The organism is Streptomyces sp. NPDC008137 (assembly GCF_042957035.1).
In the GTDB taxonomy this organism is placed as follows: Bacteria; Actinomycetota; Actinomycetes; order Streptomycetales; family Streptomycetaceae; genus Streptomyces.
The window spans coordinates 1-86544 of sequence record NZ_JBIBHN010000034.1 but is presented as its reverse complement, the minus strand read 5'-3'; the positions used below and the strand labels follow the sequence as shown (position 1 = coordinate 86544).

Sequence of the window (86544 nt, the reverse complement as noted above, 5' to 3'; positions counted from 1 at the left end):
GTGAACGTCTCCACCCACACCGGCTCAGCCCTCAACACCCCACCCATACAGGCAAGATGCCCGCCACCAAGCCTTCTGCAACACCCTTTAGGGTCTGTTGTTCGGATCAGGGCGTCTGCGGCGTGATCCGAACAACAGGCCCTAAGCCTTTCCGGCCGACGGCTTCCCGCCCGCCCGGCCGCGCCGGGGCCTGCGTGCGTGGACCGCGCGGCTCATGCGGCGGCCCAGGAGCAGGTAGCCGATCAGCGCGCCCGACGTGTTCAGGATGACGTCGTCGATGTCGAACGCGCGGCCGGTGACCAGGGCGCCCTGGGCGAACTCCACCATCAGCATCACGATCGCGGTCATCAGCAGGACGCGCAGGATGCCGCGCGTGCGGGGCGCGACGACGGGCACGAGGATGCCGAAGGGGACGCCGAGCAGGATGTTGCCGCCGATCTGGCGCACGGCGTCCCGCAGTTCCGGCTGGTCGAGATAGGCCTTCAGGGAGTCGCCGGGCTGGAGGTTGGTGTGGGTCAGTGCCTCCGAGGCGGGCGAGGGCTGCAGGGTCAGCCGCGCCAGCACCACCGCGAAGGCGACCATGAACATGAAGGCGCACAGCGTCGCCAGCAGCCGGACGGGCAGTGGGAGTGGACGTCGCTCGCTCTCGGACCCGACGGTACGGGGACGTGAGGCTGCACTGGCCATACGCTCCTCCAGTCTTCAACTTCCCTGTGTGACAGGGCGGTTACCCACGGGCGCGATGGCGAAGCCGCCGGGGGGCGTTCCCAGCCACTGTTGCCCGCGTTCCGCCGGGGCACTCCGCCCTGTCCACGGCTGCTCAGTTCCCGTACGACACGTTCACCTCCTTGAAGCCCAGGGAGCGCAGCAGGCCTTCGAGCATGCCGGTGGCGTTCTTCTCGGCTCGTGCGGTCAGTTCGCTCTCCTTCGCCGCGTCGCCGATGTGCCGTACCGCGAGCTTCTGCACGGCTTGTTCACCGTTGGGGTTGTCCGAGAAGAGGTCGCCGAGGCGGTCGAAGAGACCGCGCTGCTTGGAGACGGCGTAGGAGCGGTCGGGGTCCAGGGCCGGCTTGCCCAGCTGTGCGTGGGGCAGCCGGAGTGTGGCGGACGTGCGGTCGCCGTTGACCTTCACGTCGTTCTCGCCGACCTTGCCCAGGTCGACGTAGGCGTCGACGGTGCCCGCACCGACGTACAGGGTGCGGGTGCCGCGGATCGCGTCGGGCAGGAACCGGGCGTCCTTCTCCAGGTCCACGACGACCTGGAAGTTGCCGGAGGCGGCGTCGTACCGGCTGATGTCCTGGATGGACTTCAGCAGCGCGGGGCCGGACCGGTCGTGGGTGTCGGTGCCGAACAGGTCCTTCAGGCCCGGGATCACACTGAGCCGGATCCCGGCGAAGAACACGACGAGCACCAGGACGAGCGCGCCCACCACCTTGGCCCAGCCGGGCATGCGCCTGGGGAGGCGCTTGACGGGAGTCGTCATGCGACGGCCCTCCTTCCTGCTGTCCGGATGCCCGCCACTTCCCCTGCCAGACCGGCCGGTTGAAGATGTGAGGACTTCGGCGGAAGCATGAAGGGCGCATTCGGGGCATCACACCGAGCCGGACGTCGCCTCCGGCTGTTCCAGGGCGGCCTCCAGGGTCGGCTGCGGCGGCAGCAGCCGGGACAGGCCGGTGATGCGCAGTACCCGCAGGGTCAGGGGGTGGGCGCAGACGAGGAGCAGGTGACCGTCCCGGTCGAGGACCCGGCTCCTGGCCCGGTAGAGCAACCGCAGGCCCGAGCAGTCGAAGAACTCGATCCCGCTGAGGTCGATCACGACGCGGGCGGCGCGGCGGTTCGTCTCCCGGTCCAGGTGCGGGGCGATCTCCGTGGCCGCGGCGAGGTCGATCTCGCCGCGGAACTCCAGCACGGTGTGTCCCCGTTCCTGGCGGACGCGCAGATGCCGGGTGAGCGGTGCAGGTTCCTGCCGCACGACGAGATCGCCTCCAGCCTGCTCCGTGCGTGGGGAGGGGTCACGGCCTCAAAACCGTTGCCCGCCCCGCAAGTTACCCTCCAACGAGTGAATTTGAGCATGTTCGATTGACATATGTCTCTGAATTGCAGGCGAGTTGGCCGAGGTTCGCGCGGGGGAGTGCGCGGGCGCGAGCGCGGGCGCGATTCCAGGCGTGCGCTCCGGGCTACGACAGGGCGTGCCAGGCCTTGGTGAGGGCCTGACGGAACTGCTCGGTCTGGTGCGCCGTGAGGTCGCGCACCATGCGTTCCTCCAGCTCCCGGACCGGCCCGGCGTGCCGGGCGAGCAGCTCCCGGGCCTCGTCCGTGAGCAGGATCAGCAGCTCCCGGCGGTTGCGGGGGTTGCGCTCCCGGCGCACCAGCCCGCGGCCCTCCAGTGAGCGGACGAGATCGGCGATGGACTGCGCCGTGACGAAGGAGTCGCGCGCCAGCTGGGCCGCCGACAGTCCGTCGTGTCGCTCCAGGACGGTCAGAGCGGTGTACTGGAGTGCGGTGATCCCGGAAGGTCTGACCAGCTCGTCCAGGTGGGAGCGCACGACGAGCTCCACCTGCTTGACCATGTAGAGCAGGGAAGGGGGCGCCTTGGTCACCTGTGTGTCGAGCATGGAAGCAGGCTAGAGCATTGACAGGAAACCTGTCTGTAAAGAGACTGCGAACCAACAGGAATCCTGTTTGTTGAAATCTTGGCGACGACGCTGGGGAGCGGCGATGACCACCTTCGAGAGGGAACCCGGACAGCTGTTCATCGGGGGACAGTGGCGCGAGGCCGCCGACGGGGCGCGCACCGAGGTGGTCGACCCGTCCCGGGGCACGGTCGTCACCACCGTCGCCGAGGCGGGCCCCGCCGATGTCGACGCGGCCGTACGCGCCGCCCGCGAGGCCCACGACGACGGCGCCTGGTCCGGGCTGAGCGGCCGCGAGCGCGGCCGGGTGCTGCACCGCGTCGCCCGGCTGATCCGCGAGAACGCCGACGAGCTCGCCGCCCTGGAGAGCCTCGACGTCGGCAAGCCGATCACCCTGTGCGGCGCCGTCGACGTGACCAACGCGGCCAACGACTACGAGTACTACGCGAACCTCGCCCAGAGCCAGGACGGCGCCCTGCGCGACACCCCCATGAACGCCCTCGCCTACACCAGGCGCGAGCCCCTCGGGGTGGTCGCGGCGATCACCCCGTTCAACTTCCCGCTGATCCTCGCCGGCTCCAAGCTCGGCCCCGCGCTCGCGGCCGGCAACACCGTCGTCCACAAGCCCGCCGACGAGACCCCGCTCAGCGCCCTGTACATGGCCCGGCTCCTCCAGGAGGCGGGCGTACCGGACGGTGTGGTCAACGTCGTGACCGGCAGCGGTCCGGTCGCCGGCGAGGCGCTGCTGCGCCACCGAGGTGTCGACAAGGTCGCCTTCACCGGCTCCACCGCGATCGGCCGGCACGTGGCGAGCGTCGCCGGTGAGGCGCTCAAGCCCGTCACCATGGAGCTGGGCGGGAACGCGGCGCACATCGTCTTCGAGGACGCCGACCTGGAGAAGGCGGTCGGCGCGGTCATCAAGGGCTTCGTCTTCAACACCGGCCAGTTCTGCATGGGCGGCCCGCGCCTGCTGGTGGCCCGCTCGGTGTACCCGACGCTGCTCGGCATCCTCGCCGAGGCCGTGCCCGGAGTGCCCATCGGCGACCCGCGCGACCCGGCCACCGTCATCGGCCCCATGGCGGCCGAGAAGCACCTCAAGAAGGTCGAGGAGTACGTCGCCCTGGCCCGCAAGGAGGGCGCCCGCGTCGTCTGCGGCGGCGAGCGGCTCGACCTGGACGGCGGCTACTACTACAAGCCCACCGTCATCGCCGACCTGTCGAACGACTCCCGTGTGATCCAGGAGGAGATCTTCGGCCCGGTCCTCACCATGCAGCCCTTCGACGACGAGGACGAGGCCGTCGCCCTCGCCAACTCCACGCCCTACGGCCTCGCCTCGGGCGTCCAGACCAGCCATCTCGCCCGCGCCCACCGGGTCGCCGACCGGCTCCAGGCCGGCATCGTCTGGATCAACGACTGGGCGATGCTCGACCCCGCCGTGCCCTTCGGCGGTGTGAAGGACTCCGGCTACGGCCGTGAGTACGGGCCCGAGGCCCTCGCCGGTTACACCAAGGTCAAGTCCGTCGTCGTCTCGCTCGACTGAGACACCGTCAAGGAGCCATTGCGATGCCCACCACCACCCGTGCCGCGGTCGTCGAGTCCGGCGGCGCGCCCTTCACCCTCTCCGACGTCGTTCTCGACGAACCCGGCCCCCACGAGGCGCTGGTCCGCATGGTCGCCACCGGCCTGTGCCACACCGACCTCGGGGTGGCGAGCGGCGGACTGCCCTTCCCGCTGCCCGGCGTCCTCGGCCACGAGGGGGCGGGTGTCGTCGAGGCCGTCGGCCCCGCCGTCACCGGCGTCGCGCCCGGCGACCACGTCCTGCTCTCCTTCACCTCCTGCGGCGACTGCCGCAACTGCCGCGGCGGGCACCCCGCGTACTGCGCGACGTGGCTGCCGCTGAACCTGCTCGGCGGCAGCCGTGCCGACGGCTCGAACACCATCAGCCGGGACGGCGAGGCCCTGGGCGGCCACTTCTTCGGCCAGTCCTCCTTCGCCGAACGGGCCCTGGCCGACGAGCGCAGCCTGGTCAAGGTCGACCCGGACGTGGCGCTGGAGTCGATCGCCCCGCTGGGCTGCGGCGTACAGACCGGTGTGGGCGCCGTGTGGAACGTCCTGAAGCCCGACACGGGCAGCACGGTCGTCGTCCTGGGCGCCGGGGCGGTGGGCCTGTCGGCCGTGATGGCGGCGGCCCTCACCCCGGCCACCAGGATCGTCGCCGTCGACAGGGTCGCCGAACGCCTGTCACTGGCCACGGAGCTGGGCGCCACGCACAACGTCGACACCAGCCGGGAGGACCTGGCCGAGGCCCTCGCCGCCATCACGGGCGGCCAGGGCGCGGACGGTGTCGTCGAGACCACGGGCAACGTCGGCGTCCTGCGCCAGGGCGTCGACGCGCTCGCCGCCCGCGGCACCCTGGTCGTCGTCGGCGCCCCGCCCTTCGGCACCGAGGTCGCCCTGGACGTCAACGGCCTGCTCGGCGGCAAGCGGATCGTCGGCCTCACCCTCGGCGACAGCGAGACCCAGACGATGATCCCCGCCCTGGTCCGCCTGGTGAAGGAAGGGCGCCTGCCGCTGCACCGCCTGATCAGCACGTATCCCTTCGGCGACATCGACCGGGCGGTCCAGGACATGAGGTCGGGCAAGACGATCAAGCCGGTGCTGATGTTCTGACACCAGGCTCCCGGCGTGGGTGCTGGGGTCGGGGCGTCGCGCAGCCCGGCGGAGCGGGGTGCCTCCCCCACTCTCGGCTTCGCTCGAGCGGGGGCCCCCACCGCCCACCCGTGCCGCCCTTAGCGGCACGCATGCCCGCAGCGGGGGCGGCCGCATGCCCGCAGCTGAGCGGACCCGCACCCGCCGGACGACGCAAGGGGCCGTGTCGGGGGGTGTCCGCCCCCAGCGGTTGTCGCGTCAACGAACAGTCAGTCGGCGCGAGACCCCATCGCGACGTTCCGAGGACGGACACCCCCCCGGCACGGCCCCGACCCACCACCCGGCGCTATGCGCTACACGCACCCCACCCCGCACACTGGTCAGTCGTTCACCAGCACCAGCTTCCCCGTCGTCCGGCCCGTGTCGCCCGAGGCATGGGCCTCGGCCGCCGCGGATAGCGGGAAGGTGCCGGCGATCGTGGCGCGCAGCTTGCCCGTCCCGGCGAGTTCCGCGATCGCCTCCATGCCACCGCGGTCGGCGTCGACGAGCATGCGCAGCCCCCGTACCCCGAGCCGCTCGGCCTCCTCGTAGAACTCGTCCGAGCCGCCCGGGAGGATCGAGACCACGACACCGCCGGGGCGCAGGACGCGCAGGGAACGCAGGGCGTTGTCGCCGCCGATCGTGTCCAGGACGACATCGACGTCCTTCACGGCCTCGGTGAAGTCCGTCGCCCGGTAGTCCACCGTCTCGTCCACGCCGAGCCCCCGCAGGAACTCGTGCTTGCCCGCGCTCGCGGTGCCGATCACATACGCGCCCCGCGCCTTGGCGATCTGCACCGCCACATGCCCGACCCCGCCCGCGGCCGCGTGGATCAGCACCCGCTGCCCGGACCGCAGGTCCGCGTGCTCGACCAGCGCCTGCCACGCGGTGAGCGAGACCAGCGGCAGCGCGCCCGCCTGGACGTGGTCGATGCCGGCCGGCTTGCGGGTGAGGGCGCGGACGGGAGCGATCACGTACTCCGCGTGCGAGCCGTGCCCGTACGGATACGGCAGCATGCCGAAGACCTCGTCACCGGGCGCGAAGGCCACGACGCCGATGCCGGCCGCCTCCACCACGCCGGAGACGTCCCAGCCGAGGACGAAGGGCGGCTCGCCCAGGAACCCGCCGGTCGCGCGGTGCTTCCAGTCCGTCGGATTGACCCCGGCGGCCCGCACCCGGACCAGCACCTGGTTCGGCCCGGGCACCGGGCGCTCGACTTCGACTTCCTTGAGGACCTCGGGACCGCCGAGGACGTCCTGGCTGATGGCTCGCATCGTGTTCTGTGTGCTCATGGTGGTCAAGCGTGCCGGTCCGCGCACCGCCCGCCAATGGCAAGATTGCCAACCTTCGATACGATCGTGCCATGCGACGCGAACGAGTGGTGGTCCTGGCCCTGGACGGGGTGTACCCCTTCGAGCTGGGCATCCCCAGCCGGATCCTGGGCGCCGCCGACGGCCGGTACGAGGTGCTGACCTGCTCGGTGGACGGTGGCCCGGTGCGTACCAACGCGGACTTCGGCGTCACCGTGGAGCACGGCCCCGAGATCCTGGCCACGGCCGGCACGGTGGTGATCGCGCCCGTCGCGCCGGACCGCCTGACCGACGAGGTGCCGGGCGAGGTCCTCGCCGCCCTCGCGCTCATCCGGCCCGGCACGCGCATCGTCTCCATCTGCACCGGCGCCTTCGTCCTCGCCGCCGCCGGGCTCCTCGACGGGCGCAGGGCGACCACCCACTGGCAGGTCGCCGACCGGTTCCGGCGCATGTTCCCGCTCGTGGACCTCGACCCGGACGTGCTGTTCGTCGACGACCACCCCTTCCTCACCTCCGCCGGAGCCGCCTCCGGCGTGGACATCTGCCTGCACCTGGTCCGCAAGGACCACGGCAGCCGGCTGGCCAACAGCGTCGCGCGCCGCTGCGTGGTCCCGCCGTTCCGGGACGGCGGCCAGGCCCAGTACATCGAACAGCCCGTCCCCGAACAGGGCGCCGCGAGCACCGCCGCCACCCGCGCCTGGATCCTGGAACGCCTCGGCGAACCCCTCACCCTGGCCGACCTCGCCGGCCACGCCCGGATGAGCCGGCGCACCTTCGCCCGCCGCTTCCAGGACGAGGTGGGTCTCAGCCCCGGCCGCTGGCTGATCCAGCAGCGCGTGGCCCGGGCCCGGCACCTGCTGGAGTCCAGCGACCTCACGGTGGACCAGATCGCCGGCCGGGTCGGCTTCGCGACGGGCGCGTCCCTGCGCCAGCATCTCCACGCGGCGATCGGGGTGTCCCCGCAGGCGTACCGCCGCACCTTCCAGACCGCCCGCTGACCGGCCCGTCGGCCGCGCGCGGCCGACCCTGGTCAACTCCGCAGCCTGGCATGGGTATTTGTCGACCTTTCGCTTTCTGTCGGAGCGTGACGGAACCCTCACGTCCGCAGGGTGACGAGGTTGATCCTTTCGGGTCTAAACCCGATAAGGTTCCGATCGGCGCTGCGAGTTGACGCGATCGCGTCCGGTCGGCTCGCGGTGCGTACTCATGAGTGCGATCCACACCCCCCTGTTCGATCGTGTTTGTTCGAAGGATGCAGATGGAACTCGCCACTCCGCCACCGGCGGCGCGGGCCCCTGTCGCCTGGTACAGCTGGTGGTTGATGCCGCTGGGCTTGGGAGGCGGGACCGTTGCCGCCACGTTCATGAGCTCGGAGCGAATAACCGCGGCCGTCGCCGGTCTCGCGGCGACGGCGGCCGGTGCCGTGTGCGTACGCCTGCTGCTGCGCACCCGGGCACAACTGCACAGGGCGGAGAACTCCTTCCGCACCACGCAGGCCGAGCACAACCAGCAGTGGCAGCAGCACGTCGCGGGCCTGGAACGGAAGTTCTCCGCCGAACGCGCCGCCCTGGAGTCCCAGCTCACGGAGCAGAACGCGACCTACGAGCGGCGCCTGGCCGACCAGAGCGCCACGTACGAGACGCAGCTCTCCGACACCTCCCGGGCCTACGAGGAACGGCTGACCGAGCAGGCCACGTCCTACGAGGCCCAGCTCGCCGACCAGGCCGAGGTCTGGCAGGAGCAGCTCTCCCACCAGCTCGCCGCGGTCGCCCGGCTCGCCGACGAGCAACTGCCCTCCGCCATGGAGGCACTGCGCTCCGGCGACGCCATCGACGACGTCCTGCCCACCCTCAACCAGTGCGCCAAGGTCAGCTCCGACCTCCAGGCCGAGCTGCGCAAGGTGCTGCGCACCGCCCTGATCGGCCTCGAGTCGGAGTTCGACCGCTCCACCTCCGCCGAGCAGGCCGTCATCAGCATCGGCAACCGCATCCACGTGCTGACCAGCAAGCTCCGCGGCCGTCTGCACGAGATGCAGGGCGAGCACGGCAGGCTGCCGGCCGTCGCCCGGGGCCTGATGGAGCTCGACCAGGAGATCGGCCCCGCCGACTGTCTCGCCGCCAGCATCGGTGTGCTCGGCGGCTCGGACCGGCCCGGCCGGCAGTGGCAGGAGCCGCAGCGGCTGCTCAGCGTGGCGCGCGGCGGCATCGGCCGGATCAAGGACTTCCACCGGATCCAGGTCCGCCACCTGCCCGAACTCGGCGTCGACGGCGGTCTCGTGGACCACCTCACACTGATCTTCGCTCACCTCCTCGACAACGCGGCCCGTTACTCGCCGCCCACCGAGCCGGTGCTCATCTCCGGCAAGGAGGTGCCCAACGGCGTCGGCATCGAGATCCAGGACTCCGGCAAGGGCCTGAGCGAGGAGAAGAAGCGCGAAGCCGAGCACGCCCTCGCGGGCACCGCTCCCGGAGCGGGCCTCGGCGGCATCACCGAGGACGCGAACATCGGTCTGCGCGTCGTCGGTGCCCTCGCCCGTCGCTACGGCATCCGCGTCACCTTCGCGGACTCCCCGTGGCTCGGCACCTCCGTGGTGGTCGTGGTTCCGCACAAGTACTTCAGCCCGCTGCCCGCTGCCGCCGCACCGGCCGCGCCCGCCGCCCCCGAGGTCCGTGCCGCCAAGGCGGCACCGGCCCGCGAGACGGTCACCGCACCCGCATCGGACGCCCCGGCCGCGGCCGCGGAGACCACGCCCGGCGGACTGCCCCGGCGCCGCAGCAGGCGGAACGAAGCGGCCGAACCCCGGGACGCCGGGCGGACGGAACGGAGCACCGTCTCCGCCATTCCGCCGGACGCCTCCTTCTCCGGTCTCGCCGCCTTCGCCACCGCCGGACGCGACGCCGAAGAGGCGTCCCGAACGCCCGGCGACCGCGACACCGACGCCGGACGCGAGTCCACAGAGCACCGCACCGAAGAGAGCGACTAGTCCTCATGACGCAACAAGGAACAGATGTGAGCTGGGCGCTCCGCGATCTCGTCGAGAGCATCCAGGAGATCCGCTTCGCCCTCGTGGCCTCCAGCGACGGCAAGGCCATCACCTCCTACGGCGCCGAAGACCCCGACGACGTCGACCGCTTCGCCGCCGTGGTGGCCGGTCTGCAGGCCCTCGCCCAGCCGGTCGCCGAGCAGTTCCCCAAGTACGCCGGGCAGCTGCGCCTCGCGATGATCGAAGTCGACGGCGGGCACCTCTTCGTGGTCCGCGCCGGTGTGGAGACCTACCTCGGTGTCCTTGCCAGGGAAGGCCTCGACCAGGGCCTGCTCGGGCACCAGATGAGAGACCTGGCCCGCAGGATGGGTGAGCTTCTCGGCACCACTCCGCGCCTGGAGGAGCACTCTGGATGAGTGCTCCCCGCAGGCCGTCGGACCCGTCCGGTCTCGAGCGCTACTACGTCCTCACGGGCGGACGCAGCGGACCGGGCGGTTCGGCGTCGAGCCTCGACGTGGCGACGCTCGTCGTCGCCCGCGCAGCCCCGTTACCGGGCATGCAGCACGAGCACGAGGAGATTCTCCGCCGGTGCCGCGATCCGCTGTCGGTCGCCGAGCTCGGCGCTCACCTCGGGCTGCCCTTCAACATTCTCGCAGTGCTGCTGTCGGACCTGCTCGTCGCAGGTCGCGTCGAAGCGCGTAACCCCATTCCGGCGCACGACGCCGGCCGCGGGCCCGACCTCGCGCTCCTTGAGGAGGTACTCAGTGGACTTGAAAGGCTTTGACCAACCCGGAGGGCGGGCGGGCGGGGACGCCCGCTCGGTGAAGGTGATGATCGCCGGTGGGTTCGGCACCGGGAAGACCACCATGGTCCGGTCGGTCAGCGACATCAAGCCGCTCACCACCGAGGAGACCCTCACCCAGGCCAGTGCCGACGTCGACCGTCTCATCGGCGTCGCCGACAAGACGCAGACCACCGTCAGCCTGGACTTCGGCAAGATCGGCATCAACGAGAGCCTGGTGCTGTACCTGTTCGGCACGCCGGGCCAGGAACGCTTCTGGTTCCTGTGGAACGGGCTGTTCAAGGGGGCGCTCGGCGCGATCGTCCTGGTGGACACCCGCCGCCTGGAGTCCAGCTTCCGGGCGATCGAGGAGATGGAGCGGCAGGAGGTCCCCTTCGTCGTCGCCCTGAACGTCTTCCCCGACTCCGACAACTACCCCGTCGAGGAGATCCGGGACGCCCTCGACATCCCCGAGCACACCCCGGTCATCGCCTTCGACGCCCGCGACCGGGCCTCCAGCCGGGACGTCCTCGTCGCCCTGATCCACCACCTGAAGGAACGCTCGGCCGTGGCCCTGGAGCCCCGATGAACGACTCGACCGAAAACGCCCTTCAGGTTCCGGGCGGCTGCCCCGTCGCCCATCACGGGTCCGATCTCGCCCGGCTGTACGGGCCGGAGGCGGCGACCGACCCGGTGGGCATCTACGAGCGGCTGCGCAAGGAGCACGGCTCGGTCGCGCCCGTCCTGCTCGAGGGCGACGTGCCCGCCTGGCTGGTCCTCGGCTACCGCGACAACCGGCGGGTGCTCGACAACCCCCGCCAGTTCAGCCGGGACGCCCGCATCTGGCGGGACTGGACGGAGGGGCGCGTGGCGGAGACCTCGCCCCTCATCCCGATGCTCGGCTGGCGGCCCGACTGCGTGTCCCAGGACGGCGATCCGCACCGCAGGCTGCGGGCCGCCGTCACCGACGGACTCCAGGCCGCCGCGGTCCGGGGCATCAAGCGTCACGCGACCCGCATCGCCAACAAGCAGATCGACGCGTTCGCGGACACCGGGCACGCCGACCTGGTCAAGGACTACGCCGAGTACCTGCCGATGCTCGTCCTCTCCCGCATCCTCGGGCTCCCCGAGGCGGAGGGCCGGGACCTGGTCGAGTCCTGCGCGCAGGTCCTCAAGGGCGGTGAGGACGCCCTCGCGCACAACGAACGCATCATGGTGATCCTCGGCGAGCTGGCCGAGCGCAAGAAGTCCGAACCCGGCGGTGACCTCACCACCGCCCTGCTGGAGCACGCGGCCGGGCTCGACGACGAGGAGGTGGTCAGCCATCTGCGTCTCGTGCTGATCGCCGCGCACACCACGACCAGCAATCTGCTGGCCCGGGTCCTCGAGCTGATCCTCACCGACACCGCCCGGCTCTCCGGACTGATCAGCGGGCAGCTGAACATCTCCTCCGTGGTGGAGGAGGTCATGTGGAACAGCCCGCCGCTCGCAGTGCTGCCGGGCCGGTTCGCGGCCGGTGACCTGGAGCTCGGCGGCCACCAGATCCAGGAGGGCGACCTGCTGGTGCTGGGCCTCGCGGCGGGCAATGTCGACCCCGACATCCGGCCGGACGCCGGCGTCTCGGTCCAGGGCAACCAGGCCCACCTGGCGTTCAGTTCCGGTCCGCACGAGTGCCCCGGGCAGAGCATCGGCCAGTCCATCATCGCGATCGCCGTGGACGTCCTGCTGCACCGCCTGCCGGGCCTGAGCCTGGCCGCACCGCCGGAGGAGCTGACCTCGACCGCGTCCACGTGGGAGTCCCGGCTGGACAGCCTGCCGGTCGAGTTCGCCGTGTAGCCGTGGTGCCCGGCCGTCCGGCCGGGCACCAGCACGGGGTCACACGGTCAGCAGGTCGTCCACCGAGCCCCGCCCGGCCTGCTCGGCCGTGGCCACCGGGCCCTTCTTCGCCGCGGCGTAGCGGCCGGTGGTGAGCGCCCACTCGTAGTTGCCGTTGATCCAGTGCTGGATGGCCTCCACACCCATCCGGACCCGGTCCCGCTGCGCGTCGTCGAGCCGGAGCTCGTCGCACATCTGCGGGACACGCGCCTGGAGTTCCAGGTACTCGTCCAGGCAGTCGGTCGTCATCCGGTACACCGCGTCGGTGGCCTCCTGCCAGGAGCAGCTCCGCTCCCGGCGCAGCACGGCGACGAGGTTGTGGCCGTCGCCGCGGCGCTTCTCCCGCTCCAGGGAGTGGATGTCGTTCATGAACCCGATGGTGTCCGCGGCCAGGTCACGCATCCGCTCCATCACGGGATGCGCCATCGCCTGGGCCGGCACCTCGAAGCCCCGGCTGCGCTCGCCCGCGTCGATGCTGTGGTGGATGCCGACCGTACGACGCCGGAACTCGGCGTACTCGTCGAGCCCCAGCGTGCCTTCCAGACCCCGGGCGGCCAGGTCGACCTCCTCGCAGTGGGCGACCAGGAAACGCCCCCACGAGGCGGCGAAACGGGTCTGCCATGTCAAGGACATGCCATGAGAGAGATGGTTCCACACCTCGGCCCAGGCGAGAGTGATCGGGCAGACGACACGTGGGGGACTGCCGGCCGGCCGCAGGGGAGTGACGATCAGCTCCCGCGCGACCTCCGCTATGCGGTCGGCGCGGTCGGGCTGACTCGAGTCGAACTGGTCGTCGAAGAGGAAGGCCAGTGAGAACCAGTTCATCAGGACGACCAGGTCCTCCGCCGACGCGTGCGGATACGTGCGGGCGGCGGCCTGGGGCAGATCCCAGGACTTGTACTCCTCGAACCCCTCCCGGCTGCGGACCAGGCGCATCTCCCACACCCAGCGCAGATGGCGCGCCCGGGCGTACTCCAGATGCTTGCTGACCGGGGTGTCGAACGGGAGGTCGAACCGGACGTCCTGAGGCATGTGCTTCCTTTCGGGAGACGGACCGCAGAGCCCCCCGGCCCCTGCGAGCGGACGGTGCCTTGACCGGCCGCACACTCGAACTCGGCTTCGCGGTCCGAATGTTGAACCGAGAAGCGGTACGAGACTGCCCATGGCGTGAATAAGCCATTCCGTGACCCTGCCGTGATCTCGGTTACGGCGGAAACCGCTTGAGCTGCGTACACTCCCTCCTCCCTCACCCGGCGTGTCCCGTCCGCCGGGCCTCCGCGGCCTCCTGGCGTCACACTGGACCCCGTCCGTTCTGACGACTCTTCAGGAGGCGCACCGACGATGACGTCCGCATCCGTACGCGGCGCTGAGCAGCGCAAGAAGGACACCCTGCAGCGTCTGGACCACGACGTGGACGCCTGGGTCGCCACGGCCGACAGCGCCTCGGGGACGCCTTACCTCGTCCCGCTGTCCTTCCTCTGGAACGGCTCGTATCTGCTGTTCGCCACGCCCGCGTCCAGCCCCACCGGACGCAACCTGGCCGCGACCGGCCGGGCCCGGGTGGGCATCGGGCCGACCCGCGACGTGGTCCTCGTCGAGGGCACCGTCGAGACCGTCCAGCCCGGCGAGCTGACGGAGCAGGACGCCGAACTCTTCGCCGCCAAGACCGGCTTCGATCCCCGTCGGCTGGCCACGCCGTACCTCTACTTCCGCGTCGTGCCGCGGCGGGTGCAGGCCTGGCGGGAGGCCCGTGAGCTGGACGGCCGCGAACTCATGCGCGACGGACGGTGGTTGACGGCCGACTGAATCGGCCGTACCGGGATATCCGCAAGGTACGAGGCCGCGGGACAGCACGCCCCGCGGCCGGAATCCTGCGGAGGAGACATGGCCCTGGTGAAAGCGGGTGTCCTGGTGCTCGACTGCGCCGAGCCCGAGAAGCTCGCCGTGTTCTACAAGGAGTTGCTGGAAGGGGAGGAGTCGGACGCGACGGCCAACCGGGTGGAGATCATGAGCGCCGACGGCTTCCGGATCGCCCTGCGCCGGGACGTCAACGCCACCCCGCCCAGCTGGCCGCGCCCCGAGAACTCCCTCCAGGCCCATCTGGAGTTCGTGGTGGACGACCTCGACGCGGTGGAACGCCGGGTCATCAGCCTGGGCGGACGTCCCCTGGAGGCCAAGGAGCCCTCGGGCCCCCTGGAGGAACGCGGCTACGCCGACCCGGCGGGCCACTCCTTCACCCTGCGCCGCACCCCGCCGACGGCACCCAAGCAGGGCTGAGCCCGGCGTTCAGCCGGATGCCGGCACCGGCCTGACGGTGAGGATCTGCTGGGCATGGCCCACGGGTCCGGCGAGGTCGTGCAGGACGGTGCTGGTGACGCCCTGGCCGGTGGCGCCGAAGGTGACGGTGGTGTCGAGCCCGGTCCAGGGGCCCTCCGGCCGGCGGTGGAGGTGGACGGTGAGGTCGACGTTCGGGAACATCCACCGGTCGGGCGACTGTCGTACGGCGATGCCGTTGGCGGTGTCGACGAGCGCGATGTAGGAGGCGAGCGGGCTCGCGGTCTGCCCGGCCACCAGGTCGAGCGAGGTGGAGATCCAGGCCTTGGTGCGGCCCGGCCGCGGTGGCGCGAGCGGGCGGACGTCGAGGGAGGCGATGTATCCGCCGGGCCACACGGAGGTCAGCGGCCACGGGGCGAGCGACTCGGGAGGGGTGAGCCGGCCGGTGTCGCCACCGGCGACCTCCGCCGTGTCGCTGTCGGCGAGGAACCAGGCCCGGGCCCGTACGACGGGCCGGCCGCCGATCAGGGCGACGGCTTCGACGAGTTCGATGGTGCGGCCGGGCCGGACGGTCTCCACCCGTATCTCGCACTCGTCCAGGGCGAGGCGGCCGAGGATGTCGAAGCTGATCCGGGAGAGGTTCAGGCGGCTGTACGAGCGGGCGTCGCGCTGCCGGTCGATGGCGTGGACGAGGAGGCCGGCGAGTGGGCTGAAGTGCTGCTCGGCCGGATCCCACGCGCCGCTCGCGTGTCCGGTGGGCTTGTAGCGGTGTTCGTCGATGGGTTCGAAGTAGCTGCCGGTGTTCAAAGGACGCATGCCTTTCGGGGACGGGTTCAGGGGGCGAGGACCGCGCTGGCCAGGGCCACATGGACGGCCGTGCCGGCGAGGATGCTCAGCAGGGCGTTGCGGAGCCGCAGGTGCAGGCCGACGGCCACGGCCAGGGCGGCCAGCGGGGCCACGGCGCGCGACTCGGTGACCGGCAGATCGCGCAGGCAGTAGACCACCAGGATCACCATCACCCCGGCGGGCATACGGGCGCCGAGATACCGCACGGTGGCGCTGGCCCGCAGCGGCGCCAGCGCGGCGAACGGCAGGGCGCGCAGGGCCCAGGTGACGGCCGCGGTGACGAGGACCGCGACGACGGCGTAGGTGTCAGACATGAGCGGGCCTCCTCCGGCCGGCGAGCCGGCGTGCCAGGAGGCCGGCGGTGAACAGGGCGAAGGCCGCCGGCAGCAACTGACCCGGGAAGAACAGACGGGCGCCCAGCGCGCAGAGCAGGGCGAGCACCGGGGCCGGCAGATCGCCCCGCAGGTCACGGACCGCGTCGAGAGCGAGTACGACGAACAGGGCGGTCAGGGCGAAGTCCAGGCCGGTGACACCGTCCGGGATGAGGGAACCCAGCAGGGCCCCGGCGGTCGCGCTGCCGGCCCAGTACAGGTGCATGAAGAGCTGCAGCCACAGGATGCGCGGGCTCGACCAATCGCGGGCCTGCTCGGTCGCGGTCAGCGCGTAAGCCTCGTCGGTGAGGGCGAACGTGCTGTACGTCCTGGCGAACCGGCCCCGCACGCGGTGCAGGGGAAAGGACAGCGCGTAGAAGACGTGCCGCGCCTGCACCAGGAACGCGGCCAGGGCGATGGACACCAGCGGTGCGGCGGCCACGACCATGCCGATCAGCAGGAACTCGAACGATCCGCCGTAGACCAGCGCCGCGGACAGCCCGGCCCACCACCAGTCGAGCCCCGACTGGACCACCAGCGCCCCGAAGGCGAGACCGAGCGGCACCATCCCGAGGCCCACGGGGGCACAGTCCTGGAAGGCGGCGCGCGCCGCGGGGCTAATTCGCATGTAGACATTTTAGGAAAGTTGGCGCCTTATATGGTTGCCGATTATGGCTCTATGATCTTTATATGAGCAATGAAAGTGACCTCGATGCCGTCGACCGAGAAATTCTGTTTCAACTACGCCAGGACGGTCGGCTGCCGAACGTCGAGCTGGCCAGGCGGGTGGGGCTGACTCCGCCTCCCTGCCTGCGCCGGGTCAAGCGTCTGGAGGAGAGCGGCGTCATCGCCGGCTACCGGGCCGTCATCGACCCCGGAGCCTTGGGCCGCGAGCTCGAAGTGCTCGTCGACGTCGAGATCTACGCCCAGGACCGCGGGACCGTCGAGGAGTTCGAGACCACCGTGGCCTCCTACGAGGAGGTCGTCGAGTTCCGGCGGATGTACGGACGCCCCGACTACTTCCTCCGTGTCGCCGTCGCCGACCACGCCGCCTACGAGGCCTTCATGATGAGCAAGCTCAGCGGACTGCCCGCCGTTCTTCGCCTCGAGTCCCACCTCACCATGAAGACGATCAAGGTGGACGGCTGAGCGGACGCCCGGCACGGCCCGGCCCCGCCCGCGGCACAGGGCGGGCGGGGCCGGGTGAGGCACGGGCATTCGGTCAGTCCCTGCCGCCGCCCTTCTCGTCAGCCGGCCACGCGCCGGTCGAACGCTCGATGGCCTTGGCGCCCGCGCGGTCCACGGCGCTGCGCACCACCGCGAAGATGGCGCCCTGGACCGCTGCGGCCAGCAGGATCTCGCCCCAGCCGCGGTCCCGGTCCAGCGCGTCGGGCGCGTCCTCCTCGTGCCGGATCGCCATCCACGTCTTGCGGAAGGCCAGCCCGGACAGCCAGCCGCTCGACCAGCCCAGCACGAACCCGAGGGGCTGGTAGGCGAGGGGCAGCTTCTTCTTCTTGGCCACGGGGATCTCCTTCGTCGCTCAGGGGGGTGGGTAGGGGTGGTCAGGGGGTGTGCGCGGCCGGGATCCGCTCCTCGGCGCGGACCGGCCCCGGGGGTGTGCCGTCGCCGAAGGGCCGGCCGCCCAGCTCCTCACGGTGGTTCGGGGTCAGCCAGCCGGACAGGTCCGGGCCCAGCGGCACGACGCGGGTCGGGTTGATGCCCGTGTGCACCTGGTAGTAGTGGCGCTTGATGTGGTCGAAGTCGACGGTGTCGCCGAACCCGGGCGTCTGGTACAGGTCACGGACGTACCCCCACAGCACCTGGTTCTCCGTCAGCTTCCAGCGGTTGCACTTGAAGTGGCCGTGGTAGACGGCGTCGAAGCGGACCAGCGTGGTGAACAGCCGGATGTCCGCCTCGGTGATCGTGTCGCCGACGAGATACCGCTGCCTCTCCAGCCGCTCCGCGAGCAGCTCAAGACGCCGGAACACGCCCGCGCAGGCGGTCTCGTACTCCTCCTGCCCGGTGGCGAACCCGGCCCGGTACACGCCGTTGTTGACGTCCTGGTAGACATCCGCCATCACCTCGTCGATCTCGTCGCGCAGCGCGTCCGGGTACAGGTCGGGCGCGCCTTCCCGGTGCAGGGCCGTCCATTCGGTCGCGAGGTCGAGCGTGAGCTGCTGGTAGTCGTTGGTGACCAGCTTCCCGCTGGGCACGTCCACGATCGCCGGCACACTGACACCGCCGGGGTAGCCGGTCTCCCGCCGGTCGTAGGCCTCGCCGAGGTAGCGGATGCCGAGGACCGGGTCGCGGCCGTCCTCGTCGAGCGTGAAGCGCCAGCTGCGGTCGTCCTGTATCGGGTCGGCGACAGCCAGGGACAGCGCGTCCTCCAGGCCGAGGAGCCGCCGGGAGACCAGCGACCGGCTCGCCCACGGGCAGGCCCGGCTGACGACCAGGCGGTAGCGACCGGCCTCCACCGGCCAGCCGTCCCGGCCGTCCGCCGTGATCCGGTCCGCGAAATGGGCCTTGGACCGTTTGAACGACCTCCTGCCGTAGGCGCTGTTGCCGTCGCCGTCGTCGCGGCTCATGGGGGTGACCTCCTTGCCCTGTGCGTGGCCTGCTCGTCGTACGAGTGCCCTGCCGGTCGTGTGTGTGCCCTGGTGAACGCGTTCCCCTTTTTCCGCCGACGGCACGGTGTGGGCACCGCCGACCGGGGCAATCGGCGTGGGTGACTGAACAAGCATCTGATCGCAGGACACGCGTCACCGTGCTGGTGGCGCTCGCGGCCAACCTGGTCATCGCGGCGGCCAAGGCCGTCGGCGGCCTGGCCGCGGGATCACCCGCCCTGCTGTCGGAGGCGGCCCACTCGGTGGCCGACAGCCTGAACGAGGTCTTCCTGCTGGCGGCCCTGCGCCGCAGCCGCCGCCCCGCAGACCGGCGTCATCCCTTCGGCTACGGCAAGGAGCGGTTCTTCTGGTCGCTCCTCGCGGCGGTCGGGATCTTCGTCATGGGCGGCTGTTTCTCCTTCTTCCAGGGCTTCGAGGCACTCACGAGCGGATCGGAGGAGAAGCTCAGCGGCTATGTCGCCGGCCTGATCGTGCTCGGTATCGCCCTCCTCGCGGAGGGCGGCTCCTTGTTGCGCGCCCTGTACCAGGTGCGCCGGCAGGGCGGTACCGGCGCCGGGCTGCGCGACCCGGCCCTGCGGACGGTCGTCGCCGAGGACGGCACCGCGGTGCTCGGCGTCACGCTGGCCATGGCGGGCATGGCACTGCACATGGTCACCGGCCAGGTGGTGTGGGAGGCATCGGCGTCGCTCGCGATCGGCGCGCTGCTCGTCTACGTGGCCTTCCGGCTGGGCCGGGAGGCACGTGACCAGCTGATCGGCGAGGCGGCCGACCCGGAGGCGAGCGGGCGGATCCAGGCACTGCTGCGGGCGCAGCCCGAGATCGACAGTGTGGAGGCGCTGTTCACGATGAAGACGGGCCTCGACTCGGCCCTCGTGGCCGCCCGCGTCGACCTGGTGCCCGGGCTGGACAGCGAGGACGTCGAGGACGTCGCCGTCCGCATCAAGCGCTCCATCGCCCGGACGGTGCCCGAGGCGGACCAGATCTTCCTCGACGTCACCGACCGGCGCGCCCGGGAGGCAGCGGAAAGCCCCGCCGCGACGGGGGAGCGCGGCGGGGCCTGAACCACGCGTGCCCCGCCGCCAACGGTTCATGCACTCCGAGCGGAATCTCTTCGCCGCCCGCGCCGGCCTCAGTCGCCGGCGACGGGCTCCAGCACGAACACCGGAATCTCCCGGTCGGTCTTCTTCTGGTAGTCCGCGTACGCCGGATAGGCCGCGACGGCCCGCTCCCACCACGCGGACTTCTCCTCGCCCGTGACCTCACGAGCGGTCATGTCCTGCTTGCGAGGCCCGTCCTGGAGTTCCACATGCGGGTCGGACTTGAGGTTGAAGTACCAGACCGGGTGCTTGGGCGCACCGCCCAGGGAGGCGACGGCGGCGTAGCGCCCCTCGTGTTCCACCCGCATCACCGGGGTCTTGCGCAGCTTGCCGCTCTTGGCGCCCCGTGAGGTCAGGATGACGACCGGCATCTTGGAGCCCTGCAGCGTCGTCCCTTCCGTACCACCGGAGCTCTCGTACAGTTCCACCTGCTTGCGCACCCACTGCGTGGTGCTGGGTTCGTACTCGCCTTCGAGAGGCATCGCAATCCGTCCCATCGTCGTGTCAGAGGCCGACCGGTAACTGATACCTGCCCTCAACACCGGTACCCGCGCGAATCATCCTGGAGAAACCGCCATTCGCACGGCCAGAGCCGTCATCACCCCGCTCGCCACCAGCGCCGTCGCCAGCCGGCCCCGGGGACCGGTCAGCGCCCGGCCCAGCAGGGCACCGCTCCCGGCGAGCAGCACCTGCCAGCTCGCGGAGGCGGCGAAGGCGGCCAGGACGAACACGCCCTGCTCCACCGGCCCGGCCGGACCCGCGGCCCGGGAGCCGAGCACGAGCGCCGCGAAGTAGATCACGGTGGTGGGGTTGAGCAGGGTGATGCCGAGCAGTCCCAGGTAGGCCCGGGCGGGACTCGGGGGAGACGGGGCCGTCCGGGTGTCGAGCCGGTGGCCGCGGTACTCGCGCAGGGCGGTGACCGCACCCCGCACCGCCAGCCCGAGCAGCACCAGGACACAGACCCAGCGCAGCGGGCCGAGCGCCGGCCGCAGCGCGCCGGCCAGGGCCGTACCCCCAAGGGTGGCGGCGAGGGCGTACAGCCCGTCGGCGGTGGCGACGCCGAGCGCGGCGCAGACACCGGTACGCGGGGACGTGCGGGCGGTGAGGGAGACGAGGTAGGTCCCGACCGCGCCCACCGGCACGGCGATGCCGTACCCGGCGAGCAGCCCCGCGAGGAGCGCGGCCGTCATGACCGCGGGGGCGTCGGCCCTCCACGGCGGCCGGACCGCTGCTGTCGGCGCGCGGCGGAAGCGGCGGCGGACAGCGGCGGTGACGGCGGAAGGACGGCGAGCGTAGGCATGGCTGGATCCTGGGGCCTGCCCCGCCGCATCGACAACCGGTTTTCGAATCGCCGCGACGGCTTCCAGAGAGCCCCCTGCTCCCGGCAAGGGCCCTGTCCGCACACCCCAGGCCCCGACCCCGGCCTTCGAACGTGAGGACGGCATTCCCCGGCCATGTTGCAGCCGACACCGATCTGGCCGAACTTCGCGTCGCCCTATAGGTGCCCGGGGCATCTAATGATGATCGGCACGACGCACTACTCGTCTGCGAGGTCTTCATGACGGACACGACCGCACCCGTCGCCTTCCCCCAGAGCCGGACCTGCCCCTACCACCCGCCCGCCGCCTACGACACGCTGCGCACCGAGCGCCCCCTCACCCGCGTCACCCTCTTCGACGGCCGTGAGGCCTGGCTGGTCGGAGGGCACGCGATCGCCCGCGCGCTGCTGGCCGACCCGCGTCTGTCGTCCAACCGCGACCGGCCCGGCTTCCCCGCCCCGACCAAGCGGTTCGCCGGGATCCGCAACCGCAGAACGGCCCTGCTGGGAGTCGACGACCCCGAGCACCGCACCCAGCGCCGCATGGTCGTCGGGGACTTCACCCTCAAGCGGGCCGTCGAACTCCGGCCACGCATCCAGCGGATCGTCGACGAACGGCTCGACGCGATGATCGCCCAGGGCCCGCCCGCCGACCTGGTCACCGCCTTCGCGCTGCCCGTGCCGTCCATGGTGATCTGCGCCCTGCTCGGCGTCCCGTACTCCGACCACGACTTCTTCGAGACCCAGTCACGACGGCTGCTGCGCGGCCCCGAGACGGCCGATGTGCTGGACGCCCGCGACCGGCTGGAGAGGTACTTCGGTGAGCTGATCGACCGCAAGCGGAAGGACCGGGGGACCGGTCTGCTGGACGACCTGGTCCACCGGCAACCGGACGAGGGCGACCTCGACCGCGAGGGCCTGATCGCCATGGCCCTCATCCTGCTGGTCGCGGGCCACGAGACGACCGCCAACATGATCTCGCTCGGCACCTTCACCCTGCTCCAGCACCCCGAGCGGCTCGCCGAACTGCGCGCGGACCCGGGCCTGCTGCCGTCCGCGGTCGAGGAGCTGATGCGGATGCTGTCGATCGCGGACGGCATGCTGCGCCTGGCCGTCGAGGACATCGACGTGGCCGGGACGACGATCAAGAAGGGGGAGGGTGTGGTCTTCGCGACCTCCGTCATCAACCGCGACGAGACGGTCTACCCCGAGCCGGACACACTCGACTGGAACCGCTCGTCCCGGCACCACGTCGCGTTCGGCTTCGGCATCCACCAGTGCCTCGGGCAGAACCTCGCCCGCGCCGAACTGGAGATCGCCCTGCACACCCTCTTCGACCGGCTGCCCGGCCTGCGCCTGGCCGCTCCGGCCGACGAGATCCCCTTCAAGCCGGGCGACACGATCCAGGGGATGCTGGAACTCCCCGTGACCTGGTAAGAGGCTTCCGCACATGCACATCGACATCGAGATCGACACGGACGTCTGCATCGGCGCCGGCCAGTGCGCCCTGACCGCCCCGGAGGTGTTCACCCAGGACGACGACGGCTACAGCACCCTGCTGCCCGGGCAGGAGGACGGCGGCGGCAGCACGCTGGTGCGGGAGGCGGCCCGGGCCTGCCCGGTGAGCGCCATCACCGTCTCGGAGAGGGTGAGCTGACGCCCGGCCTCACATGGTCCCCAGGAGCAGCCGGGCCGCCTCGCGCGCCTCGGCCGCGGGCTCGGCGCTCCTGGTGACCCCCGCCGCGACCATGGCCCCCTCGGCCAGCAGGAACAGCTGCCCGGCCAGCGCGCCGGGCAGCCCCGCCGCGGCCACGAGCGAGGCGAGGTACTCCCGGAACGCCCGCTTGTGCGCGCGCACTTGGCCGGCCACGCGCGCCGACGTGGCGCCGAGCTCGCCGTAGGCGTTGATCCACGCGCAGCCGCGGAAGTCCGGCTCGCCGAACCACCCGCCGAGCCAGTCGAACACGGCAAGAATCCGCTCCCGGGGTTCCCCGTGCCGCTCGACGTACTCGGCCAGCTCCCCGCGCCAGCGCGCGTCGCGCCGCTCCAGATAGGCCTCCACCAGTTGTTCCTTCGCCGGGAAGAGCTGGTAGAGCCGCTTCAGCGAGACCCCGGAGGCGCCGCGGACGTCGTCCATCCCGACGGACCGCACACCCCGCCCGTAGAACAGCTCCTCGGCCGCGTCCAGAGCCCGCTCCCGGGCCGCCGCGCTGTCCATGTGCCACCACTCCTTGACGAGAGAACGAGCGTTCTCCTACGGTAGCAGCCATCGAGAGAACGCTCGTTCTCCGCTGTGACCGGGGAGCCATCCATGACAGACCGCCCGCCCCTGCCGCCCTTCACCCGCGAGAGCGCGGCACAGAAGGTCCAGGCCGCCGAGGACGCCTGGAACACCCGCGACCCGCACAAGGTCGCCCTCGCCTACTCGGAGGACTCCGTCTGGCGCAACCGCGACACCTTCGTCACCGGCCGTGCCGGCATCGCCGAGTTCCTGACCCGCAAGTGGGAGCGCGAGCGGGACTACGCGCTGCGCAAGGACCTGTGGGCCTTCGACGGCAACCGCATCGCCGTCCGCTTCCAGTACGAGTGCCGGGACGCCGAGGGGCAGTGGTGGCGCTCCTACGGCAACGAGCTGTGGGAGTTCGACGAGCACGGTCTGATGGCCCGCCGCGAGGCGAGCATCAACGACGTACCGATCGAGGAGGAGGAACGCCGCATCCTCGGCCCGCGGCCGGAGGCGGAGCGCGGTCGGGCCTTCCCCCTCCGGTGAGCCAGGGGGAGTCGCTAGGGTTTCCGGGATGACCGACCAGGCCGCCCGCAAGCCCTTCCTCTACATCGTCGTCTGCGCCGCCGGAATCGCCGCCGACGTCAGCGAACTGATCACCGCGGCGCAGGAGCGGGACTGGGAGGTGGGCGTCATCGCGACGCCCGTCGCGATGAACGGCTTCTTCGACACCGCCGCCGTCGAGGCCCAGACGGGCCGCCCGATCCGCTCCGCGTGGCGCACGCCGGGCGAGCCCCGCCCGTTCCCGGCGCCCGACGCCCTGGTCCTCGCGCCCGCCACCTTCAACACCGTCAACAAGTGGGCGGCCGGCATCGCCGACACCCTCGCGCTGGGCACCCTGTGCGAGGTCGCGGGGCTCGGCGTGCCGATCGCCGTCCTTCCGTGCGTGGCCGACGCCCTGGCCGCCCACCCCGCCTACCGGGACAGCCTCGAACGGCTGCGGGGGATGGGCGTGCGGTTCGGGAAGCCGTACACCGGGGAGCCGGGCGAGGACGGCGGGCGGCCGGAGTTCGGCTGGGAACGGGCACTGGACCTGGTCGAACGGGGCTGACCGTCAGCCGCAGCCGACCGTGGGCCCCTCCACCATGCCGCCGGTGTAGAGCGCCTGCCCGCGCGGCATCCAGTAGCCCAGCTTCGAGACCACCGTCGAGCAGGCGGACCCCTGAGTGACCTGGACCCGGACGGTGGCCGGACGGCCCGGCTGGAGATCGGTCAGCGCACAGTCCACGGAGTGCGTCAGCCTGGCCTCGGACGGGGCCCGCCCGATCAGCGGGTTGACGCACCGGGCGTCCGCCGTGCTGATCCGCACCCCTTTGCTCTCCTCGCCGATCAGCCCGAAGCGGGCACTGCCGTCGCCCTGTTCGCTGTCGCGGTACACCCGGTACGTCAGCGTGGTGGTGGCCCCGCGACGCAGGGTAGTCCGGTCGACCTCGACGCGGTGCGTGGGCGGCTGCTTCGGCGCGCTCAGGGTGAGGGTGGTCCGGACCGTACCCCGCAGATCCACACCGCTCGGGGTGGAGCGGACGTGCACGGTGGCCGTGACGTCGTAGGTACCCGGGCCCGGGTACGGCTGCGAGCCGGGGAGCGTCCCGGAGGCGGCCGTCCTGCCCTGGCGCTTCGCCGTCCAGGTGCCGGAGGTCAGACAGGCGTACCGGACGGACGTGCCGCGACGGCCGCAGCTCGCGGGGGCCGAGACCGCCATCATCGGGGTGCCGCTGCCCGCGCAAAGACCGACGTCGGCCCGCTCGCCGTCCGCTCCGCGCAGGGTGCCCGCGGGCGCGCACAGCGTCGCCGGTCCCTCGGCCGCCGGAGCCTGGGACCGGACCTCGTACCCGGGCGGGGCCGGCCGGCTCCAGGCGGTCGAGACCAGGGCGAGGGACGCCGCGGCCGCCCCGGTCAGGATCCTGAGTGTCCTCCGTCGTGCCGCCACGCCTGCTCCCGTACGCCGTCGACCGGCCGGGCGCCGGTCACCTGCGCCGAGGATGCGGCAGCGGTCCGGCCACCCCGCCGCTCCCACGCCGTGCGGTCACCTGGGGGCAGCAACGATGACGGCCCGTCAGCCGGTCGGGCGCACCCTGCCTTCGAGCGCACACGAGCACGTACGCTCCCCCTGGAACCCCCTCCCGAAGGCAGGAGCAGCAACGATGCAGTACGTGAAGCTCGGTTCGACGGGCCTGGACGTCTCCCGGATCTGTCTGGGGTGCATGACCTACGGCCTGCCCGACCGCGGCCGTCACGAGTGGACCCTCGACGAAGAGGCCTCGCGCCCGCTGATCCGGCAGGCGGTCGAGGCGGGGATCAACTTCTTCGACACGGCCAACGTCTACTCCGACGGCACCAGCGAGGAGATCACCGGCCGTGCCCTGCGCGACTTCGCCCGCCGCGACGAGATCGTGCTCGCGACGAAGGTGCACGGCCGGATGCGGCCCGGGCCGAACGGCGGCGGACTGTCCCGCAAGGCGATCCTCACCGAGCTCGACCAGAGCCTGACCCGCCTCGGCACCGACTACGTCGACCTCTACCAGATCCACCGCTTCGACCCGCACACCCCGGTCGAGGAGACGATGGAGGCCCTGCACGACGTCGTCAAGGCCGGCAAGGTCCGCTACATCGGGGCCAGCTCGATGTACGCCTGGCAGTTCTCCAAGGCCCAGTACACGGCCCGCCTGAACGGCTGGACGCGCTTCGTCTCCATGCAGAACCACTACAACCTCGTCTACCGCGAGGAGGAGCGCGAGATGCTGCCCCTCTGCGCGGACCAGGGCGTGGGCGTCCTGCCCTGGAGCCCGCTCGCCCGCGGCCGCCTCACCCGAGACTGGGACACCACGACCGAGCGCAGCGCCACCGACACCTTCGGCAGCAACCTGTACCAGGAGGGCGACCGCACCATCGTCGAGGCCGTCACCCGCATCGCCGCCGACCGAGGCGTGCCCCGAGCCCAGGTGGCCCTGGCCTGGCTGCTCCACCAGTCCACGGTGACGGCACCCGTCGTCGGAGCGTCGAAGCCCGGGCATCTGGAGGACGCGGTGGCAGCCGTGGAACTCCGGCTGACAGACAAGGAGCTGGAGGAGCTGGAGCGTCCCTACACGCCCCATCCCGTCGCCGGGCACTGAAACGCCCTGCCTTCAGGGGCGCGGGGCTGTATTGATGCGCGGCTCCGCGGCGTGGGCGCGACCAGCCACGACGAGCCCGCGGACAACCGATCAGTGAGGCCCCTGCGGCGGCGCGAACTCCGTCCCGCAGGGCCCCGCCCCCTCGCTCTCCTCCAGAGCGACCGGCGCCCCGCTCATCGTCAACGTCCGGTAGAACCGCCCGATCCGCTCCGCCGACCGCCCCACATAGTGCCCGATGAACGACCGCCGGAACCGGTCACCCGAACGGTTCGGCTGCGACCCGTGCACCAGACTGCCGTTGAAGAACAGGACATCCCCCGGAGACATGTCCACCGGCACGGCCGCCAGCCCGGGCGGCGGCGGAACGTACTCCCGGGCGAAGGAAACCCCCTCGTCCGCCTCCTCCGGGCAGAACACGTCCATCCGGTGCGTGCCCGGCACGACCTCCAGGCCGCCGTTCTCGCGGTCGATCACATCGCACGCCACCCATGCGGCCACACAGGTGCCCGGCTCCACCCGCAGATAGAAGTTGTCCTGGTGCAGCGCCTGTCCCCGGGCACCCGGCGGCTTGAAGTAGAACATGCTCTGCGCGGCGAGTACCTCCTCCCCGAGGAGCACCTCCAGGACCGTCCGCAGCCGGGCGTCCAGCAGGACATCCCGGGCGAGGCCGTTGATCTCGTGCGGGTGCATCACCCGAGGCCACACGTGCAGCGGATCCGCGTCCGCCCCGGACACACGCGGCTGGAAGTGCCCGGGAACCGGCCCGGCCGCGTGCAGTGCCGCGAACTCACCGCACAGCCGCTCGATCTCGTCGGCCCCGAAGAGCCCGCGCACCACCGTGAAACCGTCCTCCTCGAACCCCTCCCGGTATCGCCGGAGCCCGGCGGGGTCCAGGATGGAAGCGCCGGCGGCGCCGTTGCCCGTGACTGTCATGAGCGCACTCCTCGGTCAGGTGGCCTCGGTACAAGACGCTAGGCCGCCGAGCGGTCGAGGAGGATGCCCGTGCGTGCTGACGGATTGCCCGGCACTGCTGAGAACGGGAACGACGGGGACCCCGCTCCGCCGCCCGGCCTGGTCGTGCTCGGCCATTTCGACCAGCCGCCCGGCTACGCCGTCAGCCGCCCGCGTGGCTCCGCGAGCTGGCTGTTCACCTGGACCACGGGAGGCCGGGGCCGGCTGCGGCAGGGCGCGGTGGAGACCTCGGTCGGCGCGGGTGACCTCGTGGTGCTGGCCCCGGGGGTCCCGCACGGCTACGCGGTGGAGCCCGGCGCCCGGCACTGGCGGTTCTGGTGGGCGCACTGCCAGGCCCGCCCGTCGTGGGCCGGGTGGCTGCGGCCGTACGACGCCGGCGACGGGCTGTACGTGGTCGCGTCCGCCCCGGCCGGTGTGCACGGCCGCGTCGAGTCGGCTTTCCGGCGGATGCACACCGACGCCCGCTGGACGGGGACCGAGGCACCGCCCGCACCGGCGTCCCCGGACGGACAGGTCGCCGTCGCACACGGCAGCGCGGCCCGCGAACTCGCCCTGTGCGCACTGGAGGAGATCGTCCTCCTCACTGCCGCGGGCGCCCGGCCGGCCGCATCCCGCCCGGGCGTCGACCCGCGGATCCGCCGGGCCGAGGAACTGATCGCCGCCGACCCGGGCGCCCCGCACACCGTCCGCTCACTCGCCGAGAGTGTCGCCCTGTCGCCGTCCCGGTTCGCCCACCTGTTCAGCCGGCAGCTCGGCCAGTCGCCCATGCGCGCCCTGCGCGAGGCCCGGCTGCGGCACGCCGCGCGGCTGCTGGAGGGCACCGACCTGCCCGTGGAGCGGGCGGCCGCGGCCTCGGGTTTCGCCAGCCCGTTCCACTTCAACCGTGTCTTCCGCGACCGCTACGGGATACCGCCCGGCGCGTACCGGACAAGGTACGGAGACCCGTCCGGCCCAGCGGTTTCCGGACGGCGACGGGAACCGGGCGAATACCTGCCTTGAAAGCCGCGCGGGCAGCCCGGAAATCCCTTTCGCGCCGCTGATTGACATTTTGTCAAAAAGCCCTGGCCGCCTACGCAATGCACGAAACCGCGAGATCTCTTGTTCACTGTCGCTGAGCTGTGCAAAGGTGTGCCCTGTCGGCGTGCGGACAGCACGCCGTTCTTTCGTATGCGCGAGGCCGCCGTGCCGGCATACCCCTTGGTATGGACTTTATTCCGCATGTCCTTGAGAGGAATGCAGCCGTGAACGACGCAAGTCCGTCGAATTCCCCGGCCCCGGCCCGCAGGTTCGGCCCGACGGACGAGCAACTGAGCGCCGAGCTCAGGAAGTGGACCGGCGCGACGCCCGCGCTCCAGCCCGTCGGCGAACTACTGGACCGGCACTGGGAGTCGGCTTTCGCCTACGCCCGGCTGTGCACCGCCGGTCCGCATTTCGCCGGAATGCTCACCACCGCCGCCTTCACCCGGCTCTTCGGCGAAAGCCTGCGCCAGAACGGACCGACGGCCGCCTGGCGGCCCCAACTGCTCGTCACCGTGCGGCGGATCGCGGCCGAGTGGGCCGGCGACCACCGAAGCGACATGCTCCACCCGGAGCTGAGATCCGAGACCGGTGACGGAGAGCGCCCGGCCGCCCGGCTGCTGCCGCAGCGGCACCGGCGCCTGCTGTCCGGGGCCTTCCACCGGCTGCCCCAGTCGGCCCGCTGCCTGCTGTGGCACATCGAGGTCGAGGCCGAACCGCTCGCGGCTCCCGCCGGGCTGCTCGGACTGGACGAGGAGGGCGCGCGCGTCGAACTGGGCCGGGCCCGCGACCGGATGCGCGAGGAGTGCCTCCAGCTGCACCGCGAAACCGCCCCCGACGAGGACTGCCGGCGCTATCTGCGCCTGCTCGACGTGACGTACCGGCGTGGCGCCCTCGACGTCGACCCCGATCTACGCGCGCATATCGAGGGATGCGGGCACTGCAGCGCCGCCGCGGACCAGCTCGACCGGTTCAACCACGGGCTCGGCGTCGCCCTGGCCGAGGCGGTGCTGGGCTGGGGCGGGCAGGAGTACGCGGAGAGTGCGTCGATCGGAGCCGCGGAAGTCTCCCAGGAGGCCGGCGTTCCCGGGGACATGGCCGGCCCGGAACCGGCCGATGCCGCGCGCGCGGCGTTCCCTGACCCCGTGGCCCTCGCGGGCGCGGTCGGGGAGTCGTTCACCGACCCCGCCGACCCGGTGACCGCGCCGGCCGCCCCCGCGGCCGCAGGGGAAGCGGGGACCCCACCGCGGATCCGGGTCCAGACGCGAGACAGGCAGACGCAGGCCCTCCGCCACGCCCATGAGGCATTCCCCACCACCCCGCCCGACGCGCCGCCACCGGCCGGCGGGACGGCCCCCGGCCCGGACGCCGTGGGTCCCCGCACCGCTTCCCGCAGATCCGCCCACAAGGCGGCCCGCCGTGCCGCCCGTCGCCGTAACCTCACCGTGGGCATCCTGACCGTCAGCGGTCTGGTCGTCCTCCCGCTGGTCCTGTGGTCCATAGGCAACTCCGGCGACACCGCCCCTGCGCCCGGCGCGGACCGGTCCTCCGAGGCAGCGGACCCGGGCGCGGGCAAGCCGACCGGCGACCCGTCCTGGATCGGCGCGGGCGAGGCCCGCAAGGGCGCCCTGCGCGGGCGGCTGCTGAACATCGCCTCGGGACTGTGCGTCGGCGTCGACGGCAAGAAGGCCGTCGAGGGCGCGGAGACAGAACTCACCACCTGCTCCTCGGACCCCGCCCAGCAGTGGACGTACGAGACCGACGGGCTGCTGCGCAACGGTGCCGCCCCCGGCCTGTGCCTGGACTCGCGGCTCGGCTATTCGGTGCGGCTGGCCCCCTGCACCGGCCCGTCCCGGCCCGACACCAAGGACATCAGCTACGACTTCGTACTCCAGGGCGCCCTGGTGCCCCGCCGGGACCAGGAACTCGCTCTCGCTCCGGCCGCGACCGACGGTTCGGGGTCCCTGGTCCTCAAGACCCGGGCGGACGACGAGGTCCAGCGCTGGGTGATCGACACCTCCAAGACCGACCTCCAGATGGAGGCCGTCAACTGGGAGGCCGCCGCTCCGGTGCCGCAGCCCGAGCCCACCCCGACCCCCACCCCGACACCGTCGAGGACACCCGAGCCGGCCCCCACCCCGACCGCCGCTCCGTCGACGTCCCCGCCGGCGCCCACGAGCCCGTCGCCCAGCACCACGTGCCACTACTACGGCTACCACTGCTCCGGGAACGGCGACGACGGCTATCCCGGCTACGGATACGGCCACCCCGGCTACGGATACGGCTACGGATACGGCTACGGATACGGCGGTCGCGGCCGCTGACCACCGGGCGCTGCTCAGCCCCCGACGACCCCCAGGGACAGCCACAGCGCCACCACGGCCGGCACCAGCGCGGCGGGCACCGCGAGCAGCCCGAGCCGGGTGAACTCCCCGAGCTCGACGCGGTGCCCGTCCTGGTGCACGATCCGCCGCCACAGCAGGGTCGCCAGCGAACCGGCGTAGGTCAGGTTGGGGCCGATGTTCACGCCGAGCAGCACCGCCAGCACGGCTCCGGGACCGGCCCCGGCGGTCAGCGGCAGCAGCACCAGCACCGCGGGCAGGTTGTTGATGAGATTCGCCAGGACGGCGGCCAGCGCGGCCACGCCCAGCAGCGCGAGCAGGCCCGAGCCGTCGGGCAGCACACGGTGGAGAGCGTCGGCGAGCCCGTTGTCGACGACGGCGCGCACGACCACGCCGAGCGCGAGCACGAACGCCAGGAAGGCCGGGGCCGCGGACCGCACCACCGTCAGCGGGGTGGCCCGCCGGCGCAGCAGCGCCCGCCCGGCCAGCACCAGCGCACCCGCCAGCGCGGCCCACGCCGGTGCGATCCCGAGGGCGGAGGCCACCACGAACCCGGCCAGTGTGCAGCCCACCGTGACCAGGGCGAACAGCGGCAGCTCGGGAGGCCGGTCAGGGTCGGCTGCCGGGAGGGGGGCGGCCAGTTCCCGGGCGAAGAAGCGCCGGAAGATCAAGTACTCGGCGCCGATCGCGACCAGCCAGGGCAAGGCCATCAGCGCCGTGAACCGGGTGAAGCTCAGCCCGCTCGCCGTGAAGGCGAGGAGGTTGGTCAGGTTGGAGACCGGCAGCAGCAGCGAGGCGGTGTTCGACAGGTGCGCGCACGCGTAGAGGTGCGGCCGGGCCTGGACGCCCATCCTGGTGGCGGTGGCGAGCACGACCGGTGTCAGCAGGACGACCGTGGCGTCCAGGCTGAGCACGGCGGTGATGACGGAGGCCAGTGCGAACACGGCGGTCAGCAGCCGCCCGGGACGTCCCGCCGCCCAGCGGGCCATCCACGCCCCGCACGCCGTGAAGAGTCCCTCGACGTCGCAGAAGTGGGCGAGCACCAGTACGGCCGCGAGGAACCCGACCACGGGCCCCAGCCGCTGGATCTCCTCCCACGCGTGTGTGGGCGGGATCACGCCGACGGCGACCGCGAGCCCGGCGGCCGGAACCGCCAGTACGGCCTCGGGCAGCCCCTTGGGACGGATGACGGCCCAGCCCAGCACCGCGGCCAGCAGCGCCACGGACAGGACTTCGGCGAGCGGGGTGTTCAGGGCGAGGTCCTCCGGGGCGTGTCTCAGGCGGTGCCCGCCCATGAAACCAGGCTCCGGTAAGAACGGTCACATCGCGTCGAGCGTCGTCAGCTCCGCCCAGATCGTCTTGCCGTCCGCGGTGTGCCTGCTGCCCCAGCGCTGGGTGAGCTGGGCGACCAGGAGCAGACCGCGGCCCCCCTCGTCCCAGGTCTTGGCCCGGCGCAGATGCGGGGCCGTGTGGTTGGTGTCGGACACCTCGCAGATCAGGGTGTCCGCGTCGTGGATCAGCCGCAGCCGGATGGGCTTGGCGCCGTAGCGGATGGCGTTGGTGACCAGCTCGCTCACCACCAGCTCCGCGGTGAACGTGGCCTCGGTCAGCGCCCAGCGCTCGAGCTGTTCGACGACCTGCTTGCGGATGGGGGCCACCAGCGCCGGGTCGGCCGGGATGTCCCACGTCGCGACCTGGGAGGACGGCAGGCCCCGGGTGCGGGCCAGCAGCAGGGCCACGTCGTCGGCGGAGCCGCCGGCGGGGAGCAGGGCCTGCAGCACGCCGTCGCAGATCTCGTCCAGCGAGCCGGCGGGCACCGACAGGGCCTCGCGGAGCATCCGCTGGCTGGTGTCGACGTCCCGTTCGCGGCTCGAGAGCAGCCCGTCGGTGTGGAACGACAGGACACTGCCCTCCCGCAGCTCCACTTCGGCGCTCTCGAACGGCAGCCCTCCGACACCGAGCGGGGGGCCGGAGGGCAGGTCGAGCTGCCGGGCCGGGCCGTCCGGTGGGACCAGGAAGGGCTGCGGGTGTCCGGCCCGGGCCAGGGTGCAGCGCCGCGACACCGGGTCGTACACCGCGTAGAGGCAGGTCGCGCCCACCTCCCCGGTGCCGGCCGCCTCTTCGCCGCCGGACTCCTGGGACAGCCGGACGACCAGGTCGTCGAGGTGGGTGAGCAGTTCGTCGGGTGCCAGGTCGATGTCGGCGAGGGTGCGGACGGCGGTACGCAGCCGGCCCATGGTGGCCGAGGCCTGGATGCCGTGGCCGACGACGTCGCCGACGACCATGGCGACCCGCATCCCGGACAGCGGGATCACATCGAACCAGTCGCCGCCCACCCCGGAGCGGGTGGCCGGCAGATAGCGGGAGGCCGCCTCCACGGCGGCGGTGCTCGGAAGGTGCCGGGGCAGCAGGCTGCGCTGCAGCGTGAGGGTCGTCTCCCGCTCGCGGGAGTAGCGGCGCGCGTTGTCGATGCAGACGGCGGCCCGGGCCGTGACTTCCTCGGCCAGCAGCACATCGTCGTCCGTGAAGTCCTCGGGGCGCCGAAAACGGGTGAAGACCGCGACCCCGAGGATGGTGCCCCTGGCCTGGAGCGGGACGGACATCGTGGAGTGGATGCCGTACTCGCGGACCCGGCGGAAGCGCACCGGGTCCCAGGCGAGCCAGCGTTCGAGGTCGTCCTCCGAACCCGAGGCCACCACCGCGTGGCCCACGATCAGCGAGGCCGCCTGCGGGGAGGACGCCGGGTAGACCTCCACCTGCCCCGGCTTGGCGACGGCCTCGGGGCTGCCCGTGTTGACCGACTGGTGGGCAGCCCGGCGCAGACTCACCGGCGGGACGGGCGGCCCCGCGGACTCGCCGCCGTGCTCCCGGGTGTCGAGCAGGTCGACGCTGACGAAGTCGGCGAGCGCCGGGACGCACACGTCCGCCAGCTCCTGGGCCGTACGGGTGACGTCGAGGGTGGTGCCGATGCGCACGCTCGCCTCGTTGACCAGGTGCAGCCGTTCCCGTGACCGGTACTGCTCGCTGAAGTCGTGGGCGGTCACGCAGACGCCCCGCACCTCGCCGGCCGGGTCGGTGAGCGGGGCGATCCGGGCCAGCCAGGCGTGCGCGCCCCGGCTCTCGCCGCTGGCCTTCATGTACGTCTGCATGTCCTGCCGCCGACCGGTGCGCAGCACCCGGCGAAGGTTCTCCTCGAGCTCGGTGTTCTGCGGCCGGCTGCCGATGTCGGTGGGTCTCAGACCTCGCAGGCGGTGGGCGGGCATCCCGAGGAGGTCCGCCATGGCGTCGTTGACGCCGCGCAGCCGCAGCCCCTCGTCGAAGATCATCGTGGCGCAGGGTGACTGGGTGAGGGCGGCCCGCACCAGCGGGTCCTCCGACGGCCCCACGTCGTCGGCCTCCGGCGGGGACACCGCGAACCACTCGGCCGTCTCACCCTCTGGCGGTCTGCGGTGGGCGAGCACCCACACGGACACGGTGCGGCCGTCGCGGTGACGCAGCGCGAGCATGCCGCTCCAGCGGGCATCGCGGGGCGGGGGCGGCGCGTCCACGTCGTCGGCCAGCAGTTCTGCGGCCGGGCGGCCGACGACCTCGGCGGCGGTGTGACCCAGCAGCCGACTGGCGCCCTCGCTCCACTCGGTGAGCACGCCGTCGGCGGCGATGACGGCACGCGCCGCCCCGTCATCGTCGAACGGCTCGTGCGGGCTCATCGTCGCCACTCCATACGGACACTCACAGTGATCAGAGAGGTCGCTTGAGTTCCAGCCTAGTCCGTAGGCGCCCGGCGTGAACCGGTAACCCCGGCAGCACCCGGCCGTGCGGGGTCGGGGCGTGATTCCGGCCGATGTGACGCCTGGGACAGAAGGATGGTGCCGCACCCTTGACGGCCCTGTGTGACACCTCGACAGAATCTGTTTGTTCGCGATCAGTTATGAGTGCTTCTGGGTTTTCATGAGGGAGAGCCGTCATGTCGGTCACGCGCAGATCGGTCCTGCTCGCCTCGGCGGCCGCGCCCGCGGCCGGAGCGCTGCTCGGCACCCCGGAGGCGTGGGCCGCCGAGGAGGCGCGCGACAAGTCCGCCCGCCGTACCGTCGCCCTGCGCGACGGCTGGCGCTTCGCGCTGGTCGACCCGGGCGGCACCACCGACCCGACCGGCGCCTACGCCGACGCCGCCCTGCCCGGCTACGACGACTCCCGGTGGCGTGAGGTCGCCGTCCCGCACGACTGGAGCATCGAGCAGGCCCCCACCACCGAGCACGGCACCACCAGCGGCACGGGCTTCCTGCCCGGCGGCCTCGGCTGGTACCGCCTCGCCTTCACCCTCCCGCCGGACCTCGCCGGCCAGCGGATCTCGGTGGAGTTCGACGGCGTCTACATGGACTCCCACGTCTACTGCAACGGCGAGGAGGCCGGCCGCCACCCCTACGGCTACACCGGCTTCGCCTTCGACCTCACCGACCTGGTGCACACCGACGGCACCACCCGGAACGTGATCGCGGTCAAGGTCCAGAACCGGCTCCCCAGCAGCCGCTGGTACTCGGGCAGCGGCATCTACCGCGAGGCCCGCCTGGTGATCACAGAGCCGGTGCACGTGGCCCGCTGGGGTACCTATGTCCGCACGCCCGAGATCTCCGCCGAGCGGGCCGTCGTACGGATCGACACCTCGGTCGTCGACGCGTCGGGCGCGGGCGCGGACGTCGAGGTCGTCTCCCGGATCGTCGACCGGAAGGGCCGCACGGTCGCCCGCACCTCCTCCACCGTCGCCGTCACCGACGAACGGACCGAGACCCACGAACTCACCGTCAAACGCCCCGAGTTGTGGGACATCGAAGCCCCGCACCGCTACACCCTGCACACCGAACTGCGCGTCGGCGGCCGGACCACCGACACCTACCGCACGCCCTTCGGCTTCCGCACCTTCCGCTTCGACCCGGACGAGGGCTTCTTCCTCAACGGCACCCACCACAAGCTCAAGGGCGTCGACCTCCACCACGACCTGGGCGCACTCGGGGCCGCGGTCAGCATCGACGCCGTCCGCCGCCAGCTGGAGATCATGCGATCCATGGGCGTCAACGCCCTGCGCACCTCCCACAACCCGCCCGCGCCCGAAGTGATCCAGGTCTGCGAGGAACTGGGCGTCGTCATGCTGGTGGAGGCATTCGACTGCTGGCGCACCGGGAAGAACCGGTACGACTACGGCCGGTTCTTCGACGAGTGGTGCGAGAGGGACGCCACCGAGATGGTGCTGGCGGCCCGCAACTCGCCCGCCGTGCTGATGTGGTCCATCGGAAACGAGGTCCCCGACTCCACCTCGACCGCCGGCCTCGCCATGGCCGACCGGGTCATCGCCGCGATCAGGGCCGCCGACGACACTCGCCCGCTGGTCATCGGCTCCGACAAGTACCGCCGCCTCCCCGCCAAGGGCTCCGCGGCCGACCTGATGCTGGCCAAGCTGGACGGCCTCGGCCTCAACTACAACACCGCCAAGTCGGTGGACCAGCTGCACGCGGCCTACCCGCACCTCTTCCTCTTCGAGTCCGAGTCCTCCTCGGAGACCTCGACCCGGGGCGAGTACCAGGAGCCCGAACACCTCAACACCGGCGAGAATCACACGCCCGGAAGGCGCGGGACCTCCTCCTACGACAACAACCTCGCCTCCTGGACCATGAGCGGCGAGTACGGCCACAAGAAGGACCGGGACCGCAAGTGGTTCACCGGGCAGTTCCTGTGGTCGGGCATCGACTACATCGGCGAGCCCACGCCGTACGACCTCTTCCCGGTCAAGGCGTCCTTCTTCGGTGCGGTCGACACCGCGGGCTTCCCCAAGGACATGTACTACCTGTTCCAGAGCCAGTGGACCGACAAGCCGATGGTCCATCTGCTGCCGATGACCTGGAACCACGCCGAGGGCGACACGGTCGAGGTCTGGGCGTACGCCAACGTCGGCACCGTCGAGCTGTACCTCAACGGAAAGTCCCTGGGCGTACGGCGGTTCGACACCAAGAAGACCGTCGACGGCCGCACGTACCTGGAGACCACCGAGGCGACCGGCGACGACAAGACCTTCACCGACGGCCCCTGGCCCGGCAGTTACACCAGCCCGAACGGCAGCGCCGGAAAGCTGCACCTGACCTGGCAGGTGCCCTACGAGCCCGGCGAGCTGAAGGCCGTCGCGCGCAAGGACGGCGAGACGGTCGCCACCGACGTGCTGCGCACCGCCGGCGCCCCGCACGCGATACGCCTCACGCCGGACCGCGAGTCCCTCGCCGCTGACGGCCGTTCGCTGGTCTTCGTGACCGCCGAGGTGGTCGACCGGCGCGGTGTGGTGGTGCCCGGCGCGGAGCACCTGATCTCCTTCGAGGTGGCGGGCGGCTCCCTCGCCGGGCTCGACAACGGCCGCCAGGAGAGCGCCGAGCGCTACCAGGCGAGCACCCGCACCGCCTACCACGGCAAGGCCCTCGCCATCGTCCGCTCCGGCACGAAGCCGGGAACGGTGAAGGTGACCGCCCGCGCCGACGGCCTGCGCACAGGCACGGCGACCGTACGCGCCACCAGTACCCGGGACCGGGCCGAGACGACCCCGCCCGCGTTCAGGCCGGAGCACCCGGCGCCGGTGGACTACCCGCACGCCGACGCCAGTTACTCCGGCCGCCCGGACACCCTGCCCGCCGCCATGCTCGACGGCGATCCGGCCACCGGCTGGTCCAACGGCTTCTTCAAGCAGGCCACGGCCCTGCTGCCCGCCTTCGACGGGGCCCGCGCCGAGGACTGGGTCTCGGTCGACCACGGGCGCACCCGCGCCTTCGACAGGGTGGACGTCTCCTTCACGGTGGACGCCAAGCACAGCCTGCCCGCGGCGATCGAGGCGGCGGTGTGGGACGGCCGGTCGTGGCGGGCCGTGCGGGACACCGCGATCGACTGGGCCACCGCCTCCGACACCCCCACCGTGATCACCTTCGAGTCCGTCCGCGGCTCCCGGATCCGGCTCACCCTGACGAGCCGCCATCCCGACGAGGCGCGGGGGGCGATGCGCATCAGCCGGCTGGACACCGTCTAGACACGCTGGTCCGGACGGGTGACGGACAGCCAGTCCCGTCCGGACCGTTGACGGAGTGTCACATCAGCCACAACCATGGCGGGCATCCGTATCTGGGAGCGCTCCCACGCCGAGCGTCACCCGCCCCTCTCCAGAGGAGCCCGGACGTGAAACGACGCAGAACCGCACTGCTGTCCCTGACGGCCCTCCTGGCGACCGCCCTCACCGCGCTGCCCTCGGCACCGGCCGGGGCCGAAGAGGTCGAACAGGTCAAGAACGGCGCCTTCGACACCACCACAGCCCCTTGGTGGACGACCAGCAACGTCACCGGGGGTCTTTCCGACGGCCGGCTCTGTGCCGACGTACCCGGCGGCACCGCCAACCGCTGGGACGCCGCCGTCGGGCAGAACGACATCACCCTCGTGAAGGGGGAGTCGTACCGCTTCTCCTTCAGCGCTACCGGCACGCCCGCCGGGCACGTGGTGCGGGCGATCGTGGGCCTGTCGGTGTCCCCGTACGACACCTACTACGAGGTGACGCCGCAGCTCAGCGTCTCCGGCGACCGCTACTCCTACACCTTCACCTCGCCCGTCGACACCGCGCAGGGCCAGGTCGGCTTCCAGCTCGGCGGCAGCGCGGACGCCTGGCGCTTCTGCATGGACGACGTCTCGCTGCTGGGCGGCGTCGTGCCGGAGCCGTACGAGCCCGACACCGGCCCCCGGGTCCGCGTCAACCAGGTCGCCTACCTGCCCGCCGGGCCGAAGAACGCCACCCTGGTCACCGATGCCACGGCGAAGCTGCCCTGGGAGCTGAAGAACGCCCGCGGCACCGTGGTCGCCCGGGGCACGACCGTGCCGCGCGGGACCGACGCCTCCTCCGGCCAGAACGTCCACTCGATCGACTTCGGCGCGTACCGCACGAAGGGCACCGGCCTCACCCTGGTCGCCGACGGCGAGGCCAGCCGTCCCTTCGACGTCGACGCGAGCGTCTGGGAACGGCTCCGCCTCGACTCGGCGAAGTACTACTACACCCAGCGCAGCGGCGTCGAGATCCGCGAGGACCTGCGGCCCGGGTACGGCCGCCGGGCCGGCCACGTCGGAGTGGCACCCAACCAGGGCGACACCGCTGTGCCGTGCCAGCCGGGTGTGTGCGACTACAGCCTCGACGTCAGCGGCGGCTGGTACGACGCCGGCGACCACGGCAAGTACGTCGTCAACGGCGGCATCTCCACCTGGGAGCTGCTGAGCACCCACGAACGCGCGCTGCACGCCCGCACCGGCGACGCGGACAAGCTCGGCGACGGCACGCTCGCCATCCCCGAGAGCGGCAACCAGGTCCCGGACATCCTCGACGAGGCCCGCTGGGAGCTGGAGTTCCTGCTCAAGATGCAGGTGCCCGCCGGGAAGCCGCTGGCCGGCATGGCCCACCACAAGATGCACGACGAGCAGTGGACCGGACTGCCGCTGCTGCCCGGCGACGACCCGCAGAAGCGCGAACTGCACCCGCCGTCCACCGCCGCCACCCTGAACCTGGCCGCCACGGCCGCGCAGGCGGCCCGCCTGTACCGGTCCTACGACAAGGCGTTCGCCGACAAGACCCTGGCCGCCGCCCGCACGGCCTGGTCGGCGGCGCTCGCGCACCCCGGCCGTTACGCCTCCGAGAGCGACGGCGTCGGCGGTGGCGCCTACCCGGACAACGACGTGACCGACGACTTCTACTGGGCGGCGGCCGAGCTGTATCTCAGCACGGGGGAGAAGCAGTTCGAGGAATACGTCCTGAAGTCCCCGGTCCACACGGCCGACCTCTTCAAGCCCCTCGGCTTCGACTGGGCCCGCACGGGCGCCGCGGGCCGCCTCGATCTCGCGACGGTCCCGAGCAAGCTGCCCGGCCGGGACAAGGTGCGCGAGTCCGTCGTCAAGGGCGCCGACCGCTACCTGGCCACCCTGAAGGGCCACCCCTACGGCATGCCCTACGCGCCCGACGGCAACAAGTACGACTGGGGCTCCAGTCACCAGGTCCTCAACAACGCCGTCGTCCTGGCCACCGCGTACGACATCACCGGCGCCTCGAAGTACCGCGACGGCGCCCTGCAGAGCATGGACTACATCCTGGGCCGCAACGCGCTGAACATCTCCTACGTCACCGGCTACGGCGAGGTCAGCGCCCAGAACCAGCACAGCCGCTGGTACGCGCGTCAGCTCGACCCCGGCCTGCCCCACCCGCCGAACGGCACCCTGGCCGGCGGGCCGAACTCGAGCATCCAGGACCCCTACGCACAGAGCAAACTCCAGGGCTGCGTCGGGCAGTTCTGCTACATCGACGACATCCAGTCCTGGTCGACCAACGAGCACACGATCAACTGGAACGCCGCCCTGACCCGGATGGCCGCCTTCGTGGCGGACCAGGGGTAGGGAACGTGCCCGGTGCCGGGGGAGTCCGCCGACAGGACGCCCCCGGCACCCGCGCGTAGCCTGGTCACATGCACGCGGTGCGAGTAGACGGCATCGAGGTTGCCTACGACCGGGTGGGCTCGGGCCCGCCCCTGGTGCTCGTGCACGGCGCCACGACGGACGCCCGCCTCTGGCGTGGCCAGGTCGCCGACCTGGCCGACGCGTTCACCGTGGTCGCCTGGGACGAACCGGGAGCCGGCCGCTCCTCCGACGTACCGCCCTCCTTCACCCTCGCCGACTACGCCCGCTGTCTGGCGGCCGTCATCAAGGACGTGGGCCTCGGCCCGGCCCATGTCCTCGGCCTGTCCTGGGGCGGGACCATCGTGCTGGAGCTCTACCGGCACCACTCCGATCTCGTCAGGACGCTGCTCCTCGTCGACACCTACGCAGGGTGGAAGGGCTCGCTGCCCGCGGCGGAGGTGCGGGCGCGGGTCGAGGGAGCCGAGCGGCTGCTGGCGGTCCCGGCCGAGGACTTCGCCCCGACCATGCCGGGCCTGTTCGCGGGCCCGCCGCCCGCCGAAGCCGTACGCCTGATGTCCGTGATGTCGGCCGACACGCGCCCCCAGACCATGCGGACCGAGCTCACCGTCATGGCCGAGGCCGACCAGCGCGACCTGCTGCCCACGATCAAGGTGCCGACCCTCCTGCTCTGGGGCGAGCTCGACAGACGCTCCCCGGTGGAGCAGGTCGCCCACCCGTTCCTGGCGGCGATCCCGCAGGCCACGCTGGTCGTGCTCCCGGGCGTCGGGCACCTCAGCAGCATCGAAGCCCCGGAGGCCTTCAACCGGACCGTCCGGGAGTTCTGCCGCTCCCGGTCCTGAGCGGGCCGGCCCCGGACCGTCACGCGTCCTCCTTGGGCAGGTGGGCGAGTTTGTCCGGATTGGCCACGACATAGATGCCGGACACCCGGTCGCCCTCCGGGGTGAGGTCCAGCACCAGGACGGCGAAGGGCGCGGCCCCGTCGAAAAGCACGGCGGCGTCGTCCCCGTTGACGCGGCGGTAGCGCCAGACGGGGTTGCCCGGACCGCCGCGCCCGGACGTGAGCAGGCGGGCCACCTTGTCCCGGCCGTGCACCGGGCGCAGGCTCGCCGGCCTGCGTTTGCCGCCGGCGTCCGTCCACGCCGTGACGTCCGGCGCGAGGACCTCCATCAGCGCGGCGATGTCCCCGCCGAGCGCCGCCCGCACGAACCTCTCGGTCGCCTCCCGCCGCACCCGCGGATGCGCCTCGTACCGCGGCCGCCGCGCCCGCACATGCTCCCGGGCCCGGTGCGCCAACTGCCGTACGGCGGCGGGGGAGCGGTCGATGACCTCCGCGATCTCGGCGTGCGGGTAGCCGAACACCTCGCCCAGGACGAACACGGCCCGCTCCAACGGGGTCAGCGACTCCAGGACGACCAGCATCGCCAGCGACACCGACTCGGAGCGCAGGGCGGGCCCGTCGGCGGTCTCGGCCTCGCCGTCGGCGACCAGGGGCTCGGGCAGCCACTGGCCGACGTAGGTGTCCCGCCTGCGGCTGATCGCGGCACGGCGGCGCAGCGCGTGGTTGACCGCCACCCGTACGAGATAGGCCCGGGGGTTGCCGACGCCGGCCAGGGGATCGCCACCACCTCGGGCCGTCCAGGACAGCCAGGTCTCCTGCAGGACATCCTCGGTGTCGGCGACACCGCCGAGCATGTTGTAGACGATGCCGAACAGCAGCTCGCGATGGTCGACGAACACCCCGGTCGCCTCGTCGACCGGGGCGTCGGCGCCGGGTGTGGTGATCTCGGTCATGCGTGGTCCTCCCGGAGACGTGTTCACCACTGAGACCGGGGCGGGGGCCCGGAATGTGACATCGCCGGGGTGTACCGCTCCCAGGTACCGTCTGATTCCTCTCTGACCTGGGCATATTTACGAGTCAGTACCCGAGCGGTACCTTGAGGGCATGCCAGCTCTCAACGTGGAGTTCAGCGACCGCGAACTCGAGGACCTGCGGCAGATCGCCAAGGAGCGCGGTACGTCGATGAAGGCGCTCGTCCGGGAGGCGGCAGCGGCCGACATAGCGCGCCACCGGGCGCTCCAGGAGGGCGCGGAGGCCTTCCGCCGGTTCTTCGCGACCCACGCCGACGAGTTCGCCGCCGCCTTCCCCGACGACGAGCCGTCCGCGAAGGACGAAGGGCGGGCCGCCTGACCGATGGCACCCGTCATCCATATCGACGTGCCCTGGCTGCTGCAGCGCCATGAGGAGGTCCTGCCGGACCAGCCCACCGTCAACGACTTCTCCGCGCTGGTCGCCGCCGTCGCCCGGCACCGCGTCGACCCGCCGCGCCTCGGGGTGAACTCCGACGCGGCCTGGCGGGCCGCCGCGCTGCTGCACACCCTCGCCGTGCTCCGGCCGCTGCCCACGGCCAACGCCCGCTTCGCCTGTGCGACGGCCGTGGCGTACATGTTCGTCAGCGGCGTCGGCATCGACCCGCCCTACGGCGCCCTCGTCGACCTGGCCCGCGACCTGATGTCCAACGCGACCGACGTCTACGGTGCGGCGGACCGGCTGCGGTCCTGGCAGATCTGACCCGATTCACACAGGGCGCACGGAAATGTCGAAAACAGGTACGAGCGGCGTACGCGCGTTCCCTCTTCTGACTTTCTGTCAATGGGCCGGATGTCGCACGGGCGCCTTGTTGGTCGTGTGGGGGTTGTGCAAGAGTGAAACACACGTGCGGGGGGAATGGCCGGGTGTCGCACGTGATTTGTGAACCGGGGCCGATTCACCGCCGGTGAATTCGCACCCCCCGCGCCGCGCCAGAAAAGGTTCGCACCAACCGGGCTCCTTTTTCGGCGGCAGGACTTCTGTGTGTCACCTGCGCGTGGGAAGGAACCATCTCAGTGCCCACCCCCCACCCCCCTCGTCCCCCGTATCCCCCGCCCGGCGGGGATCCCGGGGAATCCGATGAATCACTCGCCGCTCCGCTGAGAGGCAGCCCGGAGGGCGAGGTCGCCGCCCATTCCGTCGCGCTGCTGACAGCGCGGCACTGGCAGCCGGTGCACGACTACGCGGTCATCTGTCTCGCCTCGTCGGCGCAGGTCGCCGCCATGGTGACCGGGACCGCCTTCCACCGGACCCTCAACCGCGTCGCCTTCGGCGACTCGGCCGTGGCGCTGCGCCCGATTCTTCTGGTGACCGTGCGCGACACCATCCGGGAGTGGTCCGGCGACGATCGAATATCCGCCGTACTCCCGGCGCTGCAGAAACCGGCCGGAGGGCGGGGGCTGCGCGCAGCGACGTCCATGACGCCCGAAAACCGGGCACTCGCGGAGCGGGCATTCCAGGCACTTCCCTCCGTCGCGCGCGCTTTGCTCTGGCACGTCGAGGTCGAGGCAGATCCTTTAAGCGTCCCCGCCGGCCTGCTGGGTATGGATGCCGACATCGCGTCGGCCGCACTCGAACAGGCGCGTGACAAATTCCGCGAGGGTTGTGTACATGCCCATCGTGAACTCGCGCCGACCCATGATTGCCGGTTCTACAACCGCCTCCTCGACGTCCCGATCCGCCGGGGCGGCGCACTGCTGCCGGACGTCCAGGAGCATCTGGCGGAGTGCCGTTACTGCCGGAACGCGGCCGAGCAACTGAGCCATTTCGAGGGCGGTCTCGGCCCGTTGATCGCCGAAGCGGTGCTCGGCTGGGGTGCCCGCCGCTACCTCGACTCCCGTCCGGGCCGGGCCTCGCACGGCACCCGGAGCGGTCGCGGCGGCCGGCGCGGCGGCGGGCGGTCCGGGAACGCGCGCCACCGTCTGCTGTCCAGGATCCCCATGCCGGCCCGCCGGGTCCCGGGCGTCCGGATCCCCGACGCGCTGCGGTCGTCCCGGGCGCTGCTCTCGGGCGTCGGCGCGGTGTCGGCCGGAGTGCTGGCGACGGTGCTCATCATGAGCGCCTCGTCGTACGACGGCGGCCAGGCCGACCCGGCCGGCTCCAACAGCGCGGCGGGCGGCGAGGGCGGCGGGTCCGTGACTCCGCCGGACACGGCCGGGCTGCCCACGGCGCCGGGCGTGACACGGCTGCGCAACGCCGGCGCCGACCTGTGCCTCGACATCCGGGACCTGCCGAAGGAGGGCTCGGGGGCGAAGCTGGAGTCGTGCTCGACGGCGTGGACCCAGCAGTGGACGTACGAGAACGACGGGCTGCTGCGCAGCGTCGCCGATCCCGGGCTGTGCCTGGACTCGCACAAGGACGCGGGCGTCGTCGTGCTCGGCACCTGCGCCGAGGGAGACGCCGAGCGGAGCGAGGACGTGCGCTACGACCTCACCCTACGAGGGGAGTTGCTGCCCCGCTGGGACGAGCAGCTCGCCCTCGCCTCCACCTCCGACGACCCGGACGCCGACATCGTCGTCAAGGTCCGCGACCGGTCCGACGAACAGCGCTGGCAGCCGGAGCCCCTGCCCACGGCGGCGGGGTCCCTGTCGATCGCGGAGGAGGACGTCCCGACCGCACGGCAGGTGACAGCGCCGAACCGCTGAACGACCGAGTGGTGAACTCGGCCTCGCCCCCGCCCACGCCTCAGCCCGGCTCCTCCGTCAGATCGGACGGACCGACCGTCGCAGGCGTGGCATGGCCCGACAGAGCCAGGGTGAGGTCGAGTTCGGCCAGGAGGCAGCGGATGACGTGTTCGACGCCGGGCTGTCCGTCGAGGCCGAGACCGTAGACGTACGGGCGTCCGACGAGCACCGCCCGCGCGCCCAGCGCGAGGGCTTTGAAGACACGGGACAGCGCGTCGGCGGCGGCCACGGACCCCGCCACCTGGCGGCCGCCGTGGTTGGAGACGACGACGCCGTCCATGCCCGCCTGAGCGGCCAGTCGCGCGTCGTCCGGGTGCAGGACACCCTTGAGGACGATCGGGCCGTCCCAGTTCTCCCGCAGGAACGCCAGGTCCGGCCAGGACTTGGCCGGGTCGGAGAACATGCCGACGAAACGCGTCACGGCCGCGTTCGGGTCCTCGTGCACCGGTTTGGCCAGTCCCGCCTGGAAGACCGGGTCCGAGAAGTAGTTGGCCGTGCCGACGCCGTGGAGGAAGGGCAGGTAGGCCTGGTCGAGATCCCGGGGGCGCCATGACAGCAGCGGGGTGTCCAGGGTGACGACGAGCACGCTGAACCCGGCCGCCCTCGCCCGGTTCAGGAAACTGCGGGCCACCTCCGGGTCCTTGGGCCAGTACAGCTGGAACCAGCGCTCGGCGTCGCCCATCGCCTCGGCGACCTGCTCCATGGGCGTGCTCGACGCGGACGACAGGATGTACGGCACGCCCTGCGCGGCGGCGGCCCGGGCGGCGGCGGACTCGGCGTCCGGATGCATGATCGACAGCACCCCGACCGGGGCCAGTGCCAGCGGGGCGGGCAGGGCCCGGCCCAGCACCTCGACCGACAGATCCCGTGCGTGCACGTCCCGCAGCATGCGCGGCACGATCCGGCGACGCTCCAGGGCCGCCCGGTTGGCGCGGGCCGTACTGCCGTTCCCGGCGCTGCCCGCCACGTAGCCGACCGGGCCGGGCCCGAGCCGCTGTTCGGTCAGCTCCTCCAGCCGGGTCAGATCGGTGGGCAGGCGCGGCACGGCACCCGTCATTCCGTTGAGATAGATCTCGTACTGGAAGTCCGCCCAGTGCTTCGCCATGTCGTCCGTCCCGCCTCTCGTCGCTGAGAACGCGCAGTACGCCGACCATACCGACCGGTAGGCAGGACGGGAGCGATCATCGCCGGGTCGCCGACTCGTGCAGGACGCGTGCCAGTTCGCGCGGGCGGGAGAACATCGGCCAGTGGCCGGTGTCCATCTCGATCAGCTCCCAGCACTCGCTCTCTAGCAGCTCGGCCACCACGGGCATCGGCTCCTCGCCGTCGAGCAGGCATTTGACGTACGTCGTCGGAAGCGCGCCGAGGTCACCGCGCAGCACGGCCGGTTCGGTCGCCGTGGCGCCCGGGTGCGGGGTCGAGCCGTTCACGATGCGGGCGATCTGTTCGTCCGTCAGGTCCTGTCCCGCGTAGTCGGGCGCGGTCTGCGGCGGCCAGAAGCCGTTCGCGGCGATCGCCTCCCGCACGGCTTCGCTCGGCCAGCCCGAGAGGGCCGACTCGCCGTCGACCGGCACCATGGCGTCGACGAACACCACCCGGGCCAGCCGGCCGCCGATCCGCTCGGCGGCCTGTCCGACCGGGACGCCCGCGTAGCTGTGCCCGACCAGGACGACGTCTCGCAGGTCGAGCCGCTCGACCTCGTCGACGATGTCCTGGACGTGTGTCTGCTGCCCCGCGGGCAGCCCCTGCTTCCCGGCGAGGCCCGACAGCGTCACGGCACGCACGTCGTGCCCGGCGGCGCGCAACTCGCCCGCCACCTCCTCCCACGCCCACGCCCCGAGCCATGTCCCCGCCACCAGCACGAAGTTCGTCATGCCGGCAACTTAGCCGAGCGGTCTGACAACGCCCCCTCGGCGCCGGGCCCGGTGATCGGCGGCACGGGCACCTCGACGGTCCGGGCCAGCCGGGCGCCCTCGGGGCCGTACACCGCCCGGGGTTCGGGGAACAGCCACAGCAGGGTCAGGAAGAGCACCGCCGCCACGACCAGCGACAGCGGCAGGCTGATGTCCACACCCCCGGCCAGGCCGCCGAGCGGGCCGACGAACTGCCCGGGGATGTCGGTGAACAGCACACCGAGTACCGCCGCTACCCACCAGGCGGTCATGCCCCGCCAGTTCCAGCCGTGCGCGAACCAGTAACGGCCGCCGCGCTGACGGCGGTTGAAGACCTGGAGCGCCTCCGGGTCGTACCAGCCGCGCCGTGTCCAGTAGCCCAATGTCATCACGACCATCCACGGCGTCGTACAGGTGATGATCACCGTGGCGAAGGTCGAGATGGAGCGCACGAGGTCGAGGCCGAACCGGCCGGCGAAGATGAACCCGATCGACAACGCGCCGACCAGCAGCGTCGCCTGGACCCGGGACAGCCCGGGGAACACGGAGGAGAAGTCGAGCCCGGTGCCGTACAGCGCCGTCGTGCCCGTCGCCATGCCGCCGATCAGCGCCAGCAGGCACACCGGCAGGAAGAACCAGCCCGGGGAGATCGCGAGCAGCCCGCCCACGAAGTCGGGGGCCGCCGGGTCGACGTAGTCCGGTGCCTTCGCCGCGACGATGCTGGCGGTAGTCAGGCCGAACAGGAACGGCAGCAGCGTCGCGAGCTGCGACAGGAACGCGGCCCCGACCACCCTCCGGCGCGGGGTGCTCGCGGGGATGTAGCGCGACCAGTCGCCGAGGAACGCCCCGAACGACACCGGGTTCGACAGCACGATCAGCGCCGCCCCGATGAACGACGGCCAGAACAGGTCCGACGTCGCCGCGTCCGCCGAGTCGGTGAAGACGCCCGCGTACGACGGGTCGAAGTCACCCCCGAACGCCACCGCGCCGAGCAGGAACAGAGCGCTCGCCGACGTCACCGCGATCTTGTTGACGAAGAGCATGAACCGGAAGCCGTACACGCAGACGGCGAGGACCAGCACCGCGAACAACGCGTAGGCGACGGCGTAGGACAGGTCGTCCCGGGCGAGTCCGAAGAGCCGGTGTGCGCCGCCGACCAGGGCGTCACCGGAGCTCCACACCGAGAGGGAGAAGAACGCGACGGCCGTCAGCAGGGACAGGAACGAGCCGACCACCCGGCCGTGCACCCCGAGGTGCGCGGACGAGGAGACGGCGTTGTTGGTGCCGTTGACCGGGCCGAACACCGCCATAGGACACAGGATCAGCGCGCCCGCGACGACCCCGAGGATGGTGGCCGCGAGACCCTGCCAGAAGGAGAGGCCGAACAGGATCGGAAAGGCGCCGAGAACGCAGGTGGAGAAGGTGTTGGCGCCGCCGAAGGAGAGCCGGAACAGGTCCAGCGGGGTCGCGGAGCGCTCGGCGTCCGGGATCCGGTCGACGCCATGGGTCTCGACCTCCGTCAGGGACGGGGGAGACGCGGCGGGGGAGAGGGGGTCGGCGTCTGCGGGGCGTTCGGCCGGCGAGGACAAGAGGGCTCCAGCGGGGACGGATCGGCGGAGCGCGGTGTGACGCGACGGCTTGAGCGGACGGCCGCCCGCCGGCGCCGGGGTGTGCGGCGGCGCGCGGATGCCGTCCTCATGGGGTCTGCCGACCGTAAACGATCACCGGTCGGCGACGCCAGAGGACGGATCATCCATTCTCGGCGTCGCTGTTGGACGATTCCTCCACTCCTCGGTCACTCCTCGCCGTCAGCTGGCGGCGTAGGGTCCGGCTCGGCGTCCGGCCCCTGCGCCCGCACCCGCTGCACGTGTTCGAGGGAGTCGCGCAACTCCGCGAGCCAGTCGTCCGTATGACGCTGGACCAGACGCACGCACCAGGCCAGCGCGTCGCTGCGGCTGCGGGCGACGCCGCCGGCGATCAGGGTGTCGAGGACCTGGCGCTCAGGCTGGCGCAGCCGTGTCATCACCGGCGCGGCCACGTGGGTGAAGAGCGTGCGTCGGCCGCCGCACTCCACGCCCCAGGACACCTTCCGTCCGAACCGGTGCTCGGCCTCCCGGGCCACGGCCATCCGGTCCTTGCGGGTGCGCTCCCGGAACTCTTGCACCCGGCTCGCCAGGGCCGCCTCCCGTTCGGCGTCCGGAGCGTCCTGAGCCAGCCGGGGTTCGGGGATGCGGCCGATCACGGTGATCTCCTCGCGGTCGACCGTGAGCTCGGTCATCTCCTCGAAGAGGTCGTCGGGAACGCGGCCGGCGAACCAGCCGCGCAGCTTCTCTCTCTGTTCTTTCGTAATCATGTAATGACGATTACTCGACCTGAGCATGAACACAAGGGGATGCGAAGTGGTCGGCTGAGAGCGGAATCGGAATGTTTCAGGCCTATTAACGAACAGCCTGGAATCGGCCATCTGGCCGCATCGTGCTCCCGGAGGCCGTGCGGTTACGGGCTTCGTCCGTCCGGATTCCGTAACTTCACGCCACTGATTCAATACGCAATGTTACTGAAACCAGTGGGGTCGATGTGTGTTTCGGCGGTGGACTCGGCAGACTCGCGCTCGCCGATCCGGCACCGACCGAGCATGGATCGGCACACCCTGTAATCGAGCGGAAGGATGCACACAATGCGGAACACCGCGCGCTGGGCCATGACCCTCGGCCTGACGGCCACCGCCGTCTGCGGACCCCTCACCGGGTCCGCGCTCGCCAGTCCGGGTCAGGCCCCCACCGCGCTCTACGCCCCGTCGGCCCTCGTACTCACGGTGGGCCACGGTGAGAGCGCGATCGCCGTGACCCCGGAACGCGCGGTCACCCTGACCTGTGCCCCGACGTCCGGCGGCACGCACCCGGCCGCCGGCTCGGCCTGTGCGGAACTACGGGGTGTCGGCGGCAATATCGACGCCCTGACCGCCAGGGACGGAGTGATGTGCACCAAGCAGTACGACCCCGTGGTCATCACCGTCGACGGTGTCTGGCAGGGCCAGCGCGTCTCCTATGAGCGCACCTTCTCGAACGACTGCGTGAAGAACGCCCACGGCTCGGGCCTCTTCGCGTTCTGAGACCGGGATCGTGCGGTTCCCGTGAAACAGGCGGCCCGTTGCTGGGGAGCCGGGTTGCCGCAGCGGGGATCCGCGATCTCGTACAAGGGGGCCGGCGGGCGGAGTGGGGCCGCCCGTCGGCCCCCGGGCTTTGTCCCGGGGGCGGGCCCCCGGGTCACGCCCGGTCGCGGTGGCTCGTGTCGCACCACGGATAGCGGCGGCTGCGGCGGCAGGTGCACAGGGCCACACGGAAGCGGTCGGAGCGGACGACGGAGCCGTCCTCCAGCTCCACCTCCACCGGGCCCTCCACCAGGAGCGGGCCCTTGCGCTGGACGGTGACGCGCCGCGGCGGCGCGGACCGGTCAGACGGGGAGTTCGGCACGGACGACCACCAGCTCTTCCTCGTTCTCGGCGGCGGACAGCAGTCCCCGCTGCCGCAGCCAGCGTTCCCGGCCGCGCAGCACCGGCCCGAACGTGATCCGGTGCCGGCGGGTCACCGCGGCCTTCAGGCCGGACGCGCGCAACTGTCCGACGGTCAGTTCCGGGTCGCTGAGCGCCGACTGCACGAGCAGGAGCACCCCGCCCGGACGCAGCAGGGCGGGCGCCTCCCGGCAGATCCGGTCGACGACCAGGCGTCCGTCAGGGCCCGCGTCCCAGGCACGTGACGCGCCGCGCGGCTTCCCGCCGTCCTCCGGCGCCGGCACGTACGGCGGATTGGCCAGGATCAGATCGAACGACTCCCCGCGCACCGGTTCGAAGAGGTTCCCGTGCCGGATGCGGAGGGGGAGCCCCGCCAGCCGGGCGTTCAGCCGCGCCGCCCACACGGCGCCCCGCGACACGTCCACGGCGGTCACCCGCAGACCGCGGCGCGCGGCCGCCAGGGCCAGTGCGCCGGTCCCGGTGCCCACGTCGAGGACCTCCGCGCCCGGGGGAAGCGGCTCGTCGCGCAGGGCGCCCGCGAGCAACTCGGTGTCGTCCTGTGGGGCGTAGACGCCCGGGGGTGCCAGTGGATTCACGCCGGTCGGGTACCCCGACCCTCAGGAGATATGGGTCATCTCCAGAGAAAGCGGAGCATGAAGTGACGAACGGGACGCGCGCCAGTCGGTGAGCAGCCGGGCGCCGAAGCGGTCCTCGACGAACTCGGTGGCGTCGATCCCGAAGGCGACATCCGGGGCGAGGTGCGGCTCCCGCTCCAGTAGACCGCCGATGACGTCATGGCGCACCACCTGCTCGTGCACAGCGTCGGCCTCGACGTGCTCGTCGTAGAAATGCTCGGCCGCGGGCCCGGCGCCCGTGCGGCGCATCGCCTCGGCGAGCCGCCGCGACCCCGGTGACGAGGTGATCTCGACCGTCGCGAAGTGCCCGACCAGGGCGCCCCGGAGGGACCGGTGCAGGCCGAAGAGGGACATGAGGTTCACCGTGACCAGAGCCTCGGCGGTCGCCGCGTCGAGGTAGCGGCCGTAGGTGGGGTCCAGGCCCAGGTCCGTCATCAGGTCCGCGTACAGCCGCGCGTGCACGCGGTCGGCGCGGCCGCCGCCCCACTCGTCGAACTCCACCGCCGCCATCGCCGCCTTCGCCCGGCCCCACAGCCGCGGCAGCACCCAGGCGTGCGGGTCGGCCTCCTTGAGGTGGTACAGGGAGCGCTGGGCCGCGTACTCGCGCACCTGCCACAGCTCGCCCTCGTCACACAGGAAGTGCGTGACGCCCGTGCCGTGCACGGGCTCGACCAGCAGGCCGCGCAGCGCCTCGTCCACGCTGTCGTGGACCCGGGCGCCGGTGCGCAGCGCGGACAGGAAGCGGTGCTCCAGAGCCGCCCGGGTGCGCAGCAGGCCGGGGTCCCACTCCAGGTCCGGGGCCACGCCCGCGAAGCCGCGGTAGTGCAGCTCGTAGCAGAGATACAGGGCGAGCTGGAGATCGTCGCCGTACACCTGGGCCCGGGCGACTTCCCCGGGGCGGGGCAGCCGGCCCGCGCCCCGCAGGTATGCCTCGACGCCCCTGCTCAGCGGGCCGCGCGGGGTGGGCAGGCGTGGTTCGTCGCGGTCATGCTCCATGCGCGCCGAGTACCCGGGCAGGGCCAGGCCACCCGCCCGGGTCACTCACTCTCCCTGTCGTGCGATCTGGGGGTCCCCTTTCCGTGTCCGGTACGTCGGCTCCGTGCCGCGTGATCAGTTGGCCGCGGCGGCGGCGATACGCAGCGGCACCCGGTCAGGAGGGGTGGCCTCCTCGCTGTGGCATGTCACCTCCGCCCACCAGGACGGGCCGTCCTCGATGTGGCGCAGCAGCACGCCCTCGCGGATCGCCCAGGGGCAGACCGTGACGGACCTGATGCCGGTCAGCTTCATCGCGGTGTGCGCGACCACCGCGCCGGCCAGGCTCTGCGCGGCCCGCGGCGCGGAGATGCCGGGCAGGCGCGCGCGCTCGGCGGCGGGGAGAGCGGCCAGTGTCGTGACCGCCTCCCGTAGCTGCGCGCGGTGCAGTTCCCGGTCCACGAACGGGCCGTGACGTCCGGGTGCGGCGCCGCACAGCCGGCCCAGCTGCTGGAAGGTGCGGGAGGTGGCGACCACGGTGCGCGGCCCCTCCCAGCGGATCCGCGCAGCTACGTCCCGCAGCTGATGGCGGACCCTGCGGCGCAGCGCCCGGACCCGCTCCGGCGACGGCGGGTCCTCGTCCTCGAAGAACTCGTGGGTGAGCCGCCCCGCGCCCAGCGGCAGCGACGCCACGAAATCGGGCAACCGGCCGCGTCCGAAGGCGACTTCGAGCGAGCCGCCACCGATGTCGAGGAGGGCGAGCGGTCCCGACCGCCAGCCCATCCAGCGCCGGGCGCCGAGAAACGCCAGTTCGGCCTCCACCTCGCCCGGCAGGGTGCACAGCTCCACACCGGTACGGGCCCGGACGGCGTGCAGCACCTCGTGCCGGTTCGGCGCGCCCCGCACCACGGCGGTCGCGAAGGCGAGCGGACCGGCCGCGCCCCACCGCGTGGCGGTCCTGCTCGCCTCGGCGACCGCGTCGGCGAGTTGTCCGACCGCCCGCTCAGGGATGGGTTCCCCCGGTGTGACCTGCTCGGACAGCCTGAGCCGCCACTTGGAGGTGTGCACCGGCAGCGGCACACCGGCCTCCGCGTCCGAGACGACGAGTCTGACCGTCTTCGATCCCACGTCCATCACGCTGATTCGCATTGGACGGACGTACCCACATTCGCGCCGGAGCAACGGAAGCGTGCCTGCGGTACGGCGAAGTCACGCCATCGGCCACAAGCGCCCGTGAGGAATATTCCTTGACAGGTATATAACGCCAGAGGCATATTGAAGCCATGTCCGACGCCGCCCTCTGGACCGCCCTCGCCGACCCCCACCGGCGCGCAATCGTCGCGCTGCTCCTGGAGCGGCCCCGGGCCGTCGGTGAGATCGTCGAGGCGTGCGGACTGAGCCAGCCGAGCACGTCGAAGCACCTCAAGGTGCTGCGGGAGGCAGGCCTGGTCCGGGTGCGACAGGACGCGCAGCGACGCGTCTACGCCCTGGACCCCGGCCCGATCGCCGCACTCGACGCCTGGCTCGCCCCCTACCGCAAGCTCTGGAACGAGAGCCTCGACGCACTGGGCCGCCGCCTCGACGAGACGCCGGACACCACGAAACCACCCGCACCGAAGGACTGATCCGCCATGGCAGCCGAACTCACCGGCACCTATCTCACCTTGGACGACGGCCGCCCCGCCGTCCGCTTCAGCCGCACCTACGACCATCCCGTCGACCGCGTCTGGCGGTTCGTGACCGACCCCGACGAACTGGAACGCTGGTTCCCCTCCCGCGCCGAGATCGAGCTGCGCCCCGGCGGCACGGTCAGGTTCGGCGGCGACCCGCACATGGCGGACTCCACGGGCCGGGTCATCGCCGTCGACCCGCCCCGGCACCTGTCGTTCGACTGGGGCGGGGACGAACTGCGCTTCGACCTGGAAGAGACCGACGACAGGCGCACCCGCTTCACGCTCACCAACGTCCTCCAGGCCGAGGACACCGCCGCCCGCAACGGCGCCGGCTGGGAGGTGTGCCTGACCGCGCTGGACGCCAGGGCGCGCGGCGAGCGGACCGCCGGTCCGCACGCCGGGGCCGACGCGCCCTGGCAGGAGCTCTACGCCGCCTATCGCGCGGCCGGGGTGCCCTCCGGCGCCCCCGTGCCGGGACTGGACTGACCCCTCACGCCATCTGCCGTCGCACCAGCTCGTGCAGCCGACCGCTGGTGTCGGCGAGCAGCTGCGCGGGCGGACCCTGCTGGATGACCTTGCCGTCCTCCATCACCACGACCCGGTCGGCGTCCATCACGGTGGACAGCCGGTGCGCGATGACGACCCGGCTCGCGTTGAGCGCCTTGGTGCTCTCGATGACCGTGCGCTGGGTCTCGTTGTCGAGGGCGCTGGTCGCCTCGTCGAAGAAGAGGATGCGCGGCCGGCGGATCAGCGCCTGCGCGATCATCAGCCGCTGGCGCTGACCGCCGGATACGGCACCGCTGCCCGAGACGATGGTGTGCAGCCCCATCGGCATCCGCTTGATGTCCTCGGCGAGGCCCGCCATCTCGGCCGCCGCCATCGCCTCCTCCGGCGTGTACGGCTCGGTGCCGCAGATGACGTCCAGAATGGAGCCGGTGAACGGCTGCGCGTGCTGGAGCACCACCCCGCACTGCCGTCGCACCGCCGACTGGTCGAGAGCCCCCAGGTCCTGCCCGTCGTACAGCACACTGCCCGACAGCGGCCGGTCGAAGCCGATCAGCAGACGCAGCAGCGTCGACTTGCCGCAGCCACTGGGACCGACGACCGCGACGAACTCGCCCGGCTTCACCTCGAACGACACCTCGTCCAGGATCAGCGGACCGTCGTCCGAGTACCGGAAGGAGACCCGCCGGGCCTCGATCGCGCCGGACAGCGGACCCGGCCGCGTGCTCGCCGTCCGCACCTCCGGCGTCGCGTCCAGCACCGGCCGGATCTCCTCGAACAGCGGCAGCGCGGCCACCGCGGAGACGAACGAGCCGGTCAGCTGCGTCACGGCGGTCAGCACCATCGTCACCGAGGTGTTGAACGTGAGGAACGCCGCCGCCGACATCGACCCCCGGGCCGGTCCGGCCAGCAGCATGAACATCAGCAGCGTGCACAGCGGCAGATACACCGCGCCCAGCACCGTCGAGAGGTTCTTGATGCGGCCGACCTTCTGCTGGAGCTCCCGACTGCGCGCGAACTCCGACGCCCACGCGGCGTACGCGTAGTTCTCGGCGGCGGCCACCCGCAGCTTGGGCAGACCGCGCAAAGTCTGGAACGCCTGGTTGTTCAGCTTGTTGGAGAGCACCACGAGACGGCGCTGCCAGCGCACCTGCCACAGCCCCAGCCCCAGGAACACGGCCGCGATGACGACGAGCATGCCGATCGCTGCCATCGCCATCGGCACGCTGAACCACAGCAGCAGCCCCAGGTTCATCGCCCCGATGGTCACCGACTGGGCGACCGTCGGCCCGACCCCCGCCAGCAGCCGCCGGATCGAGCTGATGCCCATGGCCGCGCTGGCCAGTTCGCCGGTGGAGCGCTCGGTGAAGAACCGCGTCGGCAGTCTCAGCAGCCGGTCCCACACGGCCGGCTGGAGCGTGGCCTCGATCCGGCCCTCGATCCGCAGGATGGTGAGGTTCTGCAACAGCATGAAGGCCGCCGCCACCACGCTGCTGAGCATCACCGCCAGACACACCTGCACGATCAGGTTCGTCTGCGCCTTGGGCACGAACTCGCCGAGCACCTTGCCGGTCGCGATCGGCACCATCGCGCCGATCGCCACCGTGACCAGGCCGCTGAGCAGCAGACCGGTCAGGTCGCCGCGCATGCCCTGCATACAGAACCGCAGCAGCCCGAGCGGGCTGAGACTCCGCTCGGGCAGCGGGCGGTAGAACATCACCGCACGCGGCTCGAACTCGTCGGCGTTGGCCTTCTCGATCGGCGTCTCACGGCCGGTCGACGGATGGACGGCGACATAGCCGCCGCGCCGCCACAGCAGCGCCACCGGCGCACCCGACAGGGCCCGGTGCCCGACCAGCGGACCGACGTTGTCCCGCCACCAGCGGCCGTCCAGGCGCACGGCCCGGGCGCGGACGCGTGAGGCCAGCGCGACCTGCTCGACCGGGTCGAGGCGGTCGCCGCCGGTGCCCTTCTGGGTGGGCTCGGTGAGCCTGATCCCGGCCGCCTGGCCGACCAGCTTGCAGGCCGCGTACGAGGCGTCGGCGTCGGCCGAGGTGGTCCGCTTCGAGGACCGCTTGCCGATGGAGGCCAGCAGCGTCTGGTCGGCCTGGGCACGGACCGCCTCACCGGCCTTGATGCCCTCGGCCGTCCGCGTCTCGTGGGTGCGTTCCAGCTGCTCGATCCAGCGGTCCAGCGTGGTCAGCAGCCGGTACTGCTGGTCGACCATGCTCTGCCACAGGCCCGGGTCCATCAGCAGGTCGGCCGCGGCCTCCGCGCCGTACAGCGAGCCGTACTGCACGCTGCCCGGCGGCACCTGCATCCAGAACACGTCGTCGTCCGTGGGGGCCGCGGCCCGCTCGGACGCCATCGGCGCCTGGAACAGGATCGACAGACTGCGGCCGACGCCCAGGGCCAGCGCGTACTCCAGCGGAGACGTCGTCGGAGGCACGTACTGCGGATTGCCGTACTCGTCGTACGACCAGGTCGCGGTGTCGGCGGGCTGGTACAGCTCGCGCAGGCCGATCCGGTGCACCACGCAGTCCCGCAGCGGGCGGGCGACCAGCGTGTGCTGCGGGCCGGGCACCGGGCCGAGCACCAGTGAGCCCGGCTCGAGACGGCCGAGGTGATGCCAGTGGCCCTGCTGGCCGGCGTCCACCGCGAACAGGTCCACGGCGCCGGAGACGACCAGCCACAGCACCTGCGGGCCCTCCAGATCGAGACGGTTGAACCCGGCGCAGTCGATGCGCGAGCCCATCTGCCCGAAAGCGCCCAGGACGAGGTCGCCCTCATGTCCCTGAACGGTCGTCATCTCACCGCTCCCTGACCAGCGTGGCGTACGCGCCGCCGCGCGCCACCAGCTCCTCGTGCCGTCCCCGCTCCACGACCGTGCCGTGCTCCAGGACGACGATCTCGTCGCTGTCGCGCACGGTGCTGAGCCGGTGCGCGATCACCACACAGGCACAGCCGCGCCTGCGCAGGTTGTCCATCACGACCAGCTCGGTCTCCGCGTCCAGCGCGCTCGTCACCTCGTCCAGCACCAGGATGCTCGGCCGGCGCACCAGCGCCCGCGCGATCTCCAGCCGCTGCCGCTGACCGCCGGAGAAGTTGCGGCCGTCCTGCTCGACCTTGCTGTGGATGCCGCCGGGGCGGCGCGTGATCACGTCGTACAGGGCGGCGTCCCGCAGCGCGTCCTCCACCGCGTCGTCCGGGATCGACGGGTCCCACAGGGCGACGTTGTCACGGACGGTGCCCTCGAAGAGGAACACGTCCTGGTCGACGAAGGAGACGGAGGCGGCGAGCGCCCCGCGCGGAATGTCGTCGATGCGCTGCCCGTCGATGCGGATCACGCCCTCCCACGGCGCGTACAGGCCGGAGATCAGCCTCGACACCGTGGACTTGCCGCTGCCGGAACCGCCGACCAGCGCGACCTGCCGGCCCGGGCCGACCGTCAGGTCGAAGCCCGTGAGCAGGGGCTTGTCGAGCGGGCTGTAGCCGAAGGTGATGTTCTCCAGCTCGACATGGCCCTGCAGGCGGCGCGTCGACCCGTCGCCGGAGTCGGGCCGGCCGTAGAGCGGGTCGGCCTTGAAGTTCTCCACGTCCTTCAGCCGGGCCACGTCGGCCGCGAAGTCCTGGATGCGGCCCGCGACGCCGTTGAGCCGGGTCAGCGGGGCGGTGAAGCGGGCGACCAGGGCCTGGAAGGCGACCAGCAGGCCGACCGAGATATGGCCCTCGACCGCCCGCATACCGCCGATCCAGAGGATGAGCCCGCTGTTGAGGGTGGCCAGCGTCGGCGCCACCACGCCCAGCCAGGCGCTCGGCACGCCGAGCCGCTGCTGCTCCTCCAGCGTGGTGGCGTGCTGCCCGGCCCACTTGCGGAAGTAGCCGTCCTCGCCGCCGGTCGCCTTCATCGTCTCGATCAGCTGCAGACCGGTGTAGGCGGTGTTGGTGAGCCGTGCCGTGTCGGCGCGCAGCTTCGCCGTACGGGTCGCGCGCAGCCGTACGACCACGCGCATGGCCACGATGTTCAGCAGCGCCACGCCGATGCCGACGAACGTCAGCTGCGGGTCGTAGGTGTACAGCAGCACGGCGTACAGGACGACCACGATCGCGTCCACGCCCGCCGCCGCGAGGTCGCGGGACAGGGTCTCGGCGACCGCGTCGTTGGACTGCAGCCGCTGCACGAGGTCGGCCGGGCTGCGCTGGGAGAAGAACGTCACCGGCAGCCGCAGCAGATGCCGCAGGAAGCGGGCGCTGGACAGGGTGGAGGAGATGATGCGGCCGTGCAGCAGATTGGCCTGCTGGAGCCAGGTCAGCACCACGGTGAGCAGCACGCACGCGCCCATCGACGCGAACAGCACACCGAGCAGCGAGGTCTGGTTGCCGATCAGGAACTCGTCGATGTAGGTGCGGCTGAGCGCGGGCACCGCTGCGCCGACCGCCACCAGCAGCAGGCTGGAGAGCACCGCCGCGGGCATCGTGCCCGCCGTGCCGCGCAGCCGGGCGGGCATGGCGCCGAGGACGCCGGGCTTGCGGCCGCCCCGGGCGAAGTCCTCGCCGGGCTCCATGACCAGTACGACACCGGTGAAGCTGCCGTCGAAGTCCTCCATCGGGACGAAACGGCGGCCCTTGCCGGGGTCGTTGATGTAGACGCCGCGGCGCCCGAAGCGGCGGCCCATGCCGTCGTAGACGACGTAGTGGTTGAACTCCCAGAACAGGACGGCCGGCGACTTCACCTCGGCGAGGGCGGCCAGGTCCATCTGCATGCCCTTGGCCGTCAGGCCGTAGGAGCGGGCCGCCTTGAGGAGATTGCTGGCGCGCGATCCGTCGCGGGAGACGCCGCAGGCGATGCGCAGCTCCTCCAGCGGGACGTGCTTGCCGTAGTGGCCGAGCACCATCGCCAGGGAGGCGGCGCCGCACTCGACGGCCTCCATCTGGAGCACGGTGGGCGTACGCACTGTCTTCGCGGCGGCCTTGGGCACCTTGCGCTTCGGCGGGGCCGCGCGGCGCCTGCTGCTCCGGGGCTCCTGCGCGGTGGCGCTCATGGCAGCAGCCAGTCGACGGGACGCTGGTCGGTGAGCCGGATCGAGCCCGAGGCCATCGTCATCGAGGACAGCTTGTACGGCGGCCCGTCCGCGGACGACCACTTGTATCCGCTCTTCGTGCCGGACGACTTGTCCAGCCGGACCGTCACGGCCACCGGCCTGCCCTTCTTGGTGAACTGCTCGCCCAGCTGGCTGTCCCCGAGGAACGCGGAGATCTGCTGCGGGGACTGGGCCGCGCGGTCCACCGACTTCACATGGCCGCGCAGCACGCCGTACTCCTGGGTCGGCACCGACTGCACGGTCAGGTCCACCTCGGCGTCGTCGGGGATCGAGGCGGCGTTCTCGGCGGGCACGTAGACGGTCGCGTACAAGGCGTCCTCGCTGTGGGCGACCTTCTCGACGGCGGCCACGTTCGCGCCGGTCTGGATGATCTGCCCGACGGTCGCGGCGAGCCCGGAGACCCGGCCCGCGTCGAGCGCGCGGACGACGACCTCGCCCTTGGCCGTACGGACCTTCAGTACGGGGGAGTTCGCGGTCACCTGCTCGCCCTGCTTCGCGAGCACTGAGGTGACCTGGCCCGCGACGGGGCTCTGGAGGAGGTAACTGCCCTGCCCGTGCGTGAGGATGGCGGGTGCGCTGACGGTGGAGGCCACCGAGCCGGTCACCGCCCACACCGAGGCGGCCGCCATGGCGACCACGGTCACCGAGAGCACGAGCCAGCCCTGCGGGCGGGCGAAGCGCACCGGGAGGTCGAGTTCCTCCGGTGACTGGAGCTTGGCGAGGGCCTGTTGGCGGAACTGCAAGGAACTTCCCTCACCCGTAGAAGAGGTACTTACGGCCGTGACGGAAACGGTCACGGCACCCGAAGAACCCGGAACCGCCGGCTGCGGTTCCGGGAATCAACGGCACAAAGGCTCGATCAGAGGCCGGAGACCAGGCCGGTGACCGGGGCCGTGTTCAGGCCGGTGACACCCTCGACGGTGCCGACGGCGGTGTCGACGACGCCGGAGACCGGGGCGATGCTGTCGACCGTGTCGGTGACGGTGTTGACGGCGTTCACGGACAGGCCACCGGAGATGGCGTCGAGCTGGGCGTCGGCGATCTCGACGGTCTCAACCTGGGGGGTGGAGTTCATGGTGGAACTTCCCTTCATATGGATATCTCACAAGGGGGGAGCGGCCCCCTCTGGGGACAGATGACGGCCGCGACCGCGAGCGCCGGGCACCCGTTTCCGGAGTGCCCTCGCGGCTCCCGCGATGCGATGGATCAAAGCACGCTGCGCGTCCGCGCTTCCAATCAACCAGGCGTCTCACCAGCGAACTTGCGACCCGGCGGTACCCATCCGTGCAGGAGTGCGCACGTCTCGGTGGCGAGTTCTTCACATGCGCCACAGCATCGGCCCGTCCGGCGCCTTGCATCCGGAGGCGGCGAATCCGGCACTCCCGCCCCAAAGGCGTGACAGGCACCTCCGGCTTGTGGATAACCCTCCGCTTGGTGACCGGGTTGAGCATTCGATGTGCAGATTCGCTGAAGTCGGGATTCGACTCGGCATTCGCAACAGATCGTTTCCGCCCGGATACGGATCGTGTCGGTTCGGCGGGTCGCGACGAAGGCCGCGGCCGAAAGATCGTCATCAAGCCAGGCGCGCTTCTGGACCGACTGGGCTCGTCCGCCCGGCCCCTCCCTGTGACCAGGGCCGTCGCAGACCGGGCGGTCGCCTTGCGGGCGGCGGGAGTTGGCTGATTCCGCGAGGCGAAGGGATCACTTGCAAACGCGATTGAACACCCCATGCGACCCGTGCGTACCTACAGCCATCCAGGCGCCCCCCAGAAGCTGCCGGACGGCGGCAAGGCTCCGTCCCCCCAGGAGGAGAGAAGTTTGAGTCACAAGCGAATTCCGAAGCGCAAGGCCGCGATAGCGGTGGGCGGCGTGGTGGCGCTCGGCGCGGCCGCGATCCTGCTCCCCAACGCCAACGCGTCCCAGGACGGTTCGTCCGACGACGCTGCCGCCGCGCCGAAGACACTGAAGGCGGGCGACGCCTCGGATCTCGCCTCGCAGCTCTCCGGGCTCCTCGGCGAGGCGTTCGGCGGCTCCTACTACGACGGGGACAGCCAGCAGCTCGTCGTCAACGTCGTACCGGGCGACAACAACAACGTGATCGTGCAGGCGAAGGCGGCCGGCGCGCAGGTCCGCGAGGTCGAGAACAGCTGGTCGGAGCTGCAGAGCGGGGCGCAGACCCTGAAGTCCGACGCGACCATCGCGGGCACCTCGTGGTCGATCGACCCGCAGACGAACAAGCTGCGTGTCACCGCCGACAGCACCGTGACCGGCGCCAAGTGGGACAGACTGGAATCGACGGTCAAGAGCCTCGGTACCGGCATGGCGACCCTCACGAAGTCCGCGGGCACCTTCAAGCCGTTCGTCTCCGGCGGCGACGCCATCTTCGCGGGCGGCTCGCGCTGCTCCCTCGGCTTCAACGTCACCGCGGGCGACGGCTCGCCCGCCTTCCTGACGGCCGGTCACTGCACCCTCGGCGGCAATGAGTGGTCGGACGCGCAGGGCGGCCAGCCCATCGCCACCGTCGACCAGTCGACCTTCCCGGGTGACGGTGACTTCGCGCTAGTGAAGTACGACGACCCGGCGACCGAGGCGCCCAGCGAGGTCAACACCGGAGAGCAGACCGTCCCGATCACCGAGGCCGCGGAGGCGACCGTCGGCCAGGAGGTCTTCCGGATGGGCAGCACCACCGGGCTCAACGACGGCCAGGTCCTCGGGCTCGAGGCCACGGTGAACTACCCGGAGGGCACCGTCACCGGTCTCATCCAGACCAATGTCTGTGCCGAGCCCGGCGACAGCGGCGGCTCGCTGTTCACCCAGGACGGCCTCGCGATCGGCCTGACCTCGGGCGGCAGCGGTGACTGCACGGCCGGCGGCGAGACGTTCTTCCAGCCGGTGACCACCGCCCTGGAGGCGGTCGGCGCGACCCTCGGCGCGGGTGCCGGTGCGGGCGCCGGTGAGGAGGCCGGCGCCGGCGAGGAAGCCGGTGCGGGCGAGGAAGCCGGTGCCGGTGCGGGCGCTGGTGAGGAGGCCGGTGCCGGTGAAGAGGCCGGTGCGGGCGAGGAAGCCGGTGCCGGTGCGGGCGCTGGTGAGGAGGCCGGCGCTGGTGAAGAAGCCGGTGCCGGTGCCGGCGAGCAGGCCGGTGCGGGCGAGGAAGCGGGAGCCGGTGCCGGTCAGGACGCCGGGCAGGGCGTCGAGGACAACTCGGGTCTGACCGAGTCCCGCTGACCTGAGAACCGTCGGAGCCGGTCCGACGATGCCGGCCCGGTCCCGCCCCCTTCCTGGCGGGACCGGGTCGGCCCACCGGCGCATTCGAGCACCGTACGGCGGTGCACCGGGCCGGTCCTCGTGCGGGGGACCGGCCCGTCCGTGTATGCCCCGCCCGCCCTACCCGACGGCCCTGAGCAGCAACAGCGCGATGTCGTCGAGCCGTTCCTCCCCGTCCCGGTGGTGCCGCCCCTGATGAACGAGACTGTCGGCCAGCTCGTCCAGCGGCTGGTCCCCGGCGTCGGCCAGGCGCCGGCCCAGGTCCGCGAGGGCCTCCTCGAAGTCCGTGCCGGGGGACTCGACCAGCCCGTCGGTGTAGAGGACGAGCAGCGAGCCGGGGGCGAGGACGACCTCCGTCGTCGGATACACCGCCGAGGAGTCGATGCCCAGCAGCGGGCCCCCGGCCAGGTCCAGGACGCGCACCCGCCCGTCCGGCCGTCTCAGCAGCGGCGGCGGATGACCCGCCCGGGACATCACGGCCCGGCCGTGCGCCGGGTCGAGCCGCAGGTACAGGCAACTGGCGAACAGTTCGGCCCCCAGGTCGAGCAGCAGCCGGTTGGTGCTGCGCATGACCTCCTCGGGCGCCTGGCCCACGGCCGTGTACGCGCGCACCGCGGTGCGGACCTGCCCCATCAGCCCGGCCGCCGTGACGTTGTGCCCCTGCACGTCCCCGATCACCGCCGCCGCCGTGCCCTGCGTGCCCACCAGGTCGTAGAAGTCGCCGCCGATGTCCATGCCCTGAGTGGCCGGCACATAGCGGCCGGCCGCCTCGATCCCGGGCAGCGCCGGCAGCGAGTGCGGCAGCAGCGCCTCCTGGAGGCCGTGCGCGAGCCGGTGTTTGGCGTCGTAGAGCAGGGCCCGCTCCAGCGCTTGGGCGATCAGCCCGGCCAGGCTCGTCAGCACCGCCCGCTCCTCCGTAGGGAAGGGGTGCGGCTCGGTGAAGGAGAGCACGCACGTCCCCACCGGCCGTCCCTGGGCGATCAGCGGCAGATAGGCCCAGGCCGCGAATCCGTCGGGGGTGGCGAGCCGCGCCGGGTAGAGGCGCTCCAGCTGTTCCCGCGACTCGAAGAACGCGGGCACGCCCGTCCGCAGCACCTTCGTGCCGGGCATGGGCTCGGTGAGCGGCATCCCGTCGAACTGTTCCACCGTGTGCGCGTCGCGGTACCCGCGATGTCCGAGCACGCGCAGCCGGTTCGCCCGCGAGCCCAGCACGACCAGGGCCTGGCTGCCCACGGTCGGGGCGATCTCGTCCGCGACGAGCTGCACCACGTCCTGCACCCCGACCGCCTCGGTGAGCGCGCCGGCCAGATTCAGCACCTGGGAGATGGTGACCAGCCGGGACTGCGTCCCGTCGCGCGAGGGCGCGGCCCGGTTCATCTCCGACACGGCCCGCGACCTGGTGATCCGGACGCTGAGGCCGGTCGTGCTCGGATACAGCCGGAACGACAGCCACTCGCCCGGCGGGCGCAGCGCCACGAACGACGTGGTGTGCTGGCTCATCAGCGCGGCCCGGTAGCGGTCCTCGTACACCGGGTCGTTGAGCCATGGCACCGACGCCCACAGCTGGGTGCCGAGCAGCCGGCTGACCGGGACGTTCAGCAGTTCCGCCGCCGCCGCGTTGACGAAGCCGACCCGCCCGTGCAGATCCAGCGAGACCAGTCCGTACGGCAGCCGGCTCACCATCCGGGCCGCCTCGACCGTGCCGAGCGTGCCGGCGATCCCGCCCACCAGGGGCGAGGCCAGCATGTCGGTCTCGGGGTGCGGCGGGATGCTGTGCTCGGCCGCCCGCTCCAGCCGGACCGCGAGCCGGCCGCAGGCCGCCGTCAGATGCTCGCGCTCATGGTCGGACAGCTCTGGTGGATGCCCGCCCGGCCAGGTCACGAAGACCGCGCCGTAGACGGTGGACTCGGTCGCCACCGGCACCGCGGCCAGGGCGAACGGATAGGGCAGCACCACGGCGATCCGCGGGTAGTGGCGGGCCATCTCCTCCTCGCCGCCGACCCAGACCAGTCGCCGCTCGCGTGCCGCGTCCGCGACCGGGATCGGAGCGCTCAGCCCCACCCGCTCCCAGGGCGCCGCGAACGCCCGGGGCAGCCCGGCCATCACCGCCATCTCCAGCACCGGCTGGTCCGGAGCCATCAGGTACACCGCGCCGGAGTGGGCGTGCACCTCGTCCATCATCGAGGCCAAGGCCAGGGACAGCAGCGGACGGCCGACCGGCGTCCTGGCGGCTGCCGGCGCCTGTGCGGACGACTGCCCCTCGGACACGCCGACCACCTCCTCGCACGGCCGCGCGACCGGGCTCAGGAACAAATCTCCACCCTGACGGCCCGTCGCGCACGACGAGCGGCACCGGAACGATCCACAGTTACCGTCGGTTACAGCCTTCCGGCTCCAGCAAGGGCGCCCGCGTACCCCGACGGCCGTATCTCATGCCGCCGAAGTCGAAGCGCGGCCGGGCGTACGGGCGCCGCACGTGCGCCCCCGCGCACCCTTATGGCTGGATCTTCGCGCCCACGCAGGGTCACCGTCGCGAACAATGGGGCACACGCTCAACACGACGAGGGGGCGTACGGCGAGCGAGGGGGGCGGCAGTGATTCGGGTGCTGTTGGTGCACGACGAATGTCTGGTGAGATCGGTGCTGGCGGAGTGGCTGCGGGGGGAGCCCGATCTGGCGGTGCACGACACGCCGTGGCGCGGCGCCCCGGGCTTGGTGCGATCCGTGCATCCGGACGTTTGTGCGGCGGACCTGGAGTGTGCCGACTCCTACGGCATCCCTCCGCTGGGCGAGCTGTGTCGGCCGGGCCCGGACCGGTCGCGCCCGCGATTACTCGTGCTCGCCACCGCCAACAGGCCCGGACTGCTGAAGCGGGCGGTCGAGGCGGGCGCGCTCGGCTACGTCGACAAGGAGGGCTCGCCGCAGAATCTGCTGCGCGCAATCCGCAGCGTTGCTGAGGGGGAACGTTTCATCAACGGCTCGCTGGGCTTCGGGTTTCTCAAGGCGGCCGAGATGCCGCTGACCCGTCGAGAGCTGAGCGTGCTAACCCTCGCGGCCGAGGGAGCCTCCATCGCGGAGATAGCCGGGAGCCTGCACCTGTCCCACGGGACGGTGCGCAACTACATGGCCGCCATCACCCGTAAGACCGGGGCCCGCAACCGCATCGACGCGATCCGCATCTCGCAGGGGCAGGGCTGGCTCTGACCGCCGCCGGGCCGGGCCGGGCGCCCAGCTGCCGACGAGGTCACGGTAGAGCTCCGAGGTCCGCAGCAGTTCCTCGTGACCGCCGTACGCCGTGCTCCCGCCGTCCATGACCAGCACCCGGCCGGCGCGGCGGGCCGAGCTGATGCGGTGGGCGACGACCACCAGGGTCCCGCCCGGCCGCGCGGCGAAGGCCCGCTCCGCGCGTTCCTCCGTCTCCGGGTCCAGATGACAGGTCGCCTCGTCGAGCAGGGCGAGCGGGGCGGGTGACAGATAGGCCCTGGTCAGCGCGATCAGCTGGCGTTCGCCTGCCGACAGGGCCGCCGGGTCGACCCGCGCGCCGAGACCGCCGAGCCGGCCGGCCAGCGGGGCGAGCCCGACCGTCTCCGCCGCGGCGAGCAGCTCCTCCTCGGGCACCGGGTCCGGCCGCAGATATGCGAGGTTCTCGGCCAGCGTGGCGTCGAAGACGTACGCCTCCTGCGGGATCAGTACGCGCGCGGCGGCCGCCTCCGGTCCGGGCACGGGGTGCCCGCCCACCGTGATCGTCCCCCGGTCCGGCGTGAGGAGCCCGGCGACCAGGGCGGTGAGGGTGGACTTGCCGGTGCCGCTCGGGCCGACGACGGCCAGGTGCGAGCCGGCCGGGAGGGCGAGGTCGAGCTCCTGGATCACGGGGGCACTGGCGGGGCCGTAGGCGAACGTGGCTGAGGTGAGGGAGAAGGCCGGGGGTGTGCCCTCGGCCTTCTCCGGCGCGGGGAGTCCGGGGCCCGGCTTCCCCGTGGGCGGGCCGGGGTCCGTCCGGGCCAGCCTGCGCAGCACCACCGTCAGGCGGGAGCCGCTCGTGCCCAGACCATGGACCAGGTTGCGCAGGGCGGGCAGCAGGGACTGGGTGACATAGGCGAGGGCACCGACCAGGGCGCCGGTGGTGACGCCGTGGGCCAGGAGCCACGGGGCGGCGGCGAGCAGCAGCACGATCGGCAGCTGGCCGCCGACCGCCAGGGACGCCACGCGCAGCACGCTCCAGTGGGCCAGGGCACGTGCGGCCCGCAGCTCCGCCTCCACCCGTTCGCCGGTGCCGGCGGAGATGTGTGCCTCCGCTCCGGTCGCCGTGATGTCCCGCAGGCCCGGGCAGACGGCGCCCAGCTCACCGGCGAGCGCCTCGTCGGCGACGAGGAACCTCTCCTGCCGCCGGGCCAGCGGCCGCAGTGTCGCCGCGAACAGTGCCACTCCGGCGACGAGGGGCGGCCCGACGACGAGCAGCAGCGGCGGGGCGAGGGCGAACAGACCGGCCAGGGCACCGGCGGCGGTGAACACGAAGGAACGGGAGACCATCACCAGCCCGGCGAAGGTGTCCCGGGCGATCTCCACCTGCTGCGTCAGCCCCGACAACGAGCCCGGGTCACCGGTCCGCACGCCGCGCGAGACGACCCGTTCCACGAGCCGGTCCCGGAGGGGTTCGACCAGCGCGGCGACGGCGGCGTACACCCGCGCGGTCCCGTACGCGCCGACGAGCACACCGAGCCCGGTCACCGCCAGCCAGATCAGCCCGACGTCCGCCCGCCCCTTCAGGAACCCCTCGTCCAGGGCGCGGGCGGGACCGTAGCCGATGAGAAAGGTCTGCCCGGTCTCGAGCACGGACCAGGCGACCAGGCTGAACAGGACCCGGCGGCGGGCCAGCAGAAAGCGCAGACCCCGGGTCGGGAGGCCAGTTCCGGCGGGGGATCCGCCGTCCCCGGAAGTCGCGCGCGTCCGGATCCGGCCCGTCATGCCGGCACACCCCCTTCCGCGCTCGCACCCGTACCGGCCGGTTCCGTCCCCTCCCCGAACGCCGCCCGGTACTCCGCGAGCCGCCACAGCTCCTCGTGCCGCCCCACCGCCCGCACCCGCCCCTCGTCCAGCCATGCCACCGCATCGGCGGACGCCGCCGTCGCACTGCGGTGGGCGACCAGCAGCCGGGTGCCGCCCGGGCCGTCGCCGAGGAGGGCGTCCGTGATGTGGCGTTCCGTCACCGTGTCCAGGCTGGAGAGGGCGTCGTCGAGGATCAGCAGCCGGCCGCCGTGGGCGAAGGCCCTGGCGAGGCCCAGCCGCTGGGACTCGCCGCCGGAACGCGGGGCGTCGGCGACGGCCGTGTCGTAGCCGTCGGGAAGACGCCGGACGAAGTCGTCGGCGAGGGCCGTGCGGGCCGCCTCCCGGACGCGGGCGGGGGAGGGGTCGGGCAGGCCGAGGCCGATCGCCTGCCCGACCGTGCCGCCCAGGAGGGCCGGGCGGGCGAAGGCGTAGCCGACGGCCCCGCGCAGGTCGGCGTGGGTCAGGTCGCGCAGCGGCACCCCGTCGAGGAGCACCTCGCCCTCGTCCGGGTCGGCCAGCCGCCCGGCGAGCGCGGCCAGCAACGACTTGCCCGCACCGGACGGGCCGACCACGGCCATCGTCGTGCCCCCCGGCACGACGAGGTCCACTCCGTCGAGCACGACGCGTCCGCCGCGCCGGGCCGTCACGCCGCGCAGCTCCAGCCGGCCGGGCCCGTCGGGCAGCGGGCACGCGCCGAACCCGGTCGCGGGCTCTGTCCGGACCTCCCCGAGACGCCGGGCCGCCGCCCGGGCCCGCGCCAGGCCCGCGAGCCGGCCGACCAGGACGCCGACGCCCGTCGCGAGCACCGCGTACCGCGAGGCCGCGAGGACGTCCCCCACCGACAGGCGGTCCCGGGTGAGCAGCACACCGGCCACGGCGACGACCCCGAGGTGCAGCAGCGGCGCCACGGCGACCGCCTGCGCGGCGGCCCGCCCCTGCACCCGCCACATGCGGTGTCCGGCCCGGGACAGCTCGGGCAGCGGGCGCAGCACGCGGGCCGTCTCCTTGTCCTCCGTACCCGCCGCCCGGACCGTACGGACGCCCTCGACGGCCTCCGCGAGCGCGGCCGCGATCCGGCCCTGGGCCCGCTGATACCGGGCCGCGCTCTCCGAGGTGTCACGGGAGACGGCGCGCAGCAGAAGAGTGAGAACGGGGGCTCCGACGAGGAAGACGGCCGCGAGCCACCAGTCGATCAGGCCGAGCGCGACCACGCCGCCGACCGGCCCGGCGAGCGCCGCGAGGAGCGCCGCCCGGGCCGCGGGCGTGGTCCCCGCCTCGGCCGCGTTGCCGACCAGACGGGCGACGAGGTCACCGGAGCCGAAGCGGTCGGCCGCGCGGGGGCCGACGGCCAGGACGTGTCCGGTGAGTGTGCGGCGCAGCCACGCGGTGCTACGGGCGTCGACGGTGCCGGTGAGAACGGTCTGCGCCGCGTCGAGCAGGGCGAGCAGCAGCACGAGGCCGGCGCAGTAGAGCACCCAGCGGGTCGCCGGAGCCTGCGCCAGCAGAAGGTCGAGGGCCCGGCCGAGCGCGGCGGGCAGCAGCAGTCCGGCGCCGGTCGCGGTGATGCTCACCAGGCACAGGGCCGCACAGCGGGCCCCGCTGTACCGGGTGGCCGTACGCAGCAGCGCGCGGGCCTGTCCGGCCGCCGGATCGTCGTCACCACGCGGGGTCATAGGGGCCTTTCGCGGGACGGGTGGGGCCCCGGGCGGCCCTGTCCCCGAAGGGAGAAGGCCGACCGGAGCCGTACCGCAGACGCGGTCAGAGACAGAGCAGGACGCTCGCCGCGCTGATGCAGGAGAGCAGGCTCACCGTGCTGTTGCCGCCGCCGTCGGTCCGCTCTTCGGACTCGATCGTCTGCAGGTCGAGAAGTGCCATGGTGTGTCCTTCCGTCGGTTGTCCGTCCGTGGTCATCCGTGGGGACGGGGTGGTGTCACGACTCCGCGGGATCGCGGAGCCGCGTCAGTGGGGCCGCCGGTGCGGCGGCGGGAGGAACGGCAGGTGGGCGTCGGTCGCCGGGTCGAGGGCCGCGCCGAGCGCCAACAGGCACCCCGCCGTTCCGGTGGCGAGATCCATCGACAGCCGCATCATCTGGTGGCCGGGGAAGGCCAGTTGGCCCTGGTACGCCATCGCGAACCAGCCCAGTCCGGCGATCTGCCCGGTCAGCCGGTCCGCGGTCGCGTCCGGCGAGGTCGTGCGGCTGAGGTGCAGGATCATTCCGGCCCGGCCCTGGAAGAGCCCGGGCTGCGCGTAGAAGCGTGAGGTGGCGGCGGTCAGGACTCCGGAGCGCGCCGCCTCGAACTCCCCGGCGAGGCCGGGGGCGTGGGCCACGAGGTCGTCGAGGACCATGCCGAGTCCCGCGCTGCCGTCGCCGAGGTAGGGCAGGGTCCGCCAGCCCTCGTCGACCTCCAGCGACCCGCCCTCGCGGGTCTTGCAGGACTCCAGGTCCCGGCGCAGGGCGATGGCCGCGGCGTCCAGCCAGCCCGCCTTGCCGGTCCACTCGTACTGCCGCAGCATCAGCAGCGCGGGACCGGTCGCGCCCCGCAGCAGTCCGGCGCGCCGCTTGGGCGTGGCCGGCGGCGGCTCGGTGAGCCGCTGTACGAGGATCCGCGCGGCCTCGTCGGCCCGCTCGCGCAGCTCCGTCTCACCCGTCGTCTCGGCCAGCCGGCCGAGGACCAGACCGAGTCCGGCCAGTCCGCCGTGCAGGTCGGAGGAGAGGTTCTGCCACCGCTCGGCGAGGATGCCCTCGACCAGGTCCAGCGCCCGCTGCCGGTGCCCGAGCCGGTCCAGGACCAGGGCGACGCCCGCGAGCCCGTCGTACAGGCCGAGCGGTGTGCCGACCGGGGCCGGTGCCGTCCGGGTGAGCAGCCAGCGCTCACCCTCCTCGTACCGCTCGGCGCCGACCGCGTCCAGCGCGTACAGCACTCCGGCCGCGCCGTGGGCGAGCCCGAGCCCGCCGCCGTCGGAGAACTGGGCGACATCGCCGGGGAAGAGCCGGTCGTCGCGCTCCGGGGTGGCCGAGGCGAGGATCGCCTTGACCATCGAGTCGCGGCTGTACGGCCAGTCACCGGGGTCCACCGGTGCGGACGGAGCGGCAACCGTACGGCCGGACACCTCCCGCGTGATCTCCGCGACCGCCTCGTCGAGGAACTCCCGCGGCACGTCCGGGAACTCGTGCGAGATCACCTCGGCCAGATGCGCCGCCTTGCCGCGGTCGACCACGAACAGCGTGGTCACGGGCAGGAACAGGGCCAGCCGCAGACAGGCCAGCGCGTAGCGGTCGACATCGGCGCCCCGGCGGTCCGGCGGCGCGAAGAAGCCCGGGTGGGCGACGACCTGGCGGCCGTTCTCCTCGGCCGGGGCCGCCGCCTCGAAGTCGAGGAGGAAGACCGACTCCTCGTCCGGCGCGACCATGATGTTGAACACGTGCAGGTCGTTGAAGACGATGCCGCGCGCGTGCACCGCCGCCACGGCCTCCTCCACCTCCCGGTGGATGCGCAGCGCCCACGCCGTGTAGGAGGCGACGGCCTCCGTGTCGGGATCCTGGGCCAGCAGCGGATGCCGCTCGGCGAAGAACGAGTTGAGGGGGCGGCCCTCCAGGAAGTCCATCACCAGGAACCGGTGGCCGCCGAGCTCGAACCAGTCGCGCACCTCCGGGACCACGCCCGTGCCCGCGACCTGCTCCAGCGCCCGCTTCTCCCGCTCCAGCCGGGCGACCGCGTCGGCTCCGTCCGAGGCGAGTCCCGCGTGCGGCCGGCCCTCCTTGAGGACGACCTTGCGGCCGTCGCGGGTGTCGGTGCCCACGTACACCCCGCCGCCGTTGGAGAAGTGCAGCGCCTTCTCGATGCGGTACGGCAGCTCGCCCGTCGTCGTGTTGTTCCGCGCGTCGAGATGCGGCTGGAGGAACGCCGGCAGCGTCACCCACTCCGGCACCTGGAAGGACGGAGTCCGCCGGTCCGGCACCAGCTGCCCCGCGCCGTCGCGCACCGCCGGCACCAGCGAGCCCCGCTCGTCCACCACGAACGAGCGCGCGAAGGCGCCGTAGCGGACGTACAGCGGACCCTCGCCCCAGCGCAGATCGGTGAGGATGTACGGCCCCTCGAACCCTTCCAGCAGCGCGCCCAGCTCGCGCAGCACCTCGTGCAGCTGCTCCTCGTCGGCCGGATAGACGGTGACGAACTTGCCGCTGCCGTCGCGGGGCGCGTACTTGGTGTTGCGCAGGTGCAGCAGGTGCGGGCCGGGCACGAACTTGAAGGGGACGCGCCGCTCGACGCAGTAGTCCCAGACGATCCCGGCGATCTTCTCCGCGTTCGCCCGGGTCGCCGAGGCGTGGATCTTCCAGCCCTGCGCGGGACCCTGGAGCGGCTCGCCGTCCGGACCGGGCGGCGTCATGGTCAGCCAGTCCCCGATCCGCGCCGTCTCCCAGCCCTCGGGCACGGGCCGGCGGGCCGTTTCGTAGAGGTGCGCGGCCGCCTCCGGTGAGGCCTCCTGCCCGCCTCGCGCCAGCCGGTCCGGTGTCTCGTAGAAGTGCCGGTCGGCCAGCGCGTACACCTCGTACCGCTTGTCCATGCGTCCCCCTCCGTGATCAGCACCGAGCCTTCCAGCCACGCGCCGGGCCCGGACAGTCACGGCTGTCACGAGAACAGCGTGCGGAACGCATAGGTAAAGACATGTTCGGTTCCGTTCGAGCGCTCGCCTCGACGCCGGTCCACGGAACGCTCACAGGGGCTGCGCGGGTGTCTCATAAGCGCTGTAATGGCCAACGTGGTCAGTCAGGGCGCCCGAGAACCCCAAGAACGCAGAACGCGAACGCTGCGTGCCGAAGGTGCCCTCAAAGCGATCGCGGTCGATCAGGAATCGCCGGAGCGTGTGCACCGGGTTCTCGAACAGGCACTCGTCTTCGCCGGCGCCGCGTTCGCCGCCCTGTACACCCCCGGCCAGGACGGCGAACTGCTGCGCCTGGTGGAGTCGGCCGGGGTGCCGAGGACGCTGTACGGACTGCGCGACAGCTATCCGCGCACCGGGCGGTCCCCGGTCGCCGAGGCCCACCGCGGCGGACGCCCCGTCTCGCTGGGCCCCGCGGAGCTCGCCGAGCACGTCCAGGCCCGGCGCGTGCCGTCCCGGGACTTCTTCCTGACCGCCCTGCCCGTCCACGGGGACGGCGGCGGCTGCCTCCTCGCCGTGTGCGAGCGCCCCGGCGGATTCGACGCCGACGACCGCGAGTGCCTCCAGCTCATCTCCGAGGCGGTCGCCTTCCCCGCCCCGGCCGCGCCCGCCGAGGGCGGTGAACTGCCGCCCGGCGCGTTCAGCCTCGCCATGGACACCGGCCGCGTCCGGGCCGGCGACGACCTGCTGGACCTGTTCGGCCTGGAACCCGAGGACTTCGACGGCCGGGTCGAGACCCTGCTCGGCCTGACCGTGCCGGAGGACCTGCCCTCACTGATGTCCGTGGTGGAGGCCGACCACATGTCCATCGGCGACCGGGAGCTGGAGTTCCGGGTGCTGCAGCCCACCGGACCGCCGAAGTGGCTCCGGCTGCGCGGGCGCCTCCTGCCCGGCGGCGTGGGCCACTCCGCACGGCTCGTGGGCACCGTCGACGACGCCGCCACGCTGCGCTCCGACGTCACCGACGTGGCCCGCGTCCAGCGCCTGGCCACCGCGCTGGCCACCGCCGTCACCGTGCGCGACGTCGGCAAGGCCGTCGTCGCCGCCCTCCGGCGCCCGCTCAGGGCCGACCGCATCGCGCTCGCCGAGCTGGAGAGCGACCGGCTCGTCGTCGCCGTCCTCGACCCGCCCGAACCCGAGGCCTGGCCCGAGCTGTGGCGCCGGGAGTGGCGCACCGAATGGCCCGACGCGCCGGTACGCGCCATGCCCACCCTCGCCGCCGCGCTGCGCGAGGGCCGCGCCCGCATCTGGCCCGCCGGCAGCGCCCTGGAACGCGGCCTCGCCGAGGTCGGACCCGGGGGCCTCGCCGTCCTGCCGCTGCCCGCCGGGAACCGCATGGCCGGGGCCTGTCTGATCGGCTGGGACACGCCGCACGACTTCGGCTCCGACGAACGCGCCCTGCTCACCGCCTGTGCCGGGCTCGCCGGACAAGCCCTGACCCGGGCCCGTGCCTTCGACGCCGAACACGAACTGGTCGGCATGCTCCAGCGCCAGCTGCTGCCCCGCCGCCTGCCCCGCCTGCCGGGCGCCGAGGCCGTCACCCGCTATCTGCCCAGCACGGCGGGGCTGGAGCTCGGCGGCGACTGGTACGACGTCATCCCGCTGCCCGACCACCACGTCGCCCTCGTCATCGGCGACGTCCAGGGCCACAGCGCCGGCGCCGCCACCCTCATGGGCCAGATGCGCACCGCCCTGCGCGCCTACGCCGTCGAAGGACACCCGCCGGACGTGGTGGTCTCCCACGCCAACCGGCTCCTCATGGACATGGAGAGCGACCTCTTCGCCACCTGCGCCTACGTCGACATCGACCTGGAGGAGGGCTCCGCCTGGTGCGTGCGGGCCGGGCATCTGCCGCCGGTACTGCGCTACCCGGACGGCAGGACCGAGATCGCGGAGGCCGAGGGCGGCCCACCCCTCGGGGTGATCACCCAGGCCGACTTCCCCATGAGCCCGCTCCGGCTCCCCGTCGGCACCCTGATCGCCCTGGTCACGGACGGGCTCGTCGAGACGCCCGGCTCCGACATCGACGAGGGCATGACGCACCTCGCCGACCAGCTGGCCGCCTCCGCCCCCGTCGACCTGGGGCTCGTCGCCGACGCCCTCCTCGGCAACGCCCAGCGCGGCGACGACGTCGCCGTGCTCCTCCTGCGCTACGACGGCATGGACCTGCGCCCGCTGCGGGAGAGCTGGACCGTCTGGCGCGTGCCGCAGGCCGTCGGGCACGCCCGCCGCTTCGCCCGGCGCACCCTGCGCTCCTGGGGCGTCACCGAGGACTTCGACGCCGCCCTCCTCGTGGTCTCCGAACTCGTCACCAACGCCCTCGTCCACACCGACGGCCAGGTCCGCATGGACCTCACCCTCGTCGGCGACCGCCTGCGCGTCGCCGTCGCCGACGCCTCGCCCCGCTCCCCGGTCCGACCGACCAGCATCGGCTGGGAGGCCACCGGAGGCCGGGGCGTCCTCCTCGTCGAGGCACTCTCGGCGACCTGGGGCACACTGCCGGTCAGCGGCGGCAAGCAGGTGTGGGCGGAGCTGGCGCTCGGGCGCTGAACGCCCCGCGCGAATCCCTGGTGACCGGGCGGGTGCTGCGGGTACCCGGGGCGACATCGGACGGGGGACCGCGAGGAGACAGGAAGAGAGGCACGTCATGGCTCGGCATGTCCGCGACATCATGACCGGCGATCCGGCCACGGTCGGACCGCAGACCTCCGTCGCCCAGGTGGCCCGCATCATGCGCGACGAGGACCTCGGAGCCGTCCTGGTGACGGACGGCGACGATCTGCGCGGGTTGGTCACCGACCGTGACCTGGTGATCCGGTCGGTCAGCGAGGGCGCCGACCCGGAGCGGACCACCGTGGCCGGCGCGTACAGCGACGACCTGGTCACCATCGGCCCCGACGAGGACCTGGTCCACGCGGTGGAGTTGATGCGCGAGCACTCCGTGCGCCGTATCCCGGTCGTCGACCACGGGCATCCCGTGGGCATCGTCTCCCTGGGCGACATGGTCATGGAGGTCGACCCGGAGTCCGCGCTGGGCGACATCAGCGCGGCTCGCCCCAATCCGTGAGGAGGTGAACGGCTCTGCCCCGCAGAGGGGTTGAGAGCCTCGGTCCAGGCGTCGCGACGCGCGTTTGTTCGGTTTCTCTCGGGATACCCGAAGAGCAACGGATCCAGAAGGAAGATGATGAGTCGTGACGTCCATGGACGTAAGTGAGAAGCCCGTCGTCCGTCGCCCCGAGACCGGCTGGTCGAAGGCACGCCGCCTGCGCGGCAAGGCCGCGCCGCGGACCTGCCTCCCCGCCGTCGAGAACCGGGCCACTCCCGGAATCACAGCCTCCGGGGCGGAGTGGAACATCGTCAGGGGCGAGGACTGACCGCTCCGCGAGAGACCGCTCGGTGACGATCCGAGTAACTCCGCGCGTCGACAACCAAAAGAAGTGATGTTCACATCCGCCGGATCACGACTAAGGTGAACCGAATGAAGGCTCTCGTGCTGTCCGGCGGCGCAGGAACAAGACTGAGGCCGATCACACACACGTCGGCCAAACAACTGGTGCCAGTGGCCAACAAGGCCGTGCTCTTCTACGGGTTGGAGTCGATCGCCGAGGCCGGCATCACCGACGTGGGAATGATCGTCGGGGACACGGCCGCCGAGATCGAGGAAGCGGTGGGAGACGGGTCGAAGTTCGGCCTGAAGGTCACCTACATCCCCCAGGAGCGGCCCCTCGGGCTGGCCCACGCGGTACTGATCGCCCAGGACTACCTCGGCGACGACGATTTCGTGATGTACCTCGGCGACAACTTCATCGTCGGCGGCATCACCGACCTCGTCGACGAGTTCCGCGACAGCCGGCCCGACGCCCAGATCCTGCTCACGCGCGTGGCCGACCCACGCGCCTTCGGTGTCGCCGAACTCGACCCGTCCGGCCAGGTGATCGGCCTGGAGGAGAAACCCGACCGGCCCAAGAGCGACCTCGCCCTGGTCGGCGTCTACCTCTTCACGCCCGCGATCCACGAGGCCGTGCGCGCCATCGAACCGTCCTGGCGCGGCGAACTGGAGATCACCCACGCCATCCAGCACCTGATCGACTCCCGCGCCGACGTGCGCTCCACGGTCATCAAGGGCTACTGGAAGGACACCGGCAACGTCGGCGACATGCTCGAGGTGAACCGCACGGTCCTCGAAGCCATGGAGCGCCGCATCGACGGCACGGTCGACGACGCCTCACAGACCATCGGGCGGGTCGTCGTGGAAGAGGGCGCCCGGATCGTCAACTCCCGCATCGTGGGGCCCGTCGTCATCGGCGCGGGAACCCTCGTCAGCGACTCCTACGTCGGTCCCTTCACCTCGATCGCCGAGAACTGCCGGATCACCGACAGCGAACTGGAATTCTCGATCGTGCTGCGGGACTCCTCGATCCAGGGCGTCGGCCGGATCGAGTCCTCGCTGATCGGCCGGCATGTCCAGGTGACCCCGGCCCCCAGCGTCCCCAGCGCCCACCGACTCGTCCTCGGAGACCACAGCAAGGTGCAGATCACTTCATGAACCTCCTCGTCACCGGTGCCGCCGGGTTCATCGGCTCCCGCTACGTCCGTGCGCTGCTCGCCTCGGACGCGCCCGACGCGCCGCGCATCACCGTGCTGGACAAGCTCACCTACGCCGGCACCCTCGACAACCTCGAACTGACCCACCCCCGGCTGGAGTTCGTCCAGGGCGACATCTGCGACGCCGAACTCGTCGACAAGCTGACGGCCGACGCCGACCAGGTCGTGCACTTCGCCGCCGAGTCGCATGTGGACCGCTCCATCACCGGCGCCGCCGACTTCGTCCGCACCAACGTGCTCGGCACCCAGACCCTGCTGGACGCCGCCCTGCGCCACGACGTGGGCCCGTTCGTGCACGTCTCCACCGACGAGGTGTACGGCTCCATCGAGTCCGGCTCCTGGCCGGAGGACCACCCGCTCCAGCCGAACTCGCCGTACTCGGCCTCCAAGGCCTCCTCCGACCTGCTCGCCCTCGCCTACCAGCGCACCCACGGCCTGGACGTGCGTGTCACCCGCTGCTCCAACAACTACGGCCCGCACCAGTTCCCCGAGAAGGTCATCCCGCTGTTCGTCACCAACCTCCTCGACGGCCACAAGGTGCCCCTGTACGGCGAGGGCCGCAACATCCGGGACTGGCTGCACGTCGACGACCACTGCCAGGGGGTCGACCTCGTCCGCACCAAGGGCCGCCCCGGCGAGGTCTACAACATCGGCGGCGGCACCGAACTCACCAACAAGGAACTCACCGGCCTGCTCCTCGAAGCCTGCGGCGCGGACTGGGACCGGGTGGAGTACGTCGAGGACCGCAAGGGCCACGACCTGCGCTACTCCGTCGACTGGTCCAAGGCCCGCGACGAACTCGGCTACCGCCCCGCCCACGACTTCGCCACCGGCCTCGCCGAGACCGTCGCCTGGTACCGCGACAACCGTGCCTGGTGGGAGCCCCTGAAGCGGCGCGTCGCCCAGGAGCGCGCATGAGGTGGCTGATCACCGGAGCGGGCGGCATGCTCGGCCACGACGTCGTCGAGGAGCTCACCCGGCGCGGCGAGGACGTGGTGGGCCTGGACCGCTCCGCCCTGGACATCACACGCCCCGAGGCCGTCGCCGCGGCGGTGCGCGACCACCGCCCCGACCTCGTCGTGAACTGCGCCGCGTACACGGCGGTCGACGACGCCGAGACCGACGAGGCGCGCGCCCTGGAGATCAACGGCGACGGCCCGCGGTTCCTGGCCCGGGCCTGCGCGGCGCACGACGCCCGGCTGATCCACCTCTCCACCGACTACGTCTTCTCCGGCGAGACCGGAACCGGCGGCCCCTACCCGGAGAACCACCCGCCGGCCCCGCGCACCGCCTACGGCCGCACCAAGCTTGCCGGGGAGCGGGCCGTGCTGGAGGAACTCCCCGGGGCGAGCGCGGTCGTACGCACGGCTTGGCTCTACGGGGTCCACGGCACCAACTTCGTGCGGACCATGATCGGTCTCGAAGCCCGCCGCGACACCCTCGACGTCGTCGACGACCAGCGCGGACAGCCCACCTGGAGCGCGGACGTCGCCGAGCGGATCGCCGACCTCGGACCCCGGCTCGGCCCCGACGCGCACGGCGTCTTCCACGCCACCGCCTCCGGCGAGGCCACCTGGTACGAGCTGGCCCGCGAGGTCTTCTCCCTGCTCGGCGCCGACCCCGACCGGGTGCGCCCCACCAGCAGCGCGGCCTTCCCCCGGCCCGCGCCCCGCCCGGCGTACAGCGCCCTCGCGCACGGCCGGTGGCAGGAGATCGGCCTGCCCCCGCCACGCGAGTGGCGCTCCGCCCTGCACGAAGCATTGCCCCGCATCCGCAAGGAAGGTCCCACTTCGTGAAACGCCATGAGTTCCTCCGGGGACTGCACAAGGTCAGCGCCAATCGCAACTACCTGGAGATCGGCGTCAACGACGGTCGCAGCCTGCGCCTGTCCCGCGTCCCCAGCATCGCGATCGACCCCGCCTTCAAGGTGGTCTCGGAGCTGAAGTGCGACGTCCACCTGGTGAAGGCCACCAGTGACGACTTCTTCGCCCGTGACAACCCCCTCCAGCACCTCAAGGGCGGCCGTCACCCGCTGCGCAACCTGCGCCGCGGCCGCAGCCCCTTCGGCTACTGGCGCCGCACCACGCTGGATCTGTCGTTCATCGACGGCATGCACATCTTCGAGTACGCCCTGCGCGACTTCATGAACGTCGAGAAGCACTCCGACTGGTCCAGCGTGATCGTTTTCGACGACATGCTGCCGCGCAGCGTGGACGAGGCGGCCCGGGACCGGCACACCAACGCCTGGACCGGTGACGTCTACAAGATCACCGAGGTGCTGGCGCGCTACCGCCCCGACCTGGTCACGGTCCAGGTGGACACCGCCCCCACCGGCCAGCTCGTCGTCTTCGGCGCCGACCCGGACAACCGGGTCCTGCACGACAAGTACGACGAGATCATGGCCGAGTACAAGGTGCCCGACCCGCAGAAGGTCCCCGAGGCGATCCTCGAACGGGCCGGCGCGGTCCGCCCCGAGACCCTCCTGGAAGCGGGCTTCTGGGGACCCCTCACCCAGGCCCGCAACCGCGGCCTGCCCCGCCGTATCGGCTGGGAGCCCCTGCGCAAGTCCCTGGAACAGGTGGGCGTCAGCCGCTAGCCGCTGAACGACGACGCCGGCCGCCGCCCCTCAGGGGCGGCGGCCGGCGCCGTACGTGGGTCAGCCGTCGAGCCGCCTGTCCCGCAGCTCCTCGTAGTAGGCCCGGCACGCCTCGTACGACGGGAGCAGCCCCTGGCGCTCCGCCTCGGCCAGGGTCGGGGCCTGTTCGTCCTTGGGGGAGAGGAGCGGGGTGATGCCCTCGGGCCAGGCGATGCCGAGGGCCGGGTCGAGGGGGTGGATGCCGTGTTCGCGCTCCGGGGCGTAGCCGGTGGAGCACAGATAGACCACGGTGGCGTCGTCGGTCAGAGCCATGAAGGCGTGGCCCAGACCCTCGGCGAGGAACACCGCGTGCCGGGTGTCGTCGTCGAGCCGTTCGGCCTCCCACTGGCCGTAGGTGGGGGAACCCACCCGGATGTCGATCACCACGTCCAGGACGGCACCGCGCACACACGTGACGTACTTGGCCTGACTGGGCGGGACATCGGCGAAGTGCACACCCCGCAGCACGCCCCGCCGGGACACCGAGCAGTTGGCCTGGGCCAGGGCCAGATCATGGCCCGTGGCCTCGCGGAACTCCTCGCCGCGGTACCACTCGTGGAAGCTGCCCCGGTCGTCCGGGAAGACCTTGGGCTCCAGAATCCAGGCGCCCTCTATCCCCAGTGGTCGCATGCTGTCACTGCCCTCCGATCCTGATACGGGTGACCACCTTCCGCCGCGCGGCACCGAGTACCCGCCGCGCGCGCCGTGCCACCCGCAGAGCGGCACCGGGCCCCGGCGCCGGCACCACCAGCACCTGACCGTCGGCGGCGCGCAGCGCGAACGGCAGCCCGGTGAAGCGGGGCCGCTCGGCGCCCGGGGTCAGACACACAGCCACCCGCCAGGTGTCACGCGAGAGGTCCTTGGCGGGCATGGCCGCCTCCAGTACGGAACCGCTTCCGTCCGGAGCGGGGGAGAGCGTGCCCGACGCGTCGAGGATCCGGCTCGAGGAGACGAACCTCAGCGGCACCTCCCGTTCGCCGTCGACGTGCAGCGGCAGCGGAGCACGGAAGCGGTCCCCGGAGACGGTGACGTCCATCGGCTGCACGCCGCCCAGACCCAGCCGCTTGCCCCGAGCCCCGAGCTGCAGGGAGAGGTTGCCGTGCGGCTCCGTCCAGTACGGCAGAGCCGTCCGGTCGCCGACGATTCCCACATCAGGCGTGGGCCGGTTCGCCCGCGGGGCCGGGCCCAGCCGGCACTCCTTGGTCCAGCCGCCCAGCTTGACCCGTACGACCGCGTCCCAGACGCCGTCACCCGGCAGGCCGGCCGGGTCGACGGTGGCGGTCGCCCGCAGCACCAGCCGGACCTCCTCGCCGTCCCCGGCCGGCACGGCCTCGCGGGTGAACTTCACCGGCTGGAAGTACTGCGCGGCGCTCGACCGCTCCCGCAGCAGCAGATCGGCCGTGGCCTGCCCGAAGCGCGCGGCGGTCTCCGAGGCGACCCACGCCACGCCCTCGGTCACGTCCTTGGGCGTGTCGTTCAGCGGTGTCGCCTCGGCGCCGGCGGGGAAGGCCATCGGCTCGCCGCCGGAGGTGTACTCGGCCGTGAAGCCGATGCTGAGGGAGCCGTCCCGCCACTCCACGTGCGCGGGGGCCGCCTGCGGCGCGATGCCGGCCTCCCATTCCGCGAAGGACACGACGTCGTCGTACCGGTCGGCCGCGGTCAGCGCGGCGACGACCTGCTGCGTCGGCTGCAGCCCTGCCGCGACACCGGGACCGAACCGCTCGACGACGACCTCGTGGATCTCCCCGAACAGCTCCCTGCGGTAGTCGTCCGGCAGATTCAGGAAGCGCCGGGCCCGCAGCCGCTCGACCATCTCCACGCGCAGCCAGCGGCGGAAGAGCCGGTCGCGCACCGGGCCGGGCTCGGTGTACTTCTCGACGACGTCGAGTGCCTCGCGGAGGTTCTTGAAGTACCCGGCGGGATCGAAGCGTTCGAAGCCCGCGTTGGAGCTGTCGTCCCGCCGGATGTGGTAGTAGCAGACGTAGTCGCTGACCACGGAGACGTTCTCCGCGCGCAGATACGCCTCGGCGATGAAGACGTGGTCCTCCAGACGCCGCCTGCCCTCGGGAAAGCGCAGACCGGTGCGGTCGAGGAAGGCACGGCGGATCATCTTGTGCGGGGTGAGGCTGTCGATGAGCGGGGCGTTCTCGACGGTGGCACGCGGGTGGTTGCGGCGGAACAGCTCCACCGGCACGCCGCGGCCCTTGCCGGCCATCTTGCCCACGACGACGTCGGCGCCGTTGGCCACGCCGTAGTCGTACATCCGCTCCAGGGCCTCGTCGCCCAGGTAGTCGTCGTTGTCGACGAACATGACGAACTCGCCTTGCGAGGCGGCGATGCCGACGTTGCGCGGCTTGCCCGACCAGCCGGAGTTCTCCTGGTGGATGACCTTCATCCGCGGGTCCTCGGCGGCGAGCGCGTCGAGCCGGGCCGGGGTGGCGTCGGTGGAGCCGTCGTCGACGAAGATCACCTCGTACTCTTCGGGAGGCAGGGACTGCCTCTGCAGCGAGGTGATGCAGTCCTCGATGTAGATCCCCGGGTTGTAGACGGGGATGATGACGCTGACCTTGACCGGCATCGGGTTTCCGGGCCCCTTCGGGTCGCTTGCCGTAGACGTCCTGTCTTGAGGGGTCCTTTCACTATGCCCGTCCGGGTCGCGCGGCCTGGCACCGCACCTCGCCGCGTTGCCGGAACGCCCACGTGGCTCCGCCACGAGAGCGTTCCGGCGCCTTGCGATGCACGGCACCAGACCACGCGCCCTGATCGGACGCTCATAGTGAAAGGACCCCTTTACTGCGTGTTGCCCGATGCTAACCCGGTAGGCAACGCCGCCTCACCTTTCGAGACCTGGCCGTGATCATCTCCGTCGCCACGGCAACTGAGCTGCACTGTCTGTCTGTTCGCGGTCAAGTCGGTTCCGGGGAGGAGCGGCCCGCTGCCTCTAGGCTGGACCTGTGCGCCTGCTCCTCATGTCCGACACCCACCTTCCGAAGCGGGCCAGGGAACTGCCCGCGCCGCTGCTGGCCGAACTCCCGCACGCCGATGTCGTGTTCCACGCCGGGGACTGGGTCGACACGGCCACCCTCGACCTGCTGGAGAGCCGCTGCCGCAGGCTCGTCGCCGTGTACGGCAACAACGACGGGCCGGACCTGCGGGCCCGGCTGCCCGAGGTGGCGTACGCGGAACTGGGCGGGCTGCGCTTCGGGGCGATCCACGAGACGGGCCCCGCCCAGGGCCGGGAGAAGCGCTGCGCCGCCCGCTTCCCCGACCTCGACGTGCTGGTCTTCGGGCACAGCCACATCCCCTGGGACACCACGGCCCCCACCGGCCTGCGCCTGCTCAACCCGGGCTCCCCGACGGACCGCCGCCGTCAGCCCCACTGCACCTACATGACCGCCACGGCCGCCGGCGGCCGGCTCACCGAGGTGGAACTGCACCGCCTGCCACCGCGGGCCTGACCGGGGCGGGAACCGCCGTGACATGATCGGCTCATGGGTCAGGACAAGGGATACCTCCTGGACAACCGGCAGGCCGAGGCCGGTACCCGCTTCGACGCGCTGGCGGCCCTCTTCGACGCCTCGACGTTCCGGCACTTCGAGACGGTCGGGATCGACGAGGGGTGGCGGTGCTGGGAGGTCGGGGCCGGCGGGCCGAGCGTCGCCGCGTGGCTCCGTGAACGGGTCGGGCCGCGCGGGCGCGTGCTCGCCACCGACATCGATGTCTCCTGGGCGGAGTCGGCCGCCGCCGGGGGAGTGGAGGTACTCCGCCACGACGTGGGCCGCGACGCGCCTCCGGCCGGGCCCTTCGACCTGGTCCACGCCCGTCTCGTCCTGGTCCACGTGGCCGAGCGCGATGCCGCCCTGCGCACGATGGTCCAGGCCCTGCGCCCCGGCGGGTGGCTCCTGGTCGAGGACGCCGACCCCGCGCTGCAGCCGCTGATCTGCCCCGACGAGCACGGCCCCGAGCAGGAGCTGGCCAACCGGCTGCGCACCGGCTTCCGCCGGCTGCTGCGGCAGCGCGGCGCCGACCTCTCCTACGGACGCAGGCTGCCGCGCCTGCTGCGCGAGGCCGGTCTCGCCGACGTCGAGGCCGACGCGTACTTCCCGATCACCTCACCCGCGTGCGAGGTCCTGGAGACGGCCACCGTCCAGCAGGTGCGCGACGAACTCGTCGCCGAGGGCCTCGCCACGGACGAGGAGATCGAGCGGCACCTCGCCACCGTCGCGGCCGGCCGTCTCGACCTCGCCACCTCCCCGATGATCTCGGCCTGGGGCCGCCGCCCGGCGGACGACGGCGCGCAGCCCTGATCCAGGGCTCAACCCTCACGACACCCTCACAACCGGCGGGTGTCGAAACCGGGGTCCAGTTCCACACCGGTGGCGTTCAGGAAGAAGGCCAGCATGTGGTACTGCCCCACCAGCATGGCGATCTCGATCAGTTCGGCGTCGCCGAAGTGCTCTGCCAGAGCCTCCCAGGTCGCGTCGGACATGGTCGCCTCGCGGTTCAGCTCGTCCGCCGCCCGGATCAGGTGCCTCTGGAGGTCGGTCCAGCCGGGAGTGTCCGGGCCCTCGGTGACGCGGTCGATGTCCGCGTCCGTCACGCCCGCGGCCCTGGCCAGGGGAACGTGCCGCCCCCACTCGTACCGTGCGCCGGTGTTCCACGCGGTGCGCAGGATCAATAACTCGCGCAGCTCTTCCGGCAGTCGGCCCTTGAGGAGCAACTGGCCGCCGAACGGCAGGAACCGCTCGTAGAGATCGGGATGGCGCACGAGGGTGGTGAAGATGTTCGGGACCCGGTTTCCCGGGTCGTGCGGTGCGAAGGCCAGCAGTTCCCGGGTCCGGGCGTCCCACTGTTCCTCGGGGAGTGGCATCAGCCGCGGACCGGGCTGGCCGGCGGCTTCGTTGCGCTGTGACATGGCGACCTCCAGTGTCCGAGGCGTTCACCCTAGGAGGTCGGCCGAACGCCTGGCAGGCGCATGTCTGTGCGGATCAGTGGGTCGGATCGAGGAGGATCTTGCGGACGCCGTCGGAGCGGCCTGCGAACAGTTCGTACGCCGCGGGGCCCTCGGAGAGGGCGAAGCGGTGCGAGACCACGACCTCGGGCTGGAGCCGGCCGGCACGGGTGAGCGCGATCAGGGGAGGGAGTTCGTAGTGCACCGAGCACAGCCCGATGGCGAACTCCAGTTCCTTGACCTGCGCCAGGTACATGTGGAACGGGAACGCCTTGTTCTGGCTGACCCCGATGACGCTGACCCGGCCGGCCTGCCGGACGGCCTTGAGGGCGAGCTGGATGGTGGCGTCGGAGCCCACGGCCTCCACCACGGCGTCCGGACCGCGGCCGGCGGTCATGTCCTGGATGGCCGCCCGCGCGTCGTCGCCCTCCACCGGTTCGACCCCCAGGCCGGCGGCGAAGGCGCGGCGCTCCGCGACCAGGTCCGCGCCCAGTACCCGCGCCGCGCCCATCGCGAAGGCGGACTGGGCGGCCATGAGGCCGACCGGGCCGAGGCCGATGACCAGGACGGTCTCGCCGGGCTGGATGCGGGCCCGGCGGCAGCCGTACCAGGCGGTGGGGGCGTTGTCCGTGAGGACGACGGCGGCCTCGTCGGAGATGTCCTCGGGCAGGTGCACTAGATTGACGTCGGCGTAGGGCACGGCCAGGACCTGGGCCTGGCTGCCCTGGAGCTGCGGGCTCACCCCGTAGCAGAGCTCCGTGCTCGACTTGGCGCGCTCGCAGCGGGCGGTGAACCCGGCCGCGCACGACCGGCAGTGCGTACAACCGGCCGAGGCGGGCACCAGGACCCGGTCGCCCGGCTTGAACCGGCTGACCTGGCCGCCGGTGTCGACCACCACGCCGACGCACTCGTGTCCCGGTGTGTAGCCCAGTTCCGGGCTGAACCCGTTGCCGCCGTAGATGTGCAGGTCGCTGCCGCAGATGCCGGCCGCGGTCACCTGCACCACCGCGTCGGCGGGGTTGGTGACGGCCGGGTCGGGGACCTCCCCGTAGCGGATGTCGTGACGGCCGTGGTAGGTCAGTGCCTTCATCGGATCTCTGCCTTCCCTTCCCCTCCTCCTTCCGGCCCGGTCAGTCGGCGATCTTCAGCACGAGCTTGCCGCGGTTGTCACCACGGAAGAGCCGCATCAGGGTTTCGGGGAACTCCGCGACGGAGCCGGACACCACGTCCTCAAGGGACTTCAGCCGGCCCTCCGCCCGCCATGTCGCCATCTGAGCGATGCCCTCGGCGTACCGTTCGGCGTAGTCGAACACCACGATGCCCGTCATGGAGGCGCGGTTCACCAGCAGCGACAGGTAGTTGGCGGGCCCCTGCGGCTTGGTGCTGTTGTACTGGGAGATCGCGCCGCACACGACGACACGGGCGCCGCGCGCCAGCCGCAGCAGGACGGCGTCCAGAACGTCTCCGCCGACGTTGTCGAAGTACACGTCGACACCGTCGGGGGCGTGCTCGCGCAGTGCCTTGCGGATGTCCTCGCTCTGGTAGTCGATCGCGGCGTCGAACCCGAACTCCTCCACCACCATCCGGCACTTGGCCTCGCCGCCGGCGATACCGATGACCCGGCAGCCCAGGATCTTGGCGATCTGCCCGACGACACTGCCGACGGCTCCGGCCGCTCCGGAGACCACGACGGTCTGCCCGGGCTCGGGACGGCCGACCTCGATCAGGCCGAAGTAGGCCGTCAGGCCCGACATGCCGAGCGTGCCGAGATAGGTCGGCAGGGGAGCGGCCGCCGGGTCCACCCTGGTCACGTCGCGCCCGTCCGACACGCAGTACTCCTGCACGCCGAACGAGCCCGACACATGGTCGCCGACCGCGAAACCGGAGTGCCGGGAGGCGATCACCCTTCCCACCGCGCCGGCGCGCATCACCTCGCCGATCTCCACCGGGCGGATGTAGGACCGGCCGGCGTTCATCCAGCCGCGCATCGCGGGGTCGATCGACAGACAGAGCACCCGCACCAGGAACTCACCGTCGCCCGGCTGCCCGGCCGGCTCCTCGACGTGCTCCCAGTCGGTGGAGCGCGGTTCCCCGACGGGGCGTGCGGCCAGGCGCACCTGGCGGTTGATCGTGCTCATCTCCGGCGGCTCCTTCAAGTGTCATACCGGCTAGTCGGTATGGAGGGGGAGCGTACGGGTGCCGTGCCGTCCGGGACAAGAGGCAGCCGGTGGGTTGTGCGACAGGCCCTGGCTAGGTCGTGTCCGCAAAGTCCCTTCGTCCGCCCGGAGGGCGGGCCTTGCGGCGTCTGGTGCGTGCTCTGGGGGTCCCCCCCCGGCCGAAGGCTGGGGGAGTGCCAGACGCAGTCCCTCGTACTGGGCCGTACTCGGGACTGTGTCCGGTGCGGCGAGAGTGTGTGCCAGGCGTCGCGGGGCAGGAGGGACTTTGCGGACACGACCTAGTAGTGCTTCGTTACGTCGGGTGATCTTGCCTGGTGTTGGGCATGTTCTTGGCATGAGGCTGGGGGAAGTGGAACGGCTCCGGGGTGAGTT

The 86544-nt window shown here is 72.0% G+C and carries 79 protein-coding genes and 1 pseudogene; 39 read left to right on the top strand and 41 right to left on the bottom strand.

Translation table 11 applies throughout. The annotated features are described in order from the left end of the window. Positions 1–141: 141 nt before the first annotated feature. The 4 genes from ACFZBT_RS35220 to ACFZBT_RS35205 all read right to left on the bottom strand — a co-directional run bounded on the left by ACFZBT_RS35220 (position 142) and on the right by ACFZBT_RS35205 (position 2615). A complete protein-coding gene (locus ACFZBT_RS35220; RefSeq protein ID WP_391112652.1) occupies positions 142–687 on the bottom strand; it encodes a VanZ family protein in 546 nt (181 codons plus the stop codon). A gap of 133 nt (positions 688–820) precedes the next feature. Then, positions 821–1483, bottom strand: a complete 663-nt coding sequence (locus ACFZBT_RS35215; RefSeq protein ID WP_391112649.1) for a DUF4230 domain-containing protein — start codon at positions 1481–1483, stop codon at positions 821–823. A 108-nt stretch (positions 1484–1591) separates the two neighbouring features. Then, the gene (locus tag ACFZBT_RS35210) at positions 1592–1972 is read right to left on the bottom strand and encodes an anti-sigma factor antagonist (protein ID WP_391112646.1); all 381 of its coding nucleotides are present in this window, start codon (positions 1970–1972) and stop codon (positions 1592–1594) included. A 205-nt stretch (positions 1973–2177) separates the two neighbouring features. Then, positions 2178–2615: a MarR family transcriptional regulator gene (locus tag ACFZBT_RS35205; RefSeq protein ID WP_391112643.1), complete on the bottom strand. Its 438-nt coding sequence runs from the start codon at positions 2613–2615 to the stop codon at positions 2178–2180. Positions 2616–2718: 103 nt separating this feature from the next. Here ACFZBT_RS35205 and ACFZBT_RS35200 point away from each other — a divergent pair, with 103 nt between their 5' ends. After that, a complete protein-coding gene (locus tag ACFZBT_RS35200) occupies positions 2719–4173 on the top strand; it encodes an aldehyde dehydrogenase family protein (protein ID WP_391112640.1) in 1455 nt (484 codons plus the stop codon). A 23-nt stretch (positions 4174–4196) separates the two neighbouring features. Beyond that, positions 4197–5303, top strand: coding sequence for a zinc-binding dehydrogenase (locus ACFZBT_RS35195; RefSeq protein WP_391112636.1), 1107 nt, complete (start codon positions 4197–4199; stop codon positions 5301–5303). A gap of 359 nt (positions 5304–5662) precedes the next feature. Here the strand turns inward: ACFZBT_RS35195 and ACFZBT_RS35190 are convergent, their stop codons facing one another. Continuing rightward, positions 5663–6613, bottom strand: a complete 951-nt coding sequence (locus ACFZBT_RS35190; protein ID WP_391112633.1) for a zinc-binding dehydrogenase — start codon at positions 6611–6613, stop codon at positions 5663–5665. Positions 6614–6684: 71 nt separating this feature from the next. Here ACFZBT_RS35190 and ACFZBT_RS35185 point away from each other — a divergent pair, with 71 nt between their 5' ends. The 6 genes from ACFZBT_RS35185 (at position 6685) to ACFZBT_RS35160 (ending at position 12231) form a co-directional block, all read left to right on the top strand. After that, positions 6685–7629, top strand: coding sequence for a helix-turn-helix domain-containing protein (locus tag ACFZBT_RS35185; RefSeq protein WP_391112630.1), 945 nt, complete (start codon positions 6685–6687; stop codon positions 7627–7629). 260 nt (positions 7630–7889) lie between these two features. Next, positions 7890–9614: an ATP-binding protein gene (locus tag ACFZBT_RS35180; RefSeq protein ID WP_391112628.1), complete on the top strand. Its 1725-nt coding sequence runs from the start codon at positions 7890–7892 to the stop codon at positions 9612–9614. Positions 9615–9619: 5 nt separating this feature from the next. Further along, entirely contained in the window at positions 9620–10030 is a 411-nt protein-coding gene (locus ACFZBT_RS35175; RefSeq protein ID WP_003994857.1) for a roadblock/LC7 domain-containing protein, read from the top strand. Further along, positions 10027–10398, top strand: a complete 372-nt coding sequence (locus tag ACFZBT_RS35170) for a DUF742 domain-containing protein (RefSeq protein WP_215116839.1) — start codon at positions 10027–10029, stop codon at positions 10396–10398. The genes ACFZBT_RS35175 and ACFZBT_RS35170 overlap by 4 nt, the downstream gene beginning before the upstream one ends. After that, positions 10379–10984 carry an ATP/GTP-binding protein gene (locus ACFZBT_RS35165; RefSeq protein WP_382484858.1) on the top strand — a complete coding sequence of 202 codons (606 nt, stop codon included), beginning with the start codon at positions 10379–10381 and terminating at the stop codon, positions 10982–10984. The genes ACFZBT_RS35170 and ACFZBT_RS35165 overlap by 20 nt, the downstream gene beginning before the upstream one ends. Next, positions 10981–12231: a cytochrome P450 gene (locus ACFZBT_RS35160; protein WP_391112623.1), complete on the top strand. Its 1251-nt coding sequence runs from the start codon at positions 10981–10983 to the stop codon at positions 12229–12231. The genes ACFZBT_RS35165 and ACFZBT_RS35160 overlap by 4 nt, the downstream gene beginning before the upstream one ends. Before the next feature lie 39 nt (positions 12232–12270). On the opposite strand, the gene ACFZBT_RS35155 is transcribed toward ACFZBT_RS35160, so the two are convergent. Continuing rightward, on the bottom strand, positions 12271–13302 hold the full coding sequence (locus tag ACFZBT_RS35155; protein ID WP_391112620.1) for a 7-epi-alpha-eudesmol synthase: 1032 nt from the start codon (positions 13300–13302) through the stop codon (positions 12271–12273). A 309-nt stretch (positions 13303–13611) separates the two neighbouring features. Between ACFZBT_RS35155 and ACFZBT_RS35150 the strand changes: the two genes are divergently transcribed. Further along, a complete protein-coding gene (locus ACFZBT_RS35150; RefSeq protein WP_391112618.1) occupies positions 13612–14076 on the top strand; it encodes a pyridoxamine 5'-phosphate oxidase family protein in 465 nt (154 codons plus the stop codon). Between the two features lie 78 nt (positions 14077–14154). Next, positions 14155–14547, top strand: a complete 393-nt coding sequence (locus tag ACFZBT_RS35145) for a VOC family protein (RefSeq protein WP_391112615.1) — start codon at positions 14155–14157, stop codon at positions 14545–14547. A gap of 9 nt (positions 14548–14556) precedes the next feature. Here ACFZBT_RS35145 and ACFZBT_RS35140 read toward each other — a convergent pair whose 3' ends face one another. Genes ACFZBT_RS35140 through ACFZBT_RS35130 form a run of 3 tightly spaced genes read right to left on the bottom strand, consistent with a single transcriptional unit; the run spans position 14557 to position 16389 of the window. Further along, positions 14557–15351 carry an acyl-CoA thioesterase domain-containing protein gene (locus tag ACFZBT_RS35140; protein WP_391112613.1) on the bottom strand — a complete coding sequence of 265 codons (795 nt, stop codon included), beginning with the start codon at positions 15349–15351 and terminating at the stop codon, positions 14557–14559. 26 nt (positions 15352–15377) lie between these two features. Beyond that, on the bottom strand, positions 15378–15704 hold the full coding sequence (locus tag ACFZBT_RS35135) for an AzlD domain-containing protein (RefSeq protein WP_391112610.1): 327 nt from the start codon (positions 15702–15704) through the stop codon (positions 15378–15380). Continuing rightward, positions 15697–16389 (bottom strand): AzlC family ABC transporter permease, encoded by a 693-nt coding sequence (locus tag ACFZBT_RS35130; protein ID WP_391112607.1) that lies wholly within the window; start codon positions 16387–16389, stop codon positions 15697–15699. Before ACFZBT_RS35130 ends, ACFZBT_RS35135 begins: the two co-directional genes overlap by 8 nt. A 62-nt stretch (positions 16390–16451) precedes the next feature. On the opposite strand from ACFZBT_RS35130, the gene ACFZBT_RS35125 reads away from it, so the two are divergent. Continuing rightward, positions 16452–16910, top strand: a complete 459-nt coding sequence (locus ACFZBT_RS35125) for a winged helix-turn-helix transcriptional regulator (protein WP_391112604.1) — start codon at positions 16452–16454, stop codon at positions 16908–16910. Between the two features lie 73 nt (positions 16911–16983). Here ACFZBT_RS35125 and ACFZBT_RS35120 read toward each other — a convergent pair whose 3' ends face one another. Continuing rightward, complete coding sequence (locus tag ACFZBT_RS35120) at positions 16984–17283, bottom strand: DUF4235 domain-containing protein (RefSeq protein ID WP_391112601.1); 300 nt, start codon at positions 17281–17283, stop codon at positions 16984–16986. 40 nt (positions 17284–17323) lie between these two features. Next, positions 17324–18346 carry a glutathione S-transferase C-terminal domain-containing protein gene (locus ACFZBT_RS35115; protein WP_391112598.1) on the bottom strand — a complete coding sequence of 341 codons (1023 nt, stop codon included), beginning with the start codon at positions 18344–18346 and terminating at the stop codon, positions 17324–17326. A gap of 179 nt (positions 18347–18525) precedes the next feature. On the opposite strand from ACFZBT_RS35115, the gene ACFZBT_RS35110 reads away from it, so the two are divergent. Beyond that, the gene (locus tag ACFZBT_RS35110; RefSeq protein WP_391112662.1) at positions 18526–19446 is read left to right on the top strand and encodes a cation diffusion facilitator family transporter; all 921 of its coding nucleotides are present in this window, start codon (positions 18526–18528) and stop codon (positions 19444–19446) included. Positions 19447–19514: 68 nt separating this feature from the next. Here the strand turns inward: ACFZBT_RS35110 and ACFZBT_RS35105 are convergent, their stop codons facing one another. Next, positions 19515–19964 (bottom strand): nitroreductase/quinone reductase family protein, encoded by a 450-nt coding sequence (locus ACFZBT_RS35105; protein ID WP_391112595.1) that lies wholly within the window; start codon positions 19962–19964, stop codon positions 19515–19517. A 75-nt stretch (positions 19965–20039) separates the two neighbouring features. Next, positions 20040–20672 carry a LysE family transporter gene (locus ACFZBT_RS35100; protein WP_391112592.1) on the bottom strand — a complete coding sequence of 211 codons (633 nt, stop codon included), beginning with the start codon at positions 20670–20672 and terminating at the stop codon, positions 20040–20042. A 368-nt stretch (positions 20673–21040) separates the two neighbouring features. On the opposite strand from ACFZBT_RS35100, the gene ACFZBT_RS35095 reads away from it, so the two are divergent. Both ACFZBT_RS35095 and ACFZBT_RS35090 read left to right on the top strand, forming a co-directional pair. Next, positions 21041–22237 carry a cytochrome P450 gene (locus ACFZBT_RS35095; RefSeq protein WP_391112589.1) on the top strand — a complete coding sequence of 399 codons (1197 nt, stop codon included), beginning with the start codon at positions 21041–21043 and terminating at the stop codon, positions 22235–22237. Positions 22238–22250: 13 nt separating this feature from the next. After that, positions 22251–22457, top strand: coding sequence for a ferredoxin (locus tag ACFZBT_RS35090; RefSeq protein ID WP_391112586.1), 207 nt, complete (start codon positions 22251–22253; stop codon positions 22455–22457). Positions 22458–22466: 9 nt separating this feature from the next. Here ACFZBT_RS35090 and ACFZBT_RS35085 read toward each other — a convergent pair whose 3' ends face one another. Further along, positions 22467–23018 carry a TetR family transcriptional regulator gene (locus ACFZBT_RS35085; protein ID WP_391112583.1) on the bottom strand — a complete coding sequence of 184 codons (552 nt, stop codon included), beginning with the start codon at positions 23016–23018 and terminating at the stop codon, positions 22467–22469. A gap of 93 nt (positions 23019–23111) precedes the next feature. Between ACFZBT_RS35085 and ACFZBT_RS35080 the strand changes: the two genes are divergently transcribed. Next, positions 23112–23570 carry a DUF1348 family protein gene (locus ACFZBT_RS35080; RefSeq protein WP_391112580.1) on the top strand — a complete coding sequence of 153 codons (459 nt, stop codon included), beginning with the start codon at positions 23112–23114 and terminating at the stop codon, positions 23568–23570. Between the two features lie 28 nt (positions 23571–23598). Continuing rightward, positions 23599–24135 carry a flavoprotein gene (locus tag ACFZBT_RS35075; protein ID WP_391112578.1) on the top strand — a complete coding sequence of 179 codons (537 nt, stop codon included), beginning with the start codon at positions 23599–23601 and terminating at the stop codon, positions 24133–24135. 3 nt (positions 24136–24138) lie between these two features. On the opposite strand, the gene ACFZBT_RS35070 is transcribed toward ACFZBT_RS35075, so the two are convergent. Beyond that, the gene (locus tag ACFZBT_RS35070) at positions 24139–25014 is read right to left on the bottom strand and encodes a hypothetical protein (RefSeq protein WP_391112574.1); all 876 of its coding nucleotides are present in this window, start codon (positions 25012–25014) and stop codon (positions 24139–24141) included. A gap of 214 nt (positions 25015–25228) precedes the next feature. Here ACFZBT_RS35070 and ACFZBT_RS35065 point away from each other — a divergent pair, with 214 nt between their 5' ends. Continuing rightward, the gene (locus ACFZBT_RS35065) at positions 25229–26197 is read left to right on the top strand and encodes an aldo/keto reductase (protein ID WP_391112571.1); all 969 of its coding nucleotides are present in this window, start codon (positions 25229–25231) and stop codon (positions 26195–26197) included. Between the two features lie 90 nt (positions 26198–26287). On the opposite strand, the gene ACFZBT_RS35060 is transcribed toward ACFZBT_RS35065, so the two are convergent. Continuing rightward, positions 26288–27130 (bottom strand): phytanoyl-CoA dioxygenase family protein, encoded by an 843-nt coding sequence (locus tag ACFZBT_RS35060; protein ID WP_391112569.1) that lies wholly within the window; start codon positions 27128–27130, stop codon positions 26288–26290. A 63-nt stretch (positions 27131–27193) separates the two neighbouring features. Here ACFZBT_RS35060 and ACFZBT_RS35055 point away from each other — a divergent pair, with 63 nt between their 5' ends. Beyond that, a complete protein-coding gene (locus ACFZBT_RS35055) occupies positions 27194–28168 on the top strand; it encodes a helix-turn-helix domain-containing protein (RefSeq protein WP_391112566.1) in 975 nt (324 codons plus the stop codon). A 242-nt stretch (positions 28169–28410) separates the two neighbouring features. Then, positions 28411–30510, top strand: a complete 2100-nt coding sequence (locus ACFZBT_RS35050) for a ricin-type beta-trefoil lectin domain protein (RefSeq protein ID WP_391112563.1) — start codon at positions 28411–28413, stop codon at positions 30508–30510. A gap of 14 nt (positions 30511–30524) precedes the next feature. On the opposite strand, the gene ACFZBT_RS35045 is transcribed toward ACFZBT_RS35050, so the two are convergent. Together ACFZBT_RS35045 and ACFZBT_RS35040 are read right to left on the bottom strand one after the other, a co-directional pair. Next, positions 30525–31823, bottom strand: coding sequence for an SLC13 family permease (locus tag ACFZBT_RS35045; protein WP_391112560.1), 1299 nt, complete (start codon positions 31821–31823; stop codon positions 30525–30527). A 24-nt stretch (positions 31824–31847) separates the two neighbouring features. Then, complete coding sequence (locus ACFZBT_RS35040; RefSeq protein WP_391112557.1) at positions 31848–34235, bottom strand: SpoIIE family protein phosphatase; 2388 nt, start codon at positions 34233–34235, stop codon at positions 31848–31850. Positions 34236–34492: 257 nt separating this feature from the next. Between ACFZBT_RS35040 and ACFZBT_RS35035 the strand changes: the two genes are divergently transcribed. The 3 genes from ACFZBT_RS35035 (at position 34493) to ACFZBT_RS35025 (ending at position 40832) form a co-directional block, all read left to right on the top strand. Next, positions 34493–37582 carry a glycoside hydrolase family 2 TIM barrel-domain containing protein gene (locus ACFZBT_RS35035; RefSeq protein ID WP_391112555.1) on the top strand — a complete coding sequence of 1030 codons (3090 nt, stop codon included), beginning with the start codon at positions 34493–34495 and terminating at the stop codon, positions 37580–37582. A gap of 146 nt (positions 37583–37728) precedes the next feature. Then, positions 37729–39972, top strand: a complete 2244-nt coding sequence (locus ACFZBT_RS35030; RefSeq protein ID WP_391112552.1) for a glycoside hydrolase family 9 protein — start codon at positions 37729–37731, stop codon at positions 39970–39972. Positions 39973–40040: 68 nt separating this feature from the next. Next, positions 40041–40832: an alpha/beta fold hydrolase gene (locus ACFZBT_RS35025; RefSeq protein WP_391112549.1), complete on the top strand. Its 792-nt coding sequence runs from the start codon at positions 40041–40043 to the stop codon at positions 40830–40832. 19 nt (positions 40833–40851) lie between these two features. Here ACFZBT_RS35025 and ACFZBT_RS35020 read toward each other — a convergent pair whose 3' ends face one another. Beyond that, positions 40852–41784, bottom strand: a complete 933-nt coding sequence (locus ACFZBT_RS35020; protein WP_391112546.1) for a sigma-70 family RNA polymerase sigma factor — start codon at positions 41782–41784, stop codon at positions 40852–40854. A 151-nt stretch (positions 41785–41935) separates the two neighbouring features. Between ACFZBT_RS35020 and ACFZBT_RS35015 the strand changes: the two genes are divergently transcribed. The 3 genes from ACFZBT_RS35015 to ACFZBT_RS35005 all read left to right on the top strand — a co-directional run bounded on the left by ACFZBT_RS35015 (position 41936) and on the right by ACFZBT_RS35005 (position 44505). Next, entirely contained in the window at positions 41936–42181 is a 246-nt protein-coding gene (locus tag ACFZBT_RS35015) for a hypothetical protein (RefSeq protein ID WP_391112543.1), read from the top strand. A gap of 3 nt (positions 42182–42184) precedes the next feature. Continuing rightward, on the top strand, positions 42185–42562 hold the full coding sequence (locus tag ACFZBT_RS35010; RefSeq protein ID WP_391112540.1) for a toxin Doc: 378 nt from the start codon (positions 42185–42187) through the stop codon (positions 42560–42562). A 314-nt stretch (positions 42563–42876) separates the two neighbouring features. Then, positions 42877–44505: a ricin-type beta-trefoil lectin domain protein gene (locus tag ACFZBT_RS35005; RefSeq protein ID WP_391112537.1), complete on the top strand. Its 1629-nt coding sequence runs from the start codon at positions 42877–42879 to the stop codon at positions 44503–44505. Between the two features lie 40 nt (positions 44506–44545). Here ACFZBT_RS35005 and ACFZBT_RS35000 read toward each other — a convergent pair whose 3' ends face one another. The 4 genes from ACFZBT_RS35000 to ACFZBT_RS34985 all read right to left on the bottom strand — a co-directional run bounded on the left by ACFZBT_RS35000 (position 44546) and on the right by ACFZBT_RS34985 (position 48789). Next, positions 44546–45649, bottom strand: coding sequence for an alpha-hydroxy-acid oxidizing protein (locus ACFZBT_RS35000; RefSeq protein WP_391112534.1), 1104 nt, complete (start codon positions 45647–45649; stop codon positions 44546–44548). Positions 45650–45725: 76 nt separating this feature from the next. Further along, positions 45726–46418: an alpha/beta fold hydrolase gene (locus ACFZBT_RS34995; protein WP_391112531.1), complete on the bottom strand. Its 693-nt coding sequence runs from the start codon at positions 46416–46418 to the stop codon at positions 45726–45728. Continuing rightward, a complete protein-coding gene (locus tag ACFZBT_RS34990) occupies positions 46415–48025 on the bottom strand; it encodes a cytosine permease (protein WP_391112529.1) in 1611 nt (536 codons plus the stop codon). The genes ACFZBT_RS34995 and ACFZBT_RS34990 overlap by 4 nt, the downstream gene beginning before the upstream one ends. Before the next feature lie 206 nt (positions 48026–48231). Further along, a complete protein-coding gene (locus ACFZBT_RS34985) occupies positions 48232–48789 on the bottom strand; it encodes a hypothetical protein (protein WP_391112528.1) in 558 nt (185 codons plus the stop codon). A gap of 324 nt (positions 48790–49113) precedes the next feature. On the opposite strand from ACFZBT_RS34985, the gene ACFZBT_RS34980 reads away from it, so the two are divergent. Continuing rightward, positions 49114–49548, top strand: coding sequence for a protease inhibitor (locus ACFZBT_RS34980; protein ID WP_391112525.1), 435 nt, complete (start codon positions 49114–49116; stop codon positions 49546–49548). Positions 49549–49702: 154 nt separating this feature from the next. Here ACFZBT_RS34980 and ACFZBT_RS34975 read toward each other — a convergent pair whose 3' ends face one another. The 4 genes from ACFZBT_RS34975 to ACFZBT_RS34960 all read right to left on the bottom strand — a co-directional run bounded on the left by ACFZBT_RS34975 (position 49703) and on the right by ACFZBT_RS34960 (position 52703). Next, on the bottom strand, positions 49703–49909 hold the full coding sequence (locus ACFZBT_RS34975; protein ID WP_184587059.1) for a CDGSH iron-sulfur domain-containing protein: 207 nt from the start codon (positions 49907–49909) through the stop codon (positions 49703–49705). Next, complete coding sequence (locus ACFZBT_RS34970; protein WP_391112522.1) at positions 49890–50543, bottom strand: HemK2/MTQ2 family protein methyltransferase; 654 nt, start codon at positions 50541–50543, stop codon at positions 49890–49892. Before ACFZBT_RS34970 ends, ACFZBT_RS34975 begins: the two co-directional genes overlap by 20 nt. Before the next feature lie 21 nt (positions 50544–50564). Then, positions 50565–51578, bottom strand: coding sequence for an iron-containing redox enzyme family protein (locus tag ACFZBT_RS34965; protein WP_391112658.1), 1014 nt, complete (start codon positions 51576–51578; stop codon positions 50565–50567). Positions 51579–51692: 114 nt separating this feature from the next. After that, positions 51693–52703, bottom strand: a complete 1011-nt coding sequence (locus ACFZBT_RS34960) for a Ppx/GppA family phosphatase (protein ID WP_391112519.1) — start codon at positions 52701–52703, stop codon at positions 51693–51695. 134 nt (positions 52704–52837) lie between these two features. On the opposite strand from ACFZBT_RS34960, the gene ACFZBT_RS34955 reads away from it, so the two are divergent. Together ACFZBT_RS34955 and ACFZBT_RS34950 are read left to right on the top strand one after the other, a co-directional pair. Continuing rightward, complete coding sequence (locus tag ACFZBT_RS34955; protein ID WP_391112516.1) at positions 52838–53179, top strand: metalloregulator ArsR/SmtB family transcription factor; 342 nt, start codon at positions 52838–52840, stop codon at positions 53177–53179. 6 nt (positions 53180–53185) lie between these two features. Beyond that, positions 53186–53713: an SRPBCC domain-containing protein gene (locus ACFZBT_RS34950; protein WP_391112513.1), complete on the top strand. Its 528-nt coding sequence runs from the start codon at positions 53186–53188 to the stop codon at positions 53711–53713. A gap of 4 nt (positions 53714–53717) precedes the next feature. On the opposite strand, the gene ACFZBT_RS34945 is transcribed toward ACFZBT_RS34950, so the two are convergent. The 4 genes from ACFZBT_RS34945 to ACFZBT_RS34930 form a co-directional block, all read right to left on the bottom strand. Beyond that, positions 53718–56540: an NHLP bacteriocin export ABC transporter permease/ATPase subunit gene (locus ACFZBT_RS34945; RefSeq protein WP_391112510.1), complete on the bottom strand. Its 2823-nt coding sequence runs from the start codon at positions 56538–56540 to the stop codon at positions 53718–53720. 1 nt (position 56541) lies between these two features. Beyond that, complete coding sequence (locus tag ACFZBT_RS34940) at positions 56542–58773, bottom strand: NHLP family bacteriocin export ABC transporter peptidase/permease/ATPase subunit (protein WP_391112507.1); 2232 nt, start codon at positions 58771–58773, stop codon at positions 56542–56544. Continuing rightward, positions 58770–59576, bottom strand: a complete 807-nt coding sequence (locus tag ACFZBT_RS34935; RefSeq protein WP_391112504.1) for an HlyD family efflux transporter periplasmic adaptor subunit — start codon at positions 59574–59576, stop codon at positions 58770–58772. Before ACFZBT_RS34935 ends, ACFZBT_RS34940 begins: the two co-directional genes overlap by 4 nt. 116 nt (positions 59577–59692) lie before the next feature. Beyond that, complete coding sequence (locus tag ACFZBT_RS34930; RefSeq protein ID WP_189721965.1) at positions 59693–59908, bottom strand: type A2 lantipeptide; 216 nt, start codon at positions 59906–59908, stop codon at positions 59693–59695. A gap of 743 nt (positions 59909–60651) precedes the next feature. On the opposite strand from ACFZBT_RS34930, the gene ACFZBT_RS34925 reads away from it, so the two are divergent. Further along, the gene (locus tag ACFZBT_RS34925) at positions 60652–62058 is read left to right on the top strand and encodes a trypsin-like serine protease (RefSeq protein ID WP_391112501.1); all 1407 of its coding nucleotides are present in this window, start codon (positions 60652–60654) and stop codon (positions 62056–62058) included. 159 nt (positions 62059–62217) lie between these two features. Here the strand turns inward: ACFZBT_RS34925 and ACFZBT_RS34920 are convergent, their stop codons facing one another. After that, positions 62218–64374, bottom strand: coding sequence for a SpoIIE family protein phosphatase (locus ACFZBT_RS34920; RefSeq protein WP_391112655.1), 2157 nt, complete (start codon positions 64372–64374; stop codon positions 62218–62220). Between the two features lie 155 nt (positions 64375–64529). Here ACFZBT_RS34920 and ACFZBT_RS34915 point away from each other — a divergent pair. Then, positions 64530–65216, top strand: a pseudogene (locus tag ACFZBT_RS34915) (LuxR C-terminal-related transcriptional regulator); the annotation flags it as partial. Here ACFZBT_RS34915 and ACFZBT_RS34910 read toward each other — a convergent pair. From ACFZBT_RS34910 to lanKC, 4 genes are all read right to left on the bottom strand, one after another. Continuing rightward, the gene (locus ACFZBT_RS34910) at positions 65139–67061 is read right to left on the bottom strand and encodes an ATP-binding cassette domain-containing protein (RefSeq protein WP_391112498.1); all 1923 of its coding nucleotides are present in this window, start codon (positions 67059–67061) and stop codon (positions 65139–65141) included. The pseudogene ACFZBT_RS34915 and the gene ACFZBT_RS34910 overlap by 78 nt on opposite strands. After that, on the bottom strand, positions 67058–68815 hold the full coding sequence (locus tag ACFZBT_RS34905) for an ABC transporter transmembrane domain-containing protein (protein ID WP_391112495.1): 1758 nt from the start codon (positions 68813–68815) through the stop codon (positions 67058–67060). The genes ACFZBT_RS34910 and ACFZBT_RS34905 overlap by 4 nt, the downstream gene beginning before the upstream one ends. An 85-nt stretch (positions 68816–68900) precedes the next feature. Further along, complete coding sequence (locus tag ACFZBT_RS34900) at positions 68901–69017, bottom strand: SapB/AmfS family lanthipeptide (protein WP_184587041.1); 117 nt, start codon at positions 69015–69017, stop codon at positions 68901–68903. Between the two features lie 84 nt (positions 69018–69101). Beyond that, complete coding sequence (lanKC, locus tag ACFZBT_RS34895; protein ID WP_391112490.1) at positions 69102–71708, bottom strand: class III lanthionine synthetase LanKC; 2607 nt, start codon at positions 71706–71708, stop codon at positions 69102–69104. Positions 71709–71894: 186 nt separating this feature from the next. On the opposite strand from lanKC, the gene ACFZBT_RS34890 reads away from it, so the two are divergent. The 7 genes from ACFZBT_RS34890 (at position 71895) to ACFZBT_RS34860 (ending at position 79005) form a co-directional block, all read left to right on the top strand. Further along, entirely contained in the window at positions 71895–74354 is a 2460-nt protein-coding gene (locus ACFZBT_RS34890) for a SpoIIE family protein phosphatase (protein WP_391112487.1), read from the top strand. 97 nt (positions 74355–74451) lie between these two features. After that, positions 74452–74871: a CBS domain-containing protein gene (locus tag ACFZBT_RS34885; RefSeq protein ID WP_391112485.1), complete on the top strand. Its 420-nt coding sequence runs from the start codon at positions 74452–74454 to the stop codon at positions 74869–74871. 133 nt (positions 74872–75004) lie between these two features. Further along, positions 75005–75178, top strand: coding sequence for a hypothetical protein (locus ACFZBT_RS34880; protein ID WP_391112482.1), 174 nt, complete (start codon positions 75005–75007; stop codon positions 75176–75178). Between the two features lie 104 nt (positions 75179–75282). Continuing rightward, positions 75283–76350, top strand: coding sequence for a glucose-1-phosphate thymidylyltransferase (locus ACFZBT_RS34875; RefSeq protein ID WP_391112480.1), 1068 nt, complete (start codon positions 75283–75285; stop codon positions 76348–76350). Continuing rightward, positions 76347–77327 carry a dTDP-glucose 4,6-dehydratase gene (gene rfbB / locus ACFZBT_RS34870; protein ID WP_391112477.1) on the top strand — a complete coding sequence of 327 codons (981 nt, stop codon included), beginning with the start codon at positions 76347–76349 and terminating at the stop codon, positions 77325–77327. Before ACFZBT_RS34875 ends, rfbB begins: the two co-directional genes overlap by 4 nt. Further along, positions 77324–78205 carry a dTDP-4-dehydrorhamnose reductase gene (gene rfbD / locus ACFZBT_RS34865; RefSeq protein WP_391112475.1) on the top strand — a complete coding sequence of 294 codons (882 nt, stop codon included), beginning with the start codon at positions 77324–77326 and terminating at the stop codon, positions 78203–78205. The genes rfbB and rfbD overlap by 4 nt, the downstream gene beginning before the upstream one ends. Beyond that, positions 78202–79005, top strand: a complete 804-nt coding sequence (locus ACFZBT_RS34860) for a class I SAM-dependent methyltransferase (protein ID WP_391112472.1) — start codon at positions 78202–78204, stop codon at positions 79003–79005. Before rfbD ends, ACFZBT_RS34860 begins: the two co-directional genes overlap by 4 nt. A gap of 60 nt (positions 79006–79065) precedes the next feature. Here ACFZBT_RS34860 and rfbC read toward each other — a convergent pair whose 3' ends face one another. Together rfbC and ACFZBT_RS34850 are read right to left on the bottom strand one after the other, a co-directional pair. Continuing rightward, positions 79066–79674 (bottom strand): dTDP-4-dehydrorhamnose 3,5-epimerase, encoded by a 609-nt coding sequence (gene rfbC, locus ACFZBT_RS34855; protein ID WP_391112469.1) that lies wholly within the window; start codon positions 79672–79674, stop codon positions 79066–79068. Between the two features lie 4 nt (positions 79675–79678). Beyond that, the gene (locus ACFZBT_RS34850; RefSeq protein WP_391112467.1) at positions 79679–81622 is read right to left on the bottom strand and encodes a glycosyltransferase; all 1944 of its coding nucleotides are present in this window, start codon (positions 81620–81622) and stop codon (positions 79679–79681) included. A 376-nt stretch (positions 81623–81998) separates the two neighbouring features. On the opposite strand from ACFZBT_RS34850, the gene ACFZBT_RS34845 reads away from it, so the two are divergent. Both ACFZBT_RS34845 and ACFZBT_RS34840 read left to right on the top strand, forming a co-directional pair. Beyond that, positions 81999–82502, top strand: a complete 504-nt coding sequence (locus tag ACFZBT_RS34845; RefSeq protein ID WP_391112464.1) for a YfcE family phosphodiesterase — start codon at positions 81999–82001, stop codon at positions 82500–82502. A gap of 33 nt (positions 82503–82535) precedes the next feature. Next, entirely contained in the window at positions 82536–83351 is an 816-nt protein-coding gene (locus tag ACFZBT_RS34840; RefSeq protein WP_391112461.1) for a methyltransferase domain-containing protein, read from the top strand. Between the two features lie 26 nt (positions 83352–83377). On the opposite strand, the gene ACFZBT_RS34835 is transcribed toward ACFZBT_RS34840, so the two are convergent. The 3 genes from ACFZBT_RS34835 to ACFZBT_RS34825 form a co-directional block, all read right to left on the bottom strand. After that, complete coding sequence (locus ACFZBT_RS34835) at positions 83378–83959, bottom strand: carboxymuconolactone decarboxylase family protein (RefSeq protein ID WP_391112458.1); 582 nt, start codon at positions 83957–83959, stop codon at positions 83378–83380. Between the two features lie 73 nt (positions 83960–84032). Further along, a complete protein-coding gene (locus ACFZBT_RS34830) occupies positions 84033–85085 on the bottom strand; it encodes an alcohol dehydrogenase catalytic domain-containing protein (protein WP_391112455.1) in 1053 nt (350 codons plus the stop codon). A gap of 40 nt (positions 85086–85125) precedes the next feature. Beyond that, positions 85126–86133: a zinc-binding dehydrogenase gene (locus ACFZBT_RS34825; RefSeq protein ID WP_391112452.1), complete on the bottom strand. Its 1008-nt coding sequence runs from the start codon at positions 86131–86133 to the stop codon at positions 85126–85128. Positions 86134–86544: the final 411 nt, after the last annotated feature.

Bases quoted from the DNA above. Each gene is read 5' to 3' on its own strand.
- ACFZBT_RS34880 (WP_391112482.1), top strand. From the start codon at position 75,005: ATGGACGTAAGTGAGAAGCCCGTCGTCCGTCGCCCCGAGACCGGCTGG.
- ACFZBT_RS34965 (WP_391112658.1), bottom strand. From the start codon at position 51,578: ATGGAGCATGACCGCGACGAACCACGCCTGCCCACCCCGCGCGGCCCG.
- ACFZBT_RS35105 (WP_391112595.1), bottom strand. From the start codon at position 19,964: ATGCCTCTCGAAGGCGAGTACGAACCCAGCACCACGCAGTGGGTGCGC.
- ACFZBT_RS35015 (WP_391112543.1), top strand. From the start codon at position 41,936: ATGCCAGCTCTCAACGTGGAGTTCAGCGACCGCGAACTCGAGGACCTG.
- ACFZBT_RS35060 (WP_391112569.1), bottom strand. From the start codon at position 27,130: ATGACAGTCACGGGCAACGGCGCCGCCGGCGCTTCCATCCTGGACCCC.
- ACFZBT_RS35190 (WP_391112633.1), bottom strand. From the start codon at position 6,613: ATGAGCACACAGAACACGATGCGAGCCATCAGCCAGGACGTCCTCGGC.
- ACFZBT_RS35185 (WP_391112630.1), top strand. From the start codon at position 6,685: ATGCGACGCGAACGAGTGGTGGTCCTGGCCCTGGACGGGGTGTACCCC.
- ACFZBT_RS35085 (WP_391112583.1), bottom strand. From the start codon at position 23,018: ATGGACAGCGCGGCGGCCCGGGAGCGGGCTCTGGACGCGGCCGAGGAG.
- ACFZBT_RS35130 (WP_391112607.1), bottom strand. From the start codon at position 16,389: ATGCGAATTAGCCCCGCGGCGCGCGCCGCCTTCCAGGACTGTGCCCCC.
- ACFZBT_RS34980 (WP_391112525.1), top strand. From the start codon at position 49,114: ATGCGGAACACCGCGCGCTGGGCCATGACCCTCGGCCTGACGGCCACC.
- ACFZBT_RS35205 (WP_391112643.1), bottom strand. From the start codon at position 2,615: ATGCTCGACACACAGGTGACCAAGGCGCCCCCTTCCCTGCTCTACATG.
- ACFZBT_RS35115 (WP_391112598.1), bottom strand. From the start codon at position 18,346: ATGAGCCGCGACGACGGCGACGGCAACAGCGCCTACGGCAGGAGGTCG.
- ACFZBT_RS34985 (WP_391112528.1), bottom strand. From the start codon at position 48,789: ATGATTACGAAAGAACAGAGAGAGAAGCTGCGCGGCTGGTTCGCCGGC.
- lanKC (WP_391112490.1), bottom strand. From the start codon at position 71,708: ATGGACAAGCGGTACGAGGTGTACGCGCTGGCCGACCGGCACTTCTAC.
- ACFZBT_RS35065 (WP_391112571.1), top strand. From the start codon at position 25,229: ATGCAGTACGTGAAGCTCGGTTCGACGGGCCTGGACGTCTCCCGGATC.
- ACFZBT_RS34840 (WP_391112461.1), top strand. From the start codon at position 82,536: ATGGGTCAGGACAAGGGATACCTCCTGGACAACCGGCAGGCCGAGGCC.
- ACFZBT_RS34900 (WP_184587041.1), bottom strand. From the start codon at position 69,017: ATGGCACTTCTCGACCTGCAGACGATCGAGTCCGAAGAGCGGACCGAC.
- ACFZBT_RS35055 (WP_391112566.1), top strand. From the start codon at position 27,194: ATGCCCGTGCGTGCTGACGGATTGCCCGGCACTGCTGAGAACGGGAAC.
- ACFZBT_RS35220 (WP_391112652.1), bottom strand. From the start codon at position 687: ATGGCCAGTGCAGCCTCACGTCCCCGTACCGTCGGGTCCGAGAGCGAG.
- ACFZBT_RS35195 (WP_391112636.1), top strand. From the start codon at position 4,197: ATGCCCACCACCACCCGTGCCGCGGTCGTCGAGTCCGGCGGCGCGCCC.
- ACFZBT_RS35125 (WP_391112604.1), top strand. From the start codon at position 16,452: ATGAGCAATGAAAGTGACCTCGATGCCGTCGACCGAGAAATTCTGTTT.
- ACFZBT_RS34995 (WP_391112531.1), bottom strand. From the start codon at position 46,418: ATGACGAACTTCGTGCTGGTGGCGGGGACATGGCTCGGGGCGTGGGCG.
- ACFZBT_RS35020 (WP_391112546.1), bottom strand. From the start codon at position 41,784: ATGACCGAGATCACCACACCCGGCGCCGACGCCCCGGTCGACGAGGCG.
- ACFZBT_RS34875 (WP_391112480.1), top strand. From the start codon at position 75,283: ATGAAGGCTCTCGTGCTGTCCGGCGGCGCAGGAACAAGACTGAGGCCG.
- ACFZBT_RS34960 (WP_391112519.1), bottom strand. From the start codon at position 52,703: ATGCGAATCAGCGTGATGGACGTGGGATCGAAGACGGTCAGACTCGTC.
- ACFZBT_RS34905 (WP_391112495.1), bottom strand. From the start codon at position 68,815: ATGACCCCGCGTGGTGACGACGATCCGGCGGCCGGACAGGCCCGCGCG.
- ACFZBT_RS35100 (WP_391112592.1), bottom strand. From the start codon at position 20,672: ATGACGGCCGCGCTCCTCGCGGGGCTGCTCGCCGGGTACGGCATCGCC.
- rfbB (WP_391112477.1), top strand. From the start codon at position 76,347: ATGAACCTCCTCGTCACCGGTGCCGCCGGGTTCATCGGCTCCCGCTAC.
- ACFZBT_RS35200 (WP_391112640.1), top strand. From the start codon at position 2,719: ATGACCACCTTCGAGAGGGAACCCGGACAGCTGTTCATCGGGGGACAG.
- ACFZBT_RS35080 (WP_391112580.1), top strand. From the start codon at position 23,112: ATGACAGACCGCCCGCCCCTGCCGCCCTTCACCCGCGAGAGCGCGGCA.
- ACFZBT_RS34850 (WP_391112467.1), bottom strand. From the start codon at position 81,622: ATGCCGGTCAAGGTCAGCGTCATCATCCCCGTCTACAACCCGGGGATC.
- ACFZBT_RS35150 (WP_391112618.1), top strand. From the start codon at position 13,612: ATGACGTCCGCATCCGTACGCGGCGCTGAGCAGCGCAAGAAGGACACC.
- ACFZBT_RS34955 (WP_391112516.1), top strand. From the start codon at position 52,838: ATGTCCGACGCCGCCCTCTGGACCGCCCTCGCCGACCCCCACCGGCGC.
- ACFZBT_RS35145 (WP_391112615.1), top strand. From the start codon at position 14,155: ATGGCCCTGGTGAAAGCGGGTGTCCTGGTGCTCGACTGCGCCGAGCCC.
- ACFZBT_RS35215 (WP_391112649.1), bottom strand. From the start codon at position 1,483: ATGACGACTCCCGTCAAGCGCCTCCCCAGGCGCATGCCCGGCTGGGCC.
- ACFZBT_RS34890 (WP_391112487.1), top strand. From the start codon at position 71,895: ATGGCCAACGTGGTCAGTCAGGGCGCCCGAGAACCCCAAGAACGCAGA.
- ACFZBT_RS35010 (WP_391112540.1), top strand. From the start codon at position 42,185: ATGGCACCCGTCATCCATATCGACGTGCCCTGGCTGCTGCAGCGCCAT.
- ACFZBT_RS35075 (WP_391112578.1), top strand. From the start codon at position 23,599: ATGACCGACCAGGCCGCCCGCAAGCCCTTCCTCTACATCGTCGTCTGC.
- ACFZBT_RS35095 (WP_391112589.1), top strand. From the start codon at position 21,041: ATGACGGACACGACCGCACCCGTCGCCTTCCCCCAGAGCCGGACCTGC.
- ACFZBT_RS35045 (WP_391112560.1), bottom strand. From the start codon at position 31,823: ATGGGCGGGCACCGCCTGAGACACGCCCCGGAGGACCTCGCCCTGAAC.
- ACFZBT_RS35180 (WP_391112628.1), top strand. From the start codon at position 7,890: ATGGAACTCGCCACTCCGCCACCGGCGGCGCGGGCCCCTGTCGCCTGG.
- ACFZBT_RS35155 (WP_391112620.1), bottom strand. From the start codon at position 13,302: ATGCCTCAGGACGTCCGGTTCGACCTCCCGTTCGACACCCCGGTCAGC.
- rfbC (WP_391112469.1), bottom strand. From the start codon at position 79,674: ATGCGACCACTGGGGATAGAGGGCGCCTGGATTCTGGAGCCCAAGGTC.
- ACFZBT_RS34950 (WP_391112513.1), top strand. From the start codon at position 53,186: ATGGCAGCCGAACTCACCGGCACCTATCTCACCTTGGACGACGGCCGC.
- ACFZBT_RS35160 (WP_391112623.1), top strand. From the start codon at position 10,981: ATGAACGACTCGACCGAAAACGCCCTTCAGGTTCCGGGCGGCTGCCCC.
- ACFZBT_RS34910 (WP_391112498.1), bottom strand. From the start codon at position 67,061: ATGACGGGCCGGATCCGGACGCGCGCGACTTCCGGGGACGGCGGATCC.
- ACFZBT_RS35025 (WP_391112549.1), top strand. From the start codon at position 40,041: ATGCACGCGGTGCGAGTAGACGGCATCGAGGTTGCCTACGACCGGGTG.
- ACFZBT_RS34930 (WP_189721965.1), bottom strand. From the start codon at position 59,908: ATGAACTCCACCCCCCAGGTTGAGACCGTCGAGATCGCCGACGCCCAG.
- ACFZBT_RS35000 (WP_391112534.1), bottom strand. From the start codon at position 45,649: ATGGCGAAGCACTGGGCGGACTTCCAGTACGAGATCTATCTCAACGGA.
- ACFZBT_RS34825 (WP_391112452.1), bottom strand. From the start codon at position 86,133: ATGAGCACGATCAACCGCCAGGTGCGCCTGGCCGCACGCCCCGTCGGG.
- ACFZBT_RS35035 (WP_391112555.1), top strand. From the start codon at position 34,493: ATGTCGGTCACGCGCAGATCGGTCCTGCTCGCCTCGGCGGCCGCGCCC.
- ACFZBT_RS34940 (WP_391112507.1), bottom strand. From the start codon at position 58,773: ATGAGCGCCACCGCGCAGGAGCCCCGGAGCAGCAGGCGCCGCGCGGCC.
- ACFZBT_RS35135 (WP_391112610.1), bottom strand. From the start codon at position 15,704: ATGTCTGACACCTACGCCGTCGTCGCGGTCCTCGTCACCGCGGCCGTC.
- ACFZBT_RS34835 (WP_391112458.1), bottom strand. From the start codon at position 83,959: ATGTCACAGCGCAACGAAGCCGCCGGCCAGCCCGGTCCGCGGCTGATG.
- ACFZBT_RS34830 (WP_391112455.1), bottom strand. From the start codon at position 85,085: ATGAAGGCACTGACCTACCACGGCCGTCACGACATCCGCTACGGGGAG.
- ACFZBT_RS35040 (WP_391112557.1), bottom strand. From the start codon at position 34,235: ATGAGCCCGCACGAGCCGTTCGACGATGACGGGGCGGCGCGTGCCGTC.
- rfbD (WP_391112475.1), top strand. From the start codon at position 77,324: ATGAGGTGGCTGATCACCGGAGCGGGCGGCATGCTCGGCCACGACGTC.
- ACFZBT_RS34885 (WP_391112485.1), top strand. From the start codon at position 74,452: ATGGCTCGGCATGTCCGCGACATCATGACCGGCGATCCGGCCACGGTC.
- ACFZBT_RS35090 (WP_391112586.1), top strand. From the start codon at position 22,251: ATGCACATCGACATCGAGATCGACACGGACGTCTGCATCGGCGCCGGC.
- ACFZBT_RS35170 (WP_215116839.1), top strand. From the start codon at position 10,027: ATGAGTGCTCCCCGCAGGCCGTCGGACCCGTCCGGTCTCGAGCGCTAC.
- ACFZBT_RS35175 (WP_003994857.1), top strand. From the start codon at position 9,620: ATGACGCAACAAGGAACAGATGTGAGCTGGGCGCTCCGCGATCTCGTC.
- ACFZBT_RS34945 (WP_391112510.1), bottom strand. From the start codon at position 56,540: ATGACGACCGTTCAGGGACATGAGGGCGACCTCGTCCTGGGCGCTTTC.